The sequence below is a fragment of the Streptomyces sp. NPDC047869 genome, from assembly GCF_040704065.1.
In the GTDB taxonomy this organism is placed as follows: domain Bacteria; phylum Actinomycetota; class Actinomycetes; order Streptomycetales; family Streptomycetaceae; genus Streptomyces.
Genome location: NZ_JBEYRK010000027.1, coordinates 1 through 110,925, shown reverse-complemented (window position 1 = coordinate 110,925; position 110,925 = coordinate 1). Strand labels below are relative to the sequence as shown.

103 protein-coding genes and 4 pseudogenes (1 of these 107 only partly in view) are annotated in these 110,925 nt (G+C 73.2%); 55 read left to right on the top strand and 52 right to left on the bottom strand.

Translation table 11 applies throughout. The annotated features are described in order from the left end of the window. Positions 1 to 873: the 5' portion of an ROK family protein gene (locus AB0924_RS28885; RefSeq protein WP_358929222.1), read on the bottom strand. Its footprint begins 363 nt before the window's first position; only the first 873 of its 1,236 coding nucleotides appear in the window; it begins with the start codon at positions 871 to 873; the stop codon falls past the left edge of the window. A 46-nt stretch (positions 874 to 919) separates the two neighbouring features. Continuing rightward, positions 920 to 1,588 (bottom strand): alpha-ketoglutarate-dependent dioxygenase AlkB, encoded by a 669-nt coding sequence (locus AB0924_RS28880; protein WP_366912931.1) that lies wholly within the window; start codon positions 1,586 to 1,588, stop codon positions 920 to 922. Positions 1,589 to 1,646: 58 nt separating this feature from the next. Between AB0924_RS28880 and AB0924_RS28875 the strand changes: the two genes are divergently transcribed. Next, positions 1,647 to 2,783 carry a methyltransferase gene (locus tag AB0924_RS28875; protein WP_366912936.1) on the top strand — a complete coding sequence of 379 codons (1,137 nt, stop codon included), beginning with the start codon at positions 1,647 to 1,649 and terminating at the stop codon, positions 2,781 to 2,783. Here AB0924_RS28875 and AB0924_RS28870 read toward each other — a convergent pair. Both AB0924_RS28870 and AB0924_RS28865 read right to left on the bottom strand, forming a co-directional pair. Continuing rightward, positions 2,770 to 3,663, bottom strand: coding sequence for a class II fructose-bisphosphate aldolase (locus AB0924_RS28870; protein WP_366912930.1), 894 nt, complete (start codon positions 3,661 to 3,663; stop codon positions 2,770 to 2,772). The genes AB0924_RS28875 and AB0924_RS28870 overlap by 14 nt on opposite strands. 26 nt (positions 3,664 to 3,689) lie before the next feature. Next, entirely contained in the window at positions 3,690 to 4,571 is an 882-nt protein-coding gene (locus AB0924_RS28865) for a sugar isomerase (RefSeq protein WP_358929215.1), read from the bottom strand. A 123-nt stretch (positions 4,572 to 4,694) separates the two neighbouring features. On the opposite strand from AB0924_RS28865, the gene AB0924_RS28860 reads away from it, so the two are divergent. After that, a complete protein-coding gene (locus AB0924_RS28860) occupies positions 4,695 to 5,474 on the top strand; it encodes a DeoR/GlpR family DNA-binding transcription regulator (RefSeq protein WP_366912929.1) in 780 nt (259 codons plus the stop codon). A gap of 63 nt (positions 5,475 to 5,537) precedes the next feature. Here AB0924_RS28860 and AB0924_RS28855 read toward each other — a convergent pair whose 3' ends face one another. After that, entirely contained in the window at positions 5,538 to 5,933 is a 396-nt protein-coding gene (locus tag AB0924_RS28855) for a luciferase family protein (RefSeq protein ID WP_358929211.1), read from the bottom strand. Positions 5,934 to 6,346: 413 nt separating this feature from the next. Between AB0924_RS28855 and AB0924_RS28850 the strand changes: the two genes are divergently transcribed. Together AB0924_RS28850 and AB0924_RS28845 are read left to right on the top strand one after the other, a co-directional pair. Then, positions 6,347 to 7,513 (top strand): MFS transporter, encoded by a 1,167-nt coding sequence (locus AB0924_RS28850; RefSeq protein WP_358929209.1) that lies wholly within the window; start codon positions 6,347 to 6,349, stop codon positions 7,511 to 7,513. Between the two features lie 117 nt (positions 7,514 to 7,630). After that, positions 7,631 to 8,371: a maleylpyruvate isomerase family mycothiol-dependent enzyme gene (locus AB0924_RS28845; protein ID WP_358929207.1), complete on the top strand. Its 741-nt coding sequence runs from the start codon at positions 7,631 to 7,633 to the stop codon at positions 8,369 to 8,371. 7 nt (positions 8,372 to 8,378) lie between these two features. Here AB0924_RS28845 and AB0924_RS28840 read toward each other — a convergent pair whose 3' ends face one another. Beyond that, entirely contained in the window at positions 8,379 to 8,777 is a 399-nt protein-coding gene (locus tag AB0924_RS28840; protein ID WP_358929205.1) for a MarR family transcriptional regulator, read from the bottom strand. Positions 8,778 to 8,861: 84 nt separating this feature from the next. Here AB0924_RS28840 and AB0924_RS28835 point away from each other — a divergent pair, with 84 nt between their 5' ends. Continuing rightward, positions 8,862 to 10,343 carry an MFS transporter gene (locus AB0924_RS28835; protein ID WP_366912928.1) on the top strand — a complete coding sequence of 494 codons (1,482 nt, stop codon included), beginning with the start codon at positions 8,862 to 8,864 and terminating at the stop codon, positions 10,341 to 10,343. Positions 10,344 to 10,420: 77 nt separating this feature from the next. Here the strand turns inward: AB0924_RS28835 and AB0924_RS28830 are convergent, their stop codons facing one another. The 3 genes from AB0924_RS28830 to AB0924_RS28820 all read right to left on the bottom strand — a co-directional run bounded on the left by AB0924_RS28830 (position 10,421) and on the right by AB0924_RS28820 (position 13,210). Beyond that, a complete protein-coding gene (locus tag AB0924_RS28830) occupies positions 10,421 to 11,086 on the bottom strand; it encodes a response regulator transcription factor (RefSeq protein ID WP_358929201.1) in 666 nt (221 codons plus the stop codon). Further along, positions 11,083 to 12,303: a sensor histidine kinase gene (locus AB0924_RS28825; RefSeq protein WP_366912927.1), complete on the bottom strand. Its 1,221-nt coding sequence runs from the start codon at positions 12,301 to 12,303 to the stop codon at positions 11,083 to 11,085. Before AB0924_RS28825 ends, AB0924_RS28830 begins: the two co-directional genes overlap by 4 nt. A gap of 211 nt (positions 12,304 to 12,514) precedes the next feature. Beyond that, positions 12,515 to 13,210, bottom strand: coding sequence for a TetR/AcrR family transcriptional regulator (locus AB0924_RS28820; RefSeq protein ID WP_366912926.1), 696 nt, complete (start codon positions 13,208 to 13,210; stop codon positions 12,515 to 12,517). 146 nt (positions 13,211 to 13,356) lie between these two features. Here AB0924_RS28820 and AB0924_RS28815 point away from each other — a divergent pair, with 146 nt between their 5' ends. After that, positions 13,357 to 13,815 (top strand): nitroreductase/quinone reductase family protein, encoded by a 459-nt coding sequence (locus AB0924_RS28815; RefSeq protein WP_358929195.1) that lies wholly within the window; start codon positions 13,357 to 13,359, stop codon positions 13,813 to 13,815. Here AB0924_RS28815 and AB0924_RS28810 read toward each other — a convergent pair. Next, entirely contained in the window at positions 13,805 to 15,055 is a 1,251-nt protein-coding gene (locus tag AB0924_RS28810; RefSeq protein WP_366912925.1) for a geranylgeranyl reductase family protein, read from the bottom strand. The genes AB0924_RS28815 and AB0924_RS28810 overlap by 11 nt on opposite strands. Positions 15,056 to 15,187: 132 nt before the next feature. On the opposite strand from AB0924_RS28810, the gene AB0924_RS28805 reads away from it, so the two are divergent. Both AB0924_RS28805 and AB0924_RS28800 read left to right on the top strand, forming a co-directional pair. Further along, positions 15,188 to 16,543 carry a dipeptidase gene (locus AB0924_RS28805; RefSeq protein ID WP_358929191.1) on the top strand — a complete coding sequence of 452 codons (1,356 nt, stop codon included), beginning with the start codon at positions 15,188 to 15,190 and terminating at the stop codon, positions 16,541 to 16,543. 62 nt (positions 16,544 to 16,605) lie between these two features. Then, entirely contained in the window at positions 16,606 to 17,322 is a 717-nt protein-coding gene (locus AB0924_RS28800; protein ID WP_358929189.1) for an MBL fold metallo-hydrolase, read from the top strand. A gap of 30 nt (positions 17,323 to 17,352) precedes the next feature. On the opposite strand, the gene AB0924_RS28795 is transcribed toward AB0924_RS28800, so the two are convergent. The 3 genes from AB0924_RS28795 to AB0924_RS28785 all read right to left on the bottom strand — a co-directional run bounded on the left by AB0924_RS28795 (position 17,353) and on the right by AB0924_RS28785 (position 19,797). Continuing rightward, complete coding sequence (locus AB0924_RS28795) at positions 17,353 to 18,399, bottom strand: NUDIX domain-containing protein (RefSeq protein ID WP_366912924.1); 1,047 nt, start codon at positions 18,397 to 18,399, stop codon at positions 17,353 to 17,355. A gap of 141 nt (positions 18,400 to 18,540) precedes the next feature. Continuing rightward, a complete protein-coding gene (locus AB0924_RS28790; RefSeq protein ID WP_358929185.1) occupies positions 18,541 to 18,732 on the bottom strand; it encodes a hypothetical protein in 192 nt (63 codons plus the stop codon). Between the two features lie 111 nt (positions 18,733 to 18,843). Continuing rightward, positions 18,844 to 19,797 (bottom strand): ROK family protein, encoded by a 954-nt coding sequence (locus tag AB0924_RS28785; RefSeq protein WP_366912923.1) that lies wholly within the window; start codon positions 19,795 to 19,797, stop codon positions 18,844 to 18,846. Positions 19,798 to 20,009: 212 nt separating this feature from the next. Between AB0924_RS28785 and AB0924_RS28780 the strand changes: the two genes are divergently transcribed. Next, positions 20,010 to 21,059 carry a LacI family DNA-binding transcriptional regulator gene (locus tag AB0924_RS28780; RefSeq protein WP_358929181.1) on the top strand — a complete coding sequence of 350 codons (1,050 nt, stop codon included), beginning with the start codon at positions 20,010 to 20,012 and terminating at the stop codon, positions 21,057 to 21,059. Positions 21,060 to 21,095: 36 nt separating this feature from the next. On the opposite strand, the gene AB0924_RS28775 is transcribed toward AB0924_RS28780, so the two are convergent. The 5 genes from AB0924_RS28775 to AB0924_RS28755 all read right to left on the bottom strand — a co-directional run bounded on the left by AB0924_RS28775 (position 21,096) and on the right by AB0924_RS28755 (position 25,725). Further along, entirely contained in the window at positions 21,096 to 22,394 is a 1,299-nt protein-coding gene (locus AB0924_RS28775) for an aldolase (protein WP_366912922.1), read from the bottom strand. A 182-nt stretch (positions 22,395 to 22,576) separates the two neighbouring features. After that, positions 22,577 to 23,539, bottom strand: coding sequence for an electron transfer flavoprotein subunit alpha/FixB family protein (locus tag AB0924_RS28770; RefSeq protein WP_358929177.1), 963 nt, complete (start codon positions 23,537 to 23,539; stop codon positions 22,577 to 22,579). 53 nt (positions 23,540 to 23,592) lie between these two features. Then, positions 23,593 to 24,378, bottom strand: a complete 786-nt coding sequence (locus AB0924_RS28765; RefSeq protein ID WP_358929175.1) for an electron transfer flavoprotein subunit beta/FixA family protein — start codon at positions 24,376 to 24,378, stop codon at positions 23,593 to 23,595. 218 nt (positions 24,379 to 24,596) lie between these two features. Further along, entirely contained in the window at positions 24,597 to 25,106 is a 510-nt protein-coding gene (locus tag AB0924_RS28760; protein ID WP_359549559.1) for a flavin reductase family protein, read from the bottom strand. Positions 25,107 to 25,311: 205 nt separating this feature from the next. Then, on the bottom strand, positions 25,312 to 25,725 hold the full coding sequence (locus AB0924_RS28755) for a thioredoxin family protein (protein WP_358929171.1): 414 nt from the start codon (positions 25,723 to 25,725) through the stop codon (positions 25,312 to 25,314). 75 nt (positions 25,726 to 25,800) lie between these two features. Here AB0924_RS28755 and AB0924_RS28750 point away from each other — a divergent pair, with 75 nt between their 5' ends. Next, positions 25,801 to 26,217, top strand: coding sequence for a DUF4395 domain-containing protein (locus AB0924_RS28750; protein WP_358929169.1), 417 nt, complete (start codon positions 25,801 to 25,803; stop codon positions 26,215 to 26,217). Positions 26,218 to 26,364: 147 nt separating this feature from the next. After that, a complete protein-coding gene (locus AB0924_RS28745; RefSeq protein WP_358929167.1) occupies positions 26,365 to 27,093 on the top strand; it encodes a lysophospholipid acyltransferase family protein in 729 nt (242 codons plus the stop codon). 58 nt (positions 27,094 to 27,151) lie between these two features. Here the strand turns inward: AB0924_RS28745 and AB0924_RS28740 are convergent, their stop codons facing one another. The 4 genes from AB0924_RS28740 to AB0924_RS28725 all read right to left on the bottom strand — a co-directional run bounded on the left by AB0924_RS28740 (position 27,152) and on the right by AB0924_RS28725 (position 31,076). Next, positions 27,152 to 27,745: a transglutaminase domain-containing protein gene (locus AB0924_RS28740; protein ID WP_358929164.1), complete on the bottom strand. Its 594-nt coding sequence runs from the start codon at positions 27,743 to 27,745 to the stop codon at positions 27,152 to 27,154. 78 nt (positions 27,746 to 27,823) lie between these two features. Next, complete coding sequence (locus AB0924_RS28735; protein WP_366912921.1) at positions 27,824 to 28,894, bottom strand: low specificity L-threonine aldolase; 1,071 nt, start codon at positions 28,892 to 28,894, stop codon at positions 27,824 to 27,826. Then, positions 28,891 to 29,640 (bottom strand): SDR family oxidoreductase, encoded by a 750-nt coding sequence (locus AB0924_RS28730; RefSeq protein ID WP_358929458.1) that lies wholly within the window; start codon positions 29,638 to 29,640, stop codon positions 28,891 to 28,893. The genes AB0924_RS28735 and AB0924_RS28730 overlap by 4 nt, the downstream gene beginning before the upstream one ends. A 38-nt stretch (positions 29,641 to 29,678) precedes the next feature. After that, positions 29,679 to 31,076 carry a DUF6421 family protein gene (locus AB0924_RS28725; protein ID WP_366912920.1) on the bottom strand — a complete coding sequence of 466 codons (1,398 nt, stop codon included), beginning with the start codon at positions 31,074 to 31,076 and terminating at the stop codon, positions 29,679 to 29,681. A 402-nt stretch (positions 31,077 to 31,478) separates the two neighbouring features. On the opposite strand from AB0924_RS28725, the gene AB0924_RS28720 reads away from it, so the two are divergent. Next, entirely contained in the window at positions 31,479 to 32,162 is a 684-nt protein-coding gene (locus AB0924_RS28720) for a glycerophosphodiester phosphodiesterase family protein (protein WP_358929158.1), read from the top strand. A gap of 27 nt (positions 32,163 to 32,189) precedes the next feature. On the opposite strand, the gene AB0924_RS28715 is transcribed toward AB0924_RS28720, so the two are convergent. Next, entirely contained in the window at positions 32,190 to 32,729 is a 540-nt protein-coding gene (locus AB0924_RS28715) for a GNAT family N-acetyltransferase (RefSeq protein WP_358929156.1), read from the bottom strand. 70 nt (positions 32,730 to 32,799) lie between these two features. Here AB0924_RS28715 and AB0924_RS28710 point away from each other — a divergent pair, with 70 nt between their 5' ends. Then, the gene (locus AB0924_RS28710) at positions 32,800 to 33,192 is read left to right on the top strand and encodes a VOC family protein (protein WP_366912919.1); all 393 of its coding nucleotides are present in this window, start codon (positions 32,800 to 32,802) and stop codon (positions 33,190 to 33,192) included. 15 nt (positions 33,193 to 33,207) lie between these two features. Here AB0924_RS28710 and AB0924_RS28705 read toward each other — a convergent pair. Then, positions 33,208 to 33,948, bottom strand: a pseudogene (locus AB0924_RS28705) (class I SAM-dependent methyltransferase); the annotation flags it as partial. Between the two features lie 299 nt (positions 33,949 to 34,247). On the opposite strand from AB0924_RS28705, the gene AB0924_RS28700 reads away from it, so the two are divergent. Next, positions 34,248 to 35,012 carry a VOC family protein gene (locus AB0924_RS28700; protein WP_358929154.1) on the top strand — a complete coding sequence of 255 codons (765 nt, stop codon included), beginning with the start codon at positions 34,248 to 34,250 and terminating at the stop codon, positions 35,010 to 35,012. A 19-nt stretch (positions 35,013 to 35,031) separates the two neighbouring features. Here AB0924_RS28700 and AB0924_RS28695 read toward each other — a convergent pair whose 3' ends face one another. Then, a complete protein-coding gene (locus tag AB0924_RS28695; RefSeq protein ID WP_366912935.1) occupies positions 35,032 to 35,514 on the bottom strand; it encodes a MarR family transcriptional regulator in 483 nt (160 codons plus the stop codon). Positions 35,515 to 36,041: 527 nt separating this feature from the next. Next, entirely contained in the window at positions 36,042 to 37,706 is a 1,665-nt protein-coding gene (locus AB0924_RS28690) for an FUSC family protein (RefSeq protein ID WP_358929152.1), read from the bottom strand. A gap of 164 nt (positions 37,707 to 37,870) precedes the next feature. Here AB0924_RS28690 and AB0924_RS28685 point away from each other — a divergent pair, with 164 nt between their 5' ends. From AB0924_RS28685 to AB0924_RS28655, 7 genes are all read left to right on the top strand, one after another. Then, positions 37,871 to 38,419: a DUF5134 domain-containing protein gene (locus AB0924_RS28685; RefSeq protein WP_358929150.1), complete on the top strand. Its 549-nt coding sequence runs from the start codon at positions 37,871 to 37,873 to the stop codon at positions 38,417 to 38,419. A 161-nt stretch (positions 38,420 to 38,580) separates the two neighbouring features. Beyond that, entirely contained in the window at positions 38,581 to 39,516 is a 936-nt protein-coding gene (locus AB0924_RS28680) for a M56 family metallopeptidase (protein WP_366912918.1), read from the top strand. 105 nt (positions 39,517 to 39,621) lie between these two features. Beyond that, on the top strand, positions 39,622 to 40,317 hold the full coding sequence (locus AB0924_RS28675; RefSeq protein WP_358929146.1) for a phosphatase PAP2 family protein: 696 nt from the start codon (positions 39,622 to 39,624) through the stop codon (positions 40,315 to 40,317). 10 nt (positions 40,318 to 40,327) lie between these two features. Then, a complete protein-coding gene (locus AB0924_RS28670; protein ID WP_358929144.1) occupies positions 40,328 to 41,017 on the top strand; it encodes an HAD-IA family hydrolase in 690 nt (229 codons plus the stop codon). A gap of 169 nt (positions 41,018 to 41,186) precedes the next feature. Beyond that, positions 41,187 to 41,879 (top strand): helix-turn-helix domain-containing protein, encoded by a 693-nt coding sequence (locus AB0924_RS28665; RefSeq protein WP_366912917.1) that lies wholly within the window; start codon positions 41,187 to 41,189, stop codon positions 41,877 to 41,879. A gap of 160 nt (positions 41,880 to 42,039) precedes the next feature. After that, positions 42,040 to 43,380 carry an FAD-dependent oxidoreductase gene (locus tag AB0924_RS28660; RefSeq protein WP_358929140.1) on the top strand — a complete coding sequence of 447 codons (1,341 nt, stop codon included), beginning with the start codon at positions 42,040 to 42,042 and terminating at the stop codon, positions 43,378 to 43,380. 126 nt (positions 43,381 to 43,506) lie between these two features. After that, on the top strand, positions 43,507 to 44,910 hold the full coding sequence (locus tag AB0924_RS28655; RefSeq protein ID WP_366912916.1) for a nucleobase:cation symporter-2 family protein: 1,404 nt from the start codon (positions 43,507 to 43,509) through the stop codon (positions 44,908 to 44,910). A 36-nt stretch (positions 44,911 to 44,946) separates the two neighbouring features. On the opposite strand, the gene AB0924_RS28650 is transcribed toward AB0924_RS28655, so the two are convergent. Continuing rightward, complete coding sequence (locus AB0924_RS28650) at positions 44,947 to 46,281, bottom strand: SGNH/GDSL hydrolase family protein (RefSeq protein ID WP_366912914.1); 1,335 nt, start codon at positions 46,279 to 46,281, stop codon at positions 44,947 to 44,949. Positions 46,282 to 46,516: 235 nt separating this feature from the next. On the opposite strand from AB0924_RS28650, the gene AB0924_RS28645 reads away from it, so the two are divergent. Further along, positions 46,517 to 47,473: a polysaccharide lyase family 1 protein gene (locus AB0924_RS28645; protein WP_366912913.1), complete on the top strand. Its 957-nt coding sequence runs from the start codon at positions 46,517 to 46,519 to the stop codon at positions 47,471 to 47,473. A gap of 31 nt (positions 47,474 to 47,504) precedes the next feature. Then, positions 47,505 to 48,308, top strand: coding sequence for a pectate lyase (locus tag AB0924_RS28640; RefSeq protein ID WP_366912912.1), 804 nt, complete (start codon positions 47,505 to 47,507; stop codon positions 48,306 to 48,308). Between the two features lie 63 nt (positions 48,309 to 48,371). Here the strand turns inward: AB0924_RS28640 and AB0924_RS28635 are convergent, their stop codons facing one another. After that, positions 48,372 to 49,130 (bottom strand): PaaX family transcriptional regulator C-terminal domain-containing protein, encoded by a 759-nt coding sequence (locus tag AB0924_RS28635; protein ID WP_358929130.1) that lies wholly within the window; start codon positions 49,128 to 49,130, stop codon positions 48,372 to 48,374. 70 nt (positions 49,131 to 49,200) lie between these two features. Here AB0924_RS28635 and AB0924_RS28630 point away from each other — a divergent pair, with 70 nt between their 5' ends. Further along, positions 49,201 to 50,862, top strand: coding sequence for a DNA alkylation response protein (locus tag AB0924_RS28630; RefSeq protein ID WP_366912911.1), 1,662 nt, complete (start codon positions 49,201 to 49,203; stop codon positions 50,860 to 50,862). 146 nt (positions 50,863 to 51,008) lie between these two features. Further along, on the top strand, positions 51,009 to 52,994 hold the full coding sequence (locus tag AB0924_RS28625) for a HEAT repeat domain-containing protein (protein WP_358929126.1): 1,986 nt from the start codon (positions 51,009 to 51,011) through the stop codon (positions 52,992 to 52,994). A 276-nt stretch (positions 52,995 to 53,270) separates the two neighbouring features. Here the strand turns inward: AB0924_RS28625 and AB0924_RS28620 are convergent, their stop codons facing one another. Continuing rightward, entirely contained in the window at positions 53,271 to 53,858 is a 588-nt protein-coding gene (locus AB0924_RS28620) for a hypothetical protein (protein WP_366912910.1), read from the bottom strand. A 206-nt stretch (positions 53,859 to 54,064) separates the two neighbouring features. Between AB0924_RS28620 and AB0924_RS28615 the strand changes: the two are divergent. The 4 genes and pseudogenes from AB0924_RS28615 to AB0924_RS28600 all read left to right on the top strand — a co-directional run bounded on the left by AB0924_RS28615 (position 54,065) and on the right by AB0924_RS28600 (position 58,050). After that, positions 54,065 to 55,217: pseudogene (locus AB0924_RS28615) on the top strand (exo-alpha-sialidase). Between the two features lie 119 nt (positions 55,218 to 55,336). After that, the gene (locus AB0924_RS28610) at positions 55,337 to 56,014 is read left to right on the top strand and encodes a uracil-DNA glycosylase (RefSeq protein ID WP_351660408.1); all 678 of its coding nucleotides are present in this window, start codon (positions 55,337 to 55,339) and stop codon (positions 56,012 to 56,014) included. Next, a complete protein-coding gene (locus AB0924_RS28605; protein ID WP_366912909.1) occupies positions 56,011 to 56,976 on the top strand; it encodes a BadF/BadG/BcrA/BcrD ATPase family protein in 966 nt (321 codons plus the stop codon). Before AB0924_RS28610 ends, AB0924_RS28605 begins: the two co-directional genes overlap by 4 nt. Before the next feature lie 150 nt (positions 56,977 to 57,126). Beyond that, positions 57,127 to 58,050, top strand: a complete 924-nt coding sequence (locus tag AB0924_RS28600) for a hypothetical protein (protein ID WP_358929119.1) — start codon at positions 57,127 to 57,129, stop codon at positions 58,048 to 58,050. 89 nt (positions 58,051 to 58,139) lie between these two features. On the opposite strand, the gene AB0924_RS28595 is transcribed toward AB0924_RS28600, so the two are convergent. Together AB0924_RS28595 and AB0924_RS28590 are read right to left on the bottom strand one after the other, a co-directional pair. Then, the gene (locus tag AB0924_RS28595) at positions 58,140 to 59,171 is read right to left on the bottom strand and encodes a lactonase family protein (RefSeq protein WP_366912908.1); all 1,032 of its coding nucleotides are present in this window, start codon (positions 59,169 to 59,171) and stop codon (positions 58,140 to 58,142) included. A gap of 85 nt (positions 59,172 to 59,256) precedes the next feature. Further along, a complete protein-coding gene (locus tag AB0924_RS28590) occupies positions 59,257 to 60,747 on the bottom strand; it encodes an FUSC family protein (RefSeq protein ID WP_358929115.1) in 1,491 nt (496 codons plus the stop codon). A 268-nt stretch (positions 60,748 to 61,015) separates the two neighbouring features. Between AB0924_RS28590 and AB0924_RS28585 the strand changes: the two genes are divergently transcribed. The 3 genes from AB0924_RS28585 to AB0924_RS28575 all read left to right on the top strand — a co-directional run bounded on the left by AB0924_RS28585 (position 61,016) and on the right by AB0924_RS28575 (position 63,788). Next, on the top strand, positions 61,016 to 61,492 hold the full coding sequence (locus AB0924_RS28585; RefSeq protein WP_358929113.1) for an Lrp/AsnC family transcriptional regulator: 477 nt from the start codon (positions 61,016 to 61,018) through the stop codon (positions 61,490 to 61,492). A gap of 20 nt (positions 61,493 to 61,512) precedes the next feature. Further along, positions 61,513 to 62,208, top strand: coding sequence for an HAD family phosphatase (locus AB0924_RS28580; RefSeq protein WP_366912907.1), 696 nt, complete (start codon positions 61,513 to 61,515; stop codon positions 62,206 to 62,208). Positions 62,209 to 62,285: 77 nt separating this feature from the next. Beyond that, a complete protein-coding gene (locus AB0924_RS28575) occupies positions 62,286 to 63,788 on the top strand; it encodes an MFS transporter (RefSeq protein WP_358929109.1) in 1,503 nt (500 codons plus the stop codon). 81 nt (positions 63,789 to 63,869) lie between these two features. Here AB0924_RS28575 and AB0924_RS28570 read toward each other — a convergent pair whose 3' ends face one another. Further along, positions 63,870 to 64,667, bottom strand: a complete 798-nt coding sequence (locus AB0924_RS28570) for a LysR family substrate-binding domain-containing protein (protein WP_358929107.1) — start codon at positions 64,665 to 64,667, stop codon at positions 63,870 to 63,872. A 58-nt stretch (positions 64,668 to 64,725) separates the two neighbouring features. On the opposite strand from AB0924_RS28570, the gene AB0924_RS28565 reads away from it, so the two are divergent. Further along, positions 64,726 to 65,118, top strand: a complete 393-nt coding sequence (locus tag AB0924_RS28565) for a DUF5997 family protein (protein WP_366912906.1) — start codon at positions 64,726 to 64,728, stop codon at positions 65,116 to 65,118. Between the two features lie 407 nt (positions 65,119 to 65,525). After that, positions 65,526 to 66,323: a LuxR C-terminal-related transcriptional regulator gene (locus AB0924_RS28560; RefSeq protein ID WP_358929103.1), complete on the top strand. Its 798-nt coding sequence runs from the start codon at positions 65,526 to 65,528 to the stop codon at positions 66,321 to 66,323. On the opposite strand, the gene AB0924_RS28555 is transcribed toward AB0924_RS28560, so the two are convergent. The 3 genes from AB0924_RS28555 to AB0924_RS28545 all read right to left on the bottom strand — a co-directional run bounded on the left by AB0924_RS28555 (position 66,320) and on the right by AB0924_RS28545 (position 69,058). After that, the gene (locus tag AB0924_RS28555; protein ID WP_358929101.1) at positions 66,320 to 67,057 is read right to left on the bottom strand and encodes a flavodoxin family protein; all 738 of its coding nucleotides are present in this window, start codon (positions 67,055 to 67,057) and stop codon (positions 66,320 to 66,322) included. The two genes, AB0924_RS28560 and AB0924_RS28555, sit on opposite strands and share 4 nt — an antisense overlap. Before the next feature lie 40 nt (positions 67,058 to 67,097). Next, positions 67,098 to 68,495 carry an FAD-binding oxidoreductase gene (locus tag AB0924_RS28550; protein ID WP_366912905.1) on the bottom strand — a complete coding sequence of 466 codons (1,398 nt, stop codon included), beginning with the start codon at positions 68,493 to 68,495 and terminating at the stop codon, positions 67,098 to 67,100. 140 nt (positions 68,496 to 68,635) lie between these two features. Further along, the gene (locus AB0924_RS28545) at positions 68,636 to 69,058 is read right to left on the bottom strand and encodes a secondary thiamine-phosphate synthase enzyme YjbQ (RefSeq protein ID WP_358929099.1); all 423 of its coding nucleotides are present in this window, start codon (positions 69,056 to 69,058) and stop codon (positions 68,636 to 68,638) included. A 119-nt stretch (positions 69,059 to 69,177) separates the two neighbouring features. On the opposite strand from AB0924_RS28545, the gene AB0924_RS28540 reads away from it, so the two are divergent. Beyond that, positions 69,178 to 70,272, top strand: coding sequence for an NAD(P)-binding domain-containing protein (locus AB0924_RS28540; protein ID WP_366912904.1), 1,095 nt, complete (start codon positions 69,178 to 69,180; stop codon positions 70,270 to 70,272). Positions 70,273 to 70,284: 12 nt separating this feature from the next. On the opposite strand, the gene mltG is transcribed toward AB0924_RS28540, so the two are convergent. Both mltG and AB0924_RS28530 read right to left on the bottom strand, forming a co-directional pair. Next, entirely contained in the window at positions 70,285 to 71,175 is an 891-nt protein-coding gene (gene mltG, locus AB0924_RS28535; protein WP_366912903.1) for an endolytic transglycosylase MltG, read from the bottom strand. A 71-nt stretch (positions 71,176 to 71,246) separates the two neighbouring features. Further along, on the bottom strand, positions 71,247 to 73,049 hold the full coding sequence (locus tag AB0924_RS28530; RefSeq protein ID WP_366912902.1) for an ABC transporter ATP-binding protein: 1,803 nt from the start codon (positions 73,047 to 73,049) through the stop codon (positions 71,247 to 71,249). A 112-nt stretch (positions 73,050 to 73,161) separates the two neighbouring features. Between AB0924_RS28530 and AB0924_RS28525 the strand changes: the two genes are divergently transcribed. After that, positions 73,162 to 73,611, top strand: a complete 450-nt coding sequence (locus AB0924_RS28525; RefSeq protein WP_358929090.1) for a MarR family transcriptional regulator — start codon at positions 73,162 to 73,164, stop codon at positions 73,609 to 73,611. Between the two features lie 58 nt (positions 73,612 to 73,669). On the opposite strand, the gene AB0924_RS28520 is transcribed toward AB0924_RS28525, so the two are convergent. Both AB0924_RS28520 and AB0924_RS28515 read right to left on the bottom strand, forming a co-directional pair. Then, entirely contained in the window at positions 73,670 to 75,292 is a 1,623-nt protein-coding gene (locus AB0924_RS28520; protein ID WP_366912901.1) for a peptide-N4-asparagine amidase, read from the bottom strand. Positions 75,293 to 75,347: 55 nt separating this feature from the next. Then, the gene (locus AB0924_RS28515) at positions 75,348 to 76,073 is read right to left on the bottom strand and encodes a L,D-transpeptidase family protein (RefSeq protein WP_358929086.1); all 726 of its coding nucleotides are present in this window, start codon (positions 76,071 to 76,073) and stop codon (positions 75,348 to 75,350) included. Positions 76,074 to 76,308: 235 nt separating this feature from the next. Here AB0924_RS28515 and AB0924_RS28510 point away from each other — a divergent pair, with 235 nt between their 5' ends. From AB0924_RS28510 to AB0924_RS28495, 4 genes are all read left to right on the top strand, one after another. Continuing rightward, positions 76,309 to 78,129: an ABC transporter ATP-binding protein gene (locus AB0924_RS28510; RefSeq protein WP_366912900.1), complete on the top strand. Its 1,821-nt coding sequence runs from the start codon at positions 76,309 to 76,311 to the stop codon at positions 78,127 to 78,129. Then, entirely contained in the window at positions 78,126 to 79,907 is a 1,782-nt protein-coding gene (locus tag AB0924_RS28505; protein ID WP_366912899.1) for an ABC transporter ATP-binding protein, read from the top strand. The genes AB0924_RS28510 and AB0924_RS28505 overlap by 4 nt, the downstream gene beginning before the upstream one ends. Positions 79,908 to 80,366: 459 nt before the next feature. After that, a complete protein-coding gene (locus AB0924_RS28500) occupies positions 80,367 to 80,837 on the top strand; it encodes a DUF5709 domain-containing protein (RefSeq protein ID WP_366912898.1) in 471 nt (156 codons plus the stop codon). A gap of 42 nt (positions 80,838 to 80,879) precedes the next feature. Continuing rightward, a complete protein-coding gene (locus AB0924_RS28495; protein ID WP_358929080.1) occupies positions 80,880 to 81,143 on the top strand; it encodes a type B 50S ribosomal protein L31 in 264 nt (87 codons plus the stop codon). A gap of 14 nt (positions 81,144 to 81,157) precedes the next feature. Here AB0924_RS28495 and AB0924_RS28490 read toward each other — a convergent pair whose 3' ends face one another. After that, entirely contained in the window at positions 81,158 to 81,952 is a 795-nt protein-coding gene (locus AB0924_RS28490) for a metal-dependent hydrolase (protein ID WP_358929078.1), read from the bottom strand. 145 nt (positions 81,953 to 82,097) lie between these two features. Between AB0924_RS28490 and AB0924_RS28485 the strand changes: the two genes are divergently transcribed. Beyond that, positions 82,098 to 84,611: a DUF3516 domain-containing protein gene (locus tag AB0924_RS28485; protein ID WP_358929076.1), complete on the top strand. Its 2,514-nt coding sequence runs from the start codon at positions 82,098 to 82,100 to the stop codon at positions 84,609 to 84,611. Between the two features lie 19 nt (positions 84,612 to 84,630). Beyond that, positions 84,631 to 85,500 (top strand): acyl-CoA thioesterase II, encoded by an 870-nt coding sequence (locus AB0924_RS28480; RefSeq protein WP_358929074.1) that lies wholly within the window; start codon positions 84,631 to 84,633, stop codon positions 85,498 to 85,500. A 263-nt stretch (positions 85,501 to 85,763) separates the two neighbouring features. Here AB0924_RS28480 and AB0924_RS28475 read toward each other — a convergent pair. After that, positions 85,764 to 86,546, bottom strand: a pseudogene (locus AB0924_RS28475) (DUF6397 family protein); the annotation flags it as partial. A 125-nt stretch (positions 86,547 to 86,671) separates the two neighbouring features. Further along, positions 86,672 to 87,082 (bottom strand): roadblock/LC7 domain-containing protein, encoded by a 411-nt coding sequence (locus AB0924_RS28470; RefSeq protein WP_358929070.1) that lies wholly within the window; start codon positions 87,080 to 87,082, stop codon positions 86,672 to 86,674. Between the two features lie 92 nt (positions 87,083 to 87,174). On the opposite strand from AB0924_RS28470, the gene AB0924_RS28465 reads away from it, so the two are divergent. Beyond that, positions 87,175 to 87,603 (top strand): PPOX class F420-dependent oxidoreductase, encoded by a 429-nt coding sequence (locus tag AB0924_RS28465; RefSeq protein WP_366912897.1) that lies wholly within the window; start codon positions 87,175 to 87,177, stop codon positions 87,601 to 87,603. A gap of 10 nt (positions 87,604 to 87,613) precedes the next feature. Here the strand turns inward: AB0924_RS28465 and AB0924_RS28460 are convergent, their stop codons facing one another. Genes AB0924_RS28460 through AB0924_RS28440 form a run of 5 tightly spaced genes read right to left on the bottom strand, consistent with a single transcriptional unit; the run spans position 87,614 to position 92,525 of the window. After that, the gene (locus tag AB0924_RS28460) at positions 87,614 to 88,216 is read right to left on the bottom strand and encodes an ATP/GTP-binding protein (protein ID WP_358929066.1); all 603 of its coding nucleotides are present in this window, start codon (positions 88,214 to 88,216) and stop codon (positions 87,614 to 87,616) included. Positions 88,217 to 88,257: 41 nt separating this feature from the next. Next, on the bottom strand, positions 88,258 to 88,671 hold the full coding sequence (locus tag AB0924_RS28455) for a DUF742 domain-containing protein (RefSeq protein ID WP_358929064.1): 414 nt from the start codon (positions 88,669 to 88,671) through the stop codon (positions 88,258 to 88,260). 18 nt (positions 88,672 to 88,689) lie between these two features. After that, positions 88,690 to 89,127 carry a roadblock/LC7 domain-containing protein gene (locus AB0924_RS28450; RefSeq protein ID WP_358929062.1) on the bottom strand — a complete coding sequence of 146 codons (438 nt, stop codon included), beginning with the start codon at positions 89,125 to 89,127 and terminating at the stop codon, positions 88,690 to 88,692. Further along, a complete protein-coding gene (locus AB0924_RS28445; RefSeq protein ID WP_366912896.1) occupies positions 89,124 to 91,703 on the bottom strand; it encodes a nitrate- and nitrite sensing domain-containing protein in 2,580 nt (859 codons plus the stop codon). The genes AB0924_RS28450 and AB0924_RS28445 overlap by 4 nt, the downstream gene beginning before the upstream one ends. Before the next feature lie 48 nt (positions 91,704 to 91,751). Next, positions 91,752 to 92,525 (bottom strand): MHYT domain-containing protein, encoded by a 774-nt coding sequence (locus tag AB0924_RS28440; RefSeq protein WP_358929058.1) that lies wholly within the window; start codon positions 92,523 to 92,525, stop codon positions 91,752 to 91,754. 152 nt (positions 92,526 to 92,677) lie between these two features. On the opposite strand from AB0924_RS28440, the gene AB0924_RS28435 reads away from it, so the two are divergent. Then, positions 92,678 to 93,277 (top strand): class I SAM-dependent methyltransferase, encoded by a 600-nt coding sequence (locus AB0924_RS28435; RefSeq protein ID WP_358929056.1) that lies wholly within the window; start codon positions 92,678 to 92,680, stop codon positions 93,275 to 93,277. A 13-nt stretch (positions 93,278 to 93,290) separates the two neighbouring features. Here the strand turns inward: AB0924_RS28435 and AB0924_RS28430 are convergent, their stop codons facing one another. Continuing rightward, the gene (locus AB0924_RS28430; RefSeq protein ID WP_358929054.1) at positions 93,291 to 94,046 is read right to left on the bottom strand and encodes an alpha/beta hydrolase; all 756 of its coding nucleotides are present in this window, start codon (positions 94,044 to 94,046) and stop codon (positions 93,291 to 93,293) included. Positions 94,047 to 94,185: 139 nt separating this feature from the next. Here AB0924_RS28430 and AB0924_RS28425 point away from each other — a divergent pair, with 139 nt between their 5' ends. Beyond that, the gene (locus AB0924_RS28425; RefSeq protein WP_358929450.1) at positions 94,186 to 94,719 is read left to right on the top strand and encodes a PadR family transcriptional regulator; all 534 of its coding nucleotides are present in this window, start codon (positions 94,186 to 94,188) and stop codon (positions 94,717 to 94,719) included. Here AB0924_RS28425 and AB0924_RS28420 read toward each other — a convergent pair. Further along, positions 94,696 to 95,604 (bottom strand): oxygenase MpaB family protein, encoded by a 909-nt coding sequence (locus AB0924_RS28420; RefSeq protein WP_366912895.1) that lies wholly within the window; start codon positions 95,602 to 95,604, stop codon positions 94,696 to 94,698. The two genes, AB0924_RS28425 and AB0924_RS28420, sit on opposite strands and share 24 nt — an antisense overlap. A 103-nt stretch (positions 95,605 to 95,707) precedes the next feature. On the opposite strand from AB0924_RS28420, the gene AB0924_RS28415 reads away from it, so the two are divergent. Continuing rightward, a complete protein-coding gene (locus AB0924_RS28415) occupies positions 95,708 to 95,992 on the top strand; it encodes a hypothetical protein (protein ID WP_358929448.1) in 285 nt (94 codons plus the stop codon). A 161-nt stretch (positions 95,993 to 96,153) separates the two neighbouring features. Next, the gene (locus tag AB0924_RS28410) at positions 96,154 to 96,996 is read left to right on the top strand and encodes a hypothetical protein (protein WP_366912894.1); all 843 of its coding nucleotides are present in this window, start codon (positions 96,154 to 96,156) and stop codon (positions 96,994 to 96,996) included. 99 nt (positions 96,997 to 97,095) lie between these two features. Here the strand turns inward: AB0924_RS28410 and AB0924_RS28405 are convergent, their stop codons facing one another. Beyond that, a complete protein-coding gene (locus tag AB0924_RS28405) occupies positions 97,096 to 97,278 on the bottom strand; it encodes a hypothetical protein (RefSeq protein ID WP_358929048.1) in 183 nt (60 codons plus the stop codon). A 214-nt stretch (positions 97,279 to 97,492) separates the two neighbouring features. Here AB0924_RS28405 and AB0924_RS28400 point away from each other — a divergent pair, with 214 nt between their 5' ends. Together AB0924_RS28400 and AB0924_RS28395 are read left to right on the top strand one after the other, a co-directional pair. Further along, positions 97,493 to 100,459, top strand: coding sequence for a DEAD/DEAH box helicase (locus tag AB0924_RS28400; RefSeq protein WP_366912893.1), 2,967 nt, complete (start codon positions 97,493 to 97,495; stop codon positions 100,457 to 100,459). Further along, positions 100,456 to 101,763 (top strand): SWF or SNF family helicase, encoded by a 1,308-nt coding sequence (locus AB0924_RS28395; protein WP_366912892.1) that lies wholly within the window; start codon positions 100,456 to 100,458, stop codon positions 101,761 to 101,763. Before AB0924_RS28400 ends, AB0924_RS28395 begins: the two co-directional genes overlap by 4 nt. A 133-nt stretch (positions 101,764 to 101,896) precedes the next feature. Here AB0924_RS28395 and xylA read toward each other — a convergent pair whose 3' ends face one another. Continuing rightward, complete coding sequence (gene xylA, locus AB0924_RS28390; RefSeq protein WP_366912891.1) at positions 101,897 to 103,063, bottom strand: xylose isomerase; 1,167 nt, start codon at positions 103,061 to 103,063, stop codon at positions 101,897 to 101,899. Between the two features lie 185 nt (positions 103,064 to 103,248). Here xylA and xylB point away from each other — a divergent pair, with 185 nt between their 5' ends. The 6 genes and pseudogenes from xylB to AB0924_RS28360 all read left to right on the top strand — a co-directional run bounded on the left by xylB (position 103,249) and on the right by AB0924_RS28360 (position 110,232). After that, positions 103,249 to 104,694, top strand: a complete 1,446-nt coding sequence (gene xylB, locus AB0924_RS28385) for a xylulokinase (RefSeq protein WP_366912890.1) — start codon at positions 103,249 to 103,251, stop codon at positions 104,692 to 104,694. A 64-nt stretch (positions 104,695 to 104,758) separates the two neighbouring features. Next, entirely contained in the window at positions 104,759 to 105,982 is a 1,224-nt protein-coding gene (locus AB0924_RS28380; protein WP_366912889.1) for an ROK family transcriptional regulator, read from the top strand. A gap of 376 nt (positions 105,983 to 106,358) precedes the next feature. Then, positions 106,359 to 106,535: pseudogene (locus tag AB0924_RS28375) on the top strand (acetamidase); the annotation flags it as partial. A 112-nt stretch (positions 106,536 to 106,647) separates the two neighbouring features. Beyond that, a complete protein-coding gene (locus AB0924_RS28370; protein WP_358929038.1) occupies positions 106,648 to 107,250 on the top strand; it encodes an N-acetylmuramoyl-L-alanine amidase in 603 nt (200 codons plus the stop codon). Between the two features lie 79 nt (positions 107,251 to 107,329). Then, the gene (locus AB0924_RS28365) at positions 107,330 to 108,652 is read left to right on the top strand and encodes a GAF domain-containing protein (RefSeq protein ID WP_358929036.1); all 1,323 of its coding nucleotides are present in this window, start codon (positions 107,330 to 107,332) and stop codon (positions 108,650 to 108,652) included. Positions 108,653 to 108,708: 56 nt separating this feature from the next. Then, positions 108,709 to 110,232 (top strand): aldehyde dehydrogenase family protein, encoded by a 1,524-nt coding sequence (locus tag AB0924_RS28360; RefSeq protein ID WP_358929034.1) that lies wholly within the window; start codon positions 108,709 to 108,711, stop codon positions 110,230 to 110,232. Positions 110,233 to 110,433: 201 nt separating this feature from the next. Here AB0924_RS28360 and AB0924_RS28355 read toward each other — a convergent pair. Beyond that, a partial coding sequence (locus tag AB0924_RS28355; protein WP_366912886.1) for a transposase occupies positions 110,434 to 110,925 on the bottom strand: 492 nt, incomplete at its 5' end.

Genomic DNA, 110,925 nt, shown 5'->3' with positions numbered 1-110,925 from the left:
GACGAGCAGGGCCAGCGGGTCCGTCTCGACGTCGAGGCAACCGCGGCTGCCGCAGTGGCAGGGGCGGCCCTCCGGGTTGACGGTGAGGTGCCCGACCTCCAGGGCGAGCCCCGAACTCCCGGTGTGCAGACGGCCGTCGAGGACCAGGGCGCCGCCCACGCCCCGGTGCCCGGTGGCCACGCACAGCAGGTCCCGGGCACCCCGGCCGGCGCCGTGCCGGTGCTCGGCGAGCGCGGCGAGGTTGACGTCGTTGGCCGCGAAGGCGGGGCCGGTGATGCCGGCGGCGCGCACGCACTCCGCGAAGATGCGGCGGACCGGTGCGCCCGCCGGCCACGCCAGGTGGAGCGGGTTGAGAGCCAGGCCGTCGGGTTGGGCGACGGCGGAGGGCACGGCGAGTCCGGCCCCCACGCAGCGGCGGCCGGTGGTGCGCAGGAGTTCGGCGCCCGCCTCGACGACCGAGCCGAGTACCTTCGCGGGGTCCGCGTCGACGGTCTCGCAGCCGGGCGCGGTCGCCACGATCCGTCCGCCGAGACCCACCAGTGCGGCCCGGAAACCGTCGGCGTGGACCTGCGCGGCGAGGACCACCGGGCCGTCCTCGGCGACCTCGAGACGGTGCGAGGGGCGCCCCTGGGAACCGGCGGCCGCGCCCGGCCGGGCGTTCACCCGGATCAGCCCGAGCGCCTCCAGTTCGGCCGCCACCGCCCCGGCGGTCGCCCGGGTGACCCCGAGTTCGGCGGTGAGCACGGCCCGGGTCGGCGCCCGTCCGGTGTGCACGAGCTCCAGCGCGGGTCCGAGCGCACCGCGCCCCCGGTCCAGCCGCGCCCTGGAGGTGGTCCCTTCCCCCGCCTTACGGGGGTCCGCCTTGCCGGTCATGAGGGGAGTCTCCCATGATCCGCAGCCGTCGTGGCCTGCTCCGGATCTACAGCCCGCTGACCCGCAGGGTGATGTTCAGCCGCCCGGTCAGCCCCAGTTCCGGCGGCGCCGTTCCCGGGCGCACCCGCGGCACCCCGTGGAAGGCGAGGCGGGACGGCCCGCCGAACACGAACAGGTCGCCGCTGCGCAGCTCGACGTCCGTGTACGGCCGGGTGCGGGTCTCGGTGTTGCCGAACCGGAAGACGCAGGTGTCGCCCAGGCTCAGCGAGACCACCGGCGCGTCCGACCGCTCGTCGCTGTCCCGGTGCATGCCCATGCGGGCGTCGCCGTCGTAGAAGTTGATCAGCGCGATGTCGTAGGGCTCGGCCGGGAGCGCCCGCGGGCCGAGCGCGTCGGTCACGGCGTTCCGGGCCAGTTCGTCCAGCCAGGCCGGGAACGGCTTCACGGGCGCGCCGTCGCCGTCGACGGCGGTGGGGGCGTAGCCGTACGGGTACCAGTGCCGGCCCAGGCAGACCTGCCGGGCGCTCATCGTGCCGCCGCCGGGCGTGCGGACGGTGCGCAGGCCGGCCGGGGGCCGGGCCCACTCGCGGCAGGCGGCCAGCAGCGCGCGCCGGCGCTCGGCGGGCAGCCAGCCGGGGACGTGCACGGCGCCCGGCGCGCCCCGCGCCGGCTCCCTGGCGAACAGTTCGGCATCCGTGCCATCCATGCCTCCCATCCTGCACGACCGGTCGTGAGCTGGGGCTCGGCTAGCCTGGAGCGCGATGAACGACCGTATGACGACGCCATGGGACGAGTTCGAGCTGTCCCGCTTCCCCGAGGATCCCCGCGACCCGCTGCGCGCCTGGGACGCCTCCGACGCGTACCTGCTGCGGCACCTGGCCGAGGAGGGGGTGCCGCTGACGGGCACGGTCGTGGTGGTCGGCGACCGCTGGGGCGCGCTGGTCACGGCGCTCGCCCGGCACCGGCCGACGCAGATCACCGACTCCTTCCTCAGCCAGGAGGCGACGCGGGCGAACCTGGCCCGGGCTGGCGTCGAACCCGGTGCCGTGCGGCTGCTGACCACCCAGGATCCGCCGCCGGACCGGGTGGACGTGCTGCTCGTCCGGGTGCCGAAGAGCCTGGCCCTGCTCGAGGACCAGTTGCTGCGGCTCGCACCCGCCGTGCACGCGGGCACGGTGGTGGTCGGCACCGGGATGGTGAAGGAGATCCACACCTCCACGCTGAGCCTGTTCGAGCGGATCCTCGGGCCGACCCGGACCTCACTGGCCCGGCAGAAGGCCCGGCTGATCCTCTGCTCCCCGGACCCCGCCCTGGAGCGGCCCGCCAACCCGTGGCCGTACGGCTACGACCTTCCCGAGGACGTCGGGGCGGTCTCCGGGCGCCCGGTCGTCAACCACGCGGGGGTCTTCTGCGCCGACCGGCTCGACATCGGCACCCGCTTCTTCCTGCGGCACCTGCCGGCCGGGCCGGGCGCCGGGCGGGTGGCCGATCTCGGCTGCGGCAACGGCGTGGTCGGTACGGCGATGGCGCTGGCCGACCCGGAAGCCGAAGTGCTGTTCGTGGACGAGTCGTTCCAGGCCGTGGCCTCCGCCGAGGCGACGTACAGGGCCAACGGGGTCCCCGGGCACGCGGAGTTCCGGGTCGGGGACGGGCTGGCGGGGGTGGCGGCCGGCAGTGTGGACCTCGTGCTGAACAACCCGCCGTTCCACTCCCACCAGGCGACCACCGACGCGACGGCCTGGCGGATGTTCGCCGGGGCGAAGCGTGCGCTGCGCCCCGGCGGCGAGCTGTGGGTGATCGGCAACCGGCATCTCGGCTACCACGTCAAGCTGAAGCGGCTGTTCGGCAACAGCAGGCTGGTGGCGAGCGACCCGAAGTTCGTGGTGCTGAAGGCGGTCAAGCGGGGCTGACCGCCTGGTCCGCGGGGGGCGCGGTCCGGCCGCGGACCATTACTGCGATGATCCGGGCCACCTCCCGGGCCATCGCGTCCCTGCCGACGTGGAGGTACTTCCGGGAGTCGACGGCCTCCGGGTGGGCGGCCAGGAAGTCCCTGATCGCGCCGGTCATGGCCGCGTTGAGTGCGGTGCCGACGTTGACCTTGGCGATGCCGCCCGCGACGGCGGCCACCAGGCCGTCGTCCGGCACGCCGGAGGAGCCGTGCAGGACCAGGGGTACCGGCAGCGCGGCGGACAGCCGGCCGAGCAGGGCGTGGTCCAGGGCCGCGGTGCGGGTGGTCATGGCGTGGGCGCTGCCGATGGCCACGGCGAGCGCGTCGACCCCGGTGCCGGTGACGAAGTCGCCCGCCTGGGCGGGGTCGGTGCGCGCACCGGGTGCGTGGGCGTCCAGCGGGCCCCGGCCGTCCTTGCCGCCGATCTGCCCCAGCTCGGCCTCGATCCACAGGTGCCGGGAGTGCGCCCAGTCGGCGGCCGCCCGGGTCGCGGCGAGGTTGTCGGCGTAGGGCAGGTGGGCGGCGTCGTACATCACCGAGCCGAACCCGGCGCCGGGCGCCTGGCGCAGCAGTTCGTCGCTTCGGACGTGGTCGAGGTGCAGCGCGACGGGGACGTCGGCGCGTTCGGCGGCGGCGACGGCGGCGCGGGCCAGCGGCAGCAGGCGCCCGTAGCGGAACTTCACGGCGTTCTCGCTGACTTGGAGGATCACGGGGGCGCCGGTGGACTCGGCGCCCGCGATGACGGCCTCGACGTGTTCCAGCGTGATGATGTTGAAGGCGGCGACGGCGGAGCGGGTTCCTGCGGCGCGGGTGACCAGCTCGCCGGTGGTCGCGAGGGGCACGGCTTGTCTCCCTTCCGGGGCGGGGGTCAGGAGGCGAGGATCACCGAGCGGGTGAGGTGGCGCGGACGGTCGGGGTCGAGACCCCGGCGGGCGGCGACGGCGACCGCGAGGCGCTGGACGCGGACCAGTTCGGCGAGCGGGTCGAGCGTGCCCGCGATCCACGCCCCGCCCGTGCCGCGCACCTGTTCGGCGAGGCCGGCCGGTGCCTCGCCGAACATCCAGGTGGCGGTGCCCCCGGTGGTGACGCTGATGGGCCCGTGCCGGTACTCCATCGCCGGGTAGGCCTCGGTCCAGGACAGCGAGGCCTCCCGCATCTTCAGGCCGGCCTCGTGCGCGAGGCCCACGGTCCAGCCGCGGCCCAGGAACGTGAACTGCGTGCTGTCGACCAGGCCTTCGGGCAGCGTGGCCGTCAGGGCCGTGCGGGCGTCGGCGACGACGCCCGCGGTGTGCAGGCCGAGGTGGGCGCGCAGCAGGGTGAACGCGGTGGTGGCGAACCGGGTCTGGACGACGGAGCGTTCGTCGGCGAAGTCCAGCACGACGAGGTCGTCGGCGGCCGACATGACCGGGGTGGCGGGGTCGGCGGTGATCGCCGTCGTCCTGGTGCCGCCCCTCAACCCCGCGAGCAGTGCCAGCACTTCGGTGGTGGTGCCGGAGCGGGTGAGGGCGACGACCCGGTCGTAGGACCGTCCCGGCGGGAACTCGGAGGCGGCGAAGGCGTCCGTCTCCCCCTGCCCGGCGGCCTCGCGCAGGGCGGCCACCGCCTGCGCCATGAAGTACGAGGTCCCGCATCCGACGATCGCCACCCGCTCGCCCGGCGCCGGCAGCGCCCCGCCGTGCCGCCCAGCCTCCTCGGCCGCGCGTATCCAGCACTCGGGCTGGCTGTTCAGCTCGTCCTCGACATGACTCATGCCACACCCTCCCCTTGCTGATTGTTCTTGCAAGATATAGCGGCCTTTCGAGCACAATCAAGCATCCGGACCGAGGGTGAGGTGCGCTAGGGTCGCCGGGGATACGGAGAACGGAGGCCGCGGATGTCCCGGGACGCCCGCTGGAAGGCGCTGCTGGAACTGCTCGTGGAGCGCGGCCGGCTGGAGGTCGAGGAGGCCGCGGCCGAGCTGGAGGTGTCGGCGGCCACGATCCGCCGGGACCTCGACCAGCTCGCCGAGCAGCAGATGCTGGTCCGCACCCGGGGCGGGGCGGTGGTGCACGGGGTGTCGTACGAGCTGCCCTTGCGCTACAAGACGGCCCGCCGCGCCTCGGAGAAGCAGCGGATCGCCAAGGCGGTGGCGGATCTCGTGGCGCCGGGCGAGGCGGTGGGGCTGACCGGCGGCACGACCACCACGGAGGTGGCCCGCGCGCTCGCCGTGCGCGGCGATCTGGGCACCGGCTCACCCGCCCTGACCGTGGTCACCAACGCGCTGAACATCGCCAACGAGCTGGCGGTGCGGCCCCAGTTCAAGATCGTGGTGACCGGCGGGGTCGCGCGCCCTCAGTCGTACGAGCTCATCGGCCCGCTCGCGGACGGGGTGCTGGGCCAGATCACGCTCGACGTGGCGGTGCTCGGCGTGGTCGCGTTCGACGTCACGCACGGCGCGGCGGCGCACGACGAGGCGGAGGCCGCGATCAACCGGCTGCTGTGCGAACGCGCCGAGCGGGTGGTGGTGGCCGCCGACTCCAGCAAGCTGGGCCGGCGGGCCTTCGCCCGGATCTGCACGGCGGAACAGGTGGACACGCTCGTCACGGACACGGCGGTCGCCGAGGACACCGTGCACCGCTTCGAGGAGGCGGGTATCCGGGTCCTGGCGGTGTGACGCCCGGCGCCGGGGCGCGCCGGACCGCGCGTCGCCCACCGGACGCCGCCGGCGGCCCCGGGCTCAGTAGCCGCTGCGGTCGGCCTTCACGAATCCGGCGCCGCGCTGGTCGTTGCAGCCGGACACCGCCCGCCCCTCCGGGTCCGGCCAGGACTGCCGTGCCTGCAGCGCCACGCTGACCAGGGTCAGCAGCAGATCGACGTCGCTGGCCGCGTCGAGCCGGAGGGTGACCCACGGGGAGCCCGGCACGATGCGGACCGCGCCCGAGGCCTTCAGATCCTTGGCGAACCGCTGGATGGCCCGGCCGGTCAGCCGCAGGTCGACGTCCCGGTCGGAGTGGAAGTGAACGATCTCACCCTCGGCCGAGTCGACCGCCTCTCCCGTGCCACAGCTCGGGACGGCTCGTCTCAGGTCCGGCCAGGTCGCCAATTGCGCGAGCGCGCGCGAGGCCAACGTCATGAGGCCATCATGTCTTGCTCACCCCTCGGCAACCAGCCGGTGCGCAAGCATTAACCGACCTGTATCCGCTCCGGTTTCCGGGGTCCGGACGCCCGCGCGCACACGGACCACCCCTCAACTCGGCCTGTCGCACCCGGACGGGATGCACCCGGGCCGGCAAGTCCGCGCAGCTCGGCGGCACTTCGCGGCCCGTCCTCCACCCGCCGGGCCGTGCGGCCCCCGGCCCGTGCCGGGCGCGAAGGCCGCGCGAGCCGCGAGCAGGGCGCATCGTCACCGTCGGAGCCCGCGGCCGGCGCCGGTCCCGGCCCCGCCGGACACATGCCCGAGGCAACCGTCGACTCTTGCGTCAGCTCGGCGCCCGCCCGTAGCCTGCATTTGTGCCGCAAATAAACAAAACCCGAACGCACAGCGTCGTGCCGGGTCACGGGCTCACGCGTCTCCGCGCCGCGATCACGGCCTTCTTCGCCCTGGACGGCTTCATCTTCGCCGGGTGGGTCGTCCGCATCCCCGACATCAAGGAACAGACGCACGCCTCCGCCGGCACCCTCGGGCTCGCCCTGCTCGGGGTCTCCGCGGGGGCCGTCCTCACCATGACCATGACCGGCCGGTTGTGCCGGCGTCACGGAAGCCACCTGGTGACCGTGGTGTGCATGACCGTGCTCGCCCTGAGCGTCGCGCTGCCGCCGCTCACTCACTCCGCGCCGGCGCTGGGTGCCGTCCTGCTGCTCTTCGGGGCGGCCTACGGCGGGGTCAATGTGGCGTTCAACAGCGCCGCCGTCGACCTGGTGGCCGCTCTGCGCAGACCGATCATGCCCAGCTTCCACGCGGCCTTCAGCCTCGGCGGGATGATCGGCGCCGGCCTCGGCGGACTGGTGGCCGGCGCCCTCTCCCCCACTCGGCACCTGCTGGGCATCACCCTGCTCGGACTGCTGGTCACCGCCGTCGCCGGGCGCACCCTCCTGCGGCACGAGGCGCCGGTGCCGCCGGAGCGCGGGAACCCGGAACCCGGGAGCGGCGCGCGGCGGCCGGACGGCAGGACACGCGTCGTGGTCGTCGTCCTCGGGCTGATCGCCCTGTGCACCGCCTACGGCGAGGGCGCCATGGCCGACTGGGGCGCCCTGCACCTCCAGCAGGACCTAGCGGCGTCCGCCGGCACGGCGGCCGCCGGTTACTCGCTCTTCGCGCTCTCCATGACCATCGGGCGTCTGACCGGGACGGCCCTGCTGGAACGCCTCGGGCGGGCCCGTACGGTGGTCGCCGGCGGCACCACGGCGGCCGCCGGCATGCTGCTCGGCTCGCTCGCGCCCTCCGTCTGGGCGGCGCTGCTCGGCTTCGCCGTCACCGGCCTCGGTCTCGCCAACCTCTTCCCGGTCGCGGTGGAACGGGCCGGCGCGCTGGCCGGCCCGTCCGGTGTGGCGATCGCCTCCACCCTGGGCTACGGCGGCATGCTCCTCGGGCCGCCCGCGATCGGCTTCATGGCCGAGTGGCTCTCCCTGCCCGCCGCGCTGACCAGTGTGGCCGCCCTGGCCGCCGTCGCCGCGGCCATCGGGGCGACGACACGGCGGAAGCTGAGCGGCTGAGCCCTGCGGCGCCGGGTGGACGCCGGGGCGCGCGGGCGCCGTTCGCCCCGCCCCAGGGGCCCGCGGGCAGGGAAAACCGGTTCCTTCGAGCGCGCTCCATCCGGCAGACTCGCCGCCATGGAGACTGCCGAGTTGCTGGATGCGCTGGACCGGGAGGGCCGGCTGCTGGCCGCGGCCGCCGAGTCGGCGGGCACGGACGCCAAGGTGCCGACGTGCCCGGGGTGGCAGGTGCGGGACCTGCTGCGGCACACGGGCACCGTGCATCGGTGGGCCGCCGCGATCGTCGCCGACGGGCACACCGCCCCGCGCCCCCTCCCTGACGGCCCGGACCTGGACGGGGCCGAACTGGTGGCCTGGTACCGGGACAGCCACCGCCGGCTGGTCGAGACGCTGGCCGGCGCTCCGGCCGACCTGGACTGCTGGACCTTCCATCCGGCGCCGAATCCGTCGCCGCTGACGTTCTGGACCCGCCGGCAGGCTCACGAGACGGCCGTCCACCGGTACGACGCAGAGGCGGCGCGGGGCGGGCCGGCCTCCCCGGTGGCCGCCGGATTCGCCGCGGACGGTGTCGACGAACTGCTGCGCGGCTTCCACGCCCGGGCCCGGAGCCGGGTCCGCACCGAGCGGCCGCGCGTGCTGCGGGTGCGTGCGGTGGACGCGGGCCCGGACGCCGCGTGGACCGTACGGCTGTCCGACCAACCGCCGGTGACCTCACGGGACGCGGACGGAGAGGCGGAGGCCGAGCTGACCGGAACGGCCGAGCAGTTGTACCTGGCGCTGTGGAACCGGGTGCCGGTGCCGGAGGTGACGGGCGACCGCGCGCTCGCCGCGCTGTGGCGGGAGACGTCCGGTATCTGACGGCTCGTCAGCCCGATTCGGCCAGCATACGGCCGAGCACCGCGCGCTGCACCGGCCGCACCTCGTCGTGCAGCGCGCGCCCCTTCGCCGTGAGGGCCACGCGGACTCCGCGCCGGTCCTCCTCACACATGGCCCGGCACACCAGGCCGTCCTTCTCCAGACGGCCTATCAGGCGGGACAGCGCGCTCTGGCTGAGATGGACCCGCTCGGAGATCTCCTGCACGCGGTAGGCGCAGCCGCCGTCCGCCGCCGCGCCCTCGGCGAGCACGTCGAGCACCTCGAAGTCGCTGGCGCACAGGCCGTGTCCGTGCAGGGCCCGGTCCAGCTCGCACTGGGTGCGGGCATGCAGGGACAGGATGTCCCGCCACTGCTCCACGAGCGCGTGCTCGGCGTTCTTCCCCGTCATGGGCGCACCGTAGCAGAGAATCGCGATTGTTGCATCGTAATTAAATGCGCTTGCATTCGATGCGTGCGCATGTAGTCTCGCCGCATGACCTCTCCGCTCACCACCCCCGCCGCCGAGGGACGCTGGACTCCCCGGCTGTGGGGCACCCTGCTGGTGCTGTGCGCCGCGATGTTCCTGGACGCGCTCGACGTGTCCATGGTCGGCGTCGCGCTGCCGTCCATCGGCGCCGATCTCCATCTGTCCACGTCGACGCTGCAATGGCTCGTCAGCGGCTACATCCTGGGGTACGGCGGGCTGCTCCTGCTCGGCGGCCGCACCGCCGACCTGCTGGGCCGGCGCCGGGTGTTCCTGGTGGCGCTCGGCGTCTTCGCGCTGGCCTCGCTGCTCGGCGGGCTGGTCGACTCCGGTCCGCTGCTGATCGCCAGCCGCTTCGTCAAGGGGCTGAGCGCGGCCTTCACGGCGCCGGCGGGCCTGTCCATCATCACCACGACATTCCCCCAGGGACCGCTGCGCAACCGCGCGCTCTCCATCTACACCACCTGCGCAGCCACCGGGTTCTCCATGGGCCTGGTCCTCTCCGGCCTGCTCACCGAGGCCAGCTGGCGCCTCACCATGCTGCTGCCCGCGCCGATCGCGGTGATCGCCCTCCTCGCCGGTATCCGGCTGCTGCCCCGCAGCGCCCGCGAGGAGAATCACGGTGGCTACGACATCCCGGGCGCCGTCCTCGGCACCGCGTCGATGCTGCTGCTGGTCTTCACCGTGGTCCAGGCACCGGAGGCCGGCTGGGCCTCGGCCCGCACGCTGCTGTCCTTCGCCGCCGTCGTCTTCCTGCTGACCGCGTTCGTCCTCGTCGAGCGGCGCTCGCCGAGCCCGCTGATCCGGCTCGGTGTGCTGCGCTCGGGCAGCCAGGTCCGGGCCCAGCTCGGCGCGGTGGCCTTCTTCGGCTCCTACGTCGGCTTCCAGTTCCTGACGACCCTCTACATGCAGTCCCTGCTCGGCTGGTCGGCGCTGCACACGGCGCTCGCCTTCCTGCCGGCGGGCGCGCTGGTGGCGGTCTCCTCGACGAAGGTCGGCGCGATCGTCGACCGGTTCGGCACCCCGCGGCTGATCGCGACCGGCTTCGCCCTGATGGTCGCCGGGTACGCGCTGTTCCTGCGTGTCGACCTGGACCCGGTCTACGCGGCCGTGATCCTGCCGTCGATGCTGCTGATCGGCGCGGCCTGCGCGCTGGTCTTCCCCTCGCTCAACATCCAGGCCACCAACGGTGTCGAGGACCACGAGCAGGGCATGGTCTCCGGGCTGCTCAACACCTCGGTGCAGGTGGGCGGCGCGATCTTCCTGGCGGTCGTGACCGCCGTGGTGACCGCGGCCGCACCGGCCGCCCCCACCCCGCAGGGCGTCCTCGACAGCTACCGGCCGGGCTTCATGGTGGTCACCGGAATCGCCGCGGCCGGACTGCTGATGACGCTCACCGGAATGCGCGGCCGCCGGAGCCTGCCGTCGGTCGTCGTCGCCCGGTCCACCGTGGAGGAGGCGCTCGCGGAACGCGTGCCGGTCCGCGACTAGGGGAAGCGCCTCAGGGCGTGCGTCCGGCGGGAGTCGTCTCCCGCCGGACGCGCGCCGACGCGGACCGGGCTCGGACTTCAGCCCAGCCAGCCCGGCCGGACCAGCCCCGACTCATAGGCGAGGACGACGAGTTGGGCGCGGTCACGGGCGCCCAGTTTCACCATGGTGCGGCTCACATGGGTCTTGGCGGTGAGCGGGCTGACCACCAGCCTGCGGGCGATCTCGTCGTTGGACAGGCCGATGCCGACCAGCGCCATCACCTCCCGTTCCCGTTCGGTGAGCCGGGCGAGGCCGCCGGCGGCCGCGGGCTCCTTGGAGCGGGCCGCGAACTCGGCGATGAGGCGGCGGGTGACGCCCGGGGAGAGCAGCGCGTCACCCTTGACCACCGCCCGCACCGCGCGCAGCAGTTCGTCCGGCTCGGTGTCCTTCACCAGGAAGCCGGAGGCGCCCGAGCGGATCGCCTCGAAGACGTACTCGTCGAGTTCGAAGGTGGTGAGCATGACCACCTTCACCTCGGTCAGCTCCGCGTCCCCGGTGATGCGCCGGGTCGCGGCGAGCCCGTCCAGCAGGGGCATGCGGATGTCCATCAGCACGACGTCGGGCCGCAGTTCGCGTACCCGGCGCAGGGCCTCCGCACCGTCCGCCGCCTCGCCGGCCACCTCGATGTCCGGCTGCGCGTCGAGCAGCGCCCTGAAACCGGCCCGCACGAGCGACTGGTCGTCGGCGAGCAGTACCCGGATCACTGGTCCTCCCGGGTGCGCGAGGGCAGTACCGCGAGCACCCGGAAACCGCCGTCGGGGCGGGGGCCCGCCTCGATGGTGCCACCGAGCGCGGCCGCCCTCTCCCGCATGCCGGCCAGCCCGTTGCCGCTGCCGCCGGCGTCGGCTCCGGTGGGCGGCCCGTCGTCGTCCACCCGCAGCCGCAGCTCGCCGCCGTCGTACTCGAAGCGCACCCGGGCCCGCCGGGAGCCGGAGTGCCGTACGACGTTGGTCAGGGCCTCCTGCACGATGCGGAAGCCCGCGAGGTCGGCGCCGGGCGGCAGTCGCGGCGGCTCGCCCTCGACCTCGACGCTCAGGCCGGCGGCCGCCGCCTGGTCGGTCAGCTCCGCAAGCCGGTCCAGGCCCGGGGCGGGGGCGCGCGGGGCGGCGCCCGGGGCCCGCAGGGTGTCGAGGACCTGGCGCACCTCGCCGAGCGCCTCCTTGCTGGCCGCCTTGATGGTGGTGAGCGCCGCGCGGGCCTGTTCGGGATCGCTGTCCAGCAGCGCGAGGCCGGCGCCGGCCTGGACGTTGATGACGGAGATGCTGTGCGCGAGCACGTCGTGCAGTTCGCGGGCGATCCGCAGCCGTTCCGCGTCCGCGCGCCGCTGGGCGGCCTGGGCGCGTTCCGCGCGTTCCCGCGCCCACTGCTCGCGCCGCACCCGCGCCAGTTCGCACACCGCGGCGACGGCCAGCAGCCAGGTGGTGACGACGATCTCCTGGCCCACACCGCCCGCCCCGTCGCCGGCCGGCGGCAGCCACTGGTAGAGCCAGAGCGTGATCAGCGCGTGCCCCGCCCACAGCAGCCCGAGGGCCGCCCAGGCGGCCCGCCGGTGCCCGGCGGCGACGGCGCTGAAGCAGCCGACCACGACGGTCAGGAGAACCGGACCGTAGGGGTAGCCGGCGCCGGTGTAGAGCAGGACCGCCGTGGCCGTGCCGAAGGCGACGGCGACCGGACGGCGCCGCCGCCACAGCAGCAGTACCGAGGCCGCGAGCAGCAGTACGCGCGCGTACCCGTCCAGCGGTACGCGCTGCGGCTGCCCGTGCGCGCCGAAGTTCGTGCCGACGAGGACGAAGACGGTGATCAGGGCGGTCGAACGCCACGGCAGCCGGTCATGGTGCGGCTCCCGGTCTCCGGCCCGGCCCCACCCCGCGGGCCCGTGCCGCCACCGGTGCGAGGGAGCGACTCCGCGCTGCTCTTCCATGCCCGCCACGCTAGACGCCCACCATGCCCGCAGCCGTCAGCCGGACGTGGTGGTCGCGGCTACTCCCCGGGGAGTACACACGACCGCCGACCGGAGCACCGGCGGGCCGGGCGGGGTCGTGCGGGCCGCGTCACCACGCACCCGGGCCGGACGGGCACACACCCAGGTCCTACGGGCCGGGTCCGCGGAACCACCGGTGCGCCGGCGCACATCAGGTACCGGCCGTCAGGCCCACGCTTCCGGCCAGTCGCGTCACCGCGTGGCGGAAGAAGGCTTCGCGGTCCTCGATCACCCGGTTGAACTGCCCGAACACCTCGAAGCCGACCAGTCCGAACAGTTCGGCCCAGGCCGCCACCAGGGCCGCCGCCGCCTCGGGGGGCAGGTCGGGCGCGAGGTCGGCCGCCAGCCGCTCGGCCTCGGGGCGCAGTTCGGCGGTCAGGGGCAGCTCGGTGAGGCCGCTGGTGCCGTGCGCGTCGCGGACGATGCCGATGAGCAGCAGTCCGACGCGCGCGGCGGCGGGAACGGTGGTCTGCGGTGCGGCGTAGCCGGGCACCGGTGAGCCGTAGATCAGCGCGTACTCGTGCGTATGGGCGAGGGCCCACACGCGTACCGCCTCGCACACCGCCGTCCACTGCCGCACGGGGTCCGCGTCGGGCGCCGCCGCTCGGGCGGCCTCGGCCGCCGCGCCGAGGGAGTCGTAGGCGTCGATGATCAGCGCGGTCAGCAGGTCGTCCCGGCTGGGGAAGTAGCGGTACAGCGCGGAGGAGACCATTCCCAGTTCGCGGGCGACGGCCCGCAGCGAGAGCCTGGCCGCGCCCTCCTGCGCGAGCTGTCTGCGCGCCGCGTCCTTGATGGCCGCGGTCACTTCGATCCTGGCTCGCGCGCGGGCGCCCTGTGCGGTGCTCATGGCAGCAGTGTGCCACGCGGACGGAGCAGTGCACACAAACGAGAGCATCGAACAAAAAAGAGAGCATCGCTCTTGCTTCGGAGCACCCGCCTGTCCCACACTGGAGTCAACCGAGAGCACTGCTCTCCCGAACCGTGGGGGTCACCATGTCGTCGTCTTCTTCGCCGTACTACCTCAAGGGCAGCCCGCTGAACGTCCGCCTCAACGGGGTCATCGGCTGGCTCGCGCGGCACGGGATCAGCCTCGCGGGAAGCGCCGAGATGTCCGTGCGCGGCCGCAAGAGCGGGCAGATGCAGCGCATTCCGGTCAACCCGCACAGCTACGAGGGCGCGCGGTACCTCGTCTCGGCTCGCGGCCACTCCCAATGGGTGCGCAACATGCGGGTCGCCGGCGGCGGTGAGCTGCGGGTGGGGCGCAAAATGCGCCCGTTCACCGCGCAGGAGCTCCCCGACGCCGAGAAGCTCCCGATCCTGCGGACCTATCTGGAGAAGTGGGGCTGGGAGGTCAACCAGTACTTCCAGGGTGTGACGGCCAAGTCCTCCGACGAGGAAATCCTCGCGGCGGCCGGCGACCACCCCGTCTTCCGGATCACCGTCACGGAGTGACGGTGTCCTCCGCGGCGGCGGGGGCCGCGCCCCGGGCCCGGTCGAACGCGGTCAGGGCGCGCTGGGCGAGCGGATGGGAACGGACCAGCTCGCCCAGGGACGTCGAGCCCTGCGTGATCTCCTTGAACGCCTTCCACGCGGGACGGAAGCCGGTGAGCACCGCGTGGAAGACGCCGGGGCGGCGCTCGAACGCGGCCAGCATCCGCTTGCCGACGCTCATCTCGACGCCGAGCCCCGCCTTGATCGCGAACGCGTAGTTCAGCGCCTGGCGGCGGGTGTCCACGGCGTCGTGCGCCTCGGCGATCCGGACGGCCCACTCCCCGGCCAGCCGGCCCGAGCGCAGCGCGAAGGAGATGCCCTCCCGGGTCCACGGCTCCAGCAGCCCCGCCGCGTCACCGCAGACCAGCACCCGGCCGCGGGAGAGCGGCGAGTCGTCGGCGCGGCAGCGCGTCAGGTGCCCGGAGGAGATGCTCGGCTCGAAGCCGGCCAGTCCGAGCCGGGCGATGAAGTCCTCCAGGTACCGCTTGGTGGCGGCGCCCTCGCCGCGCGCCGAGATCACACCGACCGTCAGCGTGTCGCCCTTGGGGAAGACCCAGCCGTAACTGCCCGGCATGGGGCCCCAGTCGATGAGCACGCGCCCCTTCCAGTCCTCGGCGACCGTCTCCGGGACCGGGATCTCCGCCTCCAGGCCGAGGTCGACCTGGTCCAGCTTCACGCCGACGTGCGCGCCTATGCGGCTGGCGCTGCCGTCGGCGCCGACGACCGCGCGGGCCAGCACGGTCTCACCGCCGTGCAGCACCACGGCGACGGTGCGCCGGTCGGGCACCGTCGAGCCGTGCTGCTCGACCCGCTGGACGGCGACGCCGGTGCGCAGCTCGGCGCCCGCCTTCTGGGCGTGCTCGACGAGCTGCTGGTCGAACTCGGGCCGGTTGATCAGCCCGAACAGCATCTGCCGGGAGCGGCGGGTGCGGGTGAAGCGGCCGTTGTGGGAGAAGGTCACCGCGTGCACGCGGTCCTGGAACGGCAGCTCGAAGCCGGGCGGCAGCGCGTCACGGGACGGGCCGATGATGCCGCCGCCGCACGTCTTGTAGCGCGGCAGCTCGGCTTTCTCCAGCAACAGGACGCGCCGCCCCGCGACCGCCGCCGCGTAGGCCGCCGAGGCCCCCGCGGGTCCCGCGCCCACCACGACGACGTCCCATACCCGCTGCACGTCGTCCGCCGAAGAGTTCTCGCCGCTCACGATGGTCTACTGCTCCGATCAAGCCGCTGCCGCACCTGTCCCCCGCATCCTACGGCGACGATCACGGCGGGCCGCTGTGGGAGGATCGGTGTACTCACCCGGTACAACGTCGCACCCACGAGGAGCGTGCCCATGTCGTCGAATCCGGTCGCCGAGACCGTCGCCTCGCTGCTGCCCAGGGCCAAGGCGGAGCTGGCCGAACTGGTCGCCTTCAAGTCGGTGGCCGACTTCGCGCAGTTCCCGAGGAGCGAGAGCGAGGGCGCCGCGAACTGGATCGCGGACGCGCTGCGCGCCGAGGGATTCGTGGACGTGGCGCTGCTGGACACCCCGGACGGCACGCAGTCGGTGTACGGCTTCCTGCCGGGCCCGGAGGGCGCAAAAACGGTTCTGCTCTACGCCCACTACGACGTCCAGCCGCCGCTGGACGAGGCCGGCTGGACCACCCCGCCGTTCGAGCTGACCGAGCGGAACGGCCGCTGGTACGGCCGCGGCAGCGCCGACTGCAAGGGCGGCGTGATCATGCACCTGCTCGCGCTGCGCGCGCTGAAGGCCAACGGCGGCGTCCCGGTGAACGTCAAGGTGATCGTCGAGGGCTCGGAGGAGCAGGGCACGGGCGGTCTTGAGCGGTACGCCGAGCAGCACCCCGAGCTGCTGCTCGCGGACACGATCGTGATCGGCGACGCCGGCAACTTCCGGGTCGGCCTGCCCACGGTCACCACCACCCTGCGCGGCATGACCATGGTCCGGGTCCAGGTCGACACCCTCGCCGGCAACCTGCACTCGGGCCAGTTCGGCGGCGCCGCCCCGGACGCGCTCGGCGCGCTGATCCGGGTCCTGGACTCGCTGCGCGCCGAGGACGGCTCGACCACCGTGGACGGGCTCGACTCCAGCGCGCGGTGGGAAGGCCTCGAGTACACCGAGGAGCAGTTCCGCAAGGACGCCAGGGTGCTGGACGGCGTGGGCCTGATCGGTGACGGCTCGGTCGCGGACCGCATCTGGGCCCGCCCGGCGGTCACCGTCCTCGGCATCGACTGCCCGCCGGTCGTGGGCGCCACCCCGTCGGTACAGGCCGGCGCCCGGGCGCTGATCAGCCTGCGGGTGCCGCCGGGCGTGGACGCGGCCGGGGCGACCAAGCTGCTGCAGGCGCACATCGAGGCGCACACCCCGTGGGGCGCCCGGGTCACCACCGAGCAGATCGGCCAGGGCCAGGCCTTCCGCGCCGACACCTCCAGCCCGGCCTACCGGGCGATGGCCGACGCGATGACGGTCGCCTACCCGGGCGAGGCGATGAGCTACGCCGGCCAGGGCGGCTCCATTCCGCTGTGCAACACCCTCGCCGGTCTCTACCCGCAGGCGGAGATCCTGCTGATCGGCCTGAGCGAGCCCGAGGCGCAGATCCACGCGGTCAACGAGAGCGTGTCCCCCGAGGAGCTGGAGCGGCTGTCGGTCGCCGAGGCGCTGTTCCTGACCAACTACGCGGCGGGCTGAACCCTTCTGCCCGCGGCAGAGCGCCCTCGCCACCGGGCGGGGGCGCCGCCTACGTTCGGCGGATGGACGTGCTGGAACTGCTCCCCCGCCTGCATCTGCTGCGCTTCCCGGTCGGCCAGGCCTATCTCTGGCGCGACGGCGACGAGCTGTCGCTGATCGACGCGGGGGCGATCGGCTCGGGCCGCGCGATCGCCGGAGCGATCACGGCACTGGGCCGCGCCCCCGGGGACGTACGGCGGATCGTGCTGACCCATTTCCACGAGGACCACGCCGGCGGGGCGGGCGAGTTCGCCACGCTGAGCGGCGCCGAGGTGCTCGCGCACCAGCTGGACGCGCCGTTCGTGCTCGGTGAACGCCCGGGTCCGCCCCCGCGGTTCGAGGACTGGGAGCTGCCGGTCCACGCGGAGGCGGCACGGCACCTGCCCGGGGGCCAGCCCCGGCGGCCCCGGCATGTCACGGCGCTGTCCGACGGCGCGGTGCTCGGCTTCGGCGGCGGCGCGCGGGTGCTGCACGTCCCCGGGCACACGGACGGCAGCATCGCCCTCTTCGTTCCCGACGAGGGCGTGCTGTTCACGGGCGACACGGTGGCCGCCTCGCCGGTCGACGGATCGGTCATGCCGGGCGTGTTCAACCTCGACCGCCCTCGCCTGATGCGATCCCTGCGCCGGTTGGCCGCGCTCGATGCCGAACTGGCGTGCTTCGGCCACGGCGAACCGGTGCTGGGCGGTGCGTCGGCCGCTCTGAGGAGAGCGGCCGACGGCGGACCGTCCACCGGCTGACGGCAAGGGCGGCAGGGCGGCGCGGAGCCGTCAGGCCGCCCGGCCCACGACCGGTACGCCGGCCTCCAGGTAGAGGGCGGTCCCCCGCTGCCGGGCCCGGAGCGCCCAGCGCAGCCGTTCGTAGCGCACCGGCGGCAGCATGCCGGCGGCCTCCTGCTCGGTCGCGAAGCGCCAGCCGCGCAGCTCGGGACCCGGCAGCAGCACCCGCGCCGCCTCGGCGGAGTCCAGCGTGCCCCCGTCGAAGAGCAGGCGCAGTCCGCCGTAGCCGGGCGGCACCGGCCGTTCCCAGTCCACGACCAGCAGCCGGGGCACCTCCCGCAGCCGTATCCCGGTCTCCTCGGCCACCTCGCGCATCCCGGCCCGGGCGGGGGCCTCACCGCGCTCGACCACACCGCCGGGGAATTCCCAGCCTGGTTTGTAGGTGGGGTCGACGAGCAGCACCCGGTCCTGCTCGTCGAAGAGCAGCACACCGGCGGCGAGGGTCTCGGCGGTGGGCTCGGGGGTCTGCACGATGTCGACGGGCGGCACGGCACCGCTGCCCACGGCGTCGGCGATGCGGACGGCGGTCTCGTACGGGGTGAGGCCGCTGGAGTCCACCAGGTGGGCGTCGGCGGTGAGCCAGGAGGCGAGGGCGGCGCGGTAGGGCTCGAGGTGGTCGTACGCCCACTGCCGCTGCCGTGTCTCGCCGTCCGGCGGGACGTCGCGCCCGGCGATACGCGCCCGCAGGATCGTTTCGGCCGGGGTGAGCAGCAGATGCCGTACGGGTATCCGGCGTGCGGCGAGACCGCCGAAGATCTCGTCGCGGTACTCCTGGCGCAGCAGGGTCATGGGAACGACGAGCGTGCCGCCCAGTTCCGCGAGCATCGCGGCCGCCGTGTCGATCACGAGCCGGCGCCAGATCGGCAGGTCCTGGAAGTCGCCGACCTCGGCGAGGCGCTTGGGCGGCAGCAGGTGCGGGAGTGCCGCGCCGATGACCTCGGGGTCGAAGAGCGTGCTGTTCGGGATCAGTTCGATCAGTTCCCGTGCGGTCGTTGTCTTCCCCGCACCGAACGCGCCGTTGATCCAGACGACGGTCACGGACTCCCCCTCTGCTGTTGGCCCCCTGTGGCTTGCCCGCTCCACCCTGCCACGGAAACCACGTCCAGTTGAGGGCGCGCATACGCCAGTGCCGGTGCCTCCCGTGAGGGTGACACCGGCACTTTCACCGGGGGTCCGGGGCTACTTCTTGCCCCGCGCGTCCTCCGCGACGGCGAGGGTGGCCTGGCTGACCAGGTGGTCGACGTCGCCGAGGGTGTTGGAGAGCTTGAAGTCGCGGACGGGCTCCTGGTCCGCGGCGTGGGACGGGGTGACGGCGGCCACGACGAATCCGGTGGCGAGGGAGGCGATGGCGAGCATGCTGCGCTTCTTCATGCCCTGATCAACTGCCGAACCCTCCGCGGGGTCACGCGGATGACGCGGATTCGCCCCCGCCGGCCCGGCGGCGGTCCGGCACCGGGGCCGTGAACGCTGCCGGCCGGGCGTTCAGACCCCCGCCGCCGTCGTGTCCGGACGGCGGGACAGCGCGGCCGCGGCGGCGCCGACCAGGCCCGCGTCCGTGCCCATCTGGGCCGGGGTGACCGTCAGCCGCTGGACGAAGGAGAGGGTCGCGTAGTCGGTGAGCGCCTTGCGCAGGGGCGTCAAGAGGATGTCGCCGGCCTTGCCGACGCCCCCGCCGATCACGGCGATGTCGATCTCCACCAGGGTCGCGGTGGCCGCGATCCCGGCGGCCAGGGCCTGCGCGGCCCGTTCGAAGGAGGCCACGGCCACCGGATCGCCCGCCCGGGCGGCGGCGGCCACCGCCGCGGCGGAGGTGTCCCCGTCGGGGCCCGGCAGCCAGCCCCGCTCCAGGGCCCGGCGGGCGATGTTGGGGCCGCTGGCGATGCGCTCGACGCAGCCGCGGGCGCCGCACGGGCACGGGTCTCCGTCGAGATCGACGCTGATGTGCCCGATGTGCCCGGCGTTGCCGGTCGGGCCGGGATGCAGCCGGCCGCCCAGCACCAGGCCGCCGCCGACGCCCGTCGAGACGACCATGCACAGCGCGTTGTCGTGGCCGCGGGCGGCGCCCTGCCAGTGCTCCGCCGCGGTGATGGCCACCCCGTCGCCGATCAGCTCCACCGGCAGCCCGCCGGTGACCGCGCCTACCCGCTCGACCAGCGGGAAGTCACGCCAGCCCGGCACGTTCACCGGGCTCACGGTGCCCGCCGAGGCGTCCACCGGGCCCGCGCTGCCGATGCCGACCGAGCCGGCCCGCTCCCACAGAGGGGAGGCGGCGAGATCGCCGAGCACTCCCTCGACGGCCCGCATGACCGTTTCTCCGTCCTGCTGGGCGGGGGTCGCGCGCTGGGCACGGGCCTGGATCCGTCCGTGACCGTCCACCAGCGCGCCGGCGATCTTGGTGCCGCCGATGTCGAGGGCCGCCACGAGGTCGGTGTACATCAGAGTCAGATCTCCCCGTTGATGCTCGAAAACCAAACAGACGCGGGCCGGTCAGGCGGTGGGGGCGCGGGCCGGAGACAGCGGTGAACAGTCTCTCCGCTTCTGACAACGTTGTCCAGGCTCTATGCTCGACGCCACATCCTCATACAAACCATCGAACGCCGCAGCCGCCCTTCCCAGAATTCCACGGACACAGGACAGGACACCGCATCGTGCCCGAGACCACCCGCCGCGCAGACCGCCTCACCGGGAACCGTTACGGCAACCGCCCGACGATGAAGGACGTGGCGGCCCGGGCCGGGGTGGGCCTGAAGACGGTGTCCCGGGTGGTCAACGGCGAGCCCGGCGTCACCCCGGACACCGAGCGCCGGGTGCAGGAGGCGATCGAGGCGCTCGGCTTCCGCCGCAACGACAGCGCGCGGGTGCTGCGCAAGGGCCGGACCGCCAGCATCGGCCTGATCCTGGAGGATCTCGCGGACCCCTTCTACGGCCCCCTCAGCCGCGCGGTCGAAGAGGTGGCCCGCGCCCACGGCGCCCTGCTGATCAACGGCTCCAGCGCGGAGGACCCCGGACGTGAGCAGGAGCTGGCGCTGGCACTGTGCGCGCGGCGGGTGGACGGCCTGGTGATCATCCCGGCCGGCGACGACCACCGCTATCTGGAGCCGGAGCTGCGGGCTGGCGTGGCCACCGTGTTCGTGGACCGGCCCGCCGGGAAGATCGACGCCGACGTCGTCCTGTCCGACAACCACGGGGGCGCCCGTGACGGCGTGGCCCACCTGATCGCGCACGGCCACCGCCGGATCGGCTTCATCGGCGACATGCCCCGCATCCATACCGCCGCGGAGCGACTGCGCGGCTACCGGGCCGCCATGGAGGACGCCGGGATACCCGTCGAGGACGCCTGGATGTCCCTCGGCGCGACGGATCCGGAGCGGGTGCGCCGGGCGGCCGAGGAGATGCTCTCCGGCCCCTCCCCCGTCACCGCCATCTTCACCGGCAACAACCGGGTGACGGTCACCGTGATCCGGGTCCTCGCCGGGCGGTCCCGTCCGGTCGCCCTCGTCGGGTTCGACGACATCGAGCTGGCCGACCTGCTCCAGCCGGGCGTGACGGTGGTCGCCCAGGACGCGGCCGCTCTCGGCCGGACCGCCGCCGAGCGCCTCTTCCGCCAGCTCGACGGCACCCTCGTCGCGCCGGAGCGCATCGAGCTGCCGACGCGGCTGATCACCCGCGGCTCCGGCGAACTGCCGCCCGCCGGCTGAGCCGGGGCGAGGCGGCGCCGCCGGCGCGGCGCCCCGCTACGTGGCGGAGGCCGTGAGGTCGCCGCGGCGGGGCATCGCGAAGCCCTCGAGGTCGGCCCGGGTCAGTCCGCTCAGCCGGGCCACCTCCGCGACGTCCAGGGCCCCGCAGTCCAGGCCGCGCAGCAGGTAGCCGCTGAGGGCCTTGGCGGTGGCGGGCTCGTCCATGACGTCGCCGCCGGCCCGGTTGGCGTAGCGGGCGAGGCGGCCCGCCGCCTGCTCGAAGCCCTCGCGGTAGAAGGCGAAGACGGCGGCGTAGCGGGTCGGGATGTGGCCGGGGTGCATGTCCCAGCCCTGGTAGTAGGCGCGGGCCAGGGCGCGGCGGGTGAGGCCGTAGTGCAGGCGCCAGGCGTCGTGGACCTTCTCGGCCGGGCCGACCGGGAGCACGTTGGTGGAGCCGTCCGAGACCCGTACGCCGGTGCCCGCGGCCGCGACCTGCATCACCGCCTTGGCGTGGTCGGCGGCGGGATGGTCGCTCGCCTGGTGGGCGGCGGAGACCCCGAGGCAGGCGCTGTAGTCGAAGGTGCCGTAGTGCAGTCCGGTGGCGCGGCCCCCGGCGGCCTGGATCATGCGGGCGACGGTGGCGGTGCCGTCGGCGGCGAGGATGGACTGACTGGTCTCGATCTGGATCTCGAAGCCGAGCCGCCCGGCCGGCAGTCCGTGGGCCGTCTCGAAGGCCTCCAGCAGACGCGCGAACGCGCCGACCTGCTCGGCGTACGTCACCTTCGGCAGGGTCAGCACGAGTCCGCCGGGAAGTCCGCCGGCCTCCATCAGGCCGGTGAGGAAGACGTCGAGAGTGCGGATGCCCCGGTCGCGCACGGCGGCCTCCATGCACTTCATGCGGATGCCCATATAGGGGGCCGCCGTGCCGTCGCGGTACGCCTCGGCGATCAGACGGGCCGCGCGCGCGGCGGTCTCGTCCTCCTCGGCGTCCGGGCGGGGGCCGTAGCCGTCCTCGAAGTCGACGCGCAGGTCCTCCACGGGTTCGCGCTCCAGCTTGGCCCGGACGCGCGAGTACACCGGCTCCGCCAGGTCGTCGGAGAGGCCCAGCACCGCGGCGAAGGAGGCGGCGTCGGAGGCGTGTTCGTCGAGCGCCGCGAGGGCCCGGTCGCCCCACGAACGGATGGTGCCGGCGTCGAAGGCGTCGCCGGGTACGTACACCGTGTGGACGGGCTGCCGGGTGCCGGGGTCGCCCGGGTAGCGGCGCGCAAGCTCCGCGTCGACCGGCGCGAGGGAGGCGCTGATCTCCTCGCTGACGGCACCCGCGAGGCTCGTGGCCACCTTCTCCTGCTGACCCATCCCACACCCTCCAAGTTTTCCGCTCTACGGAATCAACAATCCGTTGAACGAAGTTATCCGGGGTGCTTCCCGCCGGTCAACACCCAGGAAGGCCGGCCGGCACCGGTCCGGATGTGTCCAGCATGCGCCGAGGCCCCCGTGACCGTGCCGGTCACAGGGGCCTCGTGGAGCGAGGGGAAAACTCAGCCCTTGCGGGCCTTGACCTCGTCGGTCAGCTGCGGGACGACGTCGAAGAGGTCGCCGACCACGCCGTAGTCGACCAGGTCGAAGATCGGGGCCTCGGCGTCCTTGTTGACGGCCACGATCGTCTTCGAGGTCTGCATACCGGCGCGGTGCTGGATCGCGCCGGAGATGCCGTTGGCGATGTAGAGCTGCGGCGAGACCGACTTGCCGGTCTGGCCGACCTGGTTGGTGTGCGGGTACCAGCCCGCGTCCACCGCGGCGCGCGAGGCGCCGACGGCCGCGCCGAGGGAGTCGGCGAGCGCCTCGATGATCGAGAAGTTCTCGGCGCCGTTGACGCCACGGCCGCCGGAGACCACGATCGCGGCCTCGGTCAGCTCCGGGCGGCCCGTCGACTCACGCGGCGTACGGCCGGTGACCTTGGTGCCGGTGGCCTTCTCGGAGAAGGACACGCTCAGGGCCTCGACCGCGCCGGCGGCCGGGGCGGCCTCCACGGCGGCCGAGTTCGGCTTGACCGTGATGACCGGGGTGCCCTTGGAGACACGGGACTTGGTGGTGAAGGACGCGGCGAACACCGACTGGGTGGCCACCGGGCCCTCGTCGCCGGCCTCGAGGTCGACGGCGTCGGTGATGATGCCGGAGCCGATGCGCAGCGCCAGACGGGCGGCGATCTCCTTGCCCTCGGCGGAGGACGGGACCAGCACCGCGGCCGGGGAGACGGCCTCGTGGGCGGCCTGCAGGGCGTCCACCTTCGGCACGACCAGGTACTCGGCGTACTCGGACGCGTCGTGGGTGAGGACCTTCACGGCGCCGTGCTCGGCGAGCGTGGCGGCGGTGTCGGCGGCGCCGTTGCCCAGCGCGACGGCGACGGGCTCGCCGATGCGGCGGGCCAGGGTCAGCAGCTCGAGGGTGGGCTTGCGGACGGCACCGTCCACGTGGTCGACGTAGACGAGGACTTCAGCCATGGGATTGCTCTCCTGCGTAACGAAGTTGAGGGGCGGTCAGCGGGTGCGAGCCCTTAGATGAACTTCTGGCTCGCGAGGTACTCGGCGAGCTGCTTGCCGCCCTCGCCCTCGTCCTTGACGATGGTGCCGGCCGTGCGGGCCGGACGCTCGTTCGCGGCCTCGACCTTGGTCCAGGCACCCTCCAGGCCGACTTCCTCGGCCTCGATGTCCAGGTCGGACAGGTCCCAGGACTCCACCGGCTTCTTCTTGGCCGCCATGATGCCCTTGAAGGACGGGTAGCGCGCCTCGCCCGACTGGTCGGTGACGGACACGACGGCCGGCAGGGAGGCCTCGAGCTGCTCGCTGGCGGCGTCGCCGTCGCGGCGGCCCTTGACCGTGCCGTCCTCGACCGAGACCTCGGAGAGCAGGGTGACCTGCGGGACTCCGAGACGCTCGGCGACCAGCGCCGGGACGACACCCATGGTGCCGTCGGTGGAGGCCATGCCGGAGATCACCAGGTCGTAACCGGCCTTCTCGATGGCCTTGGCCAGCACCAGCGAGGTGCCGATGGCGTCGGTGCCGTGCAGGTCGTCGTCCTCGACGTGGATGGCCTTGTCGGCACCCATCGACAGGGCCTTGCGGAGCGCGTCCTTGGCGTCCTCGGGGCCGATGGTCAGCACGGTGACCTCGGCGTCGTCCGCGTCCTCCGCGATCTGCAGCGCCTGCTCCACCGCGTACTCGTCCAGCTCGGAGAGCAGACCGTCCACGTCGTCGCGGTCGACGGTCAGGTCATCGGCGAAGTGCCGGTCGCCAGTGGCGTCGGGCACGTACTTCACAGTGACAACGATCCTCAAGCTCACGCCGGCTCTCCTACTGCATCGTCATTTCCGGGCTGCCTCTTGGAGGCAGCATAGGCGCCTCAAGCGGCCGATTCCGGTCGGGGCGTCCGCGCGCTCCGACCGAAATATTACTCGTCAGTACACCCAGTTCCTGCCCGCTAAGCAAGCGCTTTGAACTGTGACCTTCGCAACGCAGCGTAACCGGAAATCGACGTCCACGCAGGCCGGCGGCGGTGTGCTCAGTCCCGCAGTCCGTTGAAGCGGCCCTGGTGGTAGAGGAGGGGCCGGCCGGCGCCCGTGGAGTCACCGAGGACCACCTCGGCGAGCACGATCCGGTGGTCGCCCGCCGGGACCCGGCCGACCACGCGGCAGACCAGCCAGGCGAGCACGTCGTCGAGCACGGGTACGCCCTCCGGGCCCTCGCGCCAGGCGGTGGGCGCGCCGAACCGGTCGGCACCGCTGCGGGCGAAGGTGGCCGCCAGGTCGCTCTGGTGCTCACCGAGTATGTGGATGCCGACGTACTCGGACGTCGCCACGGCGGGCCAGCTCGAAGCGCCGGTGCCGATGCCGAAGGAGACGAGCGGCGGCTCGGCGGAGACGGACGTGAGGGAGGTGGCGGTGAAGCCGGCCGGTCCCGCGGCGCCGCGTGCGGTGATCACCGCCACACCGGCGGCGTGCCGGCGGAAGGTGGAGCGGAGCAGGTCGGGAGAGGCGAGCCGGTAGGCGCCGAGTTCGGGGGTGGCCGTCAAGGAATTGTCCTTCTGCGAGGGGGTTCGAGCAGGGCCGGGGCTGGTCAACAGCCCGGACAGCGAGCGCTCGCGGTGCGGGCCAGGTCGACGTGGACCCGCCCGAAGAGAAGGAGTTCGGTCGGCACAGGGCCAGGCTGACGACAGATGGCACACACAGTCAAGTTCGGTCCGCGATCCGGGAGGAGGCTCACCCGGCTCCGGGGCCTCACACCGCCTCCCCGAGTGCGGCGATCACATCCGCCCTGCGCGGCTGTCCGGCGGCGCGCCGCACGACCCGCCCCTCGGCGTCCAGGACCAGCACGGTGGGCGTCTTGAGGATGTCCAGCGCCCGTACGAGGTCCAGGCGCGCCTCGGCGTCGATCTCGACGTGGGCGACGCCCGGCACCAGCTCCGCGACCTCGCCGAGGACGCGCCGGGTGGCCCGGCAGGGGGCGCAGAAGGCGCTGGAGAACTGCACCAGCGTGGCCCGCGCGCCCAGTTCGCCGCCCAGTTCCGCCGCACCGAGCCGTCTGCCGTCGTCCCGCACGCGCACCCGTACCCTCCCGCTCCGCCGCCTGTGCAGCACTCCGTAGGCGCTCGCCGCGACGAGCACCGCCACGCACACCATCAGTCCGGTCATCTTCGGCACAAGCGTTCACGAGACCGCAAAGATTCCCGCCTCCCGGAAGAGCCGCCGTTGCGGAATGCTTCGTTCATGGACATCGACGCGAGAGGTCCGCGCTTCGGTGCGGCCGTGACGACCGTGGTGCTCTCCGTGGCGCTGATCACGCGAAGCCCCTGGCTGCTGGCCTGGCAGACCCTCGCGTTCACGCTCGGGGCGGCCGGCGGGGTCGGGCGGTCGCCGTACGGTGTGCTGTTCCGGACGCTGGTGCGGCCGCGGCTCGGGCCGCCGACGGAGTTCGAGGCGCCCGAACCGCCGCGGTTCGCACAGGCCGTGGGGCTGGTCTTCGCCGGGCTCGGTCTGGTGGGCCTCACGGTGGGGCCGGCCTGGCTGGGGCTCGGGGCGACCGGCGCGGCGCTCGGGGCGGCCTTCCTCAACGCCGCGTTCGGCCACTGCCTGGGGTGCGAGATGTACCTGCTGCTCAAGAGGGTGACGGTACGGCCGGAGTGACGAGGATCTCGCCGTGTCCGGGCACCAGGACTGGCTACCCGTCCGTTCTTCGGGCACGATCTGCGAGACGCCGTAAACCTACGGCTGCGTAACTTTCCCGCCGGGAGCCCCCTTTCCCGAGCAGAGCAGAAAGGGTCCACCCCGCCCATGGCAGAGCTGGTCTACCGTCCCGTCATCGGTTTCGCCAAGACGCTGTTCAAGGCCTGGGACCTGAAGATCGACTGCCAGGGGTCGGAGAACATCCCACGCTCGGGCGGTGCGGTGCTGGTGAGCAATCACATCAGCTACCTGGACTTCATCTTCAACGGGCTGGCCGCCCTGCCGCAGAAGCGCCTGGTGCGTTTCATGGCGAAGGAGTCCGTGTTCCGGCACAAGGTGTCCGGCCCGCTGATGCGCGGGATGAAGCACATCCCGGTGGACCGCCGGCAGGGTGAGGCGGCGTACGAGCACGCCCTGGACTCGCTGCGCTCGGGGGAGGTCATCGGGGTGTTCCCGGAGGCCACGATCTCGCAGTCGTTCACGCTGAAGAGCTTCAAGTCGGGCGCCGCCCGCCTGGCCCAGGAGGCGGGCGTGCCGCTCGTCCCGATGGCGGTGTGGGGCACCCAGCGGTTGTGGACCAAGGGGCAGCCGCGCAACTTCCGGCGCAGCCACACCCCGATCACCATCCGGGTCGGCGAGCCGGTCGAGGCGCCGCGCGACCAGTACGCGGGCGCCATCACCCGCCGTCTGCGCGAGCGCGTGCAGGAGCTGCTCGACGCCGCCCAGCGTGCCTACCCCGCGCGCCCCAGGGGCTCGGAGGACTCCTGGTGGATGCCGGCCCATCTGGGCGGTTCGGCGCCGACGGTGGAGCAGCTGAGGGCGGCCGAGGCGCACTGACCCGCCGCCGGCCGAACCTCACCGGTACGCAGAGGAGTTCACGACGGGCCTCGTCGCCCTACAGGCGGTCGGGCAGCGTCCGCCACAGGTGCGGGCGGTCCGGGGCGGCCTTCAGCGCGCCGACGACGGCCGGATGCGGTCCGGCGTACAGGACCGGGTAGTCCGCCTCGTGCGACGCGGGGTCCGGGATCCAGGCCAGCCGCTCGCCGTTCAAGGAGAACCGGGCGTCCACACCGGGCTTGTTGCCGCGCGGATCCTGCCGGTGCCAGGCGCCGTGGAAGCGCACCGCCACCAGGCCGTGCAGGACATGACCGCCGCCGTCGTCGTGCGTCAGCCGCTGGTAGCACAGCGCCGTCGGGATGTCCTCGGCGCGCAGCAGGGCCGCCAGGGCGTGCGCCTTGGCGTGGCAGATGCCCGTGCGCAGCGCCAGTACGTCGGAGGCCCGCCAGGTCACGCGCGGGTCGTCCGCGTCGGCGGAGTGCGGGACGGTGTCGCGCACGAACTCATACGCGGCCTGTGCATAGGCATACGAGTCCGCGACATCTTCGGCGAGGCGGGCGGCCGTCGCCCGCACGACCGGATGATGATGGTCGATGACTTCGTCAGCGGCCAGGTAGGCGGACAGGTCGGCGGTGTCCTGGATCAGCTCCATGCCCGCAGAGCATAGGTAAGCGATCACCCGGCAGTCAATGACTTTCCAAGCGATCGCATACCTATGCATAGATGGGGACTAGCGCGCCATCTCCTCCTTGAGCGCCGCCACGAAGAGGTCGACGTCCTCCTCCGTGGTGTCGAAGGAGCACATCCAGCGCACATCGCCGGCGGCCTCGTCCCAGAAGTAGAAGCGGAACCGCTTCTGCAGGCGCACGCTCACCTCGTGCGGCAGCCGCGCGAAGACGCCGTTGGCCTGCACCGGGTAGAGGATCTCCACTCCGTGGACCGCCCGCACGCCCTCGGCCAGCCGCTGGGCCATTTCGTTGGCGTGGCGGGCGTTGCGCAGCCAGAGGTCCTTGGCGAGCAGCGCCTCCAGCTGCACCGACACGAAGCGCATCTTGGAGGCGAGCTGCATGCTCATCTTCCGGATGTGCTTCATGTGGGAGACCGCGTCCTGGTTGATGACCACGACCGCCTCGCCGAACAGAGCGCCGTTCTTCGTGCCGCCGAGCGAGAGGATGTCCACGCCGACGGCGTTGGTGAAGGTCCGCATCGGCACGTCGAGGGACGCGGCGGCGTTCGCTATCCGGGAGCCGTCCAGGTGCACCTTCATGCCGCGCGCGTGGGCGTGCTCGCAGATCGCGCGGATCTCGCCGGGCGTGTAGAGCGTGCCCAGCTCCGTGCTCTGGGTGATCGACACGACCTGCGGCATGGCACGGTGCTCGTCCTCCCAGCCGAAGGCCTGCCGGTCGATCAGCTCGGGCGTGAGCTTGCCGTCGGGCGTGGGCACGGTGAGCAGCTTCAGACCGCCCATGCGCTCGGGGGCGCCGCCCTCGTCGACGTTGATGTGCGCGCTCTCGGCGCAGATCACCGCGCCCCAGCGGTCGGTGACCGCCTGGAGCGCGACGACGTTCGCGCCGGTGCCGTTGAAGACCGGGAAGGCCTCCGCCGTGGGGCCGAAGTGGCCGCGGACGATCCGCTGGAGGTTCTCGGTGTAGTCGTCCTCGCCGTACGCCACCTGGTGGCCGCCGTTGGCCAGGGCGATGGCGGCCAGCACCTCCGGGTGCACTCCGGCGTAGTTGTCACTGGCGAAACCGCGGACCTCGGGGTCGTGATGACGACGCGCGTCGGTCCTGGGAGGGTTCACGGCTTCTCGGTCAGCCACAGACGGTTTCCGTTCACTTCGGCGGCGGTCTTGCTCCAGACGCCCTCGATGGCCTCGGCCAGGTCCTTGACGTCCGTGAAGCCCGCGAACTTCGCGTTGGGGCGTTCGGCGCGCATCGCGTCGTGCACCAGCGCCTTCACCACCAGGATGGCAGCCGCCGAGCGCGGGCCCGCCTCGCCCCCCGCCTTGCGGAAGCCGTCCGCCATGGCGAGCGTCCAGGCCTCCGCCGCGGCCTTGGCGGCGGAGTACGCCGCGTTCCCGGCGGTGGGCTTCGACGCGCCGGCGGCGCTGATCAGCAGGTAGCGGCCGCGGTCGCTGCGCTGCAGGACGTCGTAGAAGGCCAGGGAGGTGTTCTGGACGGTGCGGACCAGCAGCTTCTCCAGCAGGTCCCAGTCGGCGAGGTCGGTCTCGGCGAAGGTGGCGCTGCCGCGCCAGCCGCCGACGAGGTGGACCAGACCGTCGATGCGGCCGAACTCCTTCTCGGTGCGGTCGGCCCAGGCGCGGGTGGAGCCCAGGTCGAGCAGGTCGACCGTCTCACCCGTGACCGTGGCCCCGCCGCCCGCGTAGCGGGCCGCGTCCACGGCCTCCGCGAGGCGCTCGGGGTTGTTGTCGGCGCCGACGACGATCGCGCCCGCCTCGGCGAGCCGGACCAGCGCGGCGTGCCCGGCGGGTCCGCCCGCACCGGCCACCGCGATCACCGCACCACTGAGAGACCCGTTCCCCACCATGTTCTTCCCCTCTTGAGCAGTGTCGTTGAGGCGGTCGCTCACGCGGCGATCCGCTCGGCGCCGTCCGCGGTGATGCCCTTGGTGGAGGCGATCACGTTCTTCAGCTTCTTGGACAGGGCCTCATAGAACATGCTCAGCGGAAACTCGTCCGGAAGCACGTCGTCGACGAGCTTGCGCGGCGGCAGGGACAGGTCCAGGGCCTCCGGGCCCTTGGCCCACTTGGAGCCGGGGTGCGGGGCCAGGTAGGTGGCGACCAGCTCGTAGCCGGCGAACCAGTGCACCAGCTTGGGGCGGTCGATGCCGTCCTTGTACAGCTTCTCGATCTCGGCGCACAGCTGGTTGGTGACCTGCGGGGCGCGCTCCCAGTCGATGGAGAGCTTGTTGTCGGTCCAGCGGACGACATCGTGCTTGTGCAGGTAGGCGAAGAGCAGCTGGCCGCCGAGGCCGTCGTAGTTGCGGTTGCGGTCGCCGGTGACCGGGAAGCGGAACATGCGGTCGAAGAGCACCGCGTACTGCACGTCACGGGCCTGCGGGACGCCGTCCGCCTCGAGCTTCACGGCCTCCTTGAAGGCGGTGAGGTCGCAGCGCAGTTCCTCCAGGCCGTACATCCAGAACGGCTGGCGCTGCTTGATCATGAACGGGTCGAACGGCAGGTCACCGTGGCTGTGGGTGCGGTCGTGGACCATGTCCCAGAGCACGAAGGCCTCTTCGCAGCGCTTCTGGTCGTGGATCATCGCGGCGATGTCCTCGGGCAGCTTCAGGCCCAGGATGTCCACGGAGGCGTCGGTGACCCGGCGGAAGCGGGCGGCCTCACGGTCGCAGAAGATGCCGCCCCATGAGAACCGTTCCGGCGCCTCGCGCACGGCGATGGTCTCCGGGAAGAGGACCGCGGAGTTGGTGTCGTAGCCGGCCGTGAAGTCCTCGAACTTGATGCCGCAGAAGAGCGGGTTGTCGTACCGGGTGCGCTCCAGTTCGGCCAGCCAGTCCGGCCAGACCATGCGCAGCACGACCGCCTCGAGGTTGCGGTCGGGGTTGCCGTTCTGGGTGTACATCGGGAAGACGACCAGGTGCTGGAGGCCGTCCGCACGGCCCGCCGCGGGCTGGAACGCCAGCAGGGAGTCCAGGAAGTCCGGTACCTGGAAGCCCTCCTCCGCCCAGCGGCGCAGGTCCTCGACGAGCGCCTCGTGGTAGGCCGCGTCGTGCGGGAGCAGCAGGGAGAGCCGCTCGACCGACTCGACGACACGGCGCACGGCGGCCTCGGCGTCGGCACGCTCCGGGGCGCCCTCGGCCTCGAAGTCGATCGATCCGTCCTTGGACTGCCATGGCCGGATCTGCTCCACGGCATCCTTGAGCACGGGCCAGGCCGGGTGCTCAACCACCCTGGTCAGCGAAGGAACCTTCTCCTCCGTAGCCACCTGCACAAGAATTTCCGTCATGTCCCATCCTCCACGGGAGAACCTCGCGTACGCACACCGTACGCATACCCCGTTTCTCCCAGCAAGAGGCAGCTCGGGAAATTATTCTGCGCAACCCCATGGTCACCGCTGTTTTTCCTGCACGAAACCGTGACGGCGGTCACTTTCGTTGAGGGCCGGAGCACCGCGAGAGCCGTGGGCACCGCTCGGATCCAGACGGTCAACTCCCAGGAGACGCGCCCACGCCCGGGTGACGACAGGGACGGATACGAGCCAGTCGCCGCACGCCCCGCGCTCCGATCCCCGGCGCAGACGCGGGTTCATCACGGGACCCGGCCGTTAGGCTGCGACTCAGCCGCGTGGACAGCGACGCCCGTCGGGTCCGCGGGCGCCGAGCCGCCGTCGACGGAAGCGGGTTGAGCCTTGAACTTCCTTACCATCGGTCACCGCGGGGTCATGGGTGTGGAGCCCGAGAACACCCTTCGCTCCTTCGTCGCCGCGCAACAGGCCGGCCTCGACCTGATCGAACTCGATCTGCACCTGAGCAAGGACGGCGCCCTGGTCGTCATGCACGACGCCGAGGTGGACCGTACGACCGACGGCACCGGGCCCATCGCCGAGATGACCCTCGCGGAGCTGCGCGCCCTGGACGCGGGCCGCGGGGAGCGCGTGCCGGTCTTCGAGGAGGTCCTGGACGCGGTACGGACGCCGTTGCAGGCGGAGATCAAGGACGTGGCGGCGGCCCGGGCGCTGGCGGAGGTCATGCACCGGCGGGACCTCGTCTCGCGGGTGGAGGTGTCCTCCTTCCACGACGAGGCCATCGCCGAGATCGCCCGGCTGGTGCCGGGCGTGCGCACCGCGCTCATCGCCAGCCGCTACGGCACCGACGTGGTGGACCGCGCCAGGACGGCGGGGGCCGCGACCGTCTGCCTCAACATCCGGCGGCTGAGCCTGGAGGTCGTCGAGCAGGCACGGGCGGCCGATCTGGCCGTCATCGGCTGGGTGGTCAACACCCAGGACCATCTGCGGCTCGTCCGGGCCCTCGGGCTGGACGGGGCGACCACCGACTACCCGGAGATCAAGCGCACCGGCCGCTTCACCGCGTGAACCGGCGCGCCGTCTCCCAGGTGATCGTCACACGAGCGGCTTGACCAGCAGCTCGAACCGGAGGTCGTCGCGCTGCGGGATGCCGAAGCGTTCGTCGCCGTACGGGAACGGGGTCGTCTCTCCCGTACGGCGGTAGCCGCGGCGCTCGTACCAGGCGATCAGGTCCTCGCGGACCGAGATCACCGTCATGTGCATCTCCGTGACCCCCCAGGTCGCCCGCGCCTGGCGCTCCGCCTCCGCGATGACGGCCTTGCCGAGTCCCGCGCCCTGGAGGGTGGGGCTGACCGCGAACATGCCGAAGTAGGCGGCGTCGCCGCGGTGCTCGAGCTGGCAGCAGGCGACGATCCGGCCGCCCTGCTCGACGGTCAGCAGCCGGCTGTCGGGCGCCTTGATGACCTCCCGCACGCCCTCGGGATCGGTCCGCTGCCCCTGGAGTATGTCCGCCTCAGTGGTCCACCCGGCCCGGCTGGCGTCGCCCCGGTACGCCGACTCGATCAGCGCGACCAGTGCGTCGACGTCGACGTCACCGGCGTCGCGGAACGTCAGTGCGGTGGCGGCGGTTTCCATGGGGCGGTCTCCGATCTCGGGCGCTGCTGAAGCAGGGACGAGGGTAACCCTGCCACTAAGCTCCGGATGCATGGTGCATGTACTCAGCAGCCGGACACTTCTGCGGCCCACCGACCCCGAACGCTCCCGTGCCTTCTACGGGGAACGACTGGGGCTGGCCGTCTACCGCGAGTTCGGCACGGGCCCCGAGCGCGGGACCGTGTACTTCCTCGGCGGCGGATTCCTGGAGGTCTCGGGACGCTCCGAGAGCCCCGCGCCGCCGGAGGTGCGGCTGTGGATGCAGGTGGCGGACGTGGCCGCGGCGCACGAGGAACTGCTGGCCAAGGGCGTCGAGATCGTACGGCCCCCGGTGAAGGAGCCGTGGGGCCTGATCGAGATGTGGATCGCCGACCCGGACGGCACCCCGATCGTGCTGGTGGAGATCCCGGACGACCATCCGCTGCGGTACCGGGCCGAGATCTGAGGCCGGGAACCAGACCTTCCCGCCCGCTGTGAGCAGATGGCCGCTGACGCCGAGCAGCGAGGGCACGGACTCGGACCTCCGCAGCGCGCGCAGGACCACTTCCCGGTGCCCGGGGTCGTCGAGCCGCCCGGAGATGTCGCCCATCAGCCAGGCGGCGCCCTCCACGCCGTACTGGCCGTGCACGCCGAGCCCCGCCGCGGTGAACTCGGCGGGCACCTCCGCGGGTTCGTGGAAGTAGGCCGTGGTGAACAGCGACTTCGCCCCGGCGGCGGGCCGCATGAGGCCGTCACGGGCCGAGGCGTCGATCTGCGGCCGCCGGTCGGGGTCGAAGTACAGGCCGGTGGCGAGGTTGTCGTGAACTCCCGCGTACCGGTTGATGGTGGCGGCCACCACCAGTCCACCGGGGCGCAGCACACGGTGGGCCTCGGCGAGGGCCCGGACCCGGTCCTCGCGCTCGGGCAGGTGGTAGAGGGGGCCGAGGAGCAGGACCGCGTCCACGGACGCGTCCGGCACGTCCAGGGCACGGGCGTCGCCGAGGCGGGCGGTCACTCCGGGCAACCGGGCCGCCCTTTCGACGTGCAGGGGCACCGGGTCGACCAGGTCCACCGCGTACCCGTCGGCGGCGAGCCACCGCGCGTGCACACCGCTGCCGCCCCCGACGTCCAGGACCTGCGCCGGAGCGGATGGCAGCAGCCGGCGCAGCACGTCCTGGGTGCGCCACAGCTCCAGTCGTCCGGCGCCCGAACGCAGCCTGCCGCCCTAGCCGTCGCGGCCGTAGTACTCCGCGATCTCCCCGGCCAGTTCGGGAGCCCCGCCCACCGTCGTCTCGTCCGCGTCCATGCCCGCACCCTGGCCGACCGCCGTCGGGGGCGGCAAGCGAATTGCGCGCGCCACCGGGCTCGGCGGGGGCGAGCGATTCACGTGCCGTGGCACTTCACGGAGCCCGCTCCGATGGCCGCTGTCAGTGGTGGGGGCTAGCTTCGGGAGGAGGTGCCGCCGGCCCGCGTGGTACGGGCCGCGGGCCGACCGGGAGCGGGTACGGGGAAGGAACCGTCATGAAGTTCGACAAGCCGGTGATCGGCGGACCCTGCTGGACCGAGCTGGGGACCAGCGATCTGGAGGGTGCCAAGCGGTTCTACGCGGAGCTGTTCGGCTGGCGGCCGGAGACGGACCCGCGGCAGGAGGCGGGCGGGTACACGGTGGCGCACCTGGGGGACGCCGCGGTGGCGGCGCTCAGCCCGCTGTACCAGGAGACCCAGCCGGTCGCCTGGAACGTGTCGTTCGCGGTGGCGGACGCCGACGACGCGGCACGGCGGGTGACGGAGGCGGGCGGGACTGTGGTCCTCGGCCCGATGGACGTCTTCGACGTGGGCCGCTTCGCGGTGGCCCTGGATCCGACGGGTGCGGCGTTCCAGCTCTGGCAGGCGCGGAGCTTCCAGGGCGCCGGTCTGTTCAACGCGCCCGGCACACTCGGCTGGGTGGAGCTGGCGACCCGCGAGCCCGACCGGGCGCGGGACTTCTACACCACGGTCTTCGGCTGGAGCGTCAACGCCTCCCAGTGGTACACGCAGTGGGGCCTCGGCGGAGAGGACTTCGGCGGGATGGCGGACATGGGCGACCGCTTCCCGCCCGAGGCGCCGGCCCACTGGATGCCGTACTTCGCGGTGGCCGACGTGGACGCGGCGGCCGAGGTCGCACGGGAGGCCGGCGGCGACGTCGTCGTGCCGCCCGCGTCGGTGCCGGACGGCCCGCGCATCGCCGTGCTGCGGGACCCGCAGGGCGCGGCGTTCGGGGTTCACCGGTCCGGCGAGGAGGGCTGAGCGGCGGGCTCCCGCGCGCTCAGCCGCGCAGGGAGCCCATCCGGCCCTCGAGACGGCTGAGCAGGTCGCCCAGGAGCGCGGCCAGTTCGCCCTGGCCCTCGGGGGCGAGGACGGACAGCACGGACGTCTCGTAGGCGAGCTGCTCGGGGAGGATGCCGTCCACGAGGTCACGGCCCGCGTCGGTCAGGCGGAGGTGGGCGACCCGGCGGTCACGGGTGTCGCCGCGCCGCTCGATCAGTCCGCGCTCGGTGAGCTGCTTGAGCCGCTTGGTGACGGCGGCTCCGGAGGAGAAGGTCTCCCGGGCCAGCTCTCCCGGGGTCAGCTCGTGGCCGGTGCGGCGCAGCGCACCGAGCAGGTCGAACTCGGGGCGGCTGAGTCCCGCACGGCGCAGCGGGGCGTCCTCGGCCTGCTGGAGGAGGGCGGCACAGCGGTTGATCCGGCCGATGACCTCCATGGGCCCGGTGTTCAACTCGGGGTGCACGGCACGCCACTGCCGGACCACGGAGGCGACGGTGTCGCCCTCACCGCCTCCGGTGTCCCGCCGTCCCCACTCGGCGTCGCTCCCCCGCCGGCCCCCTGCAGCCTGCCCGGCCTCGCTCGCGGCGGTCGAAGGTCCTTCGCCCACGGCAGCCCCGTGTTGGTGTCCCGCCTCGTTCACGGCGGCCCGGTGCCCGGTCGCGTCCCCGGCGCGCCGACGTTCACGACCAGGCTCGCCCCCTGTGTCCGGGTAGCCGCCCGCCCGGGAGGCCTGCGCCGTCGAGCGCTCCTCGGCCGTGTCCTGTCCGGCATCGGGCGCTCCGCCCGGCCCGGCGCCGCCCGCGGCCGACCGGGCCCGTGCCCGCGCCGCCCCGGCCGCCGACATCGGGTCAGCGGCGCCGCCGCCCGGACCCGGCCGACCGGCCGCACCGGCGGCAGCGGCACCCGTGGAGCCCGGCCCGGCCGCACCGGCGTCGCCCGGCGCGGGGGCCCCGGTCCCCGTCGGTGCGCCGGCCCGGGTGCGTGCGGCCGGCGGTCGTCCGTTCGTCGGGGTCATGGCCGTGCTTCCTCCGTCGTGCTGCCCGTGTCCTGCGCCGGCGGGGCGAACCCCTGGCGTCGTACCGTCGCGGCGAGCGTACGGTGTCCGGACTGCTCGGCCAGCACGACCCGCTCCTCGGGCAGTGCCCGCTGCCACCACTCGCCGGAGGCCGCGTCGGCCGTGGCGCGCAGGTCGACCAGGGCGGCGGCCAGGGCACGCCGGGCACTTTCCAGGGCGCGGGGCGCCGGGTGCGGCTCGGCGAGCAGCCGAGCGGAGTTCTCGCGGGTGCGTTCCGCGGCGGTCAGCGCGTGCTCCAGGCGGTCGCCCGCGCGCCGGTTGGTGACGGCGACGGCCGCGACGAAGCCGACCAGTGCGCCGACGAGGGTGTCGGCGACACGCTCGCCGATGAGCTGTCCGGCGTCCTGGGTGCGGGCGAACTCGGTGATGAGCAGCGCCATCGGCGTGACGCAGACGGTGCCGAGCCAGTAGTTGCGGCTGATCAGCGCCTCGGCGCCGAAGTTGAAGGCAAGGCAGGTCAGTACCAGGGCCGCCGGGTGCAGGTGCGCCAGCGGCGCCACCGCGGCGAAGACGAGGACGCCGAGGAGGTTGCCGACGACGCGCTGGACGCTCCGGTTCCAGGTGAGGGTGACGTTGGCCTGGTAGAGGGAGGCCGCGGTGACCAGCGCCCAGTAGGGGCGGCCGACGCCGAGGGCCAGGGAGGCGTACCCGGCGAGGGCGCAGCCGATCGCGGTGCGTGCGGCGATGGGTGCGAGCGGGGCGAGCCGGTGCCGCAGCGGGCGGCGCGGGGCGGCGAGTTCGGTGTCCACGCCGAGCAGTTCGTCGGCGGACTCGCGCGCGAACCCCACCCGCGGGATCCGGCCGGTACCCCGCAGCTCGCGGGCCCAGACGCGCAGTCGGCCGGGGTCGGTGTCGGCAGGGGCGGCGAGCGCGACCTCGGCACGCACGAGGAGCCCTTCGAGGGCGCGCCGGGTGCGGTCGGGCCGGGTACCGCCGGCCAGCAGGGACTGCCACGCGGCGTGCACGGCCGCGGCGGTGGCGGCGCGGGCCCTGGCGTGGCCCTCGGCGGTGCCGCCGGTCTCGGCGTACGCGGCGGCCGCCGTCAGGGCCTGCGCGGTGGCCCGGCGCTCGGGGCCGTGCGGGCGCAGCAGGCGGGGTGCCATGCCGACCAGCCAGGCCCAGACGCCCGCGAGCAGGGCCAGTCCGACGTGTCCTGGCACCTGGTGGAGGCTCTGCGGCATGAAGAGGGAGGCCGAGCTGATGAAGGCGAGGATCACGTTTCCCGGCGGCCCGATGCGGGTGACGTCGCAGACCGCCTTCTGCACGGCCGCCATGAGGGCGCCCACGGTGACCAGGACGACCGCGCTGGTGGTGAGCGAGGCCGCGACCAGGGCGAGGGCGAGGCCGCCGACCATGCCGAGCACCACCCAGGCGAGGACGCGGGCCCGGGCGGCGTAGGGCCGGTTGTGGCCGTAGAGCGCGCAGAGCGAGCCGGCCATCGAGTACGCCGCCAGATCGAGGCGCCCGAGGGCCAGCAGGATCAGGTTGGGCGGAGCGGTGGCGACGACCACGCTGAGCGCGGGCTTGAACCAGATGTCGGAGGGCCGCCCGAGGCGGAGCACTCCGGCCAGGGGGAGACGGAGTCGGATCGCACTGCTCATACCTACTAATTTAGCATGTGTTTTATCAGTAAAACATGCGGGTCTCGCTCCGCTCACCTGCTGTGCTCCGGCGAACGCTCCCCGTGTACACCCTTGCGCTTGCGTGCGCGCCGCATGCCGTGGGCATCGCATCCCTCGACCGACCGTCGAACGGGGGGTGGCGCGTGCACGGACCGGGTTCGCCGGCCTGGCTGCTGGTCGCGCTGTGCGCGGCCACCGGCGCCTACTGTCTGCTGCGGATGCGCAGCGGTGTCGAGGAGCAGCGCCGGGCCGCGGGCGGCGAGGCGCTGATGGGGTTCGGCATGGCCGCGATGGCCGTGCCCGCGACGGTGTTCACCCCGCCGGGGTGGGCCTGGCCGCTGTACGCGGCCGTGTTCGCTGCGGCCGCGCTGCGGGCCCTGTGGACCGCGCGCACCGGAGCCCACCATCTGCACCATCTGGTGGGGACGGCGGCGATGGTCTACATGGCCCTCGCCATGGCGGTCTCCCCCGCCTCGCACCATGCGCACGCCGGTGCCGGGGTACCGCTGGTGACGGGCGTGCTCCTGCTCTACTTCACCGGCTACGTGCTGCTGGCGGGCGCCCGTCTGGTGCCCTCGGCCGGCCCGGCGGGTGCCGGGCCGGGGATGCGCTGGGGCGACCGTCCGGAGCTGGCACGGGCGTGCCGGCTGTCGATGGGGATCGGCATGGTCGCCATGCTGCTGGCGATGTGAGCCGCCCGGCGGCACGGAGGACATGAGGCACGGAAGACACGCGGCACGGAGGACATGACGGCCCGGGCGGCCCGGCGACGCGGAGGGGACGAGCGTTGCCTGCGTCACTTCGGCCCCGACGACCCACCCGTGGGCGGCGGTGCGCTCATAGGGTGCTGCCCATGATGGTCCCCGCGGCCCTGTTGCTGCTCGGCGCCCTGACCGCCGCCCTCGCCCCGCGGCTGCTCGCCCGGGCCGACTGGCCGGACCGGGAGCCGGTGGTCGCCCTGTGGGCGTGGCAGTGCGTGGTGGCGGCCGTGCTGCTGTGCTGCGCGCTGTCGATGACGCTCAGCGCGGCCGCGGCCTGGCAGGCGGTGCGCGGCCATGTGTTCGGTACGGCTCCGCGCGCGGTGGTGGACGCGTACGCCCTCGGCACGGCCGGACCCTGGGCGGCGCCGATCGCGGTGGCACTGGCCTGCGGCGGACTGTGGAGCCTGGCGATGCTGGTGCGCCAGGTCGCACGGGCCCGCTCGCGACGGCGGGCGCACCGGGCCGAACTCCTCGTCCGTGCCCCGCTGTTGCCCGGCGAGGAGCCGGCGGGCGGCAGGCTGGTGGTGCTCGAGGGCGAACGGCCCGACGCCTGGTGGCTGCCCGGCACGGCGCCCCGGCTCGTCGTCACCACGGCCGCTCTCAGCCGGCTGAAGGGGCGTCAACTGGACGCCCTCCTCGCCCATGAGCAGGGGCACGCCCAGGCCCGCCACGACTGGCTGCTGCACTGCTCGACGGCGCTGGCCGACGGTTTTCCGCAGGTACCGGTCTTCGCCGCGTTCCGCGACGAGATGCACCGGCTGGTCGAGCTGGCGGCCGACGACACGGCCTCCCGGCGCTTCGGCCGGCTGACGACCGCGCTGGCGCTGGTCGGGCTCAACGAGGACCGGGGCGTGTTCGGGCCCTGCCCGACTCCGCAGGCGCACGTACCGCAGCGCGTGCACCGGCTGCTCACTCCCCCGGACCGCCTCCCGGCGCTGCACCGGCTGCGCCTGACCGCGGCAGCGGCCCTGGTGCCGGTGGTCCCGGTCCTGGTGGCCTTCGTGCCGGGCCTGCGGGCACTGGGCTAGCGGCCTGCCTCGGGCCCCGGCGCCCGAGGCGTCCTCCGTTCCCCGATGAGCGGCCCGGCGCCCGGACGGTGGCCATCGGGCCGCCTCTTCGACGAAGATCGCAGCATGCGCCGCCGGCCGACCGAATCCCCGCCCCGTACACCGCCCCACCGCACCGCGGCCCGCGCGGCCGTCGTCCTCGCCGTCTGCTGCGCGCTGCTGCTGGCGGTCGTCGTGCTGCGGTGGCGTCCGCTGCTCGCCCTGGACGGCGACATCTCGCGCACCACCCACCGCTGGGCGGTGAGCGATCACGGTGTCACGTACGCCTTCCGCGTCCTGACCGACTGGGTCTGGGATCCGCTGACCATGCGCGTGGTGTGCGCCGCCGCGGCGGTGTGGCTCGGGTGGCGCCGCGCGGCCTGGTGGACGGCGTTGTGGCTGGCGGTCGCCGTGGCGCTGGCCACGATCCTGCAGCAGGCGGTGAAGACCGCCGTCGGCCGGCCCCGGCCGGCCTGGCCGGACCCCGTCGACAGCGCACACTACGCGGCCTTTCCCTCCGGCCACGCCATGACGGCCACCGTCGTCTGCGGACTCCTGCTGTGGCTGCTGCGCCGCCACGACGCCGGCCGGGCCCTGTGGCGTACGGCCGTCGCCGTGGCCGCCGTCTCGGTGGCCGGTGTGGGCCTGACCCGGGTGTGGCTGGGTGTCCACTGGCCCTCGGACGTGCTGGGCGGCTGGCTGCTGGGGGCGCTGGTGGTGGCGGTCGCCGTGGCGGTGTACGAGTGGCCGGCGAACGGCCGGCCGGGATCAACACCCGGATAGAATCCGGCGCATGGCTGCCGTGCTCTTCGATTTCTCCGGGACCCTGTTCCGTGCCGAGTCCACCGAGTCCTGGCTGCGGGCCGTGCTGGACGAGGCCGGAATCGCGCTCACCGGCCCCGAACTCGCCGACGCGGCGGCCGCGTTGGAGGTGGCGGGCGCGCTGCCGGGCGGAGCGGACCCGGTCGAGGTGCCGGAGGACCTGGCCGGGCTGTGGGCCGTCCGGGACGAGAGCGCCGAGCAGCATCGGGCCGCCTACACCGGGCTGTCCCGGCGCGTGCCGCTGCCCGCCCCCGAACTGCACGACGCGCTGTACGAGCGGCACATGGCCCCCGCCGCCTGGTCCCCGTACCAGGACGCCGCCGACGTACTGCGGGCGCTGCGCGAGCGCGGGATCGGCGTGGGCGTGGTCAGCAACATCGGCTGGGACCTGCGCCCGGTCTTCCGCGAGCACGGCCTCGACGCATACGTGGACGCGTATGTGCTGTCGTACGAACACGGCGTGCAGAAACCGGACCCGCGGCTCTTCTCGGCCGCCTGCGAGGAACTGGGCGCCGACCCGCGTGAGGTGCTGATGGTCGGGGACAACAGAACGGCGGACGGCGGCGCGGCCGCGCTGGGCTGCCGCGTGCACTTCGTGGACCCCCTGCCGGTGGCACAGCGGCCGGACGCGCTGCTGCCGGTCCTGGGCCTGGTCGGCTGACCGGGCCGCCGCTCCCGGCGGCCCGGGACGGCATGTTCGAAGCCGCCCGCCTGAGACGATCCCCCGTGTCGCCCCAGACGGACGGCAGCTCTGAGCGGACTCCGCGCACGGCGGAGCCTCTGCGTCCGAGTATAGTTGGCTGGCAGCCAGTCAACGCAGGAGTTACAGGATGTCCCCGCGCAGCGCCTCGGTCAATGAAGAGTTGCGGCGGCGTTCCCGGGAGCGGCTGCTGCAGGCCGCGGTCGAACTGGTCGACGAGCACGGGTTCGAGGCCACCACGCTGGCCGACATCGCGGACCGGGCGGGCTCGGCGCGCGGACTGGTGTCGTACTACTTCCCCGGCAAGCGCCAGCTCGTGCAGTCGGCCGTGCACCGGCTGATGCACCGCACGCTGGAGGAGGCACTGGAGCGGGAGCCGCGGACCGACGACGGCCGTGAGCGCCTCGCTCGGGCCATCGACGCGATCCTGGGCCTCGCCCACGACCGCCCTGTGCTCATGCGGCAGCACATGGCCGGACTGCTCCAGGCAGAGGGCTTCGTGCAGTGCCCGGAGCAGCGACGGCTGTCCGAGCTGCTGAGCGACACGGTCGCCCGGTACGGCTCGGCGGACGTGACGGCCGACTACCCCATGCTGCGGGCCACGCTGATGGGCGCGGTGTTCGCGGCCCTGGTGCCCGGGGTGCCGATGCCGGTCCCGGCGCTGCGGGCCGAGCTGTTCGAGCGGTACCGGCTCGACTGGGAGCTGGGCACGCCGCCGGGCAGCGGCACGGACTCCGCGCCGGCCCGGTGCCAGGACCTGTCGCGCTTCTTCGCGACCGGGGAGCGGGCCGAGCGGGCGGCGCCCGGGAAGCCGGCCGAGTAGGCGGCACCCGGGGGACGCGCCGAGCGGGCGGCGCCCGGAGCCAGTGCGGGCGTGCGGACCCACGCGCGGGTCACCCTCCCGGCCCCTGCCGCCCCGGGCCCGGCGGTGCCATGCTGGAACCGTCCGCACACTTTTCTCCTTCGGGGCAAGGAGTACCGCCGTGCTGCGTGTCGCCGTCGTCGGTTCCGGGCCGAGCGGGTGCTACACCGCCCAGAACCTGGTCCAGCTCGATCCCGAGGTCCACGTGGACGTGCTGGACCGGCTGCCGTGCCCCTACGGCCTGGTGCGGTACGGCGTCGCCCCGGACCACGAGAAGATCAAGTCCCTCCAGGGCAGCCTGCGCTCGGTGCTGGAACACGACCGGGTGCGGTTCCTCGGCGGGGTCCGGGTGGGCGGCCCGGGCGGACTGCCCGTGGAGCGGCTGCGGGAGCTGTACGACGCGGTCGTGTACTGCGTGGGCGCAGCCGCGGACCGCCGGCTGGGCATCCCCGGCGAGGAACTGCCGGGGAGCTGGTCGGCGACCGAGTTCGTGTCCTGGTACAGCGCCCATCCGGACGCGGCCGACGCCGGGTTCGTGCGCGGGGTGCGGTCGGCCGTGGTCATCGGGGTGGGCAACGTGGCCGTGGACGTCACGCGGATGCTGGCGCGGGGCCCCGGCGAGCTGCGCCCGACGGACATGCCGCAGGCGGCGCTGGACGCGCTGGCGGCGAGCGGGGTCGCCGAGGTCCACATGGTCGGCCGGCGCGGCCCCTCGCAGGCCCGTTTCACCACCAAGGAGCTGCGCGAACTGGGCGGCCTGCCCGGTACCGAGGTGTCGGTGGACGCGGCCGACCTGGCACTGGACCCCGGGTGCGCCGACCCGGCGGCGCTGCCGGCCGTGCAGCGCCGCAACGTGGAGGCGCTGCGCGGGTGGGCGGCGGACCGGACCGGCCGGGCCGTCCGCCGGATCCGGCTGCGGTTCTTCCTGCGGCCGGTCGAACTGGTCGCGCGGGACGGCCGGGTGGGTGCCGTGCGCTTCGAACGGACCGCGCCGGACGGCCACGGGGGCGTGACGGGCACGAGCCGCTTCGAGACCGTGCCGGCCCAGTTGGTGCTGCGGTCGGTCGGCTACCGCGGAGTGCCGCTGGACGGGCTGCCGTTCGACGCGTCGAGCGGTACGGTGCCGCACCGGCAGGGCCGCGTGCTGCGCGAGGGCACCACCTCACCGGGCGAGTACGTCGCCGGGTGGATCAAGCGCGGTCCGACGGGGGTCATCGGCACCAACCGGCCGTGCGCCAAGGAGACGGTCACCTCCCTGCTCACCGACGCGCCCGCGCTCGTGCGCGACCGGACGCCCGACGACCCGATCCCGGCGCTGCGAGCGGCCGGAATCGAGCCGGTGCCGTGGACCGGCTGGCTGGCCATCGAGCGCGCCGAGGCGGAGCTGGGCGCGCGGCTGGGGCGAGGCGTGGTCAAGCTGGCCGACTGGGACGCCCTGCTGACGGCGGCGCGCACCGGCTAGCGGAGTCGACGGCGCCCAGGTGGGCATGACACACACCGGCAACACCGCAGAAATCAACAAACTGTTCAAGGCTCTTACGGTTTCGTGCTGTCCGGATGCCACTCCACCCGCCGCTCTGGAGTCCCCATGTCCACGACCGCAGGCACCCACCCCGTTGACGAGATACCACCGGCACGGCTGCTCGCGGCCTTCGGCCTGCAGCATGTGCTCGCGATGTACGCCGGCGCCGTGGCGGTGCCCCTGATCGTGGGCGGCGCGATGAAGCTGTCGCCCGCCGACCTGGCCTACCTGATCACCGCCGACCTGCTGGTGTGCGGCATCGCCACGCTGATCCAGTGCGTCGGCTTCTGGCGGTTCGGTGTGCGGCTGCCGATCATGCAGGGCTGCACGTTCGCGGCCGTGTCGCCGATGGTGCTCATCGGGACGACGGGCGGCGGGCTGCCGGCCATCTACGGCTCGGTGATCGTCGCGGGTCTGGCGATCATGCTGCTCGCGCCGGTCTTCGGGCGGCTGCTGCGCTTCTTCCCGCCCCTGGTCACCGGCACGGTGATCCTGATCATCGGCCTGTCGCTGCTCCCGGTCGCGGGCAACTGGGCCGCGGGCGGCGCCGGCGCGAAGGACTTCGGCGAGCCGAGGAACCTGGCGCTGGCGGCCTTCGTGCTCGCGGTGGTGCTGGTCGTGCAGCGGTTCGCACCCGTGTTCCTGAGCCGGATCGCCGTCCTCACCGGCATCGCCGTGGGCCTGGCGGTGGCCGTGCCCCTCGGGTTCACCGACTTCGGCGGCGTCGCGGACGCGGACTGGGTGGGCATCAGCACCCCGTTCCACTTCGGGGCGCCGGAGTTCAGGGTGTCGGCGATCGTGTCCATGCTGGTGGTGGCGCTGGTGACGATGACGGAGACGACCGGTGACCTGATCGCGGTCGGTGAGCTGACGGAGCGGCGGGTCGAGCCGCGCTCCCTGGCCGACGGACTGCGCGCGGACGGTCTGTCGACCGTCCTCGGCGGCGTGTTCAACACCTTTCCGTACACGGCGTACGCGCAGAACGTGGGGCTGGTCGGGATGACCCGGGTGCGCAGCCGGTGGGTGGTCGCGGCGGCCGGCGGCATCCTCGTGCTGCTCGGTCTGCTGCCGAAGCTGGGGGCGGTGGTCGCGGCGATTCCCGCGCCGGTGCTCGGCGGGGCGGGCCTGGTCATGTTCGGCAGCGTCGCGGCGAGCGGCCTGCGGACGCTGGCCCGGGTCGGCTTCAGGGGCAATGACAACCTGACGGTGGTGGCCGTCTCGGTGGCGGTCGGCATGCTCCCGGTGGGTGTGCCCGCGGTCTACGCGAAGTTCCCGGACTGGTTCCAGACGGTGATGAACAGCGGCATCAGCGCGGGCTGCCTGACGGCGATCGTCCTGAACCTGCTGTTCAACCACCTTCCGGATCGGGCAGGTTCGCCGGCGGCGGCCGGGGCCGACGCGGACGCCGCGGCCGGGGCGGTGCCGGCCGGTGAGCGGGAGGCCGGGCGAACGTCCCCCGGTACGAGGTGAGTCGGTGACCCGGCGGCGGCCGGGGCCGCCGCCGGGTCACTTCCCTCGGAGCAGCCCCGTGGGCACCGCTTCCGCCAGCACCCCGTACCCCCTCGGGTTGAGATGCAGCCAGTCTCCGTCGTGGAGGCCGGGAAGCAGCCGGGCGGGGCGGGCCGGGTCCCGTACCGCGCGGTCGAAGTCGATCACCGCGTCGAAGTGGCCGGGGGTGCGGATCCAGGCGTTGACGCGCTGCCGGGACGCCTCGCGCTCCCCCGCCGCGTCGTCGTAGAGGGCGTTGCCGCCGAACGGCGTCAGGGTCGCGCCGTAGACGCGGATGCCCTGGGCGTGGGCGCGGACCAGGATCTGCTCGTACCCGGCGATCAGGTCGTCGGTGACGGCGCGCTGGGCCCCGGGGTCGGCGTCGGCGGTGCCGATGTCGTTCACGCCCTCGAAGAGGATCAGCCAGGAGACCCCGCTGCGGGAGAGGACGTCCCGGTCCAGCCGGGCGAGCACATTGGGGCCGAGTCCGTCGGCGAGCACGCAGTTGCCGCCAGCGGCCTGGTTCAGCACGGCGACGTCCGAGGTGGAGCCGCGGGCGCGCAGCCGCTCGGCGAGCCGGTCCGGCCAGCGGTCGTTGCCGTTGGTCGTGGACCCGCGGCCGTCGGTGAGCGAGTCGCCCACCACGGCCACCGCCGCCGCCCGCTCGGGTGAAAGCACCTCGACATCGCTCAGCAGGTACCAGTGGTTCACCGCGGTGGCGTCCGGCAGGTCCAGGTCGCCGGCGTGGTCGCCGTGCTGGAGGTACGAGGTGGTGCGCGACCCGGGGTGCGAGGTCAGCGCGAGCGACGGCTGGCCCTGGGCGGTGTACGCCGTCACGGTCAGGTCGGATCCGGGGCGCAGGCGGAAGTCGACGGGGTCCGAGACCAGTTGGGCGCCGACCGGGACCGTCGCGGCATCCCGTCCGGCGAAGGTCACCCGGCGCGGGCTGCCGGGTTCGATCGCGCCGGCCCCGGCGCGGCCGCCCTCGGGGAGCGCCACGGTCACCGCGGTCAGCGGCAGCGGCGTGTCTCCGTAGGCGTCGGAGAACCGCAGCAGGAGGTGCCTGCCGCCGATGGTGACGTGGACGGTCTGCCGCAGCGTGGTGTCGGCGAGCACCGAGGACTCACCGGTGAACGGCGCGGGCGGCAGGTTCCCGGGCTCGGTCAACTGCGGCATGCCGGTCCAGGTGTGCACCCAGTGCGGGCCCGCCTCGGCGCCCGGAGCCGCGGGCGGCCGTCCCGGACCGGGCCGCCCGAGCACGGCTCTGAGCGCCGAGGACACGACGAACAGGGAGAGGACCAGGACACAGAGCATGAGCAGGGCGGCCATCGACGTTCTGCTGAACGGGTGCATCGTGGCATGGACACTCCCGTCATGGAAGCGCTCCCACGACACTTCCGGGTGACCGAAAACCGACTGCGGGAAGCGTTGACCAGAAAGCGCTTACCTCTTACGGTCCCGTTCATCAACGTGACCAACCGATCCGCCAGTTGAGGTCAGGAGGCCAGGAAATCCCCCATGCGCGTTCCCCACGGCGTACGTCATTCACGTACACAAACCAACCCCCCACTCGAAGGGACGCACCCGCATGCTGAAGCGACACCTCACCGGAGCGGCGACGGCCGCCGTGGCCCTCGCGGCCACTGCCGTGCTCGCGCTGCCTCAGGCGGCCGGGGCGGCCGACACCTCGCCTGTCGGATTCGGCGCCGGCACCACGGGCGGCGGCGGCGCCGCGGCGGTGACCGTCTCCACGTCCGCAGCCTTCAAGGCGGCCGTCGCCGGCGGTACGGCGAAGGTCGTGAAGGTCAACGGTCTGATCTCGCTGAGCGGTCAGATCGACATCGGCTCCAACACCACGGTCCTGGGCGTCGGTTCGTCCTCCGGATTCACCGGCGGAGGACTGCGCCTGAAGAAGGTCACCAACGTCGTCGTCCGCAACCTCAGCCTCAGCAAGGCCGTCAAGACGGACGCGATCACCGTGCAGGCCTCGACGAAGGTATGGATCGACCACAACACCCTGTCCTCGGACCGCGATCACGGCAAGGACTACTACGACGGCCTGGTCGACATCACCCACGGGTCCGACTACGTGACCGTCTCCTGGAACACCTTCAAGGACCACTACAAGGGCTCGCTCGTGGGCCACAGCGACCGCAACGCGAGCGAGGACACCGGGCACCTGCGGGTGACCTATCACCACAACTGGTTCGACAACGTCAACTCCCGCATCCCGAGCCTGCGTTTCGGCACCGGGCACTTCTACGACAACTACGTCGTCGGCGCCGGGACCGCCGTGCACTCGCGGATGGGCGCGCAGATGCTGGTCGAGAACAACGTCTTCCGCGGCACCGAGGTCGCCGTCACCACCAGCCGGGACAGCGACGTGGACGGTTACGCCAACCTGCGCGGCAACGACCTCGGCGGAGCCGCGACCGAGATCTCACGGACCGGCACCTTCACCAGCCCCCCGTACGGCTACACCGCCGAGCCCGCGTCCGGCGCCATCGCCTCGGTGACGGCCGGCGCCGGCGCCGGAAAGATCTGACCACCCGCACTCGGAGAAAGGCATTCGGGACATGACCTCAACGGCACTCACGCGCGCGGGATCGGGCCGCGCGCTGCTGGGCGGACTCGCCGCCCTCGGTCTCTCGGTTGGCATGATCATGACCAATGAATCGACGGCAAGCGCCGCCACCTGGCCCTCGGCCAACGGCAGCCAGGCGGTGACGTCCACCATCCCGGTCTCCGGCACCAAGGACTACGGGATGAAGCGCCTGTACGGCTCCGGAGACCTGGGCACCGGCGGCCAGGACGAGGACCAGGGGCCCATCCTGGAACTCGCGCCCGGCGCGGTGGTCAAGAACGTCATCATCGGCTCACCCGCCGCGGACGGCATCCACTGCCTGGGCAGTTGCACCCTGCAGAACGTGTGGTGGGAGGACGTCGGCGAGGACGCGGCCACGTTCCTCGGCTCCTCGTCCTCCAACGTCTATACCGTCAGCGGCGGCGGGGCGAAGGAGGCCGGCGACAAGGTGTTCCAGTTCAACGGCGCCGGGGCGCTGAACGTCTCGAGCTTCGCCGTGAAGAACTTCGGCACCTTCGCCCGCTCGTGCGGCAACTGCAAGACGCAGTACAAGCGCACGATCAACCTCAACTCCATCGAGGCGACGTACAAGGGCAGCAAGCTCGTCGGCATCAACACCAACTACGGCGACAGCGCGACCCTGAAGAACATCACCGTCGTCGGCGACAGCAGCAAGAAGATCGTCCCGTGCCAGAAGTACATCGGCAACAACACGGGCAAGGAGCCGTCGACGAACGGCTCGGGCGCGGACGGCACCTACTGCAGGTACTCGTCCTCGGACATCACTTACAAGTGAGCGCCCGAAGTGCCTGAGGGGCCGCCGTCCCGCCGGGGCGGCGGCCTCCGCACGCTCACGGAGCTATCGCGCGCGCCCCCGGGGCCCCAGCGAGGCGGACAGTTCCTCCTGGTACTCCGCGTAGGCGGTGCGAAGCGCCTCCCCCGGCCAGTCGGCGGGCAGCAGGCCGGCCGGCAGGACGGGGTCGGTGAGCAGGTGGCGCACGACCGCGGCGAAGGCGGTGAGGCGGTCGGCCGGCCGGCGGGCCGCGGCCGTGTGGGCGAGCAGAGCGCGCGCGGTGGCGGCCCACTCGTCCAGGGGCCACAGCCGAGCGGCCAGGTCGTGCGGGTCGCCGTCGGGGCGCGCGGTGTACGACAGCGTCACGCGCGCGAGGCCGGCGGGCAGCGGCCGGCCGAGGTTGGCGGGGCGCAGCCACACGCCCTCGCGGAGTTCGGCCAGGCGCAGGGCGGTCAGGCGGGTGCGCAGATCGGCCCGTTCGGCGGGACCGCGGCCCGTCGCCGTGATCACCAGCATCTCCCAGTCGCCGTGCCACGCGCGCGTGCGGGGGCGCAGCGCCTCGTCCTGGCGGCGCTGACGGGCCAGCAGCCGGTCGCTGAGCCGGTAGACGGCGTCCGTGCGCCGGAGGTCGCCCGCCGCCACCATCCGGCTGAGTGCGGCCCGCAGCGTGGAACCGCCCACACCGAACGGTTCCACCAGCCCGACCAGGGCCTTCACCGGCAGCTCGGGCGGGTGCGCCCCCAGGAGCAGGCTCAGCACGACCGACCGCGCGGACAGCGGCCGCAGCGCGGCCCCGCCCGGCTCGGCTGACACGTTCATGCGCATGGGCACACACTGTACGGAGACGTCTTGTTACATCATTGCTACAGCCGCAGGGAGAGTGCAACATGTCTCCATGGTCTCGACATCCGCGCAGCCGCAGTCGCAGTACGCCACCCACGACGTCACCAACCAGGCCCCGCCCCTGGCTCCCTACGACGCCTCGGAGGACCGGGCCCTGCTGGAGGGCCTGCGCCGGGAGGGCGCCGGCTGGGCCGAGGACGGCCTGCGGCGGCTGGGGCGGCAGGCAGGCAGCGCTGAGGCCCAGGAGTGGGGCGAGCTGGCCAATCTGCACGAGCCGGAGCTGCGCACCCACGACCGCTACGGCCACCGGGTCGACGAGGTCGAGTTCCACCCCAGCTGGCACCACCTGATGCGGACGGCCGTCGCCGAGGGCCTGGCCGGCGCACCCTGGGCGGACGACCGCACCGGCGCCCACGTGGCCCGGACCGCGGGCGGCCTGGTGTGGGGGCACACCGAGGCCGGGCACGGCTGCCCCACCTCGATGACGTACGCCGCGGTGCCCGCGCTGCGCGCCCAGCCGGACCTCGCCAAGGTCTACGAGCCGCTGCTGACCAGCCGCGAGTACGAGCCCGGGCTGCGCGTCCCGGCCGAGAAGCCCGGGCTGCTCGCCGGGATGGGCATGACCGAGAAGCAGGGCGGTTCCGACGTCCGCACCAACACGACCGTGGCCACGCCCACCGGGGAGGCGGGCGTCTACACACTGCGCGGGCACAAGTGGTTCACCTCGGCCCCCATGTGCGACGTCTTCTTGGTGCTCGCCCAGGCGCCGGGCGGCCTGTCGTGCTTCCTGGTGCCACGCGTACTGCCGGACGGCAGCCGCAACACGTTCCGCATCCAGCGGCTGAAGGACAAGCTCGGCAACCGGTCCAACGCCTCCTCCGAGCCGGAGTTCGACCGGACGGTGGCCTGGCTGGTCGGGCCGGAGGGCCGGGGAGTGAAGACGATCATCGAGATGGTGAACTGCACCCGGCTGGACTGCGTGATGTCCTCGGCGACCCTGATGCGCAAGACGCTCGTCGAGGCGGGCCACCACGCGCGTCACCGCAGCGCCTTCGGCGCCCGGCTGATCGACCAGCCGCTGATGCGCAACGTGCTGGCCGACCTCGCGCTGGAGTCGGAGGCGGCGACCACGCTCACCCTGCGGCTGGCCGGCGCCGCGGACCGGGCGGTGAGCGGCGACGCCGGGGAGCGGGCCTTCCGGCGGATCGCCACCGCCGTGGGCAAGTACTGGGTCACCAAGCGGGGCCCGGCGTTCACCGCGGAGGCCCTGGAGTGCCTGGGCGGCAACGGCTACGTCGAGGAGTCCGGGATGCCCCGCCACTACCGGGAGGCCCCGCTGCTGTCCATCTGGGAGGGCTCGGGCAACGTCAACGCGCTCGACGTGCTGCGCGCCCTGGGACGGGAACCGGACACCGCCGAGGCCCTGTTCGGAGAACTCGCCCTCGCGCGCGGGGCGGACGCCCGGCTGGACGCCGCCGTGTCCGGGCTGCGGACGCAGTTGGCCGAAACCGGGCAGGTGGGCGCCCGACGGCTGGTCGAGCGGATGGCCCTCGCGCTGCAGGCGTCCCTGCTGGTCCGGCACGCCCCGCACCCGGTGGCGGACGCCTTCTGCGCGACCCGGCTGGGCGGCGACTGGGGACACTCGTTCGGCACCCTGCCCGCCGGGACCGGCCTGGACGCGATCCTGGAGCGGGCCCTGCCCGACGCGAGCTGAGCCCCTCCTCGCCGAGGGGCGTGGCCTCCCGCGCGGTGGCCGGTGACCGCCGACGGATCGCACACAGTCAGCGCATGCTCGCGCTTCGTTGTCAGTGCGGTGGTGCAGACTCGCGATCAGGTGCCACTCGTCTGGGGGAGGGGATCGTGTTCACCGGGATCGACGAGGTCGACTGGGCCTCGCTGCGGCACGCGTACGGCAGCGCACAGGACGTGCCCGGCTGGCTGCGCGGACTGGCGTCCGCGGACGCCGCCGAGCGGCAGACCGCGCTGGACGGCATGTACGGCACGGTGCACCACGAGGGGAACGTGTACGACTCGACGCTCGCCTGCGTTCCCTTCCTGTTCTCGCTCGCCGCCCGCGAGGCGGTGCCGGAGCGGGGCTGCATCGTGGAACTGCTGCTCAGCATCGGGGCGGAGAGCGGGAACGCACGCGCGCGTGAGGCGGTCCGGGCGGACGGCGAGGTGTTCGTGTCGCTGCTCGGGGATCCGGACCCGGGGGTGCGGCGGGCCGCGGCCGGCGCGGTCGTCAGGTTCGTCGACGATCCAGCGCGCGTGCTGGGGCTGCTGCGGCAGCGGATCCCGGTCGAGCGGGACGGCCGGGTGCTGCTGGCCCTCACCGAGGCCGTCGGTGTGTTCGTGCGCCGGTACCCGGCACGGGCCGCCGCGGTGGACCTGCTGGCCGCTCAGAGCGCCCCGCCGCACGACCCCGGGCTGCGTCTCGCGGCGCTCGGCCAGCTCGCGCTCGGTGCCCCCGGCCGGCTCCCCGCCGACCTGGTACCGACGGCCGTCCGGCTGCTGCGGGAGCGGTCGGCCCGCCGCGCCCGTGTCCCGGACCGCTCCGCCAACGACACACTGGTGGGCCGATTACGGCGGCTGCGCCCCTCCGACGAGGAGGGCGCCCGGCTGCTGCGCACCCTGCACACCGCGCTCGGCGACCGGACCGGCGACCGCATCACCTTGCTGACCGGGCAGTTGACCAGCCCCGACCCGGTCGACCGGGGCAACGCCGTATGGATGGCGGCGGTGCTGTTCCGCGGCTGGCGGGCCGGCTTCGCCGGGCCGGTTGCCCTGGTCGGCAGTCAACTGGGCGCGCAGGAGGAGTGGTTGCGGGAAGCGGCGGTCTCCGTCCTTTCGGAGCTGTTCGGCCTGGCCGCTCCGGCGGCGGACGACCTGCACGCTCTGGTGTCCTCCCGGCCCGATCTGTGGACCCACCGCTGGGAGCGCGGCTCACCCACCGTGGGCGGCGCCCTCAAGGCCCTTGCCCGCAGCGGCGATCCGCGGGCCGTCCCGGTGCTGGCACAAGTACTGGCCGGCCCGGTCGTGCCCGGCGGTCTGGGGGACGAGATCGCGCATCTGGGCCCGGCCGCCGCTCCCCTCGCCCCCGCGCTGCGGCACCGGCTGGGGCGGATCCCGCTGGACTCGCCGGCCGCGGACTCCGGGGCCGCGCCGCTGCTGACGGCGCTCAGGTCCATCGGGGACGTGGCCGCGGTGCCGGAGGTGCTGCGGCTGCTGACCGGCGCCCCGGACGGCCTCGGGGCGCGGGACAGAGTGGCCGGGCAGGCCGCAGTGACACTGGACGCCCTCGGCGCCGCCACCCGAGCGGCACCGGTCCTGCGCGCACTGCTGCACACCCGGCACGCGGCCGCGGCGGCGGGCGCGCTGTGGTCGGCGGACGGTGATGCCCCGGCCGTGCTTCCCGTGCTGGTACGGGAGCTGACACAGGGCGAGCCGGGCGTCCGCCACCTGGCCGTGCGGCAGTTGGCCAGGATGGGTCCGGCGGCCCGTGCGGCCCTGCCGGAGCTCCGCCGGGCGGCGGCGTCGGGGCAGGCCGGGCAGCGGACCCTCGCCGCGTGCGCGCTGTGGCACGTCGGGCGGGACCCGGAACCCGTGCTGCCGGTGCTCCGGGCCGCCTGGTCGGAGAGTCCCGGCGTCCGGGGCACGATCGCGCGCTGTCTCGCCTCCATGGGCCCCGCGGGCGCGCCGCTGCGCGACCTCGTGATCGCGGAACTGGCCGCCCCACGGCGGCACACGGCGCGTGCGGGCGGACACGGCGGCCGCGCCATCGCCGAGGACGAGGCACTGCTCAGGGCCTGCGAGGAGGTGCTGGCGGGGCTGCCCGAGTTCTCGTGAACCTCTTCCGGACCGGGCGGGACGCGGGGAGCTTGTGGGCTGTTGTGGCGAGGACGCCCGCCCGTAGTCCGTAGCCGTATGCCGCTGTGGTGTGCGGGACGCCGGGAGCCCACGGGCCGCTGCCGTGGGCGGGACGCGGGAGCCGGTGCGGCGTGCGTGACGCCAGGAACCCACGGGCCGTTGTCGTGCGCGGGACGCCGGGCGGCCGTCAGCCGGCCGGGGTGATCCGTGGGACGCCCGGACACTCCTGGCCGTGTCCCGGCGCGGCCGGGAGCATCACCACGTCATCCGTCCCCACTGCGGTCCCAGCCGGGCCCATTCCGCGTCCCAGTCGTCCATGCGGCGGCGTTCCAGCCGGCCGCGGAGGGCGAGTCCGCCGGCGAAGGGGACGGCGGCGGCGCTCAGCCCGACCAGGCCGCCCATGAGAGCGGCGCGGAAGGTGGCCTCGGACGCCGTGGCCGGACGGCTGACCAGGTGCCCCCGCGGGTCGGTCCACACGGTGACGGGGCTGCCGGCCGCGCTGCCCGGCGCGACCCGGGCCTGCCCGGCGTGCACCGAGCCGTCGATGGCGGTCCAGCGCACCTGTGCCCAGACCCGCTCGGTGCCGGAGGCCTCGGAAGCGGTTCTTCCGGGGGCCCGGGCGACGACGCGGGCCACGGCGGGTCGCCAGGCGGCGCGCTCCCGGGCCAGTCCGTGCTCCACGGACCGGGCGGCGGCGAGGCCGGCGGACGCCCCCGTCAGGACGACGAGCAGCCAGGCGGCGAGCACCACCCAGGCCTCCAGCACGTCGGTCCGGCGCCGCAGCGGATTGCGCCGCCAGCGCCACAGCCACACCTTGGGACCACGGAACGCCTTCAAAGGCATCCTCCTCACGAGCGCACCGACGGGCCGGACCGCACTCCCATACGTGCGCGGCCGCCCCGTTGCTCACGACGAACCGTCTCCCCGACGGTCGCACGAGTGCCCCCTTCCGCGCAGGCGCATGACACAACGCATCGGCGTCGGGGCGCGCGACAGGCCGACTTCACCGCTGTGACCTGCGGCGACGCGGCTTCCGGGGGTGACTGTCAGTGGTGGGGTGCAGACTGGCCGGTATCTGACGACTACCTGGACGACGACGTCCCGGAGGTGACCGGCATGACCGAGGTCCTGCTCGCCGTGGGTACCCGCAAGGGCCTGTTCATCGGACGGAGGCGAGGTGGCGGCTGGGAGTTCGACGACACTCCCTACTTCAACGCGCAGGCGGTCTACTCGGTCGCCATCGACACCCGGGGAGACCGTCCCCGGCTGCTGGCGGGCGGCGACAGCGCGCACTGGGGCCCGTCGGTGTTCCACTCCGACGACCTGGGCCGCACCTGGACCGAACCGGCCCGGCCCGCCGTCAAGTTCCCCAAGGACACCGGCGCCTCACTGGAGCGGGTCTGGCAGCTCCACCCGGCCGCCGCCGAGCCCGGCGTGGTGTACGCGGGGACGGAACCGGCCGCGCTGTACCGCTCGGAGGACCGCGGGGAGAGTTTCGAGCTGGTGCGCCCCCTGTGGGAGCACCCGACCCGTTCCCGGTGGGTTCCGGGCGGTGGCGGCGAGGGGCTGCACACGGTGCTCACCGACGCGCGCGATCCGCGGGCGGTGACCGTGGCCGTGTCCACCGCCGGTGTGTTCCGCACCCGGGACGGCGGGTCGAGCTGGGCGCCGTCCAACTCGGGCGTGTCCGCGGTGTTCCTGCCGGATCCCGACCCGGAGTTCGGCCAGTGCGTGCACAAGGTCGCGCGCGACGCGGCCGACCCGGACCGGTTGTATCTGCAGAACCACTGGGGTGTGTACCGCAGCGACGACGCGGGCGGGAAGTGGACGGACATCGGCGCCGGGCTGCCGTCGACGTTCGGCTTCGCGGTGGCCGCCCATCCGCACCGGGGCGGGACGGCGTACGTCTTCCCGATCAACGCCGACGCCGACCGGGTGCCGGCCGAGCGGCGCTGCCGGGTATTCCGTACGGCCGACGCGGGCGAGAGCTGGGAGCCGCTGTCGAAGGGGCTGCCGTCCGAGGACCACTACGGCACCGTGCTGCGGGACGCGCTCTGCACGGACGACGCCGATCCGGCCGGCGTCTACTTCGGCAACCGCAACGGCGAGGTGTTCGCCTCGGCCGACGACGGCGACACCTGGCGGCAACTGGCCTCCCATCTGCCGGACGTGCTCTGCGTACGGGCCGCCGTGATCGGCTGAAAAGGACCGCCTTGTACGGGAGATGAGGGCGGCGTCCGGCCGGGGCGGCGGCGGCCGTGCCCGGCCGGACCCGGTCGCGGCTTGATCGCCGGCCGGTGCCCGGCAGTAGGGTGACGCCCGTGGCACCACGACCCTTGCATGAAATCGTCGAACCGGGCTGGGCCAAGGCCCTGGAACCCGTCGCCGGACGCGTCGCCGCGATGGGCGACTTCCTGCGCGCGGAGATCGCCGCGGGACGCACCTACCTCCCCGCCGGGCCGAACGTCCTGCGCGCCTTTCAGCAGCCCTTCGACGACGTACGGGTCCTGATCGTCGGTCAGGACCCGTACCCGACACCCGGACACGCCGTCGGGCTCTCGTTCTCGGTCGCGCCCGAGGTGCGTCCGCTGCCGCCCAGCCTGATCAACATCTTCCGTGAGCTCAACAGTGACCTGGGGCTCCCCCAGCCGTCCACCGGCGACCTCACACCCTGGACGCAGCAGGGCGTACTGCTGCTCAACAGGGCGCTCACCACGGCACCGCGCAGCCCGGCCGCCCATCGCGGCAAGGGCTGGGAGGAGGTCACCGAGCAGGCGATCCGGGCGCTGGCCGGACGCGGCAAACCGCTGGTGTCGATCCTGTGGGGGCGGGACGCCCGCAATCTGCGTCCGCTGCTGGGCCGGCTGCCGGCCGTGGAGTCGGCGCACCCGTCGCCCATGTCCGCCGACCGCGGCTTTTTCGGTTCGCGTCCGTTCAGCCGGGCCAACGACCTGTTGATCGAGCAGGGCGGACAGCCGGTGGACTGGCGTCTGCCGTGACCGCCGCCGGTTTCCTGGCCGTGGACTCCGGGGGTTCCGGCCTCCGGGTCGCCGTCGGCGTGCCGGGGCGGCCGCCGTCGGCCCGGGGGGAGTCGCGGGAGCCGGTACGCACCGGTGCGCGGGGCATCGACCCCGCGCACCTCATGGCACAACTCCTGCCGCTGGCCCGGGGGCTGACCACGCGGGCCGGCGTCGGCGAGCTGGGCACGGCCGTCGTCGGCGCCGCCGGGTTCGCCACCCTGGGCGACGCCCTGCGCGCCGAACTGCCGGGCCTGCTCGCCCGCGAACTGGGGGTGCGGTCCGTGGCGCTGGCCGCCGACGCGGTGACGGCCTACGTGGGCGCCCTGGGACCGCGGCCGGGTGCGGTGGTCGCCGGTGGCACCGGACTCATCGCGATCGGCACCGATCTGCACCGCTGGCACCGGGCGGACGGCTGGGGACATCTGCTGGGCGACTGCGGCGGCGGGGCCTGGATCGGCCGGGCCGGTCTCGAGGCGGCACTGCGCGCCCATGACGGCCGTGACGGCGGCTCCGCACCGCTGCGGGCCGGTGCCGAGGAACAGTTCGGCCCGCTGCCCGGCCTGCCCGGCCTGCTCTACCCGCGCTCCGACCGCCCGGCGCTGCTCGCCTCGTTCGCGCCACGCGTGGCCGCCTGCGCCCCGCACGACCCGGTGGCCGCCGGCATCCTGCGCGCGGCCGCCCGCGCCATGGCCGAGTCCGCCGCGGCCGTCTGCCCGGCCTCCGGCGCGGCCGAAGTGGCACTCACCGGAGGCCTTTTCAACATGGGCGACCCACTCGTCGTACCGGTGCGTGAGGAACTGGCGCACCGGCTGCCGCGGGCCCGACTCGTTCCGGCGGAGGGCGACCCGCTGCACGGCTGTGTGCGGATCGCGGGCGAGCTGGCGGCCGGGCGGCTCACACTTCCGGGTGAATCGACCATGCTTCATATCGTCCGCACATAAGGGGATTGTCTGCTTTCCGTTCCATCTGTCCGGCACGTGCCCGAAACACATGCCAAACGGGCGTAACTCATCAGACAAAAGCGGACGGATACCGCTCACCTGCACCCTCCCCGAACAGGGGAACCCAAAGAGCCAGTAACATGCGGCGCCATGAGTTCCCCCACTGGGCCCGCGTCCGGCCTGCCAGTACGAATGCCGCGACCCCGCCAGCCCGGAAGGCACCGCCGACCGGAACCGCTGGTCGCTCCCGAGGGCGCGCCCGCGCTCGTCCTCGCGGTGCCCGGCGCGCCCGGAGCCGCCTCGCGCAGCCTCGCCGAGGAGGTCGTGAGCATCGCCCGCTCCGAGCTGCCCGGCCTGGATGCCCGCATCGGTTACCTGGACGGGGACGACGCCGAGTTCCCGAGCCTGCGCTCGGTGCTGTCCGGCGCCGCCGAGGAGCGGACCGCACGCTTCGAGCAGGCCCGCGCCGCCGGTGCCGACGTCAAGGAGCCCGACGGCCCGGTCGCCGTCGTCGTCCCGCTGCTGGCCGGTCCGGACAGCGCGCTGCTGCGCCAGGTCCGCCAGGCCGTGATGGACAGCCGGGTCGCCGCCGAGCTGACCGACGTCCTCGGCCCGCACCCGCTGCTCGCCGAGGCGCTGCACGTACGCCTGTCCGAGGCGGGCCTGGCCCGCGCCGACCGCGCCCGGCTGTTCACCGTGGCCACGGCCGCGGACGGCATCATCCTGGCCTCGGTGGGCGGCGAGGAGGCCGTGCAGGCGGCCGGCATCACCGGCATGCTGCTCGCCGCGCGGCTGGCCGTGCCGGTCATGGCGGCGGCGCTCGACGAGGAGGGTGCCATCACCTCGGTCGCCGAGCAGCTCCGTTCCTCCGGCTCGCAGCAGCTCGCCCTCGCGCCGTACCTCATCGGCCCCGAGATCGACTCGGCGCTGCTCGCCGCGGCCGCCGAGGAGGCCGGCTGCTCCACCGCCGAGGCGCTCGGCGCCTACCCGGCGATCGGCAAGCTCGCCCTCGCCAAGTACACGACCGCGCTCGGTATCGCCACGCCGCAGCAGCAGGGCACACCGGTCCGCTGACGCGACGGCACCCCCCGTACGGCCGAAGGGCCCGCTCCGGTCGCCGGAGCGGGCCCTTCGGCGTGCCGCGAGGCTGCGCGGGCGCCCGTTCAGCCGAAGACGACGCACGCGGCCGCAGCGACCTCGACGGAGCCGTCGTAGCGGGGCAGTCCTGTCCGTTCCCGCACGTCGAACCAGGTCACGTCGCCGGAACGTTCGTTGGCGGAGTAGAGGAAGCCGTTGTGCTCGGCCAGCGCCCGGGGCCAGTGCCCGCCGCACGGCACCGTGCCGGTCAGCCGGAGGCCGTCCCCCTGGACGGCGAGCACGGACAGGACGTCCTCGCCGCGGGTCGCGGTCCACACGAAGCGGCCGTCCGGTGAGACCACGACGCCCGAGGGGTAGGCGTCGCCCGCCGGGGCGCCCGGCAGCACCGGGACCTCGGCCAGCGGCTTCAGGGAGCCGCCGTCCGCGTGCCAGAGGCACACGGTGACCGTCGGGGTGAGTTCGTTGACCACGTAGGCGTGCTCGCCGTCCGGGTGGAAGGCCAGGTGGCGGGGGCCCGAGCCGGGGCGCAGAGCGATCTCGCGGTGCAGCACGGGCACGCCCCCGTCGAGGGTGCAGACCCGTACCGAGTCCGTGCCGAGGTCGACGCTCACGATCCACCGGCCGCTGGGATCGGGCTGCACCTGGTGGGCGTGCGGGCCGCGCTGGCGGCGGTCGTGCGGGCCGGAGCCGGTGTGCCGCAGCAGTCCGGAGGGTGCGGCGGCCAGGGTGCCGTCCGGGCGCACCGGTACGGCGGTGACGCTGCCGGAGCCGTAGTTGGCGGTCAGCACGTGACCGGCGTGCAGGGCGAGGTGGGTGGGCCCGCCGGCGTCGACCGGCACGGGCGGCCCGGCGGGTTCCGGCTTGTCCGCGCCGACGCGGTACGCGGCGACGGCGCCCTCGGCGGTCTCACTGACCGCGTAGAGCATGTCGCCGTCCGGCGAAAGGGCCAGGTAGGCGGGGTCGGGGACGGTGCCGAGGCGGCCGGTGAGGGTCAGCGCGCCGGTGTCCGGGTGGACTGCCGCGGTGACCAGTCCGGGGCCGCCCGCGGCCGTGAACGACCCGATGAACGCCCTGTGCCGCCTGCCGACTGCTGCCACCGCTGTCCCCTCTCGGTCCGCGCCAGTGGTGCCGACGGTAGCAGTCGGCCACCGTCGGTCTAGACCAACTGGGGGACGTTTCCTCTCAGGCTCCGACGAGCCGCGAGCCGGAGGGTGCCCGCAGCGGCTCGGCCAGCTCGGCGAGCGCCCGCTCCAGGCCGTGCAGATGGGCCAGGGCGGGCTCGGCGGGGGCCTCGGCGGGCCGGTGGACCTGCTCGAGGCCGCCGTCGGTGAGCGCCTCGACCGCGGCCTCCACCCGCCAGCAGGCGGCGGCCAGGCGGGCGTCGTGGGAGGCCTCGGGGTCCGCGGCGACCGCGACCAGACCGCGGATCTCACGGGCGCATTCGTCGAGCAGGGCGAGCACCCGGCGCGCGCGCCGCTTGCGGCCGAGCATCGGGTTCAGCGGGTGCACGAGCGGGGCGACCGAGAGCCGTACCCGGCCGAGGAGCTGCTCCAGCTCGGCCACGCGCGGCGCCGGGTCGGCCGTCGCCGATCCGGCGAGCCGCGCGGCGGCCTCGGCGGTGCAGGCGTGCACGCAGCGCAGGGCGCGCTGGATCCAGGCGTCGGTGGTGGCGTGCGTGGTGACGGGCAGCACGAAGAGCACGGCGAGCGCCGCGCCGAGGGCGCCGACACCGGTCTCGGCCAGGCGCAGGGCGAGCAGGCCGGGGGTGAGGACGCCGAGGAGGCCGTAGAGCGAGGCGGCGAGCACGGTCACCCAGAGCATCATCCAGGTGTAGGAGACGGCGGCCGTGTAGAAGATGCCGAAGACGGCGGCGGCCACGAGGACGGCGGTGGGCACCGCCGCCCCGTGCACCGGCACGGCGACGAGGAAGCCCAGGGCGATGCCGATGACGGTGCCGAGCACCCGCCGGAAACCGCGGACCAGCGTCTCGCCGCGCGAGGCGGTGTTCACGAAGACCCACCAGGTGGCGCCCACCGCCCAGTACCAGCGCTGCCCGGACATGAGCTGGCCGGCGACGAGCGCGAAGCCCGCGCCCGCGGTCGCCTGCACGGCCTGCCGCGTGGTCACCCTGGCCAGCCCGGTGCCGGCTGGCGGCGCGGGTACCGCGGCCGGGGGCAGCCGGCGCTCGTAGCACCACAGGCCGAAGCGCACGGCGGCCGCGCTCAGCACGGACAGCAGGACGGCGGCGTACAGCGCCGGCAGCTGTCCGGGGGTGGTGTGCAGGAACTGGGCCATGAAGAAGGTCATGAAGGCGAAGACGCCGAGGCTGTGACCGCGCGGGCCCCAGCGGCGGGCGTACACGCCGGCGCCGACCACGGCGAGGAACACCAGGTCCCGCGTGACGGGGAAGTCGTGCAGCTCGGCCGCGGCGGCGAGCACGGGCAGGCCGACGGCGGGCAGCAGCGCGGTGGTGACCGCCTGTCCGCGCACGGTGGCGTCGGTGACGGTGAACAGGGCGAGCAGCGCGGCGAGGCCACCGGTGACCGCGCCGGCCAGGGGCTGCCCTGCCGCCCCGCACACGGCGACCGCCAGCCCGATGCCGAGCACGGCCCGCGCGGCGAAGCGCAGCCGCGTACGTCCCGGGTCCGCGGCCACGAACACCCTCTTCAGCACTGAGCCCCTCCCCTTGGAACCCCGGGACGCCCGGAACACCTGGAACGCCGGATGACACACCGGCACACAAAAGGCGCCGCGGGGATCCGCAGCGCCATCGACGTACCCATGAGAGCATCACAGAGGTCACTGGCTCAAGTGTTGGCCGCATCACTGATCCAATGGCTCAGCCCGGCACTCGGGCGAACGGTTGCCGTGATACCAACGGACCAGGTCGGGCGGCATACGGGGCCGTCTCACCGGTGAGCCATTGGTACAGTCGTGCCTCATGAGCGTGGACGCACTCGACACCCGCATCCTGCGGCTGCTGCTGGAGCAGCCGCGCACCAGTGTGCGCGAGTACGCCCGCATCCTCGGCGTCGCCCGGGGCACCCTCCAGGCCCGCCTGGACCGCATGGAGCGCGACGGCGTGATCACCGGTACGGGTCCCTCGCTGTCCCCCGCGGCGCTGGACCACCCGGTGCTGGCCTTCGTGCACATCGAGGTCACCCAGGGCCATCTGGACGACGTGGGCGACGCGCTGGCCGCCGTGCCGGAGATCGTCGAGGCCTTCTCGATCACGGGCGGCGGCGACCTGCTCGCCCGGGTGGTGGGGCGGGACAACGCCCATCTGGAGGACGTGATCCAGAAGCTGATCAGCCTGCCGGGCGTGGTGCGCACCCGCACCGAGGTGGCCCTGCGCGAGCGCGTGCCGTACCGGCTGCTCCCCCTGGTGGAATCGGTCGGACAGGCGGACCGCGCCTGACGCCGGGCATGCTGGACGGCATGAGCGAGCCCGGCACCCTTGCGGTCGTCTTCGATCTCGACGGAACGCTGGTGGACAGCGAGCCGAACTACTACGAGGCGGGCCGGCTGACCCTGGCCGAGCACGGTGTCCCGGACTTCACCTGGACGGAGCACGAGAGCTACGTCGGCGTCAGCACCCTGGAGACCGCCGTCCTCTGGCGGGAGCGCTACGGCCTGCGCGCCTCGGTGGAGGAGCTGTTCGAGGCGACGAACCGGCGCTATCTGGAACTGGCCCGCACCGGCACGCGCGCGTACCCGGAGATGCGGAAGTTCGTGGAGCTGCTGGCCGCGGAGGGGGTGCCGACGGCGGTGGCCTCCGGCTCCTCCCTGGACGCGATCCGGGCGATCCTCGCGGGCACCGGCCTGGACGCCCACCTGCGCACCGTCGTCTCCGCGGACGAGGTGCCCCGCGGCAAGCCCGCCCCCGACGTCTTCCTCGAGGCTGCCCGCCGGCTCGGCGTGGACCCGGTCGGCTGCGTGGTAGTCGAGGACGCGGCGCCGGGCGCGGCGGCCGCGCACGCGGCCGGGATGCGCTGCGTCGCCGTCCCGTACGTGGCGGCGCAGGCGGACGCGCCCGAGTTCGCCACGGCCGCGCTGCTCGTGCGGGGCGGCCAGGCGGAGTTCACGGCGCAGTCGGCGTACACGTGGCTCATGGAAACGGCCGGTTCCCGCTGAGCCGGACGGGAGGTTCCCGAGGCGCGCGGCGGCGCTCCCGGAGTGCGCCAGGCCGAACGGCTGCTTAGCGTGACCACATGACCACAGTCCAGGCAGGGCCCACCCCCGACGACCGGCGGTGGAAGGCGCTCGCGGTCTGTCTGACGGCGGGGTTCATCTCGCTGCTCGACACCTCGATCGTGAACGTGGCGCTGCCCTCGATGGAGCACGGGCTGGGCGCCTCCGAGGCCGCCCAGTCCTGGGTGGTCTCCGGATACGCCCTGACCTTCGGGCTCGCGCTCGTCCCGGCGGGCCGACTGGGCGACATGCGCGGCCGGCGCCAGGCCTTCCTGCTCGGGCTGGCCCTGTTCACGCTGTCCTCCGCGGCGTGCGGGCTCGCTCCAGGGCCGTCCTGGCTCGTGGTGTTCCGGCTGATCCAGGGCACCGCGGCGGGCATGGTCGCGCCTCAGACCTCGGGGCTGATCCAGCAGATGTTCCAGGGTTCCGAGCGGGCCAAGGCCTTCGGCCTGCTCGGCAGCGTCATCGGAGTTTCGACGGCGGTGGGGCCGCTGGCGGGCGGCGTGCTGATCGACGCTGTCGGCACCGCGGACGGCTGGCGCTGGGTGTTCTTCGTCAACCTGCCCATCGGGGTGGCCGCCTTCACCGCCGGGCTGCGGCTGCTCCCCCGCTTCCCCGCGGCCGCCGACAAACGGGAGACGTTCGACCTGTTCGGGGTGCTCCTCCTCGGCTCCGGCGTGCTCGCGCTGATGCTGCCGCTGGTGCAGGAGCAGCAGTGGACCGGACGGCTGAAGTGGGCACTGCTGCCGGTGGCCGCGCTGCTGCTGGCCGCGTTCTGGACGTGGGAGAGACGACAGGGGCGGCGCGGCCGGGACCCGCTGGTCGACCTGGAGCTGTTCTCCCTGCGGTCGTTCACGCTCGGCGCCCTGGTCAGCCTCACCTACTTCGCGGGCTTCACCACGGTCTTCTTCGTCTACACGCTGTTCCTGCAGAACACGGTCGGCTACAGCGCGCTGGCCGCGGGCCTGACGGTGCTGCCGTTCGCGGCGGCCTCGGCGGTCGGCGCGGCCGCCGGGGGCCGGCTGGTGGTGCGCTTCGGCCGCAAGCTGGTCGTCATCGGGCTGGCCGGGGTGGCGCTGGGGCTGCTCGGGGTGGTCGCGGCGGTGGAGCTGGTGCCCGGGCCGAATGTGGGCTGGGCGACCGCGCTGCCGCTGCTGATCGGCGGAATCGGCTCCGGCCTGACGGTCTCCCCCAACACGACCCTCACCCTCACCCGGGTCCCCGTGCACCGGGCCGGAGCGGCCGGCGGTGTCCTCCAGACGGGCCAGCGGGTCGGGTCGGCGGCCGGAATCGCCGTGGTGGGCGCGGTCTACTTCGCGCACCAGGCCGGCCGCGGGTACTCCGTCACGGCCATTCAGCTCGGGCTGCTCACCGCGGTCGGGCTCATCATGATCGCCCTGGTGCTGGCGGTCGCGGACCTGCGGGAGCGCCGGACGCACCCAGAACCGGCACGGGCCGGGGAGCGGGTCCGCCGGGGCGCCGCGGAGGGCGGCGCGGAGGAACCGGTGCGGCCCGGCACCTGAGGCCGGGGGCACGGAGGAACCGGTGCGCCCCAGGACCTGAGGCCGGGGCGCGAAACGACGGCCGGCTGCGACGGCCGGCTGCTACTTCCGGCGCGGCTTGCCCCGTTTGGCGGGCTTGGCCGCCTTCCCGCCGCCCCCGGAGCCGGTGCGGCCCCGTGCGGCACGGCTCGCGGGCTTGGAGCCGGTCGACTTCCCCGAAGCAGGCTTCGAGCGGCCGCCGCCCTGCTGCGCCCGCCCGCGCCGCTGCTCGGCCTCGGCGTTCTCCGCCGTACGGCCCCGCGTGCTGTTGACGGTGCGGCCGCGGACGATGCCGATGAAGTCCTCCACCAGGTCGGTGGTTGCCTCCTCGGGCCAGGACAGGGCAACGCTCGACTGGGGCGCGTCGGTGACGGCACGGTAGGTGAGGTCCTTGCGGTGGTACAGCCGGGCCAGAGACTGCGGGACGATCAGCAGGCCGACGCCGGCCGCCACCAGCTCGATCGCGTCGGGGGTCGTCGCGGGACGCTCGAAGGCCGGCTCGCCGGGCGGGGCGGCCCAGTCGAAGACGTCGTCCAGGGGGTGGAACACGACCTCGTCGGCGAGGTCGGCCACGGTCACCTCTTCGGCCGCCGTGATCAGGTGGTCCCTGGGCACGACGACCACCGTGGTCTCCGTGTACAGGGGGATCGCGCTGAAGAACGTACGGTCGACCGGCAGCCGTACGAAGGCCGCGTCCGCCTCTCCCGCGCGCAGTAGTCCCGGCGCCTCGGGGGCGGGGACCTGGAGCAGGGTGAGCGGGATGCCGGGCAGGCGCTCCTGCCAGATCCGCGCCCATTTGCCCGGCGTCACTCCGGGGACGTACGCGAGCCGGAACGACGGTGATTCCTCCGAGCCTGTCACCAGGCCAGGCTACCGGCCGTGGTCGGCCGGCCCGCACCCGGCCGATACCCTTGACCTCATGAGTTCGCAGCAGAGCACCCAGACGATGAAGCCCGCGACCGCGGCGAAGAAGCTGGGTGTGTACCTCCCCGCCACCCCCGCCGACTTCCAGGAGGGTGTGGTCACGCGCGCCGAGCTGAACGAGCTGCAGGCCAATCCGCCCGAGTGGCTGCGCGTGCTGCGAGCGGACGGTCCGCACCCGCGTCCGGTGGTCGCCGCGAAGCTCGGCGTGTCCATCTCGGGCCTCGCGCGCGCCGGGGTCACCGAGGCGCTGACCACCGAGCAGATCGAGGCGCTCAAGCAGGAGCGGCCAGAGTGGCTGGAGAAGGAGCGGGCCACCCAGGCCGAGGTCCGCAAGGAGGGCGCACGGCTGAAGAGCCTCAAGAAGGAGACGGACGCGCCGGACGCCTGAGACGGCTGACGCCCCCGGCCACCGGGGGCGTTGTCATTTCGCCTCCCCTACAGTTCCGCTCAGTTGATCACCGGGCGTGCGGGGAGGCATGTACGGGGTGGGTGGCCGCGGGCGGTTAGCTCCCCCACCGCGACGACCTGCGTCTGCTGGTCGGCTGCGGCCCGCTACACCACGAGGTGGACCGGGCGCTGTGCGCCGCGGCCCGAGGCGCCTGAGGGCGTAGTGGGATGCGGGCCGCCGTTCCCCCGCGCCGGCGGCCCGCCCGGCGTTCGTCCGAGTCCGAGCAGGCCGGACGCGCCGGGTTGAAGTGTGCGGCATCCGGGGAGGGCGGGGGTATGCGTACAAGTACGTACGCGGCACCGGGCCGGGGGAGGCCGGCGCACGGGATACACGCGGAGACGAAGCACGTGGCACAGGGGCTGGAGAAGGCCTACGAACGTCTGGTGGCGGTGGCCGTGGCGGCGCTGCACGAACGGGAGCCCGGACGGCTGTGGCCCTCGCTGAGCGGCGCACTGGCCGAGCTGTGCGGCGGCGAGGCGGCCGTGCACAAGCTGGACGACTGGAGTGAGCGCAGCGGCACGGTCGGTGCGTCCCCCGGTGCCGCCGCCCGCGAACTGGGCCGGCTCCCGGAGGCGGACCTGGGTCTGCTGCGCGCCGGATACCCCTTCGCCCGCCACTACGCGCGGCGGCCCGAACGGTCACCGGTCACCGCGCACCGCGCGGCCGGCCGGGTCTGGCGGGACAGTGCGACGGCCCGGCTGCTCGGCGCGGTGCTGAACGTCGACCATGTGCTGGGTGTGCCGCTGCCCGGCAGCTCCGCCCCGATCACCGGCTGCCTCGTCTTCCGGTCCGGGACGGACTTCACCGACGACCACCTCGCCATGGCCGAGCGCGCACAGCCGCTGATGGAGGCCGTGGAACGGCAGCGGCGGCTGCTGGAGGAGTGGCGGCGGTCCCTGGCCCCGGCCGGAGCGTCCGACGAGCGGGCGGCGGACTGCGCGCTGACGCCGCGCGAGACGACCGTACTGCTGCTGCTCGCCGAGGCCCTGACCGCCGACGCCATCGGCCGGCGCCTGGGCATCTCGGCCCGCACGGTGCACAAGCACGTCGAGAACATCTACCGCAAGCTGGGCACCCGCGACCGGATCGGCACCCTCCTGCGCGCTCAGCGGCTCGGGCTGGTCGCGGCGCCAGGGCGCCGCTAGCGGTGCTCGGGGTTCTCGAAGTCACGGCGGCATCCGGCGTCCCAGGCGGTGCGCTGGTTGCCGTAGGCGGGAATGCCGCCGAGGTCCTTCAGCGTCCGCGCCAGGTGCAGCAGGTTCCAGGTCATGAAGGTGGTGTTGCGGTTGGTGAAGTCGTTCTCCGGGCCGCCCGATCCGGGGTCTAGGTACGAGGGGCCCGGGCCCGCCTCGCCGATCCATCCCGCGTCCGCCTGGGGCGGGATGGTGTAACCCAGGTGCTGCAGGCTGTAGAGGACGTTCATCGAGCAGTGCTTGACGCCGTCCTCGTTCCCGGTGATCAGGCAGCCGCCGACGCGGCCGTAATAGGCGTACTGACCGGCGTCGTTGAGCAGACTCGAGCAGGAGTAGAGGCGCTCGATCACCTGCTTCATGACGGAACTGTTGTCACCCAGCCAGATGGGGCCCGCCAGTACGAGGATGTCGGCCGCGAGGACCTGCCGGTAGAGGTCCGGCCAGGCGTCCGTCGTCCAGCCGTGCTCGGTCATGTCGGGCCACACTCCGGTGGCGATGTCGTGGTCCACCGCCCGTACGACGTCGACGCGCACGCCCTGCGCGTCCATGACGGCGGTGCTCCGGTCGATCAGCCCCTGGGTGTTGCTCGTCTCCGGCGAGCGTTTGAGGCTGCAGTTGAACACCAGGGCCCGTAGGTCGTCGTACCGGTTCGGCGGTGCGTCGGTTGCGGGCGGCGAAGCGGTCACGAGGTCCTCCCGGAGCCGTTGGTCCAAGGGCGGGCCGGAGTCAGTACGCGGCCGGCGGGATGTTCTGGTTGGCGTGGAACAGGTTGTCCGGGTCGTAGGAGCGCTTGACCGAGGCGAGGCGGTCGTAGTGCCCCCGGTACGTGGCCCGGATCCGGTCCGGGTTCTCCTGCTCGCCGATGAAGTTGACGTAGGTGCCGCCCATGGAGTGCGGGTGGAGGTCGGTCCAGTAGTCGACGCACCAGTGCCGCACCAGGCCGGCGTTGGCGGGGTCGGGGTCGATGCCGCCGATCACACCGGACCAGACGGCGTCCCGGTAGGCCCAGGCCGTGTCGTCGGGGCCGACGCGCTGGGCCGCCCCGTCCACCGGGTACATGTGCAGGGTCGACAGGCCGGTGGGGATGTTCTCGGCGTACTTCTGGTGCACGTCCACGGCGGCGTCGGAGATGGCGTCGAAGAAGTCGCCGCGCCAGTACCACTGCAGTCCCTTGGGGATCAGCGTGTCGAACATGGTCTGCAGCGCGGGGTAGGGCATGGGGGTGGTGAAGTGGAAGGCTGGCGGCGCCGGGTCGTCGACCACCGAGAGCACCTCGGCCAGGTGGTCGTCGGCGAGGCCGCCGGTGTAGCACCAGACGACGCCGCACACCTTCTGCCCGTGGATCGGCTCGGGGAACGGCGGGCCGGGCGGCACGACCAGCACGGCGAAGAACCCGCTGAGTTCCTCCGGCGCGGCGGGCAGGAACTCCCGGTACCAGCGCAGCACCTCCTGGATGCGGTCGACCGGCCAGACCGTCACGGCGACTCCGACCGTGGCGGCCGGGTGCAGCCGGAACGTGAACGACGTGACCACGCCGAAGTTGCCGCCGCCGCCCCGCAGCGCCCAGAACAGGTCGGGATGACGCTCCGCCGACGCGGTGACACAACTGCCGTCGGCGAGGACGACGTCGGCCGACAGCAGGCTGTCGATCGTCAGGCCGTACCTGCGGGTGAGGTAGCCGTGGCCGCCGCCCAGCGTGAGGCCGCCGACGCCGGTGGTCGACATGATGCCCGCGGGCACGGCGAGCCCGAAGGCGTGGGTCGCGTGGTCCAGATCCCCGAGTCGGCTGCCGCCGCCCACCTGGACGGTCGTCGTCTCGGGATCCACCCTGGCCCAGCGCATGGGCGACAGGTCGAGCACGAGCCCGTCGTCGACGAGGCACAGACCCGGCCCGCTGTGGCCGCCGCCGCGCACCGCCAGCTCGGCGCCGGTGTCCCGGGCGAAGGAGATGGTCGCTTGCACGTCCGCCACGTCCACGCACTGCGCGAAGGCCGCGGGCCGCCGGTCGATCATGGCGTTGTAGATGCTGCGGGCCTCGTCGTAGCCGGGGTCGCGCGGGGCGATCACCGGCCCTCGCAGTGCCTCGCGCAGACTCCCGACAGCCGTTTCGTCGATAGCGCCCATGGCTGAGGACCTCTGTGTGGAGCATGGATCCGATGCGCGGACGCGCCGTCCCGTCCGCGCGCCCGGTCTTCAGTTTTCACCCGCGGGTCACGCCCCGCACATCGGCGTCGCGTGAGGCGTACGGCGTTCCGCGGCCGTCCTCAGCCCAGGAAGCTCAGCCGCACTTGGCGGTCACGGTTGTCCTTGTTCGTGTCGACGAGGCAGACCGACTGCCAGGTCCCCAGCTCCAGGTGCCCGCCGATGACCGGCAGGGTCGCGTACGGCGGCACCAGCGCGGGGAGGACGTGGTCGCGGCCGTGGCCCGGGCTGCCGTGCCGGTGCTGCCAGCGGTCGTCGGCGGGCAGCAGGGAGTGCAGGGCGGCTAGGAGGTCGTCGTCGCTGCCGGCGCCCGTCTCGATGATCGCGACGCCGGCCGTGGCGTGCGGGACGAAGATGTTGAGCAGGCCGTCGCGGCCGGCCGCGGCCTCCCGCAGGAAGTCCTCGCATTCGCCGGTGAGATCGACGACCCGCTCCCGGGAACCGGTGACGACGTTCAGCATTCGCGTGGTGAAGGCATCTGACATGCCCTCCATCCTGACCCATGTGCCGGGTTTCACACGCCGGGAGGAGTCGGCGCCGACCGTGCTCGGGCGGGTAGCGGGCGGTCGGGAAGATCCGTGGCCGCCCCGCCGTTGGCAGGGGCGTGAGCGAGACGCGTGAGGTCGACGTGGTCGTCATAGGCGCTGGTCAGGCGGGCCTGTCCAGCGCCTATCACCTGCGGCGGGGTGGATTCGAGCCGGACCGCGACTTCGTGGTCCTGGACCACTCCCCCGGGCCGGGCGGGGCCTGGCAGTTCCGCTGGCCGTCGCTGACGTACGGCAAGGTGCACGGGATGCACTCCCTGCCGGGCATGGAGCTGACGGACGCCGATCCGGCGCGCCCGTCGGCGGAGGTCGTCGGCGCCTACTTCGACCGCTACGAGCGGGCCTTCGACCTGCGCGTGCGCCGTCCGGTGGACGTGACGGCCGTACGGCCGGGAAGTGAGGGACGGGAAGGGCGGCTGGTCGTGGAGACCTCGGACGGCGGCTGGGCCACGCGGGCGCTGATCAACGCGAGCGGTACCTGGGACCGGCCGTTCTGGCCGCGCTATCCGGGTCAGGAGACGTTCCGGGGACGGCAGTTGCACACCGCGCAATACGCCGGGCCGGAGGAGTTCACGGACCGTCGGGTCGTGGTGGTGGGCGGCGGTGCCTCCGGTACCCAGCACCTGCTGGAGCTCGCCCCCTACGCGGCCGCCACCACATGGGTCACCCGGCGGCCCCCGGTCGTCCGTGAGGGCCCGTTCGACCAGGAGGCGGGCCGGGCGGCCGTGGCGCTGGTGGACGAGCGGGTTCGGCAGGGCCTGGTGCCGAGGAGCGTCGTCTCCGTCACCGGGCTGCCCCTGAACGACGCCGTCCGGCGGGGTATCGCCGACGGGGTCCTGGACCGCAGGCCGATGTTCGACCGCATCACCCCGGACGGGGTGGAGTGGGACGACGGCCGGCGGGTGGAGGCCGACGTCATCCTCTGGGCCACGGGCTTCCGGGCGGCCCTGGATCACCTCTCACCGCTGCGGCTGCGGGAGCCGGGCGGCGGGATCCGGGTCGAGGGGACGCGGGCGGCCGCCGATCCGCGCGTCCATCTCGTCGGCTACGGTCCCTCGGCCAGTACCGTCGGCGCGAACCGGGCCGGGCGCGCTGCCGTCCGGGACATCGCGCGGCTGCTGGCCGGGGAGCCGGTCCGGCCGCTCGCCGCGTGACGTTCCGCCGGTTCAGCGCGGCGGCTGTGTGAGCGCGGGCGGCCGGGGGCTGCCGCTGGGCTGCCGCGACGGTGCGGGGCTCTGGTGGCGGGCGTTGAACTCGGTCACGTTGCGCACGTGTTCGGCGTAGTCGGCGGTGAAGCGGGTGTCCCCGGGCTTGACCGTGACGTAGTACAGCCAGTCGCCTGACGGCGGGTTGGTCACGGCGTGCATCGCCTCCGGGCCGGGGTTGCCGATCGGGGTGGGTGGCAGCCCCACGCGCTGGTAGGAGTTGTACGGGCTGTCCGAGTCGGCGTGGTCGCCGGCATTGCCGCCGGTGCGGTTCAGCCCGTAGTTGAGCGTGGAGCCCACCTGCAGCGGCATGCCCCGCTGCAGCCGGTTGAGGATGACCCGTGCCACCTTCCCCATGTCGGCCTTCGCCGTCGACTCGGCCTGGACGATGCTGGCGACGACGACCGTCTGGTAGACGTTCAGCGTGTTGCGCTGCGCTCCGGCGGCGACCGGTGTCGTGTCGAACTTCTTGTTGGCCTTGTCGACCATGAGCCGCAGCAGCGACTCGGGGGTGGCGCCCTTCGCGAGGGGATAGACCGCCGGGAAGAGGTAACCCTCGGGGTTGCCCGCCGCCTCCTTGGGCAGCTTGAGGCCGGCCTTGGCGAGTGACTTACGGGTGCTGCCCGGGGGCAGTTCGAGGGCCTTGTCGACGGCCTCGTACACCTGGTTCGCGCGCCGGCCCTCCGGGATGACCAGGGTGCGGGGCATGGCCTGCTCCGTACGACCGTTCGCCAGGCTCAGCAGCGGCACCGCCACGGCGGTGCCGGCCAGGACGGCGCCGGTCACGACGAGGACGAGCTTGCCCCGGCGCGTCAGTCGCATCGTGCTCCGTGGTGGAGTGTTCATCTGCATGCGGGCACGGTAATACGCGTATGGTCACAAACCCGACATATCGTCAGCTTGTCGGCGAGGGCCGCCCTACGTCAGCCCGCCGGTTCCAGCCGGGCGTCCCGGCGCACCAGGGCCGCGTAGCGTCCGTCGAGCCCGAGCAGTTCCTCGTGCGTGCCCCGTTCGGCGACCCGGCCGGAGTCCAGGACGACGATCTGGTCGGCACCCCGGACGGTGGACAGTCGGTGGGCGATGGTGAGGGTCGTCCGGTCGGCCGAGAGGGCGTCGATGGCCTGCTGAACGGCGGCTTCCGTACGGGTGTCCAGGGCGCTGGTCGCCTCGTCCAGGATGAGCACCGGCGGATCACGCAGGATGGTGCGGGCTATCGCCAGACGCTGCTTCTCGCCGCCGGAGAAGCGGTGGCCGCGTTCGCCGACCACGGTCTCGTAGCCGTCGGGCAGTGCGGAGATGTGGTCGTGGATCTGGGCGGCCCGCGCCGCCGCGTACACCTCCTCGTCGGTGGCGTCCGGCTTGGCGAAGCGGAGGTTGTCGGCGACCGAGGCGTGGAAGAGGTAGGTCTCCTGCGAGACGACGCCGACGGCGCGCGCGAGGGTGTCGAAGTCGAGGTCGCGCACGTCCACCCCGTCGAGGGTGACGCGGCCGCCGGTGACGTCGTAGAGCCTGGGCACCAGGCAGCCGAGGGTGGACTTGCCGGCGCCGGTGGGACCGACGACCGCGAGGCTGCCGCCGGCGGGCACGGTGATGTCGAGGCCGTCGAGGACCGGGACACCCTTGCCGTCGTAGCGGAACTCGACGTCCTCGAAGCGCACTTCACCCTTGACCTCGTCGAGATGAACCGGCTGCTCGCGCTCGGTGATGTCGACGGGCAGGTCCAGGTACTCGAAGATGCGCTGGAAGAGCGCGAGGGAGGTCTGCACCTGGACGCCGGTCGCCAGCAGGCTCACCGCCGGGCGGAACAGGCCCTGCTGGAGCGAGACGAAGGCGACGATGGTGCCGAGCGAGACCTGCGGGCCGCCGAGCTGGAGGGCGAGTCCCGCGGTCCAGTAGATGACGGCGGGCATCGCGGCCATGACGATCGTGATGACGGCCATCCGCCAGCGGCCGGCCATGTTGGACCTGACCTCCAGGTCGACCAGTTGCTCGGACTCCGCGGCGAAGGACGCGGTGAGCGAGTCCGAGCGCCCCATGGTGCGGCCGAGCAGAATGCCGCTGACGGAGAGCGACTCGGTGACCGTGGCGGCCATCGCGGCCATCTGCTTCTGGCGCTGGGTGGTGATCTTCTTGCGCTCGTTGCCGACGCGGCGGCTGATCCACACGAACACCGGCAGCAGGAGCAGCGAGACGATGGTGAGCCGCCAGTCGAGGGCCACCATCGCGACGATCGTGGCGACGACGCTGGTGACGTTGGAGACCAGCGAGGTCGCGGTGGAGGTGACGGTGGCCTGCATGCCGCCGATGTCGTTGGCGATGCGGGACTGCACCTCGCCGGTGCGGGTGCGGGTGAAGAAGGCGAGCGACATGCGCTGCAGGCGGCCGTAGACGGCCGTGCGCAGGTCGTGCATGACGCGCTGGCCGACGGTGGTCGAGATCAGGGTCTGCAGGACGCCGAAGACGCTGGAGAGGACCGCGCTCAGGATCATGCCGAACGCGAGCAGGCTCAGCAGGCCGGTGCGGCGCTCGGGGAGCGCCACGTCGAGGATCTCCTTGAGGAGGAACGGCGTGGCCACCGAGACCAGCGACGAGGCGCCGACCAGCAGGCCGACGATCGCGAGGCGCCCGCGGTAGGGGCGGAAGAGCTTCAGGATGCGGCGCACCTGCCGGGGCTGCTCACCGGCGTCGGCGGGCGGGGTCCAGGAGGGTTCTCGTTCGGGATGCATGGGCTCCTACGGAGGTGGCGGGCGGCGGCCGGGACCGGCCGCCGACGACTGACGGATCGTAGCTCATTGTTACCTATACTCACAATGAACGGCATCCTGATATTGTTCCCGCATGACCTCCCCCGATCCCGACGGCCTGCTCGCCGAGCAGTTGCTGCGGCTCACCCGCCGGGTGCACCGCATCCAGAAGCGCCATCTGGAGCGACGGGAGCTGGGCGTCACCCCGGCCCAGTCCCGGCTGCTGCGCACCCTCGCGCACTACGGTTCGCCCCCGCGCATGGCCGACCTCGCCGAGCGCCTCGAAGTGGTGCCACGCGCGGTGACCACGCTGGTCGACGGCCTGGAGGCGGCCGGCAAGGTGCGCCGGGTGCCGGACCCGTCGAATCGGCGGGTGACCCGGATCGAGCTGACGGACGAGGGCCGGGAGACCCTGCGTGAAGTGCGCGGGGCGCGCCGGTCGGCCGCCGAGGAGATACTCGCCCCGCTGACGGAGAAGGAGCGCGCGGTGCTCGGCGTGCTCCTGGACACACTGATCGACTCGGAGTCCGCCAAACCCTGCTGAGCGCACGCGACCGCCCCCGCTCCGCCGCGTGGCAGGCGAGCGGGGACGGCCGGCGAGCTCAGCAGCGGCGGCGGTCCTCCGTCAGCGCGCCCTGCGCCGTGCTCAGCGAACGGTCGTAGCACCCCGCCGAGCCGTCCACGCGGTAGCGCTCACTGGAGGTGCCGACCGCGTGCCGCTGGTCACGCGGGACGTCGACCGTGTACGCGGCGTCGCCGCGGTAGGTGTCGTCGAGCCGCGACCACGCGGTGCGCCGGCCGCCCTCGCGCCGCACCTCCGTGGCCCGGTCGCGCATGGTGAGCACGGTGCGCAGCCGGTCGTCCGTGCCGAGGGTGGTGGCACCGTTCATGGTGTACGTCCGGTGGGTGTGCGTCGTCCGCGCCGGGCCGGCCCCCTCGACAGCGACGGTCTCGTCGTCCGTCCAGGCCGCGTCGAGTCCGTCCGTGTTCTCGCCGTCGGTCCAGCGGTGTGCGGAGGTGTTGCCGAGGGTGCGGGTGACGGTGGTGGCCACGCGGCCGTGCGAGGTGTTCAGGTATCCGGAGACGGTGAGCCGGTGCCCCGCCTCGGTGTCGACACGGTTCGCCGCACCTGGCGTGTGGACCGAGGAGTTGGCGAGGTCAGTCGCCTCGGAACGGGTGAGCGCCCCGGTGACGTGGTCGCGATGCGCGTCCTGCCACACCAGCACGTTCACGGGGGCGCTCCACCCCGGCTGCCCTGCGGGCACCCCCACCACGGAGACCTCGACGCGGTGCGGGCGGCCGTCGTTGAGGAGCCCGGCGAACGGTGTGAGGTCGTACTCGACGGGCCGGACGTCGAAGGCGCGCGGCGCCGGGAGGACGTACCAGAGGAAGGGGTTGGACCAGCCGCCGGTCCACACGTGGGGGAACGGCGCGGCGATGCCGGCGAGTTGTCCGTCGACCTTGATCTGCACTTCGCGGTACGGGCCGTGGTCGGCCTTGCAGGAGTACGCGGCCGGGTCGGCCACGGTCAGGTACCAGAACTCCTCGCACCCGCCGCCGGATCCGGTGGCGTACACCTCCGCGACGATGCGCTCGCTGTTGCGTGGCGTGGTGAGGGTGGTGGCGTCGGGTGCGCCGGCGAGGGTGAGGACGCGATCGGGTGCCGGCGCGGCGGGGCGGCCCCGGTAGAAGGTGAGCGTCACCTTCACGTCGATGACGCCGGTGTAGGTGTCGTCGACGACGTTCCCGATGAGCATCTCGACGTCCTGTGGGCCGCGGAGGATGTCGCTGTACCGGGTGACGTCCTTCTCCACGTGCCATTCGATGCCGTCGGGCGACGGCTCCGGTGTCGAGGTGCGCAGGATTTCGGCACCGCCGACGTGCAGGTAGCCGAGGCGGTCGAACTGACGGCCCTTCACCTTGCCGTCGAGACGCAGGACGACCTTGCTCCAGCGGTCGCCGCAGCCCCGCGGCGGTGTGTACGCACCCCGGTAGGGCGTGAAGTCACGGAACTGGGTCTCGGCCAGGGTGACCTGGCAGGACTTGGTGTGCGGCCGGGTGACGGGTGGGGCGGCGGTCACCGGATCGTGCCAGTCGGTGCCGAACTCGGCGGGAGCGTCGGCGGCTTGTGCGGCCGTCTCCGCGGCCACCGCGCCGGTGCCGAAGAGCGTGCTCGCCAGGAGGGTCGCCCCTGTGAGCATGGACATGACTATCCGTCTTCTCATGGCCCCGGTTCTACGGGGATCAGGGGCCGGCCCGCAATGAGGCGTGGTGCCATCCTCACCGGCCCGTCAGATCCGCCCTGTCCCCCATCACCACCACGGGACGCCGGTCCGGATCCAGCTCGCGCAGCAGGAACTCCATGGCCTGCCTGGACAAGCTGACGCAGCCCGAGGTGCCGCTGCCATGGTCCATGTGCAGCCAGATGCTGCCGCCCTTCTCCTCACCGTCGGGCCGCCTCGGGTCGTTCGGCGGGGTGCCCCGGACCCGGTTGTAGTCGATGGCGATGACGTAGTCGAAGTCGTGCCAGTACGGCTTGGCCCACCAGCGCGGGGCGGCGAAGGACCGGTCCTGCGTGTAGGGCAGTTCGGTGCCCGGATCGTCGAGCACGCCGCCCGCGTCGGTGAGGGTGTACACACCGACGGGGCTGCGCCGGTCACCGGAGCGGTGATCCGTGGTCCAGCCCCTCCTGCCGTTGTGCGCCGGCCAGGCGCGGACGCGGCGCCATGCCTCCCCGTGCCTGGTGTAGAGCACGACCGTGGAGCGGGCCGAGTTCCTGCCGTCGCCGTAGACGGCCACCACCTGTCCGGAACCCGCCGGGATGCGACGCAGCAGCCCGGGACCGACGCCCGGAACGCGACGCGGGTCGCGCCCCTCCGTGCCGGACTGCCCGGCCCCGCTGCCCGGCCCCTGGGCGCCGGTTCCGCCACCCGGGGAGCCGCACGCCGCCAAGGCCGCGAGCAGGGCCCCGGCGGCCGTCACCACCAACGCCGCACGCCTCGCCATGTCCCTCCGCACGCGGCCCATGCTGACATCGGCCGTCGCCTCACCGCGCGATCTTCCGGACCTTCACCCTGCCGGGTCACGGCTTCCCTCCGTCGCCTGCCGCGCCTGGCCGGAACCCGGCGAATCGCGCGGGCCGCCCGGGGAAAACCGGTTGAAATTCCCCCGTCGGCGACGCGACCCTTTCACGGTTTGTTGCCGCTCCCCCACCCGCCCTGACACGAGCCACTGGGACGTCATGCGAATCCAAGACCTTCCGTATCCCGATCCGGGCGTACCTGACGCGCGTTCGGGTCCTCATCTCCTGTGGTGGCTCTGGCGCAACCAGCTGGGCGGCCAGCTCAAGGCGCTGGCCTGGGGCCTGCTGCACTTCGTGGCCGTCTCCGCGCTGCCCTTATGCGTCGGCCTCGCCGTCCAGGCCGTCGTGGACCGCTCCGGCAGCCGACTGGCCCTGGCGGGGGGCCTGATGACGTTGTGCGGCACGGCCACCGCGGTCGGCGACACCTTTCTGCACCGGTCGGCCGTCACCAACTGGATCACCGCCGCCGCCCGGGTCCAGCAGTTGCTGGCCCGCAAGGCGGCCGGGCTGGGCTCCGCGCTGACCCGGCGGGTCGCGGCCGGCGAGGTGGTGGCCGTGTCGACCGGCGACGTGGAGAAGATCGGCTGGTTCGTCGAGGGTGTCTCCCGATTCACCGCCGCCGCGCTCACCGTTGTCGTGGTCTGCGTCGGCCTGGTCGTCTACCAGCCCGCGCTCGGCGTGGTCGTCGCCGTGGGGCTGCCGGTCGTCGGGCTCGCCGTGCTGCCCCTGCTGCCCCGGGCCACCCGGCGCGCCGATGTGCAGCGCGAGAAGGCCGGCCGGGCCACCGAGCTGGCCTCGGACACGGTGGCCGGCCTGCGGGTGCTGCGCGGGATCGGCGGCGAGGAGCTCTTCCTGGACCGCTACCGCCGCGCCTCCCAGGAGGTACGGCACGCGGCCGTGCGCAGCGCACGGATGTGGTCGCTGATCTCCGCGATCCAGGTGCTGCTTCCGGGGCTGCTGCTGATCGCGGTGGTCTGGCACGGCACCCACCTGGCCCGCCAGGGCCGGATCACGGTCGGCGAACTCGTCACCGTCTACAGCGCGGTGATGGTGCTCAACTATCCCTTGAGGCACTTCGAGGAGATCGCGATGGCGTACTCCTTCTCGCGTCCCTCGGCCAAGCGAGCCGCGCGCGTGCTGTCGCTGCGGCGGTCCACGGACGCCGGCGGAGCGCGTGGAGCGCAGGTGCCGGAAGGCGATCTGTACGACCCGGCCACCGGCCTGCTCGCGCCCGCCGCTCTGCTCACCGCGGTGGTGTGCGGCGATCCCGACGCGGCCGGGCGGCTGGCGGAACGCCTGGGCGGCCACCCCGCCGAGGCGGGTACGCCGGTGCTGCTCGGCGGCGTGCCGCTCGACGAGCTCCCGCTCGACAGCGCCCGCGCCGCCGTCCTCGTCCAGGACAAGGACCCGGTGCTGCTGTCGGGAACGCTGCGCGAGCTGCTCGACGTACCCGCGTCCGGTGCCGTACGGGCCGAGGACGCGCTGGCGGCCGCCCGGTGCGAGGACGTGCTGGACGCGCTGGTGCAGGGGTCGCTGGACGCCGCCGATCCGCTGGACTCCCGGATCACCGAGCGGGGCCGCTCCCTCTCGGGTGGCCAGCGCCAGCGGCTCGCGCTGGCCCGGTCACTCATCACCGACCCCGAGGTGCTGGTCCTGGACGAGCCGACCTCCGCCGTCGACTCGCACACCGAGGCGTGGATCGCGCAGGGTTTGCGGCGGCTGCGCTCGGGACGGACCACGGTGGTGTTCACGTCCTCCCCCCTGCTGCTCGACCACGCGGACCGGGTCGTCCTCGTCCACGATGACGAGGCCGTGGCGGTCGGCGTGCACCGTGAACTGGTCGACACGGAGCCGCGGTACCGGGCCGTGGTGACGCGGGAGACCGACGGCGAACGGGCCGCGGCGGACGCGGACGTGCCCGGACAGGGCGCCCTCCTGGACGCCTTCGACACGCTGGAAGAGATCGAGGAGAGCGCATGATCGGCGTTGCGCCACCGGCGTACGACCCGGCGGCCCCGACGACCGCCACCACCCTGCCCGTCGGCGCGGCCGCGACCGTGCGCGCCTACGTGGCCGAACTGTTCCGCCGGCACCGCCGGGCCTTCCTCCTCCTCGTCGCCGTCAACACCGTCGCCGTGGTCGCCTCCATGGTGGGCCCATATCTGCTCGGCGGCCTCGTCGAGCGGGTGTCGGACGGAGCGCGGGAGCTGCATCTGGGCCTGACCGCCGCCCTGTTCGTGCTCGCGCTGCTCGTGCAGGCCGTGTTCGTGCGGCAGGTGCGGCTGCGGGGCGCGATGCTCGGCGAGCGGATGCTGGCCGACCTGCGCGAGGACTTCCTCGTCCGCTCGGTGGGGCTGCCGCCGGGCGTGCTGGAACGGGCGGGCACCGGTGACCTGCTGTCCCGTATCACCACCGACATCGACCGACTCGCCAACGCCATGCGGGAGGCGGTGCCGCAGCTCGCCATCGGCGTGGTGTGGGCCCTGCTGCTGCTCGGCGGGCTGGTGGTGACGGCGCCGCCGCTCGCGGCCGCCGTGCTGCTCGCGGTACCCGTGCTGGTGGCGGGGTGCCGCTGGTACTTCCGACGGGCGCCCTCCGGCTACCGCTCGGAGGCGGCCGGGTACGCCGCCGTCGCCGCCGCGCTCGCCGAGACCGTGGACGCGGGCCGCACGGTCGAGGCGCACCGTCTGGGCGATCGCCGCATCGCCCTGTCGGAGCGGCGGATCAAGGAGTGGACCGCATGGGAGCGCTACACCCTCTGGCTGCGGTCCGTGCTCTGCCCCGTCATCAACGCCGTCCATGTCACCGTGCTCGGCTCGGTGCTGATGGTGGGCGGCTTCTTCGTGCTGCGGGGCTGGATCGGGGTCGGCCAGCTGACGACGGGCGCGCTCGTCGCGCAGATGCTCGTCGACCCGGTGAACGTGATCCTGCGCTGGTACGACGAGGTGCAGGTGGCCCAGGTGTCGCTGGCCCGGCTGGTCGGCGTCCGGGACATCGAGCCGGACGCCGGGGACCCTTCGCTGGCTCCCGGGGGCCGGGACGTGCATGCCGACCGGGTGCGCTTCGGCTACCGCGAGGGCGTCGACGTGCTGCGCCAGGTGTCCCTGGAGGTCGCCCCGGGCACCCGGCTGGCCCTGGTCGGTCCGTCCGGCGCGGGCAAGTCCACGCTGGGCAGGCTGCTCGCCGGGATCTACGCGCCGCGGGACGGCCGCGTCACCCTGGGCGGTGCCGAACTGTCCCGGATGCCGGCGGAACGCGTCCGCTCGCACGTCGCCCTGGTCAACCAGGAGCATCACGTCTTCGTGGGTTCTCTGCGGGACAACCTGCTGCTGGCCCGTACCGGGGCCGCCGACGCCGAGCTCTGGGCGGCCCTGGGCGCGGTCGACGCGGACGGCTGGGCCCGGGCGCTGGACGACGGACTGGACACCGAGGTCGGTTCCGGGGGGCTGGCCCTGACCCCGGCGCAGGCCCAGCAGATCGCGCTGGCCCGGCTGGTGCTGGCCGACCCGCACACGCTGGTCCTGGACGAGGCGACCTCGCTGCTCGACCCGCGTGCGGCCCGGCACCTGGAGCGCTCGCTGGCGCGTGTGCTGGACGGCCGCACGGTGGTCGCGATCGCCCACCGGCTGCACACGGCCCACGACGCCGACGTGATCGCCGTCGTGGAGAACGGGCGGATCAGCGAGCTGGGCAGCCATGCGGAACTGGTCGCCGCGGACGGGGCGTACGCGGCGCTGTGGCGGTCGTGGCACGGGTGAGCGTGCGGCGGTGAGGCCGGGCGCCCGGCCTCCGGACGGCTCGGGCGAACCCGCGGCGACGAGATCGCGTACCCGGGCGCGGGGCGCCCTGCGGTCGGGCCGGGCGGTGGCCGGGCGATCGGGCCTGGCGCCGCCGTGGCTCGCGGACGCGGCCCGACGAGCGGACGCGGCCCGACGAGCGGACCGGTCGGGGGCCGGGCACCCGGACACGTCGCGGTGGGCGTACGAACGCGAGGCCGGACGGCGGTTCCGTACGGTCCGGCCGGGGTACGCGATCCCAGGCCACCACCCGTGCCGTTGCGCGGGAGCGAACAGGGGTGGAAGGCTGGATAGCGGCACCGGCTCGGGGGACGGCCGGGAACCCGTCGGGTCCCGGCGTACGCAATCGGTGCCGGGCGTGCCGACGGCGCGCTGCCCCTCCTGGGGGCGCAAGGCCGTCCTCACCACATGGAGGTACCCGTGGACAGCGCCGACGGATGGGGGGATGACGTCTACCAGCCCGATCCCTCGGAGATCCGGGAGGATTCGGGCACCCTCGACGCCGAGGACACTCTGGACAACGACGGTGTCGACGATCCCCTCGATCGGGGCTGGTCCCCTCCCGAGCGGCCGTGGGCGGTGGAGCACACCGGAGTGACCGCCGGCGAACGCCTGACCGGGGAGACCCTGGACCAGAGGCTCGCCGAGGAGCTGCCCGAATCCGCCGCCCCCGACGGGGACGGCATCGGTGACTGCGACGGGACCGACGGGGAACTCCTCGACAACGAGGTCGGCGCCTCGCGCTCCGGCCGCCTGGTCGCCCCGGACGAGGGCGCGCACGAGGACGACGAGAGCGCCCTCGTCGCCACGGACGTCGGCATCGACGGCGCCGCCGCCTCCGCCGAGGAGGCCGCGGTGCACATCGTCGACGAGGACACCCTCTCCGGCTGACCGGGACGCCCCCTGCCCGACCGCCCCGTACGAGGAGCCGCCATGCAGCAGGACAAGCACCCCGACTACCACTCCGTGGTCTTCCGGGACCGCGCCGCCGGGTACGCCTTCCTCACCCGGTCCACCGCGAACAGCGAGCAGACCATCGAATGGGACGACGGCGAGACCTACCCGGTGATCGACGTGGAGATCTCCTCCGAGAGCCACCCCTTCTACACGGGCAAGGCCCGCACGGTCGACACCGAGGGCCGCGTCGCGCGTTTCGAGCGCCGCTACGGCGGGGGCGAGGCCGGCAAGGATGCCTGAGAGGCCGATCCGGGTCAGATCACGTTGAGCGCGGCCGCGCAGCCCGCTCCGCCCAGCAGCATGAACACGGGCATCAGCACCCTCAGCTCGACCCAGCTGCCGGCCCGGAAGCGCAGCGCCTTCGGCGGCCCCAGCGGATACCAGCGCTTGCGGCCCACCGGGATCGGCCACAGGATCGGGCAGCCGGACACGGTGAGCGCGTCCCCGATGTCGTGGACCAGGGCGCCCAGCACGATCGGCAGGCCCAGCCACAGGTACTCCTGCCCGGGCGCGGTGAACAGCCAGTCGGAGCCGTTGCCCGGCTTGTCCAGTATCCCCGCGAGGATCCACGCGCTGGTCGCCGCGAGCAGCCAGACCAGGACGTCGCTGCTGGACCCGCGGGCCGCCCGCCACAGCAGACCCTCGATCGCCAGCACCATGTGCACGAAGAGGATGGCGAGCACCGCCCAGCGGCCCCCGGCGATCGCCGCCCCGGAGCTGCCCGCACCGATGAGGACCGCCCACAGCCAGGTGTGCGTGAGCGTGCGGTGGCCGCCCGAGCGACGGGCATCGCCCTTCTTCCTGGTCGCCTTGTAGACGGCGTAGGAGAGCTTGTCCACGATCTCGCAGATCCATCGGGAGATCGGCCCGAAGGCCCGGGAGATGGTGGCCGCCTTGTGGTCGAGGTCCGGGGCGAGCGCGGCGCCGGCGCAGATCAGCGCTCCCACGAGAAGGACGGGCCAGGGCATCGGGTGCCCGGCCGCGGCGGCGGCCGCTCCGACGCCGAGCCAGGCCGCGGCCCCCGACAGTGAGTGTGCTGGTCCCATCATGGCCGCTTCCCGCCCCGTTCCTCGTGCGCCGCTGTCCAGTTGACCTGAAACGCTGACGTGTCGTCGGCGACACAGCGTAGCCGCAGTGATCTTCGTACCCGCAGCCGATTCCCCCCTCGGGCACAAGGCCAGGCAAGATGGGGGCGTGACCCTCATCGATCAGCTCCCGCCGACCGCCGATCCCGACGCCCTGTACGAAGCCTTCGAGTCGTGGGCGCAGGAGCGCGGCCTCACCCTGTACCCCCACCAGGAGGAGGCGCTGATCGAGGTGGTGTCCGGGGCCAACGTGATCGTCTCGACGCCCACCGGCTCCGGCAAGAGCATGATCGCCGCGGGCGCCCACTTCGCCGCGCTGGCCAGGGACGAGGTCACCTTCTACACCGCCCCGATCAAGGCGCTGGTGTCCGAGAAGTTCTTCGAGCTGTGCAAGCTGTTCGGCACCGAGAACGTCGGCATGCTGACCGGCGACGCCTCGGTGAACGCCGACGCTCCGGTGATCTGCTGCACCGCCGAGGTGCTGGCCTCCATCGCGCTGCGCGACGGCAGGAACGCCGACGTCGGCCAGGTCGTCATGGACGAGTTCCACTTCTACGCGGAGGGCGACCGCGGCTGGGCCTGGCAGATCCCGCTGCTGGAGCTCCCGCAGGCGCAGTTCATTCTGATGTCCGCCACTCTCGGCGACGTGTCCTTCTTCGAGAAGGACCTCACCCGCCGCACCGGCCGCCCGACCTCGGTGGTCCGCTCGGCCACCCGCCCTGTCCCCCTCTCCTACGAGTACGAGTTCACCCCGCTCACCGAGACGCTCACCGATCTGCTGGCGAGCAAGCAGGCGCCGGTGTACATCGTGCACTTCACCCAGGCGCAGGCCGTGGAGCGGGCGCAGGCGCTGATGAGCATCAACATGTGCACGCGCGAGGAGAAGGACCGGATCGCCGAGCTGATCGGCAACTTCCGCTTCACCACCAAGTTCGGCCGCAACCTCTCCCGCTACGTCCGGCACGGCATCGGCGTCCACCACGCCGGCATGCTGCCCAAGTACCGGCGCCTGGTGGAGAAGCTCGCGCAGGCCGGACTGCTGAAGGTCATCTGCGGTACGGACACGCTCGGCGTGGGCGTCAACGTGCCCATCCGCACCGTCCTGTTCACGGCCCTCACCAAGTACGACGGCACCCGGGTGCGTACGCTGCGCGCCCGCGAGTTCCACCAGATCGCGGGCCGCGCCGGCCGGGCCGGTTTCGACACCGCCGGACTGGTCGTGGCGCAGGCGCCTGAGCACGTCATCGAGAACGAGAAGGCCCTCGCCAAGGCGGGCGACGACCCCAAGAAGCGCCGCAAGGTGGTGCGCAAGAAGGCGCCGGAGGGCTTCGTCGCCTGGACGGACAACACCTTCGAAAAGCTGATCACCTCCGAACCCGAGCCGCTGACCTCGCGGTTCCGGGTGACGCACACCATGCTGCTCTCGGTGATCGCCCGGCCCGGCAACGCCTTCGAGGCGATGCGCCATCTCCTCGAGGACAACCACGAACCGCGCCGGCAGCAGCTCAGGCACATCCGGCGGGCCATCGCGATCTACCGTTCGCTGCTGGACGGCGGGATCGTGGAGAAGCTCGACAAGCCGGACGCCGAGGGCCGTATCGTCCGGCTCACGGTCGACCTGCAGCAGGACTTCGCCCTGAACCAGCCGCTGTCGACGTTCGCGCTCGCCGCGTTCGAGCTCCTCGACCCGGAGTCGCCCTCCTACGCCCTCGACATGGTGTCCGTCGTCGAGTCCACGCTGGACGACCCCCGGCAGATCCTCGCCGCCCAGCAGAACAAGGCCCGCGGCGAGGCCGTCGCCGCTATGAAGGCCGACGGCGTCGAGTACGAGGAGCGCATGGAGCGCCTCCAGGACGTCACGTACCCGAAGCCGCTGGAGGAGCTGCTCTTCCACGCGTACAACACCTACCGCAAGAGCCACCCGTGGGTCGGCGACCATCCGCTGTCGCCGAAGTCCGTGATCCGCGACATGTACGAACGCGCGCTGTCGTTCACGGAACTGGTGTCCTTCTACGAGCTGGCCCGCACCGAGGGCATCGTGCTGCGCTACCTCGCCAGTGCCTACAAGACCCTGGACCACACGATCCCGGACGACCTGAAGTCCGAGGACCTGCAGGACCTGATCGAGTGGCTCGGCGAGATGGTGCGCCAGGTGGACTCCAGCCTGCTGGACGAGTGGGAGCAGCTGGCCAACCCCGAGGAGATGACCGCCGAGGAGGCCCAGGAGAAGGCCGACGAGGTCAAGCCGGTCACCGCCAACGCGCGCGCCTTCCGGGTGCTGGTCCGCAACGCCATGTTCCGCCGGGTGGAACTCGCCGCTCTCGACCAGGTCGGGGACCTGGGCGAGCTGGACGCAGAGTCCGGCTGGGACGCCGAGGCCTGGGGCGAGGCGATGGACAAGTACTGGGACGAGTACGAGGACCTCGGGACCGGTCCGGACGCCCGCGGCCCCAAGCTGCTGGTCATCAAGGAGGAGCCGGAGAACGGCCTGTGGCGGGTCCGGCAGATCTTCGACGACCCGAACGGCGACCACGACTGGGGCATCAGCGCGGAGATCGACCTCGCCGCCTCCGACGCCGAGGGCCGTGCGGTCGTTCGTGTCACCGATGTCGGCCAGCTGTGAGCACAGGAGACTTCCACCGATGACGACGAATCCCGCCGAGAGGCTGGTCGACCTGCTCGACCTGGAGCAGATCGAGGTCAACATCTTCCGCGGCCGGAGCCCGCAGGAGTCCCTGCAGCGGGTCTTCGGCGGCCAGGTGGCGGGCCAGGCGCTGGTCGCCGCCGGGCGCACCACGGACGGCGAGCGCCCGGTGCACTCGCTGCACGCGTACTTCCTGCGCCCGGGCCGGCCGGGTGTGCCCATCGTGTACCAGGTGGAACGGGTGCGCGACGGCCGGTCGTTCACCACCCGACGGGTCACGGCCGTGCAGCAGGGCCGCACGATCTTCAATCTCACCGCCTCCTTTCACAAACCTGAGGAAGGACCCTTCGAGCACCAGCTGCCGCCCGCCCGTGAGGTACCGGACCCGGAGTCGCTGCCGACGGTGACCGAGGAGATCCGCAAGCATCTGGGCGCGCTGCCGGAGCAGTTGGAGCGGATGGCGCGCCGCCAGCCGTTCGACATCCGTTACGTGGACCGGCTGCGCTGGAACACCGAGGAGATCGAGGGAGCCGAGCCGCGCAGCGCCGTGTGGATGCGCGCGGTCGGTCCGCTCGGGGACGACCCGCTGGTGCACACCTGCGCACTGACGTACGCCAGTGACATGACTCTGCTGGACGCGGTCCGTATTCCGGTCGAACCGCTGTGGGGCCCGCGGAACTTCGACATGGCCTCGCTGGATCACGCCATGTGGTTCCACCGGCCGTTCCGCGCGGACGAGTGGTTCCTGTACGACCAGGAGTCCCCGGTCGCCACCGGCGGGCGCGGGCTGGCCCGCGGCCGCATCTACGACGTGCGCGGCCGGCTGCTCGTCTCTGTCGTGCAGGAGGGTCTGTTCCGGGCCCTGTGACGCGGCGCCTGCGTGGGCCCGGAGTTCGCGCGGGACAACCATGCCCGAAGTCCGCGGGTGGGCCGGGGTACCTCTGGGCGGGCCTCACGGGCCTGGCGCGGCGCCGGGTCAGGCGGCGCCGTGGCCACGGTGTGGGCCACCGCCCGGCGGCGCCGGGCGGGCCTGCTTTCCGAGGCCCCGCCGGGCCCTGTCGGCACGGGTCGCTCGGTCTCGCCGTCGCCCGCGGGAGTGCGCTCCGCGGCGGCCTTCGTGAGCCGTACCGGCGGACGCCGGGCGGGTGACTGGGCGCGCGCCTCCCGCATCGCCTGCGCCAGATCGCTGCGCAGCCAGCCGACCTCGTCGGGATCCTGCGCGGTCATGAGGTGCTCGGCGAGGTGGGCGAAGGAGGAACCCGGTGCGCCATGGGCGGGCGGGGCGGGCCTGAGTCGCTCCAGCAGGGTGCGCTCACGGGGGTCCGGGACGACGTCCGCGACCTCGGTGGGCGCCAGGAACGCGGCCACCGCCGCCGCCCGTGCCCAGGGATCCCCGGCCTGCCGCAGCAGGAACCCGAAATGCCGGCCCCGCCAGTTGCGTGCCCGCAGGTCGACCCCGGTCGCCAGCTGCCCTCTGAGGGTCTCGGGCGTACGCCCCTTGAGCAGGCGGGCGTTCTCCGCGCCGGTCGCGAACTGCTCGAGTTCCTCGGCCAGATACAGCCAGACCACGGCGCGATAGCGGTTCAGATAGAACCGGACCGGCACCAGCAGGCCCAGACGGGCGAGCCTGGTGAACCTGCCCGCGGGAATCCTCATGAGCGCGGCGCCTTCCGCCGTGCCCACCACCCGCACGCGCTCACGGAGGGTGCTGGGGAAGCCGTACCGGGCGCGCAGCCGGTCGATCTCGGCCTGCTCCACCCTGCGGCCTCCGCCGCCGCCTTCGTCGGGCACCGTCCGGATCCGGCCGAGATGGACCGCGAGGTCGAATTCGACCCGCTTGAGGCCCAGTTCGCGAGCGGCTCGGCTCGGTGAGCAGGTGGCGGGGACGGCGGGGACAAGGGTGCTGTCCGGCATGGTGGTACTCCCCCGTGGAGTGGGTGGCTCACGCCCTGTGCGTTGCCCGTGCACACACCGTAGCCGGATCCGGATGTGGCGCGACGAGTCTGTGGATAACTCCGCGGTTCAGGAGAGCACGCAGGTCAGATGTCCGTAACCGGGCGGTCGGGCTGCCGGGCGTCGACACCGAGGTGTTCGCCGACGCGGTTGACGAGCAGCGTCATCTCGTAGGCGATCTGGCCGATGTCGACTTCGGCGCCGCTGAGCACGCAGAGGCAGCTGCCGGTGCCGGCCGCGGTGACGAACAGCACGGCGTCGTCGTACTCGATCATCGTCTGGCGGACCGTGCCCGCGCCGAAGTGGCGTCCGGAACCCTTCGCCAGGCTGTGCAACCCGGAGGCGACCGCGGCCAGATGCTCGGCGTCCTCCCGGCGCAGCCCGGTGCTCGCTCCCGTGACCAGCCCGTCGTTGGACAGGACCAGCGCGTGCCGCACATGGTCCACTCGCTCGGTCAGATCGTCCAGGAGCCAGCCGAGTCCCTGGTTCTGCGCCATGTTCCGTCTCCCCGTGTGACGTCTCCTCCTGGCCGGAGGACCTGCCCGCCAGCCTTCCCCACGACCGGCGTCCGGGCAAGCAGGATGGGCGTATGGCACAGAAGATGACCGATGAGGAATGGCGGGCGTTCGTCTCGAACGGCACCCGAACCGGCAAGTTGTCCACCGTCAGCGCCGATGGGAGCCCGCATGTGGCCCCCATCTGGTTCCTGCTGGACGGGGACGAGCTGGTGTTCAACACCGGCAAGGAAACCGTGAAAGGGCGCAATCTCACCCGTGACGGACGGATCGCCCTGTGTGTGGACGACGACCGGCCGCCCTTTCACTTCGTGGTGCTGAGCGGCCGGGCCCGGTTGTCGGAGGAACTGGACGACGTGCGGCTGTGGGCCACCCGCATCGCCGCCCGGTACATGGGCGAGGAACGCGCCGAGGAGTACGGGGCCCGCAACGGCGTCCCGGGCGAGTTGCTGGTCAGGGTCACCATCGACAAGGTGGTGGCGGTCAAGGACCTGGCCGCCTGAGCGGACCCGCTCAGCCCACGGAGTCGAGGAGCCGGGCGGTGTGCATCCGCCCGGCGTACTCGACGAGCCGGATCAGCACCTCCTTGCCGGAGTCCCGCTCTCGCGCGTCGCACAGGACGACCGGTGTTCCATGGTCCAGGTCGAGGGCCCGGGAGACGTCGGAGGCGCCGTAGCCGCGTGCGCCGGGGAAGCAGTTGACGGCCACCACGAACGGGATGCGCCGGTGCTCGAAGTAGTCGACCGCCGGGAAGCAGTCCTCCAGACGCCGGGTGTCGGCGAGGACCACGGCGCCGAGCGCCCCCTGGGAGAGTTCGTCCCACAGGAACCAGAAGCGGTCCTGCCCCGGCGTCCCGAAGAGGTACAGGGAGAGACCGGAGCGTATGGTGATCCGCCCGAAGTCCATGGCGACGGTCGTGGTGACCTTGTGGTCGACGCCGTCGGTGTCGTCCACCGACTGACCGGCTTCACTGAGCAGTTCCTCGGTGCGCAGCGGGCGGATCTCGCTGACGGCGCCGACGAGGGTCGTCTTGCCGACCCCGAAGCCGCCGGCGACCAGGATCTTCAGCGCCAGGGCGGACGTGTCGGCTGCTGCGTCGGAGTGCTCGGAGACCATGATCACTTCTCTCGGCGTGAGTTGGGTTCCACAGGGTTCATCTACAGCGCCCGCAGCCCTTCGATGACTTCGCGCAGAACGCGCTCGTCCGGCAGATGGGCCGGGGGCACCGGACGGCTGACGGTGACGCGGCCCAGTTCGAGCAGGTCGCCGAGGAGCACTCTGACCACGCCCACCGGCAGGTCCGCACCGGCCGCCAGTTCGGCGACGGACTGTGTCTCGAGACGGCACAGGCCGATCAGCGCCCGGTGTTCGGGCCCGAGCGCGGTGTCGTCGTCCATCGCCGGTGCGGCTGGGTCGAGGGTGACGAGGGCGATCAGGTCGAAGCTCACTCCGGAGGGGCCCGGCTGGGTGCGTCCGCCGGTCATGGCGTAGGGGCGGACCAGGGGGCCGGCCTCGCCGTCGTACCACTGGATGCCCGGTTCGCGCGGGCCGCCGGTCGGAATGCCGGTCATCGCTGCCGCCCTTCCGGCTCATCCGGCGGCGGGCGGCCGGGCGGTGACGCGCGGCGCGGTGTACAGGTGCTCGCCGACACGTCTGACCAGTCGTGCCATCTCGTAGGCGACGAGGCCGATGTCCGCGGTGACGGCGGTGAGCACGGTGAGGCAGGAGCCCTCTCCGGCGGCCGCGACGAAGAGGAAGGCATCGTCCATCTCCACCATGGTCTGGCGTACGCCGCCCGCGCCGAAATGGCGCCCCGCGCCCTTGGCGAGGCTGTTGAAGCCGGAGGCGACGGCGGCCAGATGCTCCGCGTCGTCCCGCCCGAGGCCGGTGGAGGCGCCCACGGCGAGGCCGTCGTTGGACAGCACCACGGCGTGCCGTACCTCGTTCACCCGCATCACCAGGTCGTCCAGCAGCCAGTCGAGTTCGCCGGATCGCTGGGCGGCCCTCAGGTTCGGGTCCTGGATCATGCCGGGTCTCCTTCGCTGCTCTCACTGCCTGTTCCGGTTCCGGGGACGGCACCACGGCCGGCTCGTCCGCCGCCCCGGACCCAGCCGTCGCGGTAGGCCGCCATGCGATCCCGTACGAGTTCGGGGGTACGTCCGTCGTCACCGCGCGGGGCGGGTTCCGGTGCCGGCTCTTCGGCGCGCTGCCGGCGGAGTTGCGGGGCGAGGTTCGCCTGGCGCACACGGCGCGGGAGGACGTCGGAGGGCTCGGAGTCGTGCGGCGGGCGGTGCGGCCTCAAGGCGGTGACTCCGGGGGGCGGCGGTTCGTGCGCGGGGGCCGACGACGGTGGTTGGGGAGTCGGGGTCCGGTGCGCGGGGGGCGACGACCGGCGTTCAGGGGCCGGGGACTGTTGGGCGGGGGCGGTGGCCGCGAGGGCGGGCCGGCCGGTCGGGACCGTGATCTCGGGCGGGGATTCCTCCGGCCCGCGCGCGTGCTCGGACCGGCGCGGCGGGGCCGCCGGCGCCTCCTCCTGCACGGGGTGTCCCGGGGGCACGGTGTGCAGAAGGACCATGGGCAGCAGGACGACCGCGGTGGTGCCTCCGTAGGGGGAGGCACGCAGGTGCACCTTGACGCCGTGCCGGGAGGCGAGCCGGCTGACCACGAAGAGCCCGAGGCGGTCGCTGTCGAACAGGTCGAGGGCCTCGGACTGCTCGATCCGCCGGTTCGCCTCCGCGAGGACCTCGGAACCCATGCCGAGGCCCCGGTCCTCGACCTCCAGCACGTAACCGTTGCCGACGGGCTCCCCGGTGACCTGCACGCGCGTGTGGGGCGGCGAGAACTGGGCCGCGTTCTCGACGAGTTCGGCCAGCAGATGGGTGAGGTCGGCGACCGCAGCTCCGACCACGGACACCCCCGGGAGCCCGCGCACCTCCACGCGCGCGTAGTCCTCGACCTCGGACACCGCCGCGCGTACGACGTTCGTGAGAGGCACCGGCGTCCGCCAGGCCCGGCCCGGCGCCGCTCCGGAAAGGATGATCAGGCTTTCGGCGTGGCGCCGCATCCGGGTGGTGAGGTGGTCGAGCCGGAACAGGTCGCTCAGTTCGTCGGGGTCGTCGGAGCGCCGCTCCATGCTGTCCAGGAGGCTGAGCTGGCGGTGAACCAGCACCTGGCTGCGCCGGGCCAGGTTGACGAAAACCCCGGAGATGCCGCCGGCGAGTTCGGCCCGCTCCGCGGCCGCGCGCAGGGCGGCGCGGTGCACGACGGTCAGGGCTTCGGCGACCTGGCCGGTCTCGTCCTCCGCCGGCGGCCCGGCGGGCGCCTCGGCCTCGACGTCGATCTCCTCGCCCATGCGCAGTTTCCGCATCGCCGCGGGGAGTTTGCGGCGGGCGATCTCCAGGGCGTCGTTGCGCAGGCTGACCAGTTCGATGACGAGGGCCCGGCCGATGCGGACGGAGATGACGAGCGAGGTGCAGACGGCGGCGAGGCCGAAGAGCACGGCGGCGCCCGCCGGACTCAGCAGTCCGCGCCTGTAGGGATCGGACCGGCCCGCCACGGCACGGCCGGTGTCCGCCGCCAGGGTCCGCATGTCGTCCCGTACGCGCGCGTGGGCAGTGTTCCAGGCGGACCCCGGTGCTGTGCCGGCCGCCCTGGCTCCGGGTCCCGCGGCGAGGATCCTGTCCTCGATGGCGGCGAGGGCGGTGTGGGCGCCGCTGCCGGCGAGGTCGTGCCAGGCGGCACGCTGGGTGCCGGGCAGGTCGGCGACGGCGGCCTCGGTGAGCGCGCGGCGCGTGGCGACGGCGGCGGCGAACAGCCGCAGCCGTTCGCCCGCCGGTCGGGCGTCCGGCCGTGTGCCGCCGAGGACGGTGTCCTCCTGGGCCAGTGCCTCGGCTGCCCGGGAGAACTCGAGCAGCACGCGCGCGTCCGAGCCGACGTCGGCCTGCTGGATGCCGGTGAGAGCGCCGTCCACCGTGAAGGCCGTGCCGATGGTCACGGTGTACTGGTCGAAGGCCTGGCTCCAGCCGGTTCTGCGGTCGAGCACGGCGGTCCGCAGCGCGCGCAGGCGCTCGGCGCCGGTCACGAACGCGTCCAGCCGCTCGGCGACCCGGCCCGGGAGTTCCTGGCTGTCGGCGACCGTGCTGTCGTCGCCGAGCCGCAGTCCGGTCAGTGCGCGGTCGGTGCGGGCGGCCGTACTCCGCAGGTCGTCGCCGCGCGCCGCGCCGGGCTCGACGGCGTAGCGAACGGCCGCCGCCCGCTCGTTCTGCAGCGCGGTGACGGCGGCGGCCACCGGGGCGCGCAGTTCGGTGTCGACGCGCTGGGACTGGCGCAGCCGGGCGATGTCCTGGGCGGTGCTGACGGTGGCGTAGGCCCACAGGGCGAGCAGGGAGACGACGGGCACCATCAGCAGGCAGATCACCTTGGCGCGCACCGTTCGGGGGCGGAGGCGCCGGCGTCCCACGCGCGGGGGAGGGCCGAGCGGAGGGAGGTCGAGGGACTGATTCGTGCCCTCGTCGGCCGGTGGTCCGGCGTGCGCGCGGCGTCCGCGCTGGGCCGGGACCCGTCCGGCTGAGCCGGCATGCGGGGTGTCACGGGGTGGGCGCATGGCCTCCTCGCTCGGGATGTGGGACGGGGGTCCGGGAAGGGGATCCCGCTAGCGGGCGGCGTTCTGGACGGGCCGCTGGGCGGAGGCGGACGCCTCGCGTTCGCCTGCCGAGGGCGAGAGGGCGACGAAGGCCGAGGTGAGGAACAGGTAGGACCCGAGGCCGACGGCGAGGGGGAAGATGAACTGCATCGCCGTGGCCCCGGGCAGGACGTCGCCGGATGGGGTGACGCGTACTCTCACCGCGAACATTCCGGTGTAGTGCATGCTGCTGACCGCCGCTCCCATGACGAGGGAGGCGAGGGTGACCGCGAGGGGCGACTTGATGTTGAGCCCCGCCCACAGCGCCACGGTCGCCGCGACGACGGCGATCAGCACCGAGAGGCCGACGAGGACGGGCCGGTAGGTCACCTCGCCGTGCAGCCGTACCGCCGCCATGCCCAGGTAGTGCATGCTGGCGACGCCCAGCCCGGTGGTGAGCCCGCCGAGCAGGAGGGCGCGGTTGCGGTCCCGGCTGTAGCCGACGGCGAAGACGCCGGCGCAGACGACGGCCATGGCGACGACCAGGCTGAGGATGGTCAGCGGTACGTCGTAGCGGATGCCGGTGCCGCTGACGCGGAAGCCGAGCATGGCCACGAAGTGCATGGTCCAGATGCCCGTGCCGATCGCGGAGGCCGCGGTGAGGAGCCAGTTGCGGCGCGACCGGCCGGTGGCGGCGAGCGCGCGGACGGTGCAGCGCAGTCCCAGTGCGGCGCCCGTGCAGGCCATCAGATACGACAGCGCGGGGGTCAGCCAGCCGAAGGCGGCGTGGTCCAGGTGTCCCATGGCCCCGGGACGCTAGCCGGGGCAGGGGCGCACGGAGGGGGCGCGTTTCGAAAGGTGTTGGAATATGGCGCAGAGAGGCGGCGGAACGATCGGGTCGCGCTCGAACGTGCGCGCAGGAGTGTCCCTCGTGTCGGTGAGGAATCATGCCGAACATGAGCGACGACCACACACACGTCCAGGAGTTCTTCGCCCCCCGTGCGGCCGGGTGGGACAGCAGGTTCCCCGATGACGGCCCCGCCTTCGCGGCCGCCGTGGCGGAGATGGGACTGCGTCCGGGCGACCGCGTGCTCGACGCCGGATGCGGCACGGGCCGCGCTCTGCGGCCGCTGCGTGCCGCGGTCGGGCCCGCCGGCGTGGTGGTCGGCGTCGATCTGACCTGGGCGATGCTCCAGGCCGCCGTGCGGGCCGGCCGGGACCAGGAGGGCCGCCTGCTGCTCGCGGACGTCGCCGCGCTGCCGCTGCGCCGGGGCGCCCTGGACGCGGTGTTCGCCGCCGGCCTGATCGCGCACCTGCCGGAACCCGTCGAGAACCTGCGGGAACTGGCCCGTGTGGTGCGTCCGGGCGGCAGGCTCGCGCTGTTCCATCCCATCGGCCGGGCGGCCCTGGCGGCGCATCAGGGGCGGCGGCTCACCCCGGACGACCGCCGCGCCGAGGCCAACCTCCGCCCGCTGCTGGATGGCTCGGGGTGGCGCATGACCTCGTACGTCGACGAGGATGCGCGCTTCCTCGCGCTGGCGACGCGCGAGGGCTGAGCGCCAGGTCGTGTCAGCCCTGTCCGGCAACGGCCGCCACGAAGGCGTCGGGGTTGTCGAACATCACGTTGTGCCCGGCGCCCGGCACCGTGAGAACGCGCACCCCTGCGGCTTCCAGGTCCTTCCGGCCCGGGAGTTCGCCGCTGTGTTCGCCCTGGAGGTAGACGCGGTCGACCTCCAGGCTCTCGAGAATCGTGCGCATGACAGGGTCCGAGCCGCGGCGGAGGCCGACGGCGCTGCGGTGCAGCGCCCGGGGGTCGGCCAGCCGCATCGTGGCCGCCCACAGCGGGCCGACGGCGTCCAGCACGCGCGCGTACCGCCTCTCGACGAACTCGTCCTCCTCGTAGGTGGCGATCGAGCTGCTTCCTGCCGTGGGCGGCGGGAAGGCGTCGAGGTTGGCCTCGGTGAGGACCAGCCGTGAGACCAGGTCGGGCCGCCGGTGGGCGAGCACGATGGCGACGGCTCCGCCCATGCTGTGCGCGATCAGTTCGGCACCGGTGACGCCCGCCTGGTCCATCGCGGCCGCCAGGGCGTCGGCGTTCTCCTCCAGCGTGTATCCGAAATGCTCGGGACGGTCACTGATGCCGTGCCCGGGCAGGTCCACGAACAGGCTGCGCCTGCCGACCAGTTCGGGACGGGCCGCGACATGCGCGTGGTACACGGAAGAGACCGATCCGAGTCCGTGCAGATACACGCGCGCGGGTTCCGCACCGGAAACCTCCGTCCACCGGATCCGGCTTTCCCTGTCGTCGAACACGGCCTGCTCCACGTCGCCCCTCCTGCGTCACTACGGTTCCCGCGTCACCACGGCTCGACCCCGCCGAACACAACATACCTCGACGCCGATGTATTGCGCTACAAGAATATGCGCGTCTTGATGTACAGCGCCCATGCGGGAGAATGCGGTCATGCTGGAACTCGCCATCCTCGGCTTCCTCTACGACGTCCCGCTGCACGGCTACGTCCTGCGCAGGCACATCGCCGCGCTCACCGGGCACGTGCGGCCCGTGGCCGAGAGCACGCTGTATCCCGCGATCAAGCGGCTGGAGAAGGCGGGACTGCTGGCGCGGACCACCGAGCCCGGCGCCGTGGCCGCGCCGCGTCACGTCCTGACCCTCACCGAAGAGGGCAGGCAGGAGCTGCGCCGCCGGCTGGCCGAGCCCGGACAGCGCGAGATCACCGACGAGAACCACTGGTTCACCGTGCTCGCGTTCCTGCGGCACCTCGACGATCCAGCCGCTCAGGCGACCGTGCTGCGGCGCCGGCTCGCCTTCCTCGAGGAGCCGGCGAGTTTCTTCTACGACGGCGACCGGCCGCTGCGCGCCGAGGAACTGGACGATCCGTTCCGGCGCGGCGTCCTCACCATCGCGCGTGCCACCAGCCGGGCCGAACTCGCCTGGCTGCGCGACACCCTGGCCTCACTCGGGGACGTCGCCCGCTGAGGCGTCCAGGTGGCGCACCGGACAGCCGCCCATCCCCGGAACCGGGCGGGTGCCCAGGTCGGCCGGACGGTAGCCGCCCGGGTAGCTCTTGATCTCCCGGTTCTGCCGGGCGAAGTGCGGTGCGCGGCGGGGCGGGAGCAGGCGGACCAGCCGACCGCGCGCTCGGACCGCGCGGCGCACGAGCGCCGAGGAGACAGGGCCCGGCGGCTCGTAGTGGAAGGCGCGCAGCAGGGGTTCGTCGAGCAGGGCGAGCGTGGCCGTGCGCAGCAGGGGTGCCAGCGGGCGCGGATACCAGGACGCCATCAGGTCGAGCGTGGCGTCGGAGACCCGCCGGGCCTGCTCGTCCCAGTCGAAGTGGGCCCGCTCGTAGGCGTCGAGCAGCGCCTCGAACTCCTCGTAGGTCGCCGGGACACCGGGGATGCCCAGATGCCGGCCGAGGGTGCGGTAGTACTCGGTGGCGGCGACGATCTCGTGCCGGGACAGGCGGCGCCAGCCGTAGGTGTCGATCCAGCGCCGGGGCACCACCACGAACGTGGACAGCACGTACCGCATGTCGTCGTCGCTGATGTCGTAGCTGCGGTGCATCTGGTTGATGCGGCGGATCGCGGTGCGGCCCTCGGGTGCGGCGAAGCCGTGTTCCACCACGGTGTCCAGCAGCAGTGCGGTGTCGTCGTACCGCTTCTGCGCACGCCCGATCAGCTCTCCCGTCCGTGCGAGCAGCCGCCCGATGGAGGGGACGGCGTAGGTGCGGTACAGGGCCAGTTCCAGGGCCCGTGTGTAGTCCCACGGGAATTCGAACGCAGTGCTGAGCCGGTAGATTTCGTGAGCGTCCTTCACCGGGTCCATCCGCTGGATCCGCCTGAGCCGGTCGAAGCGCACCGTCACTGCCCCCTTTTACCGCCGGAGCTTCAACTCTACGTTGAACAGTGCCGGATGAGTGGTCGGTGACGACCCCGTACAGAGGAAGGCGGGTCACGTGTTCGACGCGATGCGCAAGTACGCCTCCAGGTTCCGTACCACCCCGCGCCCGGCGGCGACGGGCGGCCGGGAACGGCGTCCACACAACTTGTTCGAGGCCGCGGCGGCCTATGTGGCGGCCCGTACGGAGGACGACCAGGACGGCATCGACGAGGCGTCCGCCTGGGTGTCGCCGGAGGCGCTGTCCTTCGGGGTGAGCGAACTGGCGTGCCGGGCGGTCATCGCACTGGCCCGGGAACGCGACGAGTCGCCCCGGACGGTCGCCCGCGACCTCCTCGGTCTCCCGGCCGCCTGAGCCGGACCGGGCCGGCCCCGGACCGCGGCCTTCCGCCGGGCGGCCGTTTCGCCCCCGTCCAGGTGGAAACCTGCAGCTCCGCGTGGTGTGTGGAGTCGTGACAAGTACCTTCCACTCGCACTAGGGTGCGCGCCGATGGACGAACCACTGGGAGGGCTGTGATGGCCGGGACGGACGAGCAGGCCGTCGCCGCCGCGGACGAGGCGCTGTATGTGCTCACGGCGGTGCTGCTGACGCCCGCACAGTTCCCGAGCGTGCTGGGCGACGACTATCCGGAGGCCTGCGCGGCACTGGGTCTGGCGCCGCACACCGACGGGTACGGCCTGGTGCTGGGGCAGGACGGTGACGGCGCCCGCTGGACGGTCGCCATCGACGACGTGTCCCTGGTCGCCGTGGCGATCGCTTCCTGGGACTGCGGCATGGAGTACGAGCTGTCGCCGGACGAGAACACCGTCGTGGCCGCTCTGCCGGGCTGGCCGCTGGCGGTCGCCGTGGCCGCGCCGGGGGTGCCCGCACCTCACGATCCCACTCCGGACCCCGCGGACGGGCCCGCGCTGACCCCGCCGGACACCACCTCCTGGGGGCCGGCCCAGCGCCGCCTGGGCGCCGACGAGATCGCGCTTCAGTGGGCGGTCTGGCGGGAGCAGATCGGCGACGGCTACTCGCCCTCCCCCGACGCGCGGCCGGAAGCGGTGGAGTCGCCGGCGGACGACGCCGCGGGCAAACCCAAGTCCGGGCACCAGGGCGTACGGCGCGTACTGGCGGAGGCGCGCGCCTACGTCGACTCGCCGCCGCCGCTCGGCCGGGTCCGCTCCTCGTTCGCCCCGGGCGACGCCCGCACCCTGCGGGCCGACGGCCCCGGCTGGTCGATCGTGGCGCGCACCGACGACATCGCGTTCGTCCTGCTGGACGAGGAGCCGGGTGAGGTACTGCCGGTGGGCCGGGGCCCCGAGCTGCCCGGCCTGCTGGAGGCGCTCGACAAGTTGGCCGTGAGGCCCCTGTGAGCCGGTGGAGCCGCGCCGCGCCCGTAGCGGCGCGGCTCCTCGCCGGACGGATTCCGGCCGGCCGGTGAGCCCCGTCCGCTCGGGCCGGTCACCGGCCTCTCAGCGGCCCAGTTCCTTGCGCGTGACACGACGCAGTCTGCGCCGCTGCGAGGGGTCCAGGGCCAGGTAGGCGGCGACCGGGACTCCCACCACGATGAGGAACGCCACCCACCAGGGCAGCCAGATCAGCAGGAGCAGACCGACCGCCACGCCCCCTGCGGCGATCTTCGCGTTCTTGGACATGAGCGTCGCCTCCTCCGCGGCAGCCCTTGCCGCTCTCTGCCCTGAGAACGGCCGCACGCTTCCCGCGGTTCCGAGGCCCGACCCTGAGACTTCCCCGATACCCGTCCCCTAGTGGCCCACGTCACAGGGCGGTCGTCGGACCGGACCTCCGCGGTGCTGTACCCTCGGCGACTTCGAGTCTCAGTAGTCAAACTTGAGGAGCGCGGGCAGAGTCGTGCAGAGGATCTCCACCGCACCGCCCACCGAACCGTCCGAGCACTCCGAGCCGACCGAGCACCCCGAGCAGTGCGACAAGGCCGAACCGTACGAGCCGTCGGAACTCCCCGACCCGTCCGCCCCGTCCGATCCGCCCGATCCGTCCAAGCTGAACCGCTGCCGCGCGGTCTTCGTCCCGTCCGATCCGCCCCGCACCGGCACCATGGCCTTCTGGCAGCCGGACGGCGACGTTCCACCCACCGTCGCCCGGGGCTCCGTCGCGGAGCTGGACCTGGTGCTGCCCGCGCCGGGCGGTGACGTGCGGCGGGTACGGCTGCCCGCCGCGCTGCTGCCGGTCGGGGCGGCACTCCCGTTGCTCACCCGGCCGGGGCAGGAAGGACGGCACCGAGCCGTCGAGTTCTGGGGCACGGCCGGCCTGCTCGCCCTGCGGTTCCTGGCGCGCGGTCTGCTCCTGCCCGGCCTGTCGCCGGCCGGTCACGACACATGGCGGGTGGGGCCGTTGTCCGCGCGCGATGCCGAGCTGGTCCGTGAACTCGCCGCCGCCATGCCCCCGGAGGCCCACGCCACGCCTCTCGCCGTGGAGGGCCGGCCGCGCCTGCCGGACCCGGAACGTCTGTTGCGCTCCTTCCTGGACGCGGTCGCCGACACCCTCCCCCGCTCCCCCGCCGCCGCGCTCGTGACGGGCGGCGCCGCGTTCGCCGTGCCGGAGCCCCAGCACCTGCCCGGCCTCCGTGCGTGGGCCGACGACATCGCCGCCGGGCACGACACGGGCGTCCGGCTGTCGTTGCGGGTGGAGGCGACCGGCCTCCGCGACGCCGGCGGCGAGGGTCACGCCGCGGTGCGGTTCCGTGCGGTGCTCCAGGTGCACGGCGCGAGCGGGACGGTGGGCGTCGCCGACGCCGCCGGACTCTGGTCCGGCCCGGCGGTCACGCGCGAGGCCTTCGGTCCGCACGCACGCGCGGACACGCTGCTGGCCCTGCGCCGGGCGGTCCGGGCGTGGCCGCCGCTGACTCCGCTGCTTACCACCGCCGTTCCCGATGTGGTGCACCTGGCCGACGACGAGATCGCCGACCTCCTGGGCGAGGGGGCCCGTGCTCTGGCCGCCGCCGGCGTCGACGTGCACTGGCCCAAGGACCTGTCACGCGGGCTGAGCGCGCACGCGTCCGTCGGCCCGGCGGACGGGCCGAGCGAAGCGCGGCCCTCGTTCCTCTCCGCGTACGCCCGGCCGGAGTTCCGGTGGTCGTTCGCGCTGGGCGGGCGCGAGCTGTCGCGGGAGGAACTGGACCTGCTGGCGGAGGCCAAGCGTCCCCTGGTCCGGCTGCGCGACCGCTGGGTGCTCGTCGACCCCCGCGAGGCGGACCGCGCGCGCGGCCGCGAGGATCGCTCCATCACCCCGGTCGAGGCCCTGGCCGCCGCCCTGGCGGGCTCCGCCGAGGCCGACGGCCTCCGGGTCGACGTACGGCCCACGGGGTGGCTGGCGCAGCTCCGGGAGCGGCTCGCCGACCCGGAGGCCTCCGAGCCGGTGGGCGCGCCGCCGGGGCTCGCCGCCACCCTGCGCGACTACCAGCTTCGCGGTCTGGGCTGGCTCGCCCGGACGACGGCCCTCGGCCTGGGTTGCTGCCTGGCCGACGACATGGGGCTGGGGAAGACGGTCACGCTGATCGCGCTCCATCTGCACCGGCAGGCGGACCCCTCGTCGGCCGGTCCCACGCTGGTGGTCTGCCCGGCCTCCCTGCTCGGCAACTGGCAGCGCGAGATCGAACGATTCGCGCCCGGTGTCCCGGTGCGCCGGTTCCACGGGCCGGGGCGCGGTCTCGAAGCCCTGGCGGACGGCGAGTTCGTGCTCACCACGTACGGCACGATGCGGCTGGACGCCGAACGGCTCGCCGAGGTGCCCTGGGGGATGGCCGTCGCCGACGAGGCACAGCACGTGAAGAACCCCTACGCGGCGACCGCGCGCGCCCTGCGCTCCATCGGCGCACGCGCGCGCGTGGCGCTCACCGGGACACCGGTGGAGAACGACCTCACGGAACTGTGGGCGATCCTCGACTGGACCACCCCGGGGCTGCTCGGCCGCCTCGGCGCCTTCCGCGCGCGGTACGCGCGGCCCGTCGAGGCCGGCGGGGACCCCGCCGCGGCGGAGCGGCTGGCACGGCTCGTACGGCCGTTCCTGCTGCGGCGCCGCAAGTCGGACCCGGGCATCGCACCGGAACTGCCGCCGAAGACGGAGACCGACCATCCCGTGGCACTGACGCACGAGCAGACCGGTCTCTACGAGGCGCTCGTCCGCGAGACCCTCGACCTGATCGCGGACGCCGACGACATGGCCCGCCGGGGCCTCATCGTGAAGCTGCTGACCGGTCTGAAGCAGATCTGCAACCACCCGGCGCAGTTCCTCAAGGAGGACCATCCCGCGCTCGTGGGACGCTCCGGCAAGCTGGAGCTGCTGGACGAACTCCTCGACACCATCCTGGCGGAGCGCTCGGGGGTGCTCGTCTTCACGCAGTACGTGCGCATGGCACGTCTGCTCGAACGGCACCTGACGGCCCGTGGGGTCCCCTCGCAGCTCCTGCACGGTGGTACCCCCGTCGCCGAGCGCGAGACGCTGGTACGCCGCTTCCAGGACGGCGAGGTGCCGGTCTTCCTGCTGTCGCTGAAGGCCGCGGGGACGGGCCTGAACCTCACCCGGGCCGATCATGTGGTGCACTACGACCGCTGGTGGAACCCGGCGGTCGAGGCCCAGGCCACCGACCGGGCGTACCGGATCGGGCAGACCCGCCCGGTGCAGGTGCACCGGCTGATCGCCGAGGGGACCGTGGAGGACCGCATCGCGGAGATGCTCGGGCGCAAGCGCGTACTCGCGGACGCCGTGCTGGGCACCGGCGGGGCCGCGCCGGCGGAATTGACGGAGCTGACGGACGCGGAACTCGCCGCGCTGGTGGAACTGCGCGGGGAGGCGCGATGAGCCGTGACGAGCACGGACCCGAGGGCGGCCCGGAGCGCACGTTCGCCGCGTTGCCGCCCGCGCGCGGGCGGGGGTTCGCACGGACCTGGTGGGGCCGCGCCTGGCTGGCGGCGCTGGAGGACGCGGCGCTGGAGGCCGCCGCGGTGAAGGCGGGGCGCCGGCTCGCGCGCGCGGGCGAGGTGGGCGCGCTGACCGTGCGGCCGGGCCGGGTGACCGCCGTCGTCCGGGAGCCGAAGGGCACCGCGCACCGGGCCGACGTCCTGCTGCCCGAGCTGTCCGAGCAGGAGTGGGACCGGTTCGTGGACCTGGCCGTCGAGCAGGCGGGACACCTGGCCGCGCTCCTCGACGGGGACCTGCCGTCGCACCTGATCGAGGACGCGGCGGTCAGGGGGATCGAACTGCTGCCCGGTCTCGGGGAGCTGGAACCCGAGTGCGACTGCGGCGCATGGGACCACTGCGGGCACACCGCCGCCCTGTGCCATCAGGTGGCACGGCTGCTGGACGAGGATCCGTTCGTGCTGCTGCTGATGCGCGGCCGGGGAGAGAGCACGGTCCTGCGGGAACTGCACCAGCGGAGCACCGCGCCCCCGGACGAGCCGGCGGCGCCGGGCGAGCCGTACGAGGCCGAGGGTGTGGACGCCGCGGAGGCGTGGGCGGCCGCGGACATCCTCCCCGCTCTCCCCGCGCTGCCCGCCGTTCCGGCAGCGCCCGGCGGACCACCGTCCTACGACGCCGGGACGGCACCGACGCCGGCGGTGGATCCGGTGGCGCTGCGGTACCTGGCCGGAAGAACGGCACAGGACGCCCACCGGCTGCTGGGGCGGGCCCTCGGCAACGGCGGTCCCGGGGAGCCGGATCACCGGGCGCCGACGGCGGCCGAGGACGTCGTACGGCTCGCCGACGGCACGGTCCCCGATGCCGTGGCCGAGCGGCTCGCCGAGGGATCGGGGCGGGGCCGCGAGGGGCTGGCGACCGCCGTTCGCGCCTGGCGTCTGGGAGGGCCGGCGGCCCTGGCCGTCCTCGATGAGGAGTGGCCGGTCCAGGGCGCGGCGCTCGCACGCGCACGTGCCGCCCTGGACTCGGCCTGGGAGACGGGAGAACGGCCCTCGTTCCGGCCGGAGGGCAACCGGTGGACGGTCCCGGACGAAGGGGTACAGCTGCGCCTCGGGCCGGACGGCCGCTGGTGGCCGTTCCGGACGGAAGGCGGCCACTGGGTTCCGGCGGGAGCCCCGGACCGGAACCCGGCGACCGCGCTGGCCGCCGCACGACCGGCCCCGCAGGCCCCGGTGCCCCGAGGCGCCTGACGGCCGCCATGACCGGCGGGACAGCCCGTCGGCAGCGGATCAAGGCGTCCCCGAACGGGGTTCACCGGCAGGGCCTCAGGGGGCATTCCGAAGCCGCACGGCGGGCCCGGAATGCCCCCGGCGGGATCCGGGCTCAGCCCCGGGCGCCCAGCAGGTGGTCCATGGCCAGCTGGTCGAGCCGCTCGAAGGCCATGCCTCGCGCGGCGGCCGCCTCCACGTCGAAGTCCTCGAAGGCCGCGCGGTCGTCGAGCAGGCCCCGCAGGCCGTCCGCCGCGGTCGGCTGGGCGAGCTCGTCCAGCCGCGAGGCGCGCAGCGCCTCCTGGACCTCCGGATCGGCGCGGAACGCGGCGGCACGCTCCTTCAGGATGAGGTAGTTGCGCATGCAGCCGGCCGCCGACGCCCACACGCCGTCGAGGTCCTCGGTCCGCGGCGGCTTGAAGTCGAAGTGGCGCGGGCCCTCGTAGCCGGCGCTCTCCAGCAGGTCGACGAGCCAGAAGGCGGCCCGCAGGTCACCGGCGCCGAACCGCAGGTCCTGGTCGTACTTGATGCCGGACTGGCCGTTGAGGTCGATGTGGAAGAGCTTGCCCGCCCACAGGGCCTGCGCGATGCCGTGCGGGAAGTTGAGGCCGGCCATCTGCTCGTGGCCCACCTCGGGGTTGACGCCGAACAGCTCGGGGCGCTCCAGGCGCTCGATGAAGGCCAGCGCGTGGCCGACCGTGGGGAGCAGGATGTCGCCGCGCGGCTCGTTGGGCTTGGGCTCGATGGCGAAGCGGAGGTCGTACCCCTGCGCGGTGACGTACTCGCCGAGGAGGTCGAAGGCCTCCTTCATGCGGTCGAGGGCGGCACGGACGTCCTTGGCGGCGCCGGACTCGGCACCCTCGCGGCCACCCCAGGCGACGTACGTCTTCGCGCCAAGTTCGGCGGCGAGGTCGATGTTGCGGATCGTCTTGCGCAGGGCGTAGCGGCGGACGTCGCGGTCGTTGGCGGTGAACGCGCCGTCCTTGAAGACCGGGTGCGTGAAGAGGTTGGTGGTGGCCATCGGCACGGTCATGCCGGTGGCGTCCAAGGCCTGGCGGAAGCGCTTGACGTGGGACTCGCGCTCGCTGTCCGAGGACCCGAAGGGGATCAGGTCGTCGTCGTGGAAGGTCACTCCGTGGGCGCCGAGCTCCGCCAGGCGCCGCACCGTCTCGACCGGGTCGAGGGCACGGCGGGTGGCGTCGCCGAACGGGTCCCTGCCCTGCCAGCCAACGGTCCACAGGCCGAAGGTGAACCTGTCCTCGGGGGTGGGCTGGTAGCTCATGCCGCGGCTCCTTGCTTGATACGACTATTTCGTCATGGCCGTTTACAAATTAGTATGCGCACACACCTCTGGGAAGAGACAAGGTGTGTCCTCGACGGCGGAGAATCCATTCCACCGCCGCCGCGGACGGATGTCCTGCCGGGTCGCAGCACGTCCCGCGGAGCCGCGGAAAGAGGGAGAGCCCGATGTCAGCAGCCGAGGGTCCGCTCGTGGTGGGCGTGGACACCTCCACCCAGTCCACGAAGGCACTGGTCGTCGACTCGGCCACCGGCGAGGTGGTGGCGAGCGGCCAGGCGCCGCACACCGTGTCCTCGGGGGTGGGCCGGGAGAGTGATCCGCGTCAGTGGTGGGACGCGCTGTGCGAGGCGCTGCGCCAGTGCGGCGAGCCGGCGCACGAGGCCGCCGCGGTGTCGATCGGCGGCCAGCAGCACGGCCTGGTCACGCTCGACGAGCGGGGCGAACCGGTGCGCCCCGCACTGCTGTGGAACGACGTCCGCTCGGCGCCGCAGGCCCGCCGGCTCGTGGAGGAGCTGGGCGGTCCGAAGGCGTGGGCAGAGCGGACCGGCAGTGTGCCCGGGGCGTCGTTCACGGTGACGAAGTGGGCCTGGCTGGCCGAGCACGAGCCGGAGGCCGTCCGCGCCACCAGGGCGGTACGGCTCCCCCACGACTACCTCACCGAGCGGCTCACCGGACAGGGCACGACCGACCGCGGCGACGCGTCCGGCACCGGCTGGTGGGCCGCCGGCACGGAGGCGTACGACGAGGAGACGCTGGCCCATGTGGGGCTGGACCCCGCGCTGCTGCCCCGGGTGGTGCGGCCCGGCGAGGTGGCCGGCACCGTGCGCGACGGCCATGACCTGCCGTTCTCCAAGGGCACTCTGGTGGCACCGGGCACCGGTGACAACGCCGCGGCCGCGCTGGGTCTCGGGCTCAGGCCGGGCACGCCGGTGCTGAGCCTCGGCACGTCGGGCACCGTGTACGCGGTGGCCCGGCGCCGCCCCGCCGATCCGACGGGGACGGTGGCCGGCTTCGCGGACGCGCACGGGGACTGGCTGCCGCTGGCGTGCACGCTGAACTGCACCCTCGCCGTGGACCGGGTCGCGGCACTGCTGGGCCTGGACCGCGAGGCCGTGGAGGCCGGCACCTCCGTCACCCTGCTGCCGTACCTGGACGGCGAACGCACCCCGAACCTCCCCCACGCCTCCGGCCTGCTGCACGGACTGCGTCACGACACGACCGCCGGTCAGTTGCTGCAGGCGGCCTACGACGGCGCGGTGCACGCCCTGCTCGGCGCGCTCGAACTGGTCCTGGACGAGGACGCGGACCGCAGTACTCCGCTGCTGCTGATCGGCGGCGGAGCCCGGGGCACCGCCTGGCAGCAGACGGTACGACGGCTGTCGGGACGGCCGGTCCAGATCCCCCGGGCCGGGGAACTGGCCGCCCTGGGGGCCGCCGCACAGGCCGCCGGCCTGCTGACCGGTGAGGATCCCGGCGCGGTGGCACGCCGCTGGGACACGACCGCGGGCCCGGTGCTGGAGGCCGTGGAGCGGGACGAGGCGACGCTGGCGCGGATCAGCGGGGTACTCTCCGACGCGGCCCCGCTGCTGGAGCGGGGAACGGAATCGCACTGAACCCGGGCCCGGCCCCGGGGCGTGGGACCGGTCCGGCCGCAGACACCGAGGATCGACGAAGGGCATGACCGCACCACTGCACGAGGGCCGCTCGCAGGGTCCCGGACGCTCACTGCCGGACACCCAGCAGGGTATGCGCCGGCGCAACCTCGCCCGGGTGATGCACGCCGTCAGCGCGGCGGGCCCACTGTCCCGGGCGGCGGTCGCCTCGCGCATCGGTCTGACCCGGGCGGCGGTGTCGACCCTCGTGGACGAGCTGATCCGCTGGGGGCTGCTGGAGGAACTGGGTCCGGAGCGGCCGGGACGGGTGGGCCGCCCGGGTTCGGCTCTCGCGGTGAGCGGACGCGGACCGGCCGGCATCGGGGCGGAGATCGGCGTCGATCACCTCGCGGTGTGCGCGGTCGACCTGCGCGGCACCGTCCGCGCGCGTGCCGTGCGGTACGGCGCGAACCGGGGCCGGGCCCCGATGCCCGTGCTGGAGGAGCTGACGGAGCTGGTCGGCCGGGTCCTGGCGGAGGCCGAGCGGGAAGGCCTGTGGCCCGCCGGACTCGCGGTCGCCGTACCGGGCCTCGTGGCACGGGACGGCCGCACCGTCGTACGCGCCCCGAACCTCGACTGGCACGAGGTGGACCTCGGTTCCCTGTTGCCCGGCGGGCCGCCGCTGACCGTGGACAACGAGGCCAACTTCGGCGCCCTGGCGGAGCTGTGGCTGGGCGCCGGCGCACCGCGCGACTTCCTGCACGTGTCGGCCGAGATCGGCATCGGCGCCGCGGTGGTCGTGGACGGGCAGTTGCTGCGCGGCACCCGCGGTTTCGCGGGCGAGCTGGGCCATGTGCCCGTCCACCCCGACGGCCCCGCCTGCCCGTGCGGCGGGCGCGGCTGCCTGGAGCAGTACGCCGGCGAGGAGGCGGTGCTGCGCGCGGCCGGCCTCGAGCCGCGCGAGGACCTGGCCGGGCTGCTCGCGGAGCGCGCCGAAGAGGGCGACGAGGCCGTACGCCGGGCCCTGCGGGACGCGGGTACGGCCCTGGGCACAGCCCTGACCGGGGCCGTCAATCTGCTCGACCCCGAGACGGTCGTCCTGGGCGGGGCGCTCGCCGGCCTCTCCCCCTGGCTGCTGCCCTCGCTGGAGGCGGAGTTGACGGGCCGTACGGCCGGACCGGCCTGCCCGGTGTCCGTGTCCACGCTGGGCCCCGAGGGTCCGCTGCTGGGCGCCGCACACTACGTCGTCCGCGCGGTGCTCGACGATCCGGCGACGGTCGCGGAACGGCCCGTGCCGGAACGGGGCTGACGGGCTGACGGGCTGACGGGCTGAGGCGAAACGGCCGGGCCGGGGCACGGTTGCTGCCCGACGTCGGGCCCGGCAATCCGGGTCTGAAGGATCGGTCTGACGGACCGTCCCCCGGCGAACCGGGTCCGACGGACCTACCGGGCGGCCCGACCTCATCCGATCGGGTGGCCAAGTTGTTCACACAACGCTCGCTGTCCACCGATCAGCGGCGCACTCTTCTGCCCAACTCCCCAGCGCCGTACCGTGATTCGCACGAGACACAGCCGCAGGGCCATCCCGCCGGCCCTCGCGGCGGTGCCTCGTGCGACAAGGAACGCACACACATCGAGTGAGGCCGGCCGGCACCCATCGGGAGAGGCACCGACACGCACGGGGAGGGGTGGACGTGGAGTGCGCGCCGAACACCGTGGTGATCGTCGGCCGCCCTCCGGATGCCACCGCCCCTCGGCCCCGGTTGGAGTCAGACACGCGGCCGATCTCGACCGGCTCGGCGCGTCCGCTGGAGGACGCGTTCCGGATGTCGCAGCTTGACCTGGTGCGGTGGCTGGTGCGCGGCACGCCCGCGCGTCCGCGCGAAGCGGTACGTCTCCCTCACCCCTGACTCCGCGTCGGTCACCCACGGCACGGCCCCCATCCCCCCACCCGCTCCCGAAAGGCAGCCGACGATGGACACGAACCGGCCCGGTCTCCAGCTCAGCAGGCGAAGGATCCTGATGGGCGCGGCACTCGCCGCTGTTCCCTCCGTGCTGCTCCCCGACGCCCGCGCGGCTGCGCAGGCGGCCGTGGACTACCCCTCCGCCGAGTGGCAGCCGGCGATCTCCACCAACTACACGGCGTCGAACCGCCCCGGCAGCTACTCCGTCGACCGGGTGATCATCCACGTCACGCAGGAGACGTACAGCGACACGCTGGCCATCTTCCGCAACCCCGACAAGCAGGTGTCCGCCCACTACGTGGTCCGTTCGGCGGACGGCCATGTGGCGCAGTGCGTGCGCGAGGCGAACGTGGCCTGGCACGCGGGCAACTGGGACTACAACACGCGCAGCGTCGGCATCGAGCACGAGGGATGGGTGGACCAGCCGGCCTACTTCACCAACGCCCTCTACGAGCAGTCCGCGAAGCTGACGGCGGCGATCTGCGCCCGCTACGGCATCCCGAAGGACAGACAGCACATCATCGGCCACTACGAGGTGCCGGGCAGCAACCACTCCGATCCCGGACCGCTGTGGGACTGGGTGCGGTACATCAGACTGGTCAATTTCGCCTAGGCAGCTGTCGGACCGGTTGTCCCCACCGACACGGCGAGTGACGATGGTGCGAAGCCGTTTCACCGTCCGGGAGGGTTAGTTGACCGATCCCTGGGTGGCCCTGGAACCGGGGGCCGATCCCGCCGAGCGCGTCCGGGCACTGCGCCGCGCACACGAGACGTTCACCACGGCGGGCACGGTGCCACGCCCGGTGCGCTCGGTGGTGGCCGAGTCCTGGCGGCGCAGCGCGCGGGCCGGTGTGGGGCCGGACGGCACTGCGAACGTGGAGCTGACCGACGGCGATCTCGGCGCCCATCGGGCCGAGCACCCGCTGGCCCGGGTGATGCCGCTGTTCCGGGAGCTGATGGGCTCGTTCGCCGCCGACGGCGAGCATCTGCTGGCGGTGTGCGACGCGCACGGCAGACTGCTGTGGGTCGAGGGGCACCCGGCGACCCGGCGCCTGGCGGACCGCATGAACTTCGTGCCGGGCGCGCTCTGGTCGGAGGCCGCGGTCGGCACCAACGCGCCGGGAACGGCCGTCACGCTGGACCGGCCGGTGCAGGTGTTCGCGGCGGAGCACTTCATACGGCGGGTGCAGCCGTGGACCTGCGCGGCCGCGCCGGTGCACGACCCGCACACCGGGCGGGTCCTCGGTGCCGTCGACATCACCGGGGGCGACGGGCTGGCGCACCCGCACAGTCTGGGCTTCGTGCAGGCGGTGGCCCGCGCCGCCGAGTCGCAGCTCGCGCTGCTGGCGCCGCCCCGGCGCGCCGATGACACGGCCCTGCTCAGCGCGCTGGGCCGGGACGAGGCCGAACTCCGCCTGGGCGGACGGCGGGTCCGCCTCGGCCGCCGGCACAGCGAGATCCTCGTGCTGCTGGCCCGCCATCCCGAGGGGCTGACCGGGGACGAACTGCTCTGCGCACTGTACGAGGGCGAGGCGGTGACCCCCGTGACACTGCGTGCCGAGCTGGCGCGGCTGCGCCGCCTGATCGGGCCGGGCCTGCTCGCTTCACGGCCGTACCGGCTGACGGTGCCGGTGGAGGCCGATGTCACCGTGGTCGAGCGACGGCTGGAGGCGGGCGCGCTGACCGGGGCGGTGGCGGCGTACACCGGTCCGCTGCTGCCGGGTTCGCAGGCCCCGGCGGTCGTACGGCTCAGGCGGCGCCTGGCCGCGGGGATGCGGTCGGCGCTGATCGCCCACCGCGACCCGGACCTGCTCGCCGGCTGGGCGCGCGCCCCGTGGGGTGAGGACGATTTGGAGGTGTGGCGGGCCCTGGCGGCGGTGCGGCCGTCGCCGCCGGTACGGGCGCGGCTCGCCGCGCTGGAGGGCGAACTGGCCCTGCCGGCAGCACCGCCCCGCCGGGTGCCCGTGCAGCCGCCGGGCCGCGGCGCAACGTACTCGCAACGTCCGCACGCCTAGCCTCGCGCCGAGAGCTGCCCAACGGCGGGCAGCGCTTCACCGGGAGGCAGACCAGCATGACCCGTTACGCGGCGCCCGGCTCCGAGGGCGCGATCGTCTCCTACCAGGCGCGCTACGACCACTTCATCGGCGGCGAGTACGTGCCGCCGGTGCGCGGGCAGTACTTCGAGAATCCCTCACCGGTCAACGGGCAGCCGTTCACCGAGATCGCGCGCGGCACCGCGGAGGACGTCGAGCGGGCGCTGGACGCGGCGCACGAGGCCGCACCGGGGTGGGGCCGCACCGCGGTGGCGGAGCGCTCCGACGTCCTGCTGCGGATCGCCGACCGCATGCAGGCGAACCTCGAGGCTCTCGCGGTGGCCGAGAGCTGGGAGAACGGCAAGCCGGTGCGTGAGACGCTGGCGGCGGACATCCCGCTCGCCATCGACCACTTCCGCTACTTCGCGGGCGCCATCCGCGCGCAGGAGGGCTCGCTGAGCCAGATCGACGACGACACGGTGGCGTACCACTTCCACGAACCCCTCGGCGTGGTCGCGCAGATCATCCCGTGGAACTTCCCGATCCTGATGGCCGCCTGGAAGCTCGCGCCGGCGCTCGCCGCGGGCAACGCGGTCGTCCTCAAGCCGGCCGAGCAGACGCCGGCGTCCATCCACTACTGGGTGAGCCTGATCGCCGACCTGCTGCCGCCGGGCGTGCTCAACATCGTCAACGGCTTCGGCGCGGAGGCGGGCAAGCCGCTGGCCTCCAGCCCTCGGGTGGCGAAGGTGGCGTTCACCGGGGAGACCACGACCGGGCGGCTGATCATGCAGTACGCCTCGGAGAACATCAAGCCCGTCACGCTGGAGCTCGGCGGCAAGTCGCCGAACATCTTCTTCGACGACGTCTGGGCGCACGACGACGACTTCCGGGACAAGGCGCTCGAGGGCTTCACGATGTTCGCGCTCAACCAGGGAGAGGTGTGCACCTGCCCTTCCCGGGCGCTCGTCCAGCGTGGCCACTACGCCGAGTTCCTGGAGGCGGCCGTGGCCCGCACCCGGCTGATCAAGCCCGGGCACCCGCTCGACACCGACACGATGATCGGCGCACAGGCCTCCAACGACCAGCTGGAGAAGATCCTCTCCTACCTGGACATCGGCCGGCAGGAGGGCGCCAAGGTCCTCACCGGTGGCGAACGCGTCGAGTACGACGGCGAACTGAAGGGCGGCTACTACGTCCAGCCGACCATCTTCGAGGGCGACAACCGCATGCGGGTCTTCCAGGAGGAGATCTTCGGACCGGTCGTCTCGGTGGCCTCCTTCGACGACTTCGACGACGCCATCAAGATCGCGAACGACACCCTGTACGGACTGGGCGCGGGCGTGTGGACCCGCGACGTCAACACCGCCTACCGCGCGGGCCGCGCGATCCAGGCGGGCCGCGTTTGGACGAACTGCTACCACGCCTACCCGGCGCACGCCGCGTTCGGCGGCTACAAGCAGTCCGGAATCGGCCGCGAGACGCACAGGATGATGCTGGACCACTACCAGCAGACGAAGAACATTCTTTGTTCTTACAGCCCTCAGAAGCTTGGCTTCTTCTAGAGCCTGAAGTCGGGTTACCTGGCGGCATATTTGGGCTCCAGACAACCCGCCCCGGCAGTCCCCTGCTGTAATCGATTGGATTCTCGGCGTTACCGTCTGGTCTCCGAGAGAGGTCCCCGCCGGACCAGTCGCGGACCAAGGACATCACAATGCCGAACCCGGCCGCGAGCTGAACATACGTGTGCCCCACCTAGTGCCGCATCAAGCAACGTTCGCCCTGTCCACGACCTCGCGTAGGCGTTCGTCGGCAGCGTGCTTGTTCCGCCAGATGATGTAGCGGCGGATCATGCTGCCCTGCTCCTTGTGGCTGGCATGATCGGTGCCGTCGAGAGCGAAGTAGCGCAGGGCTGTGAACTGGGCTTCGATGCGGTTGAGCCAGGAGCTGTTGGCCGGCGTGTAGGCGAACTCGACGTTGTTGGCCGCTGCCCAGTCGCCGACCCGGGTGTCCTTCCTTGTGGTCAGGTGCGGGGAGAAGTTGTCGAGCACGATCGCGATGCGGATCTCGGGCGGGTAGAGGCTGCGCAGGTAGCGGCAGAACTCCAAGAATCTGGTCCGGTTCTTCTTCGGCTTGATGTGGCCGTAGAGCTTGTCCCTGCCCAGGTCGTAGGCGGCGAACAGGTGGCGGACCCCGTGTGGTCGTGTGTAGGTCGCCCGGCGTCGGGACCGGGGCCCGCGGCTGGGATCCTTGTGCTT

What these genes read in the sequence shown, in the direction of transcription:
- AB0924_RS28480 (WP_358929074.1), top strand. Translation starts at nt 84,631, where the DNA reads ATGACGACGAATCCCGCCGAGAGGCTGGTCGACCTGCTCGACCTGGAG.
- AB0924_RS28790 (WP_358929185.1), bottom strand. Translation starts at nt 18,732, where the DNA reads ATGAAGAAGCGCAGCATGCTCGCCATCGCCTCCCTCGCCACCGGATTC.
- AB0924_RS28865 (WP_358929215.1), bottom strand. Translation starts at nt 4,571, where the DNA reads ATGAGTCATGTCGAGGACGAGCTGAACAGCCAGCCCGAGTGCTGGATA.
- AB0924_RS28820 (WP_366912926.1), bottom strand. Translation starts at nt 13,210, where the DNA reads ATGAGCACCGCACAGGGCGCCCGCGCGCGAGCCAGGATCGAAGTGACC.
- mltG (WP_366912903.1), bottom strand. Translation starts at nt 71,175, where the DNA reads ATGCAGATGAACACTCCACCACGGAGCACGATGCGACTGACGCGCCGG.
- AB0924_RS28635 (WP_358929130.1), bottom strand. Translation starts at nt 49,130, where the DNA reads ATGCGCATGAACGTGTCAGCCGAGCCGGGCGGGGCCGCGCTGCGGCCG.
- AB0924_RS28875 (WP_366912936.1), top strand. Translation starts at nt 1,647, where the DNA reads ATGACGACGCCATGGGACGAGTTCGAGCTGTCCCGCTTCCCCGAGGAT.
- AB0924_RS28665 (WP_366912917.1), top strand. Translation starts at nt 41,187, where the DNA reads ATGTCCCCGCGCAGCGCCTCGGTCAATGAAGAGTTGCGGCGGCGTTCC.
- AB0924_RS28835 (WP_366912928.1), top strand. Translation starts at nt 8,862, where the DNA reads ATGACCTCTCCGCTCACCACCCCCGCCGCCGAGGGACGCTGGACTCCC.
- AB0924_RS28825 (WP_366912927.1), bottom strand. Translation starts at nt 12,303, where the DNA reads ATGGAAGAGCAGCGCGGAGTCGCTCCCTCGCACCGGTGGCGGCACGGG.
- AB0924_RS28510 (WP_366912900.1), top strand. Translation starts at nt 76,309, where the DNA reads ATGCGAATCCAAGACCTTCCGTATCCCGATCCGGGCGTACCTGACGCG.
- AB0924_RS28750 (WP_358929169.1), top strand. Translation starts at nt 25,801, where the DNA reads ATGGACATCGACGCGAGAGGTCCGCGCTTCGGTGCGGCCGTGACGACC.
- AB0924_RS28805 (WP_358929191.1), top strand. Translation starts at nt 15,188, where the DNA reads ATGTCGTCGAATCCGGTCGCCGAGACCGTCGCCTCGCTGCTGCCCAGG.
- AB0924_RS28680 (WP_366912918.1), top strand. Translation starts at nt 38,581, where the DNA reads ATGATGGTCCCCGCGGCCCTGTTGCTGCTCGGCGCCCTGACCGCCGCC.
- AB0924_RS28515 (WP_358929086.1), bottom strand. Translation starts at nt 76,073, where the DNA reads ATGGCGAGGCGTGCGGCGTTGGTGGTGACGGCCGCCGGGGCCCTGCTC.
- AB0924_RS28585 (WP_358929113.1), top strand. Translation starts at nt 61,016, where the DNA reads ATGAGCGTGGACGCACTCGACACCCGCATCCTGCGGCTGCTGCTGGAG.
- AB0924_RS28675 (WP_358929146.1), top strand. Translation starts at nt 39,622, where the DNA reads ATGCGCCGCCGGCCGACCGAATCCCCGCCCCGTACACCGCCCCACCGC.
- AB0924_RS28575 (WP_358929109.1), top strand. Translation starts at nt 62,286, where the DNA reads ATGACCACAGTCCAGGCAGGGCCCACCCCCGACGACCGGCGGTGGAAG.
- AB0924_RS28455 (WP_358929064.1), bottom strand. Translation starts at nt 88,671, where the DNA reads ATGACCGGCATTCCGACCGGCGGCCCGCGCGAACCGGGCATCCAGTGG.
- AB0924_RS28620 (WP_366912910.1), bottom strand. Translation starts at nt 53,858, where the DNA reads ATGCCTTTGAAGGCGTTCCGTGGTCCCAAGGTGTGGCTGTGGCGCTGG.
- AB0924_RS28395 (WP_366912892.1), top strand. Translation starts at nt 100,456, where the DNA reads ATGAGCCGTGACGAGCACGGACCCGAGGGCGGCCCGGAGCGCACGTTC.
- AB0924_RS28490 (WP_358929078.1), bottom strand. Translation starts at nt 81,952, where the DNA reads ATGATGGGACCAGCACACTCACTGTCGGGGGCCGCGGCCTGGCTCGGC.
- AB0924_RS28425 (WP_358929450.1), top strand. Translation starts at nt 94,186, where the DNA reads ATGCTGGAACTCGCCATCCTCGGCTTCCTCTACGACGTCCCGCTGCAC.
- AB0924_RS28650 (WP_366912914.1), bottom strand. Translation starts at nt 46,281, where the DNA reads ATGCACCCGTTCAGCAGAACGTCGATGGCCGCCCTGCTCATGCTCTGT.
- AB0924_RS28655 (WP_366912916.1), top strand. Translation starts at nt 43,507, where the DNA reads ATGTCCACGACCGCAGGCACCCACCCCGTTGACGAGATACCACCGGCA.
- AB0924_RS28565 (WP_366912906.1), top strand. Translation starts at nt 64,726, where the DNA reads ATGAGTTCGCAGCAGAGCACCCAGACGATGAAGCCCGCGACCGCGGCG.
- AB0924_RS28370 (WP_358929038.1), top strand. Translation starts at nt 106,648, where the DNA reads ATGGACACGAACCGGCCCGGTCTCCAGCTCAGCAGGCGAAGGATCCTG.
- AB0924_RS28520 (WP_366912901.1), bottom strand. Translation starts at nt 75,292, where the DNA reads ATGAGAAGACGGATAGTCATGTCCATGCTCACAGGGGCGACCCTCCTG.
- AB0924_RS28860 (WP_366912929.1), top strand. Translation starts at nt 4,695, where the DNA reads ATGTCCCGGGACGCCCGCTGGAAGGCGCTGCTGGAACTGCTCGTGGAG.
- AB0924_RS28600 (WP_358929119.1), top strand. Translation starts at nt 57,127, where the DNA reads ATGAGTTCCCCCACTGGGCCCGCGTCCGGCCTGCCAGTACGAATGCCG.
- AB0924_RS28440 (WP_358929058.1), bottom strand. Translation starts at nt 92,525, where the DNA reads ATGGGACACCTGGACCACGCCGCCTTCGGCTGGCTGACCCCCGCGCTG.
- AB0924_RS28495 (WP_358929080.1), top strand. Translation starts at nt 80,880, where the DNA reads ATGCAGCAGGACAAGCACCCCGACTACCACTCCGTGGTCTTCCGGGAC.
- AB0924_RS28460 (WP_358929066.1), bottom strand. Translation starts at nt 88,216, where the DNA reads ATGGTCTCCGAGCACTCCGACGCAGCAGCCGACACGTCCGCCCTGGCG.
- xylB (WP_366912890.1), top strand. Translation starts at nt 103,249, where the DNA reads ATGTCAGCAGCCGAGGGTCCGCTCGTGGTGGGCGTGGACACCTCCACC.
- AB0924_RS28525 (WP_358929090.1), top strand. Translation starts at nt 73,162, where the DNA reads ATGACCTCCCCCGATCCCGACGGCCTGCTCGCCGAGCAGTTGCTGCGG.
- AB0924_RS28470 (WP_358929070.1), bottom strand. Translation starts at nt 87,082, where the DNA reads ATGGCGCAGAACCAGGGACTCGGCTGGCTCCTGGACGATCTGACCGAG.
- AB0924_RS28840 (WP_358929205.1), bottom strand. Translation starts at nt 8,777, where the DNA reads ATGACGGGGAAGAACGCCGAGCACGCGCTCGTGGAGCAGTGGCGGGAC.
- AB0924_RS28710 (WP_366912919.1), top strand. Translation starts at nt 32,800, where the DNA reads ATGGTGCATGTACTCAGCAGCCGGACACTTCTGCGGCCCACCGACCCC.
- AB0924_RS28740 (WP_358929164.1), bottom strand. Translation starts at nt 27,745, where the DNA reads ATGGAGCTGATCCAGGACACCGCCGACCTGTCCGCCTACCTGGCCGCT.
- AB0924_RS28690 (WP_358929152.1), bottom strand. Translation starts at nt 37,706, where the DNA reads ATGAGCAGTGCGATCCGACTCCGTCTCCCCCTGGCCGGAGTGCTCCGC.
- AB0924_RS28755 (WP_358929171.1), bottom strand. Translation starts at nt 25,725, where the DNA reads ATGACCGGACTGATGGTGTGCGTGGCGGTGCTCGTCGCGGCGAGCGCC.
- AB0924_RS28550 (WP_366912905.1), bottom strand. Translation starts at nt 68,495, where the DNA reads ATGGGCGCTATCGACGAAACGGCTGTCGGGAGTCTGCGCGAGGCACTG.
- AB0924_RS28880 (WP_366912931.1), bottom strand. Translation starts at nt 1,588, where the DNA reads ATGGGAGGCATGGATGGCACGGATGCCGAACTGTTCGCCAGGGAGCCG.
- AB0924_RS28630 (WP_366912911.1), top strand. Translation starts at nt 49,201, where the DNA reads ATGGTCTCGACATCCGCGCAGCCGCAGTCGCAGTACGCCACCCACGAC.
- AB0924_RS28545 (WP_358929099.1), bottom strand. Translation starts at nt 69,058, where the DNA reads ATGTCAGATGCCTTCACCACGCGAATGCTGAACGTCGTCACCGGTTCC.
- AB0924_RS28640 (WP_366912912.1), top strand. Translation starts at nt 47,505, where the DNA reads ATGACCTCAACGGCACTCACGCGCGCGGGATCGGGCCGCGCGCTGCTG.
- AB0924_RS28435 (WP_358929056.1), top strand. Translation starts at nt 92,678, where the DNA reads ATGAGCGACGACCACACACACGTCCAGGAGTTCTTCGCCCCCCGTGCG.
- AB0924_RS28580 (WP_366912907.1), top strand. Translation starts at nt 61,513, where the DNA reads ATGAGCGAGCCCGGCACCCTTGCGGTCGTCTTCGATCTCGACGGAACG.
- AB0924_RS28670 (WP_358929144.1), top strand. Translation starts at nt 40,328, where the DNA reads ATGGCTGCCGTGCTCTTCGATTTCTCCGGGACCCTGTTCCGTGCCGAG.
- AB0924_RS28445 (WP_366912896.1), bottom strand. Translation starts at nt 91,703, where the DNA reads ATGCGCCCACCCCGTGACACCCCGCATGCCGGCTCAGCCGGACGGGTC.
- AB0924_RS28405 (WP_358929048.1), bottom strand. Translation starts at nt 97,278, where the DNA reads ATGTCCAAGAACGCGAAGATCGCCGCAGGGGGCGTGGCGGTCGGTCTG.
- AB0924_RS28380 (WP_366912889.1), top strand. Translation starts at nt 104,759, where the DNA reads ATGACCGCACCACTGCACGAGGGCCGCTCGCAGGGTCCCGGACGCTCA.
- AB0924_RS28450 (WP_358929062.1), bottom strand. Translation starts at nt 89,127, where the DNA reads ATGATCCAGGACCCGAACCTGAGGGCCGCCCAGCGATCCGGCGAACTC.
- AB0924_RS28725 (WP_366912920.1), bottom strand. Translation starts at nt 31,076, where the DNA reads ATGACGGAAATTCTTGTGCAGGTGGCTACGGAGGAGAAGGTTCCTTCG.
- xylA (WP_366912891.1), bottom strand. Translation starts at nt 103,063, where the DNA reads ATGAGCTACCAGCCCACCCCCGAGGACAGGTTCACCTTCGGCCTGTGG.
- AB0924_RS28715 (WP_358929156.1), bottom strand. Translation starts at nt 32,729, where the DNA reads ATGGAAACCGCCGCCACCGCACTGACGTTCCGCGACGCCGGTGACGTC.
- AB0924_RS28745 (WP_358929167.1), top strand. Translation starts at nt 26,365, where the DNA reads ATGGCAGAGCTGGTCTACCGTCCCGTCATCGGTTTCGCCAAGACGCTG.
- AB0924_RS28730 (WP_358929458.1), bottom strand. Translation starts at nt 29,640, where the DNA reads ATGGTGGGGAACGGGTCTCTCAGTGGTGCGGTGATCGCGGTGGCCGGT.
- AB0924_RS28530 (WP_366912902.1), bottom strand. Translation starts at nt 73,049, where the DNA reads ATGCATCCCGAACGAGAACCCTCCTGGACCCCGCCCGCCGACGCCGGT.
- AB0924_RS28360 (WP_358929034.1), top strand. Translation starts at nt 108,709, where the DNA reads ATGACCCGTTACGCGGCGCCCGGCTCCGAGGGCGCGATCGTCTCCTAC.
- AB0924_RS28415 (WP_358929448.1), top strand. Translation starts at nt 95,708, where the DNA reads ATGCGCAAGTACGCCTCCAGGTTCCGTACCACCCCGCGCCCGGCGGCG.
- AB0924_RS28845 (WP_358929207.1), top strand. Translation starts at nt 7,631, where the DNA reads ATGGAGACTGCCGAGTTGCTGGATGCGCTGGACCGGGAGGGCCGGCTG.
- AB0924_RS28410 (WP_366912894.1), top strand. Translation starts at nt 96,154, where the DNA reads ATGGCCGGGACGGACGAGCAGGCCGTCGCCGCCGCGGACGAGGCGCTG.
- AB0924_RS28815 (WP_358929195.1), top strand. Translation starts at nt 13,357, where the DNA reads ATGTCGTCGTCTTCTTCGCCGTACTACCTCAAGGGCAGCCCGCTGAAC.
- AB0924_RS28775 (WP_366912922.1), bottom strand. Translation starts at nt 22,394, where the DNA reads ATGGGTCAGCAGGAGAAGGTGGCCACGAGCCTCGCGGGTGCCGTCAGC.
- AB0924_RS28645 (WP_366912913.1), top strand. Translation starts at nt 46,517, where the DNA reads ATGCTGAAGCGACACCTCACCGGAGCGGCGACGGCCGCCGTGGCCCTC.
- AB0924_RS28785 (WP_366912923.1), bottom strand. Translation starts at nt 19,797, where the DNA reads ATGTACACCGACCTCGTGGCGGCCCTCGACATCGGCGGCACCAAGATC.
- AB0924_RS28770 (WP_358929177.1), bottom strand. Translation starts at nt 23,539, where the DNA reads ATGGCTGAAGTCCTCGTCTACGTCGACCACGTGGACGGTGCCGTCCGC.
- AB0924_RS28800 (WP_358929189.1), top strand. Translation starts at nt 16,606, where the DNA reads ATGGACGTGCTGGAACTGCTCCCCCGCCTGCATCTGCTGCGCTTCCCG.
- AB0924_RS28700 (WP_358929154.1), top strand. Translation starts at nt 34,248, where the DNA reads ATGAAGTTCGACAAGCCGGTGATCGGCGGACCCTGCTGGACCGAGCTG.
- AB0924_RS28465 (WP_366912897.1), top strand. Translation starts at nt 87,175, where the DNA reads ATGGCACAGAAGATGACCGATGAGGAATGGCGGGCGTTCGTCTCGAAC.
- AB0924_RS28855 (WP_358929211.1), bottom strand. Translation starts at nt 5,933, where the DNA reads ATGACGTTGGCCTCGCGCGCGCTCGCGCAATTGGCGACCTGGCCGGAC.
- AB0924_RS28505 (WP_366912899.1), top strand. Translation starts at nt 78,126, where the DNA reads ATGATCGGCGTTGCGCCACCGGCGTACGACCCGGCGGCCCCGACGACC.